Annotated in this window: 96 protein-coding genes, 2 pseudogenes and 2 riboswitches (1 of these 100 running past the window's edge); of the genes and pseudogenes, 43 read left to right on the top strand and 55 right to left on the bottom strand. The window is 59.5% G+C overall.

The features are described from left to right. The 22 genes from ABDK75_RS14745 to ABDK75_RS14640 form a co-directional block, all read left to right on the top strand. Positions 1 to 3,192: hypothetical protein (locus tag ABDK75_RS14745; protein ID WP_346006284.1), on the top strand; the 3,192-nt coding region annotated here is incomplete at its 5' end. Between the two features lie 14 nt (positions 3,193 to 3,206). Continuing rightward, complete coding sequence (locus ABDK75_RS14740) at positions 3,207 to 4,154, top strand: TrbG/VirB9 family P-type conjugative transfer protein (RefSeq protein WP_346006283.1); 948 nt, start codon at positions 3,207 to 3,209, stop codon at positions 4,152 to 4,154. Further along, positions 4,151 to 5,065, top strand: coding sequence for a toxin co-regulated pilus biosynthesis Q family protein (locus ABDK75_RS14735; RefSeq protein WP_346006282.1), 915 nt, complete (start codon positions 4,151 to 4,153; stop codon positions 5,063 to 5,065). Before ABDK75_RS14740 ends, ABDK75_RS14735 begins: the two co-directional genes overlap by 4 nt. Beyond that, entirely contained in the window at positions 5,062 to 6,750 is a 1,689-nt protein-coding gene (locus ABDK75_RS14730) for a secretin N-terminal domain-containing protein (RefSeq protein WP_211497454.1), read from the top strand. Before ABDK75_RS14735 ends, ABDK75_RS14730 begins: the two co-directional genes overlap by 4 nt. Beyond that, positions 6,747 to 7,361 (top strand): type IV pilus biogenesis protein PilP, encoded by a 615-nt coding sequence (pilP, locus tag ABDK75_RS14725; RefSeq protein WP_023945828.1) that lies wholly within the window; start codon positions 6,747 to 6,749, stop codon positions 7,359 to 7,361. The genes ABDK75_RS14730 and pilP overlap by 4 nt, the downstream gene beginning before the upstream one ends. A gap of 7 nt (positions 7,362 to 7,368) precedes the next feature. Next, on the top strand, positions 7,369 to 8,565 hold the full coding sequence (pilO2, locus tag ABDK75_RS14720; RefSeq protein WP_211497452.1) for a type 4b pilus protein PilO2: 1,197 nt from the start codon (positions 7,369 to 7,371) through the stop codon (positions 8,563 to 8,565). 70 nt (positions 8,566 to 8,635) lie between these two features. Beyond that, complete coding sequence (locus tag ABDK75_RS14715) at positions 8,636 to 10,279, top strand: GspE/PulE family protein (RefSeq protein ID WP_211569353.1); 1,644 nt, start codon at positions 8,636 to 8,638, stop codon at positions 10,277 to 10,279. Beyond that, on the top strand, positions 10,276 to 11,400 hold the full coding sequence (locus ABDK75_RS14710; protein ID WP_346006281.1) for a type II secretion system F family protein: 1,125 nt from the start codon (positions 10,276 to 10,278) through the stop codon (positions 11,398 to 11,400). The genes ABDK75_RS14715 and ABDK75_RS14710 overlap by 4 nt, the downstream gene beginning before the upstream one ends. A gap of 76 nt (positions 11,401 to 11,476) precedes the next feature. Then, positions 11,477 to 11,983 (top strand): type 4 pilus major pilin, encoded by a 507-nt coding sequence (locus ABDK75_RS14705; RefSeq protein ID WP_061929020.1) that lies wholly within the window; start codon positions 11,477 to 11,479, stop codon positions 11,981 to 11,983. 6 nt (positions 11,984 to 11,989) lie between these two features. Then, positions 11,990 to 12,466 (top strand): type IV pilus biogenesis protein PilM, encoded by a 477-nt coding sequence (gene pilM, locus ABDK75_RS14700; RefSeq protein WP_061929018.1) that lies wholly within the window; start codon positions 11,990 to 11,992, stop codon positions 12,464 to 12,466. Then, a complete protein-coding gene (gene pilV / locus ABDK75_RS14695; protein WP_023945834.1) occupies positions 12,463 to 13,977 on the top strand; it encodes a shufflon system plasmid conjugative transfer pilus tip adhesin PilV in 1,515 nt (504 codons plus the stop codon). Before pilM ends, pilV begins: the two co-directional genes overlap by 4 nt. Next, positions 13,974 to 14,765 carry a DUF1796 family putative cysteine peptidase gene (locus tag ABDK75_RS14690; protein WP_211569354.1) on the top strand — a complete coding sequence of 264 codons (792 nt, stop codon included), beginning with the start codon at positions 13,974 to 13,976 and terminating at the stop codon, positions 14,763 to 14,765. Before pilV ends, ABDK75_RS14690 begins: the two co-directional genes overlap by 4 nt. Beyond that, positions 14,762 to 15,469 (top strand): transglycosylase SLT domain-containing protein, encoded by a 708-nt coding sequence (locus tag ABDK75_RS14685; RefSeq protein ID WP_211569355.1) that lies wholly within the window; start codon positions 14,762 to 14,764, stop codon positions 15,467 to 15,469. The genes ABDK75_RS14690 and ABDK75_RS14685 overlap by 4 nt, the downstream gene beginning before the upstream one ends. Positions 15,470 to 15,474: 5 nt before the next feature. Further along, positions 15,475 to 15,912, top strand: a complete 438-nt coding sequence (locus ABDK75_RS14680) for a DotD/TraH family lipoprotein (RefSeq protein WP_346006280.1) — start codon at positions 15,475 to 15,477, stop codon at positions 15,910 to 15,912. Next, a complete protein-coding gene (locus tag ABDK75_RS14675) occupies positions 15,905 to 16,840 on the top strand; it encodes a type IV secretion system DotC family protein (protein WP_061929012.1) in 936 nt (311 codons plus the stop codon). Before ABDK75_RS14680 ends, ABDK75_RS14675 begins: the two co-directional genes overlap by 8 nt. Next, positions 16,840 to 17,973, top strand: a complete 1,134-nt coding sequence (locus ABDK75_RS14670) for a hypothetical protein (RefSeq protein ID WP_346006279.1) — start codon at positions 16,840 to 16,842, stop codon at positions 17,971 to 17,973. The genes ABDK75_RS14675 and ABDK75_RS14670 overlap by 1 nt, the downstream gene beginning before the upstream one ends. Then, positions 17,970 to 18,332, top strand: coding sequence for a hypothetical protein (locus ABDK75_RS14665; RefSeq protein ID WP_346006278.1), 363 nt, complete (start codon positions 17,970 to 17,972; stop codon positions 18,330 to 18,332). The genes ABDK75_RS14670 and ABDK75_RS14665 overlap by 4 nt, the downstream gene beginning before the upstream one ends. A 2-nt stretch (positions 18,333 to 18,334) precedes the next feature. Next, positions 18,335 to 19,444 (top strand): ATPase, T2SS/T4P/T4SS family, encoded by a 1,110-nt coding sequence (locus tag ABDK75_RS14660; RefSeq protein WP_346006277.1) that lies wholly within the window; start codon positions 18,335 to 18,337, stop codon positions 19,442 to 19,444. After that, positions 19,444 to 19,692 carry an IcmT/TraK family protein gene (gene icmT / locus ABDK75_RS14655; protein WP_346006276.1) on the top strand — a complete coding sequence of 83 codons (249 nt, stop codon included), beginning with the start codon at positions 19,444 to 19,446 and terminating at the stop codon, positions 19,690 to 19,692. The genes ABDK75_RS14660 and icmT overlap by 1 nt, the downstream gene beginning before the upstream one ends. Continuing rightward, on the top strand, positions 19,689 to 20,060 hold the full coding sequence (locus ABDK75_RS14650) for a hypothetical protein (protein WP_023945843.1): 372 nt from the start codon (positions 19,689 to 19,691) through the stop codon (positions 20,058 to 20,060). The genes icmT and ABDK75_RS14650 overlap by 4 nt, the downstream gene beginning before the upstream one ends. 59 nt (positions 20,061 to 20,119) lie before the next feature. Further along, complete coding sequence (locus ABDK75_RS14645) at positions 20,120 to 20,500, top strand: hypothetical protein (protein ID WP_346006275.1); 381 nt, start codon at positions 20,120 to 20,122, stop codon at positions 20,498 to 20,500. A gap of 2 nt (positions 20,501 to 20,502) precedes the next feature. Further along, on the top strand, positions 20,503 to 22,752 hold the full coding sequence (locus tag ABDK75_RS14640) for a type IV secretion protein DotL (RefSeq protein ID WP_346006274.1): 2,250 nt from the start codon (positions 20,503 to 20,505) through the stop codon (positions 22,750 to 22,752). A gap of 41 nt (positions 22,753 to 22,793) precedes the next feature. Here ABDK75_RS14640 and mobF read toward each other — a convergent pair whose 3' ends face one another. Both mobF and ABDK75_RS14630 read right to left on the bottom strand, forming a co-directional pair. Beyond that, positions 22,794 to 25,997, bottom strand: coding sequence for a MobF family relaxase (mobF, locus tag ABDK75_RS14635; RefSeq protein ID WP_346006273.1), 3,204 nt, complete (start codon positions 25,995 to 25,997; stop codon positions 22,794 to 22,796). Next, positions 25,994 to 26,272, bottom strand: coding sequence for a hypothetical protein (locus ABDK75_RS14630; RefSeq protein ID WP_061928996.1), 279 nt, complete (start codon positions 26,270 to 26,272; stop codon positions 25,994 to 25,996). Before ABDK75_RS14630 ends, mobF begins: the two co-directional genes overlap by 4 nt. A gap of 29 nt (positions 26,273 to 26,301) precedes the next feature. Here ABDK75_RS14630 and ABDK75_RS14625 point away from each other — a divergent pair, with 29 nt between their 5' ends. Beyond that, positions 26,302 to 26,535 (top strand): hypothetical protein, encoded by a 234-nt coding sequence (locus ABDK75_RS14625; protein WP_346006272.1) that lies wholly within the window; start codon positions 26,302 to 26,304, stop codon positions 26,533 to 26,535. Between the two features lie 62 nt (positions 26,536 to 26,597). Here ABDK75_RS14625 and ABDK75_RS14620 read toward each other — a convergent pair whose 3' ends face one another. After that, on the bottom strand, positions 26,598 to 29,555 hold the full coding sequence (locus ABDK75_RS14620) for a Tn3 family transposase (protein WP_346006271.1): 2,958 nt from the start codon (positions 29,553 to 29,555) through the stop codon (positions 26,598 to 26,600). Between the two features lie 156 nt (positions 29,556 to 29,711). Here ABDK75_RS14620 and ABDK75_RS14615 point away from each other — a divergent pair, with 156 nt between their 5' ends. From ABDK75_RS14615 to ABDK75_RS14590, 6 genes are all read left to right on the top strand, one after another. Next, positions 29,712 to 30,305, top strand: a complete 594-nt coding sequence (locus ABDK75_RS14615; protein WP_010510905.1) for a recombinase family protein — start codon at positions 29,712 to 29,714, stop codon at positions 30,303 to 30,305. Between the two features lie 135 nt (positions 30,306 to 30,440). Continuing rightward, positions 30,441 to 31,766, top strand: coding sequence for an FAD/NAD(P)-binding protein (locus ABDK75_RS14610; protein ID WP_010510907.1), 1,326 nt, complete (start codon positions 30,441 to 30,443; stop codon positions 31,764 to 31,766). Continuing rightward, positions 31,763 to 32,137 carry a YidH family protein gene (locus ABDK75_RS14605; RefSeq protein WP_010510909.1) on the top strand — a complete coding sequence of 125 codons (375 nt, stop codon included), beginning with the start codon at positions 31,763 to 31,765 and terminating at the stop codon, positions 32,135 to 32,137. The genes ABDK75_RS14610 and ABDK75_RS14605 overlap by 4 nt, the downstream gene beginning before the upstream one ends. Further along, positions 32,134 to 33,030 (top strand): LysR substrate-binding domain-containing protein, encoded by an 897-nt coding sequence (locus ABDK75_RS14600; RefSeq protein WP_010510913.1) that lies wholly within the window; start codon positions 32,134 to 32,136, stop codon positions 33,028 to 33,030. Before ABDK75_RS14605 ends, ABDK75_RS14600 begins: the two co-directional genes overlap by 4 nt. Next, positions 33,027 to 34,148, top strand: coding sequence for a TDT family transporter (locus tag ABDK75_RS14595; protein ID WP_010510914.1), 1,122 nt, complete (start codon positions 33,027 to 33,029; stop codon positions 34,146 to 34,148). Before ABDK75_RS14600 ends, ABDK75_RS14595 begins: the two co-directional genes overlap by 4 nt. A 339-nt stretch (positions 34,149 to 34,487) precedes the next feature. Then, entirely contained in the window at positions 34,488 to 35,003 is a 516-nt protein-coding gene (locus tag ABDK75_RS14590; protein WP_010510917.1) for a hypothetical protein, read from the top strand. A gap of 60 nt (positions 35,004 to 35,063) precedes the next feature. Here ABDK75_RS14590 and ABDK75_RS14585 read toward each other — a convergent pair whose 3' ends face one another. Continuing rightward, positions 35,064 to 35,873, bottom strand: a complete 810-nt coding sequence (locus ABDK75_RS14585) for a universal stress protein (protein WP_010510919.1) — start codon at positions 35,871 to 35,873, stop codon at positions 35,064 to 35,066. 72 nt (positions 35,874 to 35,945) lie between these two features. Then, a riboswitch (Fluoride riboswitch) is annotated at positions 35,946 to 36,006 on the bottom strand. Positions 36,007 to 36,183: 177 nt separating this feature from the next. After that, positions 36,184 to 36,249: riboswitch (Fluoride riboswitch) on the top strand. A gap of 80 nt (positions 36,250 to 36,329) precedes the next feature. Between ABDK75_RS14585 and crcB the strand changes: the two genes are divergently transcribed. The 4 genes from crcB (at position 36,330) to ABDK75_RS14565 (ending at position 38,951) form a co-directional block, all read left to right on the top strand. After that, positions 36,330 to 36,764, top strand: a complete 435-nt coding sequence (gene crcB / locus ABDK75_RS14580) for a fluoride efflux transporter CrcB (RefSeq protein ID WP_010510921.1) — start codon at positions 36,330 to 36,332, stop codon at positions 36,762 to 36,764. A 13-nt stretch (positions 36,765 to 36,777) separates the two neighbouring features. Next, a complete protein-coding gene (locus ABDK75_RS14575) occupies positions 36,778 to 37,221 on the top strand; it encodes an EamA family transporter (protein ID WP_010510924.1) in 444 nt (147 codons plus the stop codon). A gap of 205 nt (positions 37,222 to 37,426) precedes the next feature. Beyond that, complete coding sequence (locus tag ABDK75_RS14570) at positions 37,427 to 38,041, top strand: hypothetical protein (RefSeq protein WP_346006270.1); 615 nt, start codon at positions 37,427 to 37,429, stop codon at positions 38,039 to 38,041. A 112-nt stretch (positions 38,042 to 38,153) separates the two neighbouring features. Continuing rightward, positions 38,154 to 38,951: a transcriptional initiation protein Tat gene (locus ABDK75_RS14565; protein WP_010510927.1), complete on the top strand. Its 798-nt coding sequence runs from the start codon at positions 38,154 to 38,156 to the stop codon at positions 38,949 to 38,951. Positions 38,952 to 39,250: 299 nt separating this feature from the next. Here the strand turns inward: ABDK75_RS14565 and ABDK75_RS14560 are convergent. From ABDK75_RS14560 to ABDK75_RS14550, 3 genes and pseudogenes are all read right to left on the bottom strand, one after another. Then, positions 39,251 to 40,100 (bottom strand): annotated as a pseudogene (locus ABDK75_RS14560) (IS481 family transposase); the annotation flags it as partial. Positions 40,101 to 40,303: 203 nt separating this feature from the next. Beyond that, positions 40,304 to 40,567, bottom strand: a complete 264-nt coding sequence (locus ABDK75_RS14555; protein WP_346006269.1) for a type II toxin-antitoxin system PemK/MazF family toxin — start codon at positions 40,565 to 40,567, stop codon at positions 40,304 to 40,306. Continuing rightward, positions 40,557 to 40,793: a hypothetical protein gene (locus ABDK75_RS14550; RefSeq protein WP_346006268.1), complete on the bottom strand. Its 237-nt coding sequence runs from the start codon at positions 40,791 to 40,793 to the stop codon at positions 40,557 to 40,559. Before ABDK75_RS14550 ends, ABDK75_RS14555 begins: the two co-directional genes overlap by 11 nt. A gap of 302 nt (positions 40,794 to 41,095) precedes the next feature. Here ABDK75_RS14550 and ABDK75_RS14545 point away from each other — a divergent pair, with 302 nt between their 5' ends. The 4 genes from ABDK75_RS14545 (at position 41,096) to ABDK75_RS14530 (ending at position 44,338) form a co-directional block, all read left to right on the top strand. Beyond that, a complete protein-coding gene (locus ABDK75_RS14545) occupies positions 41,096 to 41,977 on the top strand; it encodes a hypothetical protein (RefSeq protein WP_346006267.1) in 882 nt (293 codons plus the stop codon). Positions 41,978 to 42,069: 92 nt separating this feature from the next. Continuing rightward, a complete protein-coding gene (locus ABDK75_RS14540; protein ID WP_346006266.1) occupies positions 42,070 to 42,879 on the top strand; it encodes a hypothetical protein in 810 nt (269 codons plus the stop codon). Then, positions 42,876 to 43,697, top strand: coding sequence for a hypothetical protein (locus ABDK75_RS14535; protein WP_346006265.1), 822 nt, complete (start codon positions 42,876 to 42,878; stop codon positions 43,695 to 43,697). The genes ABDK75_RS14540 and ABDK75_RS14535 overlap by 4 nt, the downstream gene beginning before the upstream one ends. After that, complete coding sequence (locus ABDK75_RS14530) at positions 43,694 to 44,338, top strand: hypothetical protein (RefSeq protein ID WP_346006264.1); 645 nt, start codon at positions 43,694 to 43,696, stop codon at positions 44,336 to 44,338. Before ABDK75_RS14535 ends, ABDK75_RS14530 begins: the two co-directional genes overlap by 4 nt. Before the next feature lie 161 nt (positions 44,339 to 44,499). Here ABDK75_RS14530 and ABDK75_RS14525 read toward each other — a convergent pair whose 3' ends face one another. Together ABDK75_RS14525 and ABDK75_RS14520 are read right to left on the bottom strand one after the other, a co-directional pair. After that, on the bottom strand, positions 44,500 to 44,721 hold the full coding sequence (locus ABDK75_RS14525) for a hypothetical protein (RefSeq protein ID WP_346006263.1): 222 nt from the start codon (positions 44,719 to 44,721) through the stop codon (positions 44,500 to 44,502). A 92-nt stretch (positions 44,722 to 44,813) separates the two neighbouring features. Beyond that, positions 44,814 to 45,470 (bottom strand): hypothetical protein, encoded by a 657-nt coding sequence (locus tag ABDK75_RS14520; protein WP_346006262.1) that lies wholly within the window; start codon positions 45,468 to 45,470, stop codon positions 44,814 to 44,816. 794 nt (positions 45,471 to 46,264) lie between these two features. Here ABDK75_RS14520 and ABDK75_RS14515 point away from each other — a divergent pair. Further along, on the top strand, positions 46,265 to 47,299 hold the full coding sequence (locus ABDK75_RS14515; RefSeq protein ID WP_346006261.1) for an IS110 family transposase: 1,035 nt from the start codon (positions 46,265 to 46,267) through the stop codon (positions 47,297 to 47,299). Between the two features lie 333 nt (positions 47,300 to 47,632). Here the strand turns inward: ABDK75_RS14515 and ABDK75_RS14510 are convergent, their stop codons facing one another. From ABDK75_RS14510 to ABDK75_RS14435, 16 genes and pseudogenes are all read right to left on the bottom strand, one after another. Further along, the gene (locus ABDK75_RS14510; RefSeq protein WP_346006260.1) at positions 47,633 to 47,806 is read right to left on the bottom strand and encodes a hypothetical protein; all 174 of its coding nucleotides are present in this window, start codon (positions 47,804 to 47,806) and stop codon (positions 47,633 to 47,635) included. Positions 47,807 to 47,961: 155 nt separating this feature from the next. Beyond that, complete coding sequence (locus tag ABDK75_RS14505; protein WP_255494206.1) at positions 47,962 to 48,096, bottom strand: hypothetical protein; 135 nt, start codon at positions 48,094 to 48,096, stop codon at positions 47,962 to 47,964. Next, positions 48,086 to 48,358 carry a hypothetical protein gene (locus tag ABDK75_RS14500; RefSeq protein ID WP_024717183.1) on the bottom strand — a complete coding sequence of 91 codons (273 nt, stop codon included), beginning with the start codon at positions 48,356 to 48,358 and terminating at the stop codon, positions 48,086 to 48,088. Before ABDK75_RS14500 ends, ABDK75_RS14505 begins: the two co-directional genes overlap by 11 nt. 132 nt (positions 48,359 to 48,490) lie before the next feature. Beyond that, positions 48,491 to 48,868: pseudogene (gene ssb / locus ABDK75_RS14495) on the bottom strand (single-stranded DNA-binding protein); the annotation flags it as partial. Between the two features lie 743 nt (positions 48,869 to 49,611). Then, a complete protein-coding gene (locus tag ABDK75_RS14490; protein WP_346006259.1) occupies positions 49,612 to 50,436 on the bottom strand; it encodes a hypothetical protein in 825 nt (274 codons plus the stop codon). Positions 50,437 to 51,260: 824 nt separating this feature from the next. Next, the gene (locus ABDK75_RS14485) at positions 51,261 to 51,485 is read right to left on the bottom strand and encodes a helix-turn-helix domain-containing protein (protein ID WP_346006258.1); all 225 of its coding nucleotides are present in this window, start codon (positions 51,483 to 51,485) and stop codon (positions 51,261 to 51,263) included. Continuing rightward, positions 51,475 to 52,140 (bottom strand): hypothetical protein, encoded by a 666-nt coding sequence (locus ABDK75_RS14480; protein WP_346006257.1) that lies wholly within the window; start codon positions 52,138 to 52,140, stop codon positions 51,475 to 51,477. The genes ABDK75_RS14485 and ABDK75_RS14480 overlap by 11 nt, the downstream gene beginning before the upstream one ends. A 247-nt stretch (positions 52,141 to 52,387) precedes the next feature. Beyond that, positions 52,388 to 52,588 (bottom strand): hypothetical protein, encoded by a 201-nt coding sequence (locus ABDK75_RS14475; protein WP_346006256.1) that lies wholly within the window; start codon positions 52,586 to 52,588, stop codon positions 52,388 to 52,390. Continuing rightward, positions 52,585 to 53,295: an HD domain-containing phosphohydrolase gene (locus tag ABDK75_RS14470; protein WP_346006255.1), complete on the bottom strand. Its 711-nt coding sequence runs from the start codon at positions 53,293 to 53,295 to the stop codon at positions 52,585 to 52,587. Before ABDK75_RS14470 ends, ABDK75_RS14475 begins: the two co-directional genes overlap by 4 nt. Positions 53,296 to 53,349: 54 nt before the next feature. Further along, positions 53,350 to 53,772: a hypothetical protein gene (locus tag ABDK75_RS14465; RefSeq protein WP_202208533.1), complete on the bottom strand. Its 423-nt coding sequence runs from the start codon at positions 53,770 to 53,772 to the stop codon at positions 53,350 to 53,352. A 2-nt stretch (positions 53,773 to 53,774) separates the two neighbouring features. Next, positions 53,775 to 54,071 (bottom strand): hypothetical protein, encoded by a 297-nt coding sequence (locus ABDK75_RS14460; RefSeq protein WP_346006254.1) that lies wholly within the window; start codon positions 54,069 to 54,071, stop codon positions 53,775 to 53,777. Positions 54,072 to 54,075: 4 nt separating this feature from the next. Beyond that, positions 54,076 to 54,363: a DUF2312 domain-containing protein gene (locus ABDK75_RS14455; protein WP_148621333.1), complete on the bottom strand. Its 288-nt coding sequence runs from the start codon at positions 54,361 to 54,363 to the stop codon at positions 54,076 to 54,078. 11 nt (positions 54,364 to 54,374) lie between these two features. Continuing rightward, complete coding sequence (locus ABDK75_RS14450) at positions 54,375 to 54,851, bottom strand: transcriptional regulator (protein ID WP_346006253.1); 477 nt, start codon at positions 54,849 to 54,851, stop codon at positions 54,375 to 54,377. Positions 54,852 to 54,918: 67 nt separating this feature from the next. Then, a complete protein-coding gene (locus ABDK75_RS14445; protein ID WP_202208538.1) occupies positions 54,919 to 55,449 on the bottom strand; it encodes a hypothetical protein in 531 nt (176 codons plus the stop codon). Between the two features lie 70 nt (positions 55,450 to 55,519). Further along, complete coding sequence (locus tag ABDK75_RS14440; RefSeq protein WP_346006252.1) at positions 55,520 to 55,873, bottom strand: hypothetical protein; 354 nt, start codon at positions 55,871 to 55,873, stop codon at positions 55,520 to 55,522. A gap of 625 nt (positions 55,874 to 56,498) precedes the next feature. Beyond that, on the bottom strand, positions 56,499 to 57,938 hold the full coding sequence (locus tag ABDK75_RS14435; protein ID WP_346006251.1) for a DUF6880 family protein: 1,440 nt from the start codon (positions 57,936 to 57,938) through the stop codon (positions 56,499 to 56,501). 66 nt (positions 57,939 to 58,004) lie between these two features. Between ABDK75_RS14435 and ABDK75_RS14430 the strand changes: the two genes are divergently transcribed. Beyond that, positions 58,005 to 58,250, top strand: a complete 246-nt coding sequence (locus ABDK75_RS14430; RefSeq protein WP_346006250.1) for a hypothetical protein — start codon at positions 58,005 to 58,007, stop codon at positions 58,248 to 58,250. A gap of 321 nt (positions 58,251 to 58,571) precedes the next feature. Continuing rightward, positions 58,572 to 58,931: a hypothetical protein gene (locus ABDK75_RS14425; protein WP_346006249.1), complete on the top strand. Its 360-nt coding sequence runs from the start codon at positions 58,572 to 58,574 to the stop codon at positions 58,929 to 58,931. A gap of 321 nt (positions 58,932 to 59,252) precedes the next feature. Here ABDK75_RS14425 and ABDK75_RS14420 read toward each other — a convergent pair whose 3' ends face one another. From ABDK75_RS14420 to ABDK75_RS14400, 5 genes are all read right to left on the bottom strand, one after another. Beyond that, positions 59,253 to 63,956, bottom strand: a complete 4,704-nt coding sequence (locus ABDK75_RS14420) for a hypothetical protein (RefSeq protein ID WP_346006248.1) — start codon at positions 63,954 to 63,956, stop codon at positions 59,253 to 59,255. 339 nt (positions 63,957 to 64,295) lie between these two features. Then, positions 64,296 to 65,432 (bottom strand): 3'-5' exonuclease, encoded by a 1,137-nt coding sequence (locus ABDK75_RS14415; protein WP_346006247.1) that lies wholly within the window; start codon positions 65,430 to 65,432, stop codon positions 64,296 to 64,298. 151 nt (positions 65,433 to 65,583) lie between these two features. After that, on the bottom strand, positions 65,584 to 65,853 hold the full coding sequence (locus ABDK75_RS14410; RefSeq protein WP_156474452.1) for a hypothetical protein: 270 nt from the start codon (positions 65,851 to 65,853) through the stop codon (positions 65,584 to 65,586). Between the two features lie 20 nt (positions 65,854 to 65,873). Next, positions 65,874 to 66,194 (bottom strand): hypothetical protein, encoded by a 321-nt coding sequence (locus tag ABDK75_RS14405; protein WP_062106468.1) that lies wholly within the window; start codon positions 66,192 to 66,194, stop codon positions 65,874 to 65,876. Then, positions 66,191 to 66,859 carry a hypothetical protein gene (locus ABDK75_RS14400; protein WP_156474451.1) on the bottom strand — a complete coding sequence of 223 codons (669 nt, stop codon included), beginning with the start codon at positions 66,857 to 66,859 and terminating at the stop codon, positions 66,191 to 66,193. The genes ABDK75_RS14405 and ABDK75_RS14400 overlap by 4 nt, the downstream gene beginning before the upstream one ends. A gap of 877 nt (positions 66,860 to 67,736) precedes the next feature. Here ABDK75_RS14400 and ABDK75_RS14395 point away from each other — a divergent pair. After that, positions 67,737 to 68,066 (top strand): helix-turn-helix domain-containing protein, encoded by a 330-nt coding sequence (locus ABDK75_RS14395; RefSeq protein ID WP_062106463.1) that lies wholly within the window; start codon positions 67,737 to 67,739, stop codon positions 68,064 to 68,066. Between the two features lie 61 nt (positions 68,067 to 68,127). After that, on the top strand, positions 68,128 to 68,994 hold the full coding sequence (locus ABDK75_RS14390; protein ID WP_197460347.1) for a reverse transcriptase family protein: 867 nt from the start codon (positions 68,128 to 68,130) through the stop codon (positions 68,992 to 68,994). Here the strand turns inward: ABDK75_RS14390 and ABDK75_RS14385 are convergent. The 10 genes from ABDK75_RS14385 to ABDK75_RS14340 form a co-directional block, all read right to left on the bottom strand. Continuing rightward, positions 68,969 to 71,176 (bottom strand): ATP-dependent RecD-like DNA helicase, encoded by a 2,208-nt coding sequence (locus ABDK75_RS14385; RefSeq protein WP_062106459.1) that lies wholly within the window; start codon positions 71,174 to 71,176, stop codon positions 68,969 to 68,971. The two genes, ABDK75_RS14390 and ABDK75_RS14385, sit on opposite strands and share 26 nt — an antisense overlap. 8 nt (positions 71,177 to 71,184) lie before the next feature. Further along, a complete protein-coding gene (locus tag ABDK75_RS14380; RefSeq protein ID WP_346006246.1) occupies positions 71,185 to 73,440 on the bottom strand; it encodes a site-specific integrase in 2,256 nt (751 codons plus the stop codon). Next, on the bottom strand, positions 73,415 to 74,446 hold the full coding sequence (locus tag ABDK75_RS14375) for a tyrosine-type recombinase/integrase (RefSeq protein WP_062106457.1): 1,032 nt from the start codon (positions 74,444 to 74,446) through the stop codon (positions 73,415 to 73,417). The genes ABDK75_RS14380 and ABDK75_RS14375 overlap by 26 nt, the downstream gene beginning before the upstream one ends. A 56-nt stretch (positions 74,447 to 74,502) precedes the next feature. After that, entirely contained in the window at positions 74,503 to 75,327 is an 825-nt protein-coding gene (locus ABDK75_RS14370; protein ID WP_346006245.1) for a UvrD-helicase domain-containing protein, read from the bottom strand. Beyond that, on the bottom strand, positions 75,320 to 76,003 hold the full coding sequence (locus tag ABDK75_RS14365) for a hypothetical protein (protein ID WP_346006244.1): 684 nt from the start codon (positions 76,001 to 76,003) through the stop codon (positions 75,320 to 75,322). The genes ABDK75_RS14370 and ABDK75_RS14365 overlap by 8 nt, the downstream gene beginning before the upstream one ends. 10 nt (positions 76,004 to 76,013) lie before the next feature. Continuing rightward, positions 76,014 to 76,979, bottom strand: coding sequence for a DUF3991 and toprim domain-containing protein (locus ABDK75_RS14360; RefSeq protein WP_346006243.1), 966 nt, complete (start codon positions 76,977 to 76,979; stop codon positions 76,014 to 76,016). 434 nt (positions 76,980 to 77,413) lie between these two features. Then, on the bottom strand, positions 77,414 to 77,680 hold the full coding sequence (locus ABDK75_RS14355) for a hypothetical protein (protein ID WP_203549324.1): 267 nt from the start codon (positions 77,678 to 77,680) through the stop codon (positions 77,414 to 77,416). Continuing rightward, entirely contained in the window at positions 77,677 to 78,510 is an 834-nt protein-coding gene (locus ABDK75_RS14350) for a DNA/RNA non-specific endonuclease (RefSeq protein WP_346006242.1), read from the bottom strand. Before ABDK75_RS14350 ends, ABDK75_RS14355 begins: the two co-directional genes overlap by 4 nt. Before the next feature lie 74 nt (positions 78,511 to 78,584). Next, on the bottom strand, positions 78,585 to 78,830 hold the full coding sequence (locus ABDK75_RS14345) for a hypothetical protein (protein ID WP_203549326.1): 246 nt from the start codon (positions 78,828 to 78,830) through the stop codon (positions 78,585 to 78,587). A gap of 92 nt (positions 78,831 to 78,922) precedes the next feature. Then, positions 78,923 to 79,162: a hypothetical protein gene (locus ABDK75_RS14340; RefSeq protein ID WP_062106941.1), complete on the bottom strand. Its 240-nt coding sequence runs from the start codon at positions 79,160 to 79,162 to the stop codon at positions 78,923 to 78,925. Between the two features lie 281 nt (positions 79,163 to 79,443). Here ABDK75_RS14340 and ABDK75_RS14335 point away from each other — a divergent pair, with 281 nt between their 5' ends. Next, a complete protein-coding gene (locus ABDK75_RS14335; protein ID WP_346006241.1) occupies positions 79,444 to 79,962 on the top strand; it encodes a hypothetical protein in 519 nt (172 codons plus the stop codon). Here the strand turns inward: ABDK75_RS14335 and ABDK75_RS14330 are convergent. The 15 genes from ABDK75_RS14330 to ABDK75_RS14260 all read right to left on the bottom strand — a co-directional run. Continuing rightward, entirely contained in the window at positions 79,944 to 80,477 is a 534-nt protein-coding gene (locus ABDK75_RS14330; RefSeq protein ID WP_346006240.1) for a hypothetical protein, read from the bottom strand. The two genes, ABDK75_RS14335 and ABDK75_RS14330, sit on opposite strands and share 19 nt — an antisense overlap. After that, positions 80,474 to 80,722, bottom strand: a complete 249-nt coding sequence (locus ABDK75_RS14325) for a hypothetical protein (RefSeq protein ID WP_062106937.1) — start codon at positions 80,720 to 80,722, stop codon at positions 80,474 to 80,476. The genes ABDK75_RS14330 and ABDK75_RS14325 overlap by 4 nt, the downstream gene beginning before the upstream one ends. A 34-nt stretch (positions 80,723 to 80,756) precedes the next feature. Further along, positions 80,757 to 81,212 (bottom strand): DUF3085 domain-containing protein, encoded by a 456-nt coding sequence (locus tag ABDK75_RS14320; RefSeq protein ID WP_062106935.1) that lies wholly within the window; start codon positions 81,210 to 81,212, stop codon positions 80,757 to 80,759. Between the two features lie 77 nt (positions 81,213 to 81,289). After that, positions 81,290 to 81,466, bottom strand: coding sequence for a hypothetical protein (locus tag ABDK75_RS14315; RefSeq protein ID WP_156472135.1), 177 nt, complete (start codon positions 81,464 to 81,466; stop codon positions 81,290 to 81,292). Between the two features lie 255 nt (positions 81,467 to 81,721). Beyond that, entirely contained in the window at positions 81,722 to 82,111 is a 390-nt protein-coding gene (locus tag ABDK75_RS14310) for a hypothetical protein (RefSeq protein ID WP_346006239.1), read from the bottom strand. A gap of 55 nt (positions 82,112 to 82,166) precedes the next feature. Beyond that, positions 82,167 to 82,781 carry a hypothetical protein gene (locus ABDK75_RS14305; protein WP_346006238.1) on the bottom strand — a complete coding sequence of 205 codons (615 nt, stop codon included), beginning with the start codon at positions 82,779 to 82,781 and terminating at the stop codon, positions 82,167 to 82,169. Positions 82,782 to 82,973: 192 nt separating this feature from the next. After that, complete coding sequence (locus tag ABDK75_RS14300) at positions 82,974 to 83,519, bottom strand: hypothetical protein (RefSeq protein WP_346006237.1); 546 nt, start codon at positions 83,517 to 83,519, stop codon at positions 82,974 to 82,976. Between the two features lie 490 nt (positions 83,520 to 84,009). After that, positions 84,010 to 84,333 (bottom strand): type II toxin-antitoxin system PemK/MazF family toxin, encoded by a 324-nt coding sequence (locus ABDK75_RS14295; RefSeq protein ID WP_062022288.1) that lies wholly within the window; start codon positions 84,331 to 84,333, stop codon positions 84,010 to 84,012. Then, the gene (locus ABDK75_RS14290; protein WP_346006236.1) at positions 84,330 to 84,548 is read right to left on the bottom strand and encodes an antitoxin MazE family protein; all 219 of its coding nucleotides are present in this window, start codon (positions 84,546 to 84,548) and stop codon (positions 84,330 to 84,332) included. Before ABDK75_RS14290 ends, ABDK75_RS14295 begins: the two co-directional genes overlap by 4 nt. A gap of 201 nt (positions 84,549 to 84,749) precedes the next feature. Next, complete coding sequence (locus tag ABDK75_RS14285) at positions 84,750 to 86,612, bottom strand: ParB/RepB/Spo0J family partition protein (RefSeq protein WP_346006235.1); 1,863 nt, start codon at positions 86,610 to 86,612, stop codon at positions 84,750 to 84,752. 43 nt (positions 86,613 to 86,655) lie between these two features. Beyond that, the gene (locus tag ABDK75_RS14280; protein WP_346006234.1) at positions 86,656 to 87,081 is read right to left on the bottom strand and encodes a hypothetical protein; all 426 of its coding nucleotides are present in this window, start codon (positions 87,079 to 87,081) and stop codon (positions 86,656 to 86,658) included. Between the two features lie 188 nt (positions 87,082 to 87,269). Then, a complete protein-coding gene (locus tag ABDK75_RS14275) occupies positions 87,270 to 87,578 on the bottom strand; it encodes a hypothetical protein (protein ID WP_346006233.1) in 309 nt (102 codons plus the stop codon). Continuing rightward, the gene (locus tag ABDK75_RS14270; RefSeq protein ID WP_346006232.1) at positions 87,575 to 88,042 is read right to left on the bottom strand and encodes a hypothetical protein; all 468 of its coding nucleotides are present in this window, start codon (positions 88,040 to 88,042) and stop codon (positions 87,575 to 87,577) included. The genes ABDK75_RS14275 and ABDK75_RS14270 overlap by 4 nt, the downstream gene beginning before the upstream one ends. Positions 88,043 to 88,062: 20 nt before the next feature. Next, complete coding sequence (locus ABDK75_RS14265; RefSeq protein WP_346006231.1) at positions 88,063 to 93,204, bottom strand: DEAD/DEAH box helicase family protein; 5,142 nt, start codon at positions 93,202 to 93,204, stop codon at positions 88,063 to 88,065. A gap of 113 nt (positions 93,205 to 93,317) precedes the next feature. Continuing rightward, positions 93,318 to 93,379 carry the final stretch of a hypothetical protein gene (locus tag ABDK75_RS14260; RefSeq protein WP_346006230.1) on the bottom strand. 202 nt of this gene lie beyond the right edge of the window, so only the last 62 of its 264 coding nucleotides appear in the window; its start codon lies off the right edge, out of view; the stop codon is at positions 93,318 to 93,320.

Genomic DNA, 93,379 nt, shown 5'->3' with positions numbered 1-93,379 from the left:
CGACGCGGCTCAAGAATGGGCAGTGTCACGCTGATGCTACGTAAAAAACCAGCGCACTCAGAGGGGCAGGAAGCACCGCGTCCCGCGCGATCCAGAGCCTCCCTCTTCGATGGGGTCCTCCGGACGATTGCCGCTGCATCAACCTTCCTGCATCGGGACGTGACGTCGTTCTGCGATCTGGCAACCTGCGATCAACGCGGCCTGATTACGTTTCAGGGCGATTACGCCACCGTCATCCGTCTGCGCGGGATGCGGCGGATCGCCAACGGGGCTGAAATCGCCGCGGCATCCTCACGACTTCGTCTGGCTTTGGGAAGTCAGTTCAGTCGGCCCGGCCATGCTTTGCAGTTCTGCTATGTCGCCGACCCTGAGGGTGTCAGTGAGAGCATCCGCCGAAACCTGGATGAACGACGGACCGTTGCAGGTGCGCTGAACGCCGATTTTGAAGACATCTTCACGGAACGACAGAAGGTGCTTCCACCTTTCATGCGTCAGGAACGCACGTACCTCGTTCTCTGGACAAGACCTGCATGCCTGTCATCGCAGGAGGTCTCCCAGGCCAAACGCGAGCGGGCCAGCAATCTCAAGGGCCTCCCACCCCTGGGTGATGCTCAGAACCCGCTTCTGGGAAGCCTTGAACTCGGGACGATCCATCAGACGTTCGTGCAGGGGACCTGTGATGCTCTGAGCGCAGAAGCGGTGCAGGTCGATATTCTCAGCCCCGAGGAGGGTCTGCAGGCCATTCGGCATGAACTCTACCCCGATACGATCGGCTCTGCCTGGACACCGTCCACGCCGCTTCGCAAGCCGGGCGGAACCGTTCCTGAGACGGATGCTCCGGCTGACGCGGCCGATGTTCTCTGGCCTCCGCTGCGCGAACAGCTCTTCCGTGACGATGCCAGCACGCCTGACTTCTCCACGGCCCGCATGGGTGTCTTCGACTGGAGCCCGATCGAACTGACGCGTGTTCCCGAAATGCCGGTACCAGGCGTGAGCAATAAACCGGTCCCGACATTTACCGAGCTTGCAGGGCGTCTGTCAGGTCGCCGCATGCCGTGGCGGGCAACGGCTTTGATTGAAGGCGTGCGACCGGGCTACATGCTCTGGAAGGATACGATTGCCCAGTTCCTGAAATTCGGCTCCAACACCCCCATCAACTCAGGGTTCGAAGAGCTGAAGACCATGCGCAGCCGCCAGAGCGACAGCATCGTCAAGCTGCGCATGGCCTTCGCGACACGCTCGTCAGCCGGTGATACAGAAGCGCTCCGCACCCGCGCCTCCAGGCTCGAGCAGGCCATTCAATCATGGGACAGTGCTCAGGCCAGCCGCGTGTGTGGGGACCCGCTTGCGGGTGTTCTGTCTTCCGTCCCCGGGTTGGCCCTAGCCTCAACCGCACCGCCAACTCCAGGCCCGCTGTCCCAGATTCTGACGATGATGCCATGGGCCAGACCGGGGATGCCCTGGTCCGATGGTGCAATGCTGTTCCGCGCGAACGATGGCACCGTGGTTCCCTATGACCCGGCCGGATCGGGGCGCGAGGCGGTGCTTGACCTGTTCGTGGCACCTTCGCGTCGCGGTAAGTCCATGCTTGCCAACGCCCTGCTTCTCGCAACAGTTTTAAGCCCCGCTGCCATGACGTCTCACGGCGCGCGGCTTCCACTGATTGGCAAGATGGACGTCGGAGATTCCTCCTCCGGCTTTATCGATATGGTCAGGGCCGGACTGAGACAGGAAGAACGTCACCTCGCGCTTCACATTCCGTTTCAGCTCATTGACGAACACGCCTACAACATTTTCGATACCGAAACCTGTTGTCGCACGCCGCTGCCCTATCACCGCACGTTTCTGACGAATTTTCTCGCGCAGATCTGTAAACCGCTCGACGGCTCTGACTTCGAGAGCATGAACCAGCTGATCGACGCACTCATTACGGCCGCGTATGAGTATTTCTCGGACACTGGTCCCTCCGTCCGTCCCAAGATGTATCGCGAAGGGGTCGATCGCCTCGGCATTGACATGGCCCTCGCGCATCACAGGCTTTCCGCAACACGGGCGACGACCTGGTGGGAAGTCGCTGACATGCTGGCAAACGCCGGCGACATGCGTATGGCGCACCGCGCCACCCAGTTTGCCGTACCGGTCATCAGCGACCTGGTCGAAGTGGTGCGTGAAGAGCGCATCCGGCTGGAGTTCGAGAAGGCAAACCCGACAGGCGGGACAGAGTCCTCCATCGACGTTTTCAGGCGGTACCTCAATCATTTCGTCGCCAAGTTTCCAAGCCTGACAAAGCCGACACGCCTGGATCTTGGGGATGCGCGGATTGTCGTCATCGACATTGACCGGGTCGCGCCGGAAGGACAGGGCGAAGCGCAGCGCCAGACGGACCTGATGTATCTCCTCGGATTTCAGATCGTCTCGCGGAACTTCTTCCTTCATCCGGATGATGCGCAATACGTCCCGCTCCATGTCCGTCCATATCATCGCAAGCGATTCGAGGAGTTCCGGGAAAGCTTCAAGCGGATTGAGTGTGACGAATTCCAGAGAACCGCAGGCGCGCCCTTCATCCAGAAGCAGTTTGAGGAGGCCGCACGACGGGGCGCCAAGCTCAATGTGAAAATCGGCCTTGCCAGTCAGAAGCTCGCAGATTTTGGAGACTATCTCATTTCTCACTCAACCGGACGCTTCATTCTGGGTGCTGGCGACGAAGAAGAAGCCAATGAGATCTGCCAGCGTTTTCGCCTGAGTTCAGCCGCCCAGGCGATTGTCCGCAATGGACTGAACGGCCCCCGTGCCGATGGAAGCGGTGCCCCGCTCATCTGGCAGACGCGCGTGAACCACGAACTGTACGAACTGTTCGTTCTCAATCTTATGGGGCCGATTGAACTGTGGGCGCTGTCTACCAGCCCCAAGGACACCGCCCTGAGACGCCGTCTCTATGACGCACTCGGGACGACAGAAGCACGTCGACGCCTCGCAAAGGTCTTTCCCAGGGGATCGGCCGAGCAGGAAATTGAGCGCCGCGAAGACGTCCGGATGAAAGCCGGCCAGGATGCAAGCACCGCCCTTGGCGGCGTGATCGAGGACATTGCCAGAGAACTCAGGGATGGCGTCGGGCTGGGAACGGTCATCCGGATGTCTTCTGAGGACGAGGTGTCCGCACTCACAAAGGAGTCCGCCACACTGTCAGCATGAAGAACGCTCTTTTCATGCTTCCCCTCGTTGGCCTTGCAGCGCTCAGCGGGTGTGCAGGTGCTAACACCGAGACCCCGGTGACAGTCGATGTCCCGGGGATGCCATCACCCGAGCTGGCCCTGCAAAAAAGCCTTGATCGCATCAACGGCTTTTTAGGGAACCTGAACCAGAGGATCGACACGCCGGCTCGACAGACAACCGCGCTTGCTGTCACGCCCTCACACCCGATCACTCTTGCGCCACAGCCCTCCTCCCTGCCGATCACACCCCCTGCAACCGCAGCGCACGAAGCAAACCCGCTTCCCGGCAAGGCGGGCCTGACATGGTTCGCGTATGGGGAAGGTTATGCTCGAATACATTGTGCCAATGGAGCGCTATGTATCCTGCGCCTGCAGCCGGGAGAGACCGTCGAAGAAGACGCTCTTTCCGTGGAACCCAGGGCGGGGTGGCGGACAGATCTGGTGCGGGGAACCCGGGGTATTCACGCCGCGTGGGCTGTCGCGCTGACTCCGGGTCCTTCAGCCCAACAGTCGGTCCTGCACCTCGCGACCAGCCGACGCGCATACGTTGCACTGCTCGATCCGACTGGTCCTTCCATGAAAAGCGTAGCCTTCAGCTATGCGTCCGCAGACCCGCAGACCCAACCCGAACCTCCCCCATCACCGGAGGCTTTGGCCCGACTGAATACGCCGGATTTCAACTTCCAGATGACCGGAGCCAGTCCCTCGTGGAAGCCGCTGCGTATCTACCGTGAGGGCGCTCACACATACATCCAGTTCCCTCCGGGCGGGATCAATCATGCGCCCCGTCTGGTCGTGCTGGCGCCTTCGACCGTGGGCACCCAGCCATATCGAACCGTTGGCGACTCTTATGTCGTCGACCTTCCCGTGAGCGACGCCCTGCTGATCGGCAGTGAGCCGGACTCCCCTACAATTCGCATTTCTCATGGAGGGAAGGCATGACGCGCCGTCCTTATGCTCTCACCGCGGCGTCGCTGCTCGCTTTCCTGAGCGCTTGTGCAGAAGTTCCGCCATCGCAAACGTCCCATATCAGCGGAGCCGGCTTTCGAGACACGTCCGCCCTCACCGTCTTTATCGCGGACATTCTTGCCCATAGTCTCGATGCCGGGCGGACAGTCCTGCGCCTTGCGCCCTATACCGGCCCGGATGACGCTCACGCCCAGACCCTGCTGACGGACACCCTGCGCGAGCGGGGCTTCGCGCTCTCACCACAGGGCATGCCCTATCCGGGGGCGCAGACCGTGCGCTATGCCGTCTCTCCCCTGGGGGCGGATCTTCTGGTGGAACTGGATGTCGAAGATGCTGTTGCAACCTGCCTTTACGGACATGACAGCACCGGAGCATTGAGGCGCAAGGGGAGCTGTAGCCTCCGGAGCGGTGCGTCCCTGACGCTCCAGATCCCTGAACAGGACGTTCTGGTTTCAGGGCCGCCTGCCCCTGAAAAGCCTCAGCAGACCCGACCATCCGGTCCAGTCCAGCTGGCCCCACAAAACCCCGTCATTCAACCCCATCCGGATGAGGTCGAAGCCAAACCACTGCCTGCGCTGGCACCCGTCGTTTCGGAGCATCCGGCACTGGTGACGCTTCAGCCCCCTGCGGAAGTCTGGACGCTCGTGGAGGGGCAACCCATTCGGGACCAGATGGTGGCCTGGGCCGATCGCGCTGGATGGAAGATCAGCTGGCCAGCCTCTTTGAACTGGATGGTGCCAGCCATGACCACCTTTAACGGTGATTTCAAGACCGTGATGTCGTCCGTCATCCAGACAGTGTCGGACGAAGGGAAGTCCATTCGGGCAGAGTTCCACACTCCTAACAGATATCTCGTTGTAACCTCGCCAGGAGGCGGCCGATGAAACTACGCACCACAGTCCTGGCAACGCTGGCAGCCAGCACGCTTCTCTCCGGGTGTCAGGATTTCCAGGATGCCCAGCATCGCGAAGCCGATGTCATGAACACGGCCGAACGTCAGCACGTGCCGAACATCCCGGTCATTTCAGAGAGCGACAAGCCCTGGCTCCTTGGAGACGCGATTAAGGATGTCGATCCCATTCCAGACCTCCTGAAACATCCGGCCGCCATAACAATTGCACGTCCAACGTCTCTGAGGGATGCCGCCATTCTGGCCAGCCGTCTGACAAGCGTTCCTGTCAGGATCATGCCGGATGCAGAAGATGCGGACGATGGTGGGGAAATCGGTACGGAGACGGCCCGATCCGTCAGTTTCAACGGCACAAATCTCCCCCCGCCGCCAGTGATGTCAGCCATGTCGGCCGCCCTGGGAAACAAGGGAAAGAGCGCGAAGCAGGGCTGGAGCGGGAGCGGTGACTGGCTAAAGTATGACGGCACACGCGAAGGCGTGTTCCAGGCTCTCGCCACGCGCTTTGGGGTCTGGCAGCGCTTCGTTGACGGCCATGTCGAGTTTTATCGCACGCTTACCAAGACCTTTACCGTCCCTGCCTTTGCGGGTGACACACAGGCGAACACGTCCATCATAGCCTATACGGGGGGCGGCTCAGGATCCTCAGGGTCATCCTCGGGAGGTTCGGGGGCGAGCGGGGCGTCTTCAGGCTCAGGAAGCTCGTCGGGTCAGTCTTCAGGACAATCTTCTGGCATCGCCTTGGTATCGAGCACCAGCAAGACCAATCGCTGGAAGACCATCGAACACACGGCGCAGATCGTATCAGGAGGGGCAAGCGTCGTCGCGGATGAAGGCCTGGGCACACTGTCGGCCACCGGAACGCCTGACCAGATTGCACGTGTCGATGACTGGATGAAGAACCTGAACGACGGCCTGATGAAACAGGTCGCGGTCGAAGTCCACGTCTATACCGTCAAAGTCTCCCATGAGAGCAATTACGGATGGAGCCCGCAGCTTGCCCTCAAGAACTACGGCAAGGCGTTCGGAATGGCAGCGATGCCTGCTGCGATCCCGGCCCTGCAGAGTGCGGACACCCCCTTCAGCTTCGGCGCGTCCATTCTCGACACGGCGACCGGAGCAACAGGACAGTTCTCCGGGACCAAGTTTGTCGTCCAGGCGCTTCAGCAACTCGGAAACGTCACCGAACAGTATGATCGGGGCGTGGTGACGACCAACGGCGTTACAGCTCCGTTCCAGAACGGTATCAACACGACGTATCTTGCCAATACGACGACCACACTCGCGACCAATGCCGGATCTGCCAACTCTCTGTCTCCAGGGGTTATCATGTCAGGCTTCATGGGGTCGGTGACGCCGAAGATCGTCGATAACCGCATTCTGCTGAGGGTAAATTTCCTCCTCCAGACACTCCTGTCGATTCAGACGATCACGTCGAATGGCTCCAGCCTTCAGGCGCCCAAGAGCTCGAACACGTCGCTTGATGACACAGTGGCTCTGCAGAATGGTTCAACCCTCGTCCTGAGCGGATATGTCGACGACGCAACGTCCCGAACACGAAACGGTGTCGGGTCAGCCCTGAACTGGGTCACAGGTGGCGGCGGCGACGCCCAGGTTTCCAAAACACATGTTGTCGTCACGGTCGAGGCTCGCACCCTATGAAACACCTCATCACAGCAGCGATTGTTTTTACTCTGCCTGGCCTGGCGCACGCTGCAGCGCTCGATTGCGCGAAGCACCTCAACGAACCTGCCGCAGGTGAGGTTCTGAGCATGGCGCAGATTGACCAGAACAACGCCTGTCTGACGTATCTTCAACAGGCAAAGGCAGCGTCCGACCTGACAACGGCCATCGCTGCGAACGAGCGCAAGCAGAATGAGAAGCAGGTCCAGGGACAGGCGCCCCGGGCGGCGCTTGATACGATGCAGGGACCGCCGCTTTCGCCACCCCCACGTGAGGCACCGAATGAGGATCACCCCATCCCCAGAAGCGTGCCCAAGCCTCCCACCTATGACGCTTTGCTGGTTGATCCATACAATCACACGGCGTCTGCCATTCTCAGGTTTGCAGACGGGAGCACCTCTGAAGTCTCAAAAGGGGTTACGCTCCCGGACGGAAGCGTCGTGCTCGCGGTGACGTCTTCAGGCGTCCAGATCTCTTCAAACGGGATCAGAAGCCGCCTGAACGCAACCGGCAGCCAGCCGAGCGGCACGCAGATCATCGCCATTCCGGGCGCGTCGAACACGCTCCCCCCACCGACCTACACGCGCTGAGGGGCCGATGGCATTCTTCATCCGCAGCGAGAGACGGATCTGGGTCGGAGATCTGAGGTGGCGCAGCTTTGAGCGCTCTCCCTCCCTGATGACGGTCCACAAGGTCGCCAGTGCGTTCAGCAGCAACTACTTTGTGCAAAGCAGGACTTACCCGCAGCATGTCGGGTTTCTGTCTGCTGATACCGTTGACACCAAAGAACCGTTTCATAGCCTCGCACTCGCCATCAGCGAGAAATTCGGGGGGCGATATTACGGCGAATACGAGGTGGGGATTGACCAGTTCTGGGTCATTGCCACCGACGAAGAAGGGCTCCCTTTGCCGGGGTCAGACGGCGTCTATCGTGAAGAGGCGATCGAAGCTGTTCGCTCAACCTTCTCCGGTTATCCGTTCGACCAGAGAGATCTTCTCTCGTCCCGCGAATTTGAAGCGCTTTTAGAGGATCTTCCGGACGCACCTCTCAAGGTCCGGTCAACCTCTCTGGCCCCCCTCTATACGTCTGCGGCCGTTGCCGTCGGTCTTTTCTTTCTCACCGGGATCGCGTGGTATTTCTACCATCAGCATGTTCTGGACCAACGTCGGGAGCTTGCCCGAAAAGCCCTGATAGAGAGCGCGAAACGCGTTCCAAAAGTCATCGCAAAGCGTGAGCCCCCTCCGTCGGAATGGATCGACGGATGCCTCTCGATGATCCCCGTCTCTCCGTTTGCGGCCGGATGGACCCTGGATCATGCGTCCTGCAAAGGCGACGTCATCGATCTGCACTGGTACCGAACCGGAGGCAATATGGCTGATGCCCCTGACGGTGAGCTTATGGACAACGGAAATGCCATCGTGACGCACCGCCCTCTGTCCTACAGCTTCAGGAAACGTCAGGACACGATGGCGGATTATAATGAACGAACGCTTCTCGGCATCCTGCAGCGCAACGGGGTTACACCTGCGCTCAATTCGTCAAAGCTTAATCTTCTGGTGGACGGAAGACAGGTGCCCACAGAGACGACCCGAATGTCCTTCACGCTGCAGACTGATCCCCGGGACATTCCATGGGACGCCTTCGGGAACCTCAGGGTCACATCCCTTTCACGGGCGGTCCTGCCCGCCCAGTCGGCGTCGCGGACGGGTCCCTGGCAGATTCAGGTTTCATTCACGCACACGCTTGCGCCTCTCACTACGACGCCGAAGCAATCCCCGCGGACCCCAAACTAGGCCACAGGAGCGCGGCCGACTGTCGCCCGGACCGCACCTTGTGCAGCGCCAGACCTGAGAGACCATACAAATGCTCGCTTTTCTCAAAAAGACCACGCCGAAGAAGGCCGGGACATCGTCGAATGTCCTGACAATTCCAACAGGATTGCGAAGCCAGATCCATCTCGATCCGGTGAACCAGACTGTTTATGTCAACCAGAGACTGCAGCGTTCAACAGACGCTCTCGACTGGATTGCCAATACGCGCCGCCACCCTCAGCTCGATTGCCTGAAGGTTGTCTGGGAGCCGATCAGTGACGTCACAGCCCGCATTCAGAGTGCGCATGAAACGGGAAGCCATTCGGACACTGACGACGGGGAAGACGCCGAAGTCCGGGATGAAGCACTGGCTCTTCTTCGCGAAGGGGCAGAAAGCGATGTATCTGACATCCACATCCACCGGAAGGAGCGCCACACCGAGGTGCAGTTTCGAATCAACGGCTCACTCGTGGTTGCGCATGAGCTGACGAACGATCACGCGGATCGTCTGCTGCGGGCCATGTATACAATGGCGACCTCCCGTGACAGTGCCTACAGCGACCTGTCGTTCCAGGACGCGGCCATTGCTGGCGATATTCTCAAGGGAACGGGACTCGCCAACGTCCGTATTGTGAAAGGACCGTGCCTTCCGGTGTCCGAAGGCGGAAAATTCATGATCATTCGTCTTCAGTACGTGAAATCCGGAGGTAATCGACGAAGCCAGCCGCAGCGGCAGACCGCGTTCCGAACCCCGCGCAGACCTGAAGGTAAGCTCAAACTGCTCGACTACGGGTTCACGCAAAGCCAGGTCGACCGTATCCTGAACATCGCCGTCTCGCCTTCAGGCGTGCTGATTTGCACCGGCCCCACCGGCTCCGGGAAAACAACCCTGCTCTACGAGCTCGCGTTGCACAAAGCCCGAACCCAGCCTGAAAGGCGCCAGGTCGAGATCGCCCAGCCTGCCGAGTATCCCATGCACTGGGGTATTCAGCTCGACATCTCGAATGCCCTGACATCCGAAGAAGCCGGTCGTGAGTTCCGAGCACGCCTGCGGACTGCGCTGCGTATGGATCCGGATGACCTGTCCATTGCAGAAATGCGCGATAGCGAAGTCGCCCTGACCACGTTTGATTCCGCGCAGACGGGGCACTTTGTGATGAGCACGCTCCATGTGGACGATCCGTTCGATTACCCTTTGCGGTTTCAGAACATGGATTTCGAGCGACTGAGTTTTCGCACAACCTGTAATGCCTCCATCGTCCGGGGCGTTGTCGCGCAACGTCTGCTTCCCGTCTTGTGCAAACACTGTGCGCTTCCGTGGACCGTCTCTGACGAAAGACTGCCACGCAGGACATGCGAAGCCGTTCCGACGTGGGGCGACGATCTCAGTGCTGTCCGCAGAAAAGGGCCAGGGTGCCCGCATTGCTTCGGTACTGGCATTTCCGGGCGAACCACGGTTGCCGAGGTTGTCGAAACGGACGAACAGCTGATGTCTGACTTCGTCAATCATGGTGTTGCCATCGCCCGGCATCGGTTCAGGGCGCGCCCGGATGCCGATCCGTCGATGGTCGAGACAGCAATGGGCCGTGTCTTTCAGGGACTTGTCGATCCATTTGCCGTAACGGCAACCGTTGATCGGATCCGAACACGTGACGCCGTCATGAGCGAGCGACTGTCAGGGGCGAAACTGCCATGAGCCTTCGGATTGTCTACACGTCTGCGGCGGCTGAAAAGCCGCGGCTCACCCAGGACCTTGCACAGTGGATGGATATTCACGTCGCCTTTACATGGCGGACACGGGCGCGACTGTATCGGATGATTGCCATCAGGCTCAGGCAGGGATCGGAGCTGGAACGCATTATGCTCCTGTATATCCGTCAGCAGGAGCGCAGGAAAAAGACCTCCGTGCCACGGATCCTGAACAAGGTGCTACATAGAATGGCCGCTCAGGGGATGAGCTTCGCCGAGGCGCTAAGGCCTTACGTCCCTCATGACGAATACATGATGATCCTCTCGGGCGAGAAAGGAGACGATATCGCCTCTGCAATGGACCTCCTGTGCGATATCAAAACCCGGGTGGGACGCATCATGCGGGCGGCCAGAAGTGCGATCGGCCAGCCTCTGATGTATGTCGGAATCATCTTCGCGTTCCTCTACACGATCGCGAAAATGGTCATCCCGTCGTTACTCATGAACGGCGGCATGAAGATGAAGGCAAGCACTTCGCAGGAGGTTCTTGTTTTTGCCAGTAGTCTTGCGACCGGCCTGAATGGTGTTCTGATCCTCAGTGGCCTTGTTGGGGCATTGGTGCTGCTCTGGCTCAGTCTTACAAAGCTCACAGGCCCCTTCAGGGTCTTCCTTGAGCGGGCAGCGCCGTGGTCCATCTATCGCAACATTCAGGGTTACATCTGGATCTCGAGCTTTATCGCGCTGGTTCGGGCCGGGATGACAGATACGGAAGCCCTCACCCATCAGATGCAGGTTGCCACACCCTGGCTTCGTGAGCGCCTCGAAGCCATTCTCGATCGTCTGGGTCCAAGGGGCATGTCCCTGCCCGAGGCTATGGAAGATTCCGGGTTTGCTTTCCCGTCCCCCGAAGTCATTGACGACATCGAGGCCAGCTGGGGGGGAAAATGGGCCTATGACCGTCTTCTACAGTCCAGTCGCGCCTGGGCTGATGAGATCGAGTTTACCACCCTGGAGCAGGCGGCCGCAGCAAAAGGCTTTGCCAACGCAATGATGATGCTGATTGCCGGCGCGTTGATCGTAGCCTCCAATAACATCGGTTCAGGCATGAGCGATATCGGCCCGATGTAACTGACAGCCCGGTCGTGTCCGCACTCACAAAGACCCGTTCGATAATGCTCCCAGGACCATATCAGGGAGAATTATCATGGATCAGATTGTCTCACTCCTTATCAAGGCCGGGGCGGTGCTTCTTGCACTGATCGCCGTCCTTGTCGGCGGCTATGCCGTGTTTGCAAAAAACAACGGCAGTACCGCAGCGTCAGAACAAAGCCAGCTTGCGACCAACATCAGCAGTTACATCAATGGCGGCATGACGACGCGCAACTACACAGGGCTCGACAATTCCGTAGCTATCAAGGCGGGGCTTGTTCCCAAGGCGATGCAGAATGGTGATGGAACGACCATTCTTGGTCCATGGGGCAGTTCTCAGGTGACGATTGCCCCATGGAACCAGGGCCATTCCGAAGCCTGGACGAATGTGGACGGTGATGCATGCGCCACCTTCGCACGAAGCCAGAATGCTGATCGCGTGGCCATTAACGGCTCCGAAGTCGCAATGTCCGATCCACAGGCCGCAATCAATATCGCGAACAACTGCAACGCAACCTCCGGGGTCTCACAGGTCAGTGTCACCTTCGAATATTCGAACTGACGACGGATGGCCTATGTCTTTCTCGCCTTGGCTCTGGTGATCATGGCCGCAAGTTCAATGGATGGCCTTCGGGTCATCCAGCGACAGAACCTGCCGTCCCCGCTGGTGTCAACGACTGGGACTGCACAGGCCTGGCTTGCTTACAAAGCAGCCCTGCTTCTCTATGTCGAAAACCATCCGGCAACCCGATCCTCCGTGCCTCTGAGCGCCTTGACGCTTGGCAGCAACGCCGCCCTGGTCGCAGCCGCACAGAACAGCATTATGGGGACGGGCCAGTCAGTTTCGGTCATCGCGTGGATGCCGATGGAAGCCGCAGATATATCGCAGGCAATCCTGCTGGCGAATGGCGATCTCTCCCTTGGAACAGCGCAAAGCGGGCACTGGTTCACGCCAGCCTCGGGTGACATGGGAGCCCTTCCGGTTGCAGTGCCAGATGGCGACGCCGTTTCCTACATCAGCCTGAGCGGCACGGGATATCAATGAACACAATCGTCGCACTGATGATCGCCACGGTCATCGGAATCATGATCCTGCCGCGCTATTATTCCATGGTCGAGAATGGCACGCGTCAGGGAAGCCTTGCGGTGACCGCTGGCCAGTTCCAGGACCTGATCCGGGCGGCCGGACAATATGAAAACGCGCACACCAGCGAACTGACGGCTGCTATTCCGGTCGGCGGGACCACGCAGATTGCGCTGTCAACGCTCATCAGTGAGCACGACCTCCCGCCTGCATTTACGGCGACAAATCCGGATGGACAGGCCTGGAGCGTCTATATCCAGCAACCAACCTCCGGTGTGCTGAGTGCTGTCATCGAGAGCAGCGGCGGTACGTCCTACATTCCAAAGGACGAAGTCTCTGTCGCGGCCATGACTGGCCATCAGGGTGGCTTTGTTCCCTATGACGGCATGCTTGGTGGGCTGACGGCCGACACGGCCTACGGTGCAAGCGGAACCTGGCGTTTCAACATGGCAGGCCTCCCCAACCCTGGTCCCGGTCATCTTGTTGGTCTGGTCTCTGCCGGCGCGGGGTCATCAGACGCTGGCGTGACAACGAACGACTATCTGTATCGTACCGCTGTTGCCGGACACCCCGAGTTGAACAAGATGCTCGCCCCGCTGGATATGGGCGGCAACACCATCAATAACGCCAACGATGTCAACGCAACACGCGGCGTCTTCGCGGGGGGCAATCCGAACGGCGGCTATGGCGGCGTAAAGGTCGCGAGTGCCTACCTCTATGGCGACGACAATAATGCTGCCGTGCGCACCCCAGGGGCTGTCTTTCTGCAGCATTATGATGGGTCATCGGCTGATCTATGGGCCGGTCAAGGGCATTTTGGTTCTAACATCGGGACGCGCGGATATGACCCTTATGTGGGTCTGCCGACCGGCTGGGGTGGGGGCGTCCATAGTTGGGATGGCTATTTCGAGGGTGGCCTCGGCGTCGGTACAGGGGGAAACGTCAGCACCTATGTGAACAATCAGGGATATGTCAGCATCGGCGACCGCCTCGAAGTTCAGAACTCGGTGCGCGTGATGCAGAATGGCTGTGCCTTCAATGTTGGCAATGCGTGTTTCTATGGCGACAATGACAATCTCGCAATCCGGGCACCTGGGGCAGCCTATGTTCAGCACGCTGACGGCAGCGCGGCCGATCTTGGGGCCGGGAATGTTTCCGCCACCACTGTTCGGCTAGGGACCGATAACGGCAACGCGTGGCCAGGAAACGGGTGCAGTCCGAACGGCGCATTAGCAACCAAAAATGATAACTCGGGACTGCTTCTGGTTTGTCAGAGCGGTGTCTGGCGTGCCCCGCAGGCTCAGATTTCAGGGTATGTTCCCACCACCACAAACGGTTTTGCCGGTTACAACCGGACCAACAGCATCACGGGCGGCTACAGCTGCCCTGCCGGCACAGAAGACCTCGGGATCGAGACCATCTGGTACGGCAATTATGGCTACTCAACCCTTCACTTGTGCAGCGCCCAATGAGCAACACCCTCACGCTGCCTGAGACCGTGCTCACGCCTGATGTTTCAGGCGTGAAGAGCGGAACGTATGACTTTACGCCGGAACTCTTCATGTCCTTGCGCACAACCCTGCGTCGATACAAGCATCGGCGCTCCTCCAAGATGCCGAATTATGGCGTCAGAACGATTGGAGGGCACCGGGTCAAGCATGTGATTCCTCTGGGAACACACTGTCTGCCAGCAACCATTCTCCGGAACGCCGATCTGCGCATGGGCGCCTTGCCCTTCGACTGGGTCCATGCGACCCCGGGGATGATCCGCCACTGTCTCGAAACCGATTTTCTCGATTTTCTCCCGAAACCGGGCGAAGACGGTCACGCTGCGTTCCGTGATCGCTTTGGGGTGAAGGACATGTTCCCCCATAAAGATCCGCAGGCCCCTGAAGATCGCCAATATTATACGCGGTGTATCGACCGGCACCGGCGTTTGATGAAATCCAGGAGCGGCAAGCTCTTTGTCATGGTCTCCCGGCCTTCCAATCCCATTGGCTGGCATTTCAGGGAGCTGGTTGACCTGATCAACCGCCTCACGCCCAACGCCGAGCTTCTGGCGATTCAGCTTCTGCCACAGCGCGACAACGGCGAAAGCGTGGGACTTGAACTGTCTCAGGAACGGAATGGATCGAGGCTGTATGACTTCAGGCCCGTGTCCGACGAAAGCGCTCTTGGCTATTTCCCGGACGTCCTCGACGAACTCATGATCCTGCGACTGATCTATCAGTATCACCTGCATCCGGTCGCTCTTCCATGACAGCACTTCCGCCCTGTGCTGCACTGGCCGCCCAAGCCTATAGCGTGCCGGTCGCATCCATTGAGCGTGTCATGGATCATGCGTCGGGGCCGGGCCTTGGGGTGATGAAAATCGACCCTCGGTGGTTGCCGATCCTCCAGCGCGCCGGATTTGATCCTGAGGAGGTCCGGTCCAACGCCTGCATGAACATTGCGGCCGGAGCATGGATCCTTGCATGGGCTGGCGCAGCCCGATCGTCGCCCAGGGGTTCGGAGCAGGACAAGCCGGTGTCACCCCCTGCCACCGGTTTTACGGGCTCTCTTGGGGCCTGTGTTACGCATGCTGCCAGGCAGTATCATCTGCCTGAACTCCTCTACCGGGCCATTCTGCTCACTGAGGGTGGTCGGGTCGGACATATCAGCCGGAACACGAACGGCACCTATGACATGGGTCCTGCCCAGGTCAATTCGATGCACCTGCCAGAACTCGCCCGCATGGGGATTACGCGCGAGCAGATCATCAACGATGGCTGCCTGAATATTCATATTGGCGCCTGGGTTCTGGCTGGCGCTCTTGGGGGGCACACCCCAGACAACGCCGCAGAATTCTGGAGACGCGTCGGCAATTACAATTCCAGTACCCCCAAGTACAATGTCGCCTATCAGCGGAAGGTCTGGAAAAACGTCCAGATCGCTGCGCACTCACAAACGTCTCCGCCATCATAGGCGGCATGTGGCAAATCCCTCTCTGCCGACCCTTCGGCCTTACCCTTCTGCTGCTGTCAGGACTCTGTGCCTGCAGCAAACAGGCCGCTGCGCCTGTGCATCCCTACGATCAGGACATGAATCACATTCTGTCCGCACTCGACCAGATTGGTGCCGTCCGTTTTCCTATGGTACGGGCGGGCTCTGTTCTTCCGGCCGAGATGAACCGACCTGTCAGATGGCAGTGGCAGGGACCGCTCGATGAGGGCATCCGGCTGATTGCCACGCGGGTCGGCTATCAGACCGATATCCCGCCATGCGCCGCACCGCCGATCATAGAAGTGGATCAGAAGACGACCACGTTCGGTCGCCTGCTGGACGAGATGGCTGCCGCATCATCCGGTCATGCCGACATCTGGGTTGATATCCCTCACCACGTCATAAGGATTACCTGGAATGCGTAAGCCTCGGCACTCTGCCTGTCGGGCAGCCCTCCTTGCGGCATCACTCTGTGCGTACAGCGCCTCTGCACACGCTGAGCCCCCTCAGGATCTTCCTGTCCCGGAGATACCCGACGGCAACCCGGAAGCGGGCGATGCAATCGATACGCCTGTCACCGGTGCAGCCGAAGCCCCGGATATCCCTGACGTGGACAGGCCGTCGTCGCTCGAGGCGATGATGGCCGTGCGTCCCGGCTACTCTCCCAAACAGGAAAGCGGGAATGGACGCGACAGCGCCGTGCGCAGTGCCGCGTGGGCCTATGGCGCCCAGGGCGGACGGGCCGCAGAGTCCTACGCGATCAATGAACTCCTGCGCCGATATTCCCATGTTCTGGACCAAAAGGTGGATTTCCGCACTCTGGTGCTCCCCGCCGGCAACGGTCAGACCCTTATCCGGCCGCCCGTGGTCACAGAGGCGCAAATGGCGGTCGCTCTCGATCCAAGTGGCCAGACTGCCCGTGAAACAGGCACGATTTATCAGATTACGCGCCGCGCGCAGCTTGTGACGGCAGTACCGCAATGGCGCACATGGCTTGTCCGCACTGTCTCCCCCCCTTCCCCGCCAGCCGACGCGGTCCGGCCACGCACACCGCATGAAGTTGAGGTGTGGAGATCCGGGGTGGCTTATGGCTGGGCAGCCGGACAACGGCAGGCAGTCGAGATCTTTCTCGATGATCTGTCGCGCATGGAACGCGATGTCATGGGCATGGCCCGTTACAGGGTTCTGTTAAGGGCCGGAAAGGTGGCAGCCCCGGAGGTTTCCCAGCTGCACCGCGACGTACAGGGCGGCGCAGATCTGATGCGTCTCGATGACCGGGAGCTTCGCATCCGCAGTCAGCCTGGTCTCGATGCGAACCGCGCGCACTGGCACGTTTCAGAAGGAGGTCAGTAATGCCCGTTAACCCGGCTCCCAACACGCGATCCCACGATCCCGAGCGCATTGCCAGCCTGCTGATCGGCGTCTGCGTCGGCATTGCTCTGTTTTCGTTCCTGCTCTGGTTGAAGTTCCACACCCAGATCGTCGAAGCCGTCCTCTTCGTGCAGGGCTATGAGCTGAGGCTGATTGGACTGTTCACGCACCGTTATGATGCGGTCCTTGTCAATCTTGGGGACGCCGTCCCTGAGCGTGTCTCTGCATCGACACTCTGGGAACTTTGCACGCTGACAGGGTCAGTGCTCCGATGGCCCGCTCTTGTTCTGCTTGTCATTCTCGCCGCCCTCTGCCTGACCCGCGCGCCGCTGGAACGTCACCGCAAACGGTTCGGTCTCGAGGGCATGCAGAAAGCACTCGCGGAGATCCACCCCTTGGGCGCAGCGTGGCTTGGCAAAGGGTTGAAGCTGGTGCGCCCCTCACCTCCTGAAGCGCCATTGGCGCCTCTCGATCCTGCGCTGAACCTTAAAGAATGGCGCGCACGATACGTGCGAGGCAACTCAGCTGCCCAGCTCCGCGAGACCACTTTTCAGGCACTGGAGGCGCAACTTGGTCGTCCCTGGCGTGGGGCCCTGGAAGCGTCGGTCGCTGAAAAATGCTTGTTCGTCGCCTTCTCGTTCTTCATCCAGCGCCGGAAAGATGAGGCACAGAGCGTCCTGGAAAACCTCTCTGTGCAGCTGAAAGGCACTTTGAAGGACGGAGCGCCATCAAACTTCGCGAAAGTGTCGAAATCCTTTGTGGCTACCCTTGATAACCAGCTGAAGAAGGAGAGCTTCCGCTCGACGCAGAAGATCGCTGAGCAACATGCCTTTACGCGACCAGCACTCCTGTCGCTTCTCCAGGAGGCACGCCTCAAGGCCGGCGTCGTCAACCCAGGGCTTTTCGCAGCCATCCAGTTTCTGGACCGCGACCTCTGGCTCGTTCTCTCCGCTGCGTCCTATCCGCGTGACGGACTCCCACCTTATGTCATGGCGATTGCCTCCTGCCCGGAAGCGGCGGCAGCACTGGCACACTGGAAAGCAGAGTGCCTTGCCGGACGCCCTCTGACGACCCCCCAGATCTCCAGCCTTCTCAAGACTTTCGGCAGACCATGACTGATTCCGTAATTTTTAACCTCATGCCTGATTTCATCCGTGCGCGCATTGCGGCTTACACCCTCCGGGACTGGGTCGCAGAGCATTATGCCGTACCAGCCCTTCAGCTCGATCGTGCGATGACACTGACGCTTGTTCAGCTCGAACATGCAGCGTCTCGCAAGACCTTTTACGGGTATGACGTTTCCACGGCTCCTGTGTCCCTTCTTGAACCAATTTCGCGTTACATGGACGCGCTGCTGGGTGGGGTGTCGCCCGGAGAAGACCGTGAGCGCTTTCCCAAGGACCTGGTCCGGACCCACCAGAGAGTGATCCATGAGTTCGAAACACTGAACCGTCTTGGGAACAAGGCACGGTGAGCATGTTCTGGCCACACGACGGCGAGCCCTTGCGGGGCAATACGCTGGACCAGTTCCTGATCTGGTGTTCCGAAGCCGAGTGCTCCCGGATCGAAATCCAGTCAGACATGCCCGTCATGGTGCGCCTCCATGGCGAAAACCATCAGGTCACACGTGATGCCAGTCTGCCGGGTGAAGTCGAGGACGCCGTCAACTACATCTTCCGGTCAGCGACGGGAGTGACCAACCTCAAAAACGGCGATCCGATCGATGTCGGGCATACAATCTGGCCTGATCGCAAAAAAAGACGTTACCCCTTTCGCCTGAATGCACTCAGTTCTCAGATCGGTGCGGATGCGGGCATTTCGGTGACCTTCCGACCTCTGGTTGACATCCCCCGCCCGCTGGAGGACCAGCACGTAGAGCCTCAACTGCTGGACGCGCTCCATCGAGAACAGGGTATTTTCCTGATCTGCGGCGCCACGGGCTCGGGGAAATCAACGCTGATTGGCGGCATCAACCGGGCCCGGCTCGAAGATCCGGATATCCACTGCAACCTGATCGAAGCGTCAGCCCCCCTTGAGATCCTCTATGATCGCATCGAACGTCGCAACTCAACAGTCACGCAGCTCGAAATTCCGCGTAACCTCAGGAGTTTTGCCGAATTTGTCCGCGCGTGCATGCGTCGGGAGCCAACCGACATCGTCGTGGGCGAGTGCCGCGATCCCCAGACCATGGAAGCGTCGATCCAGGCCGGGATTTCCGGCCATCGCCTCCTGAGCTCTCTGCATACCAACAGCTGCTCTTCCACTGTCCGACGTGTTCAGGCGCTCTGCCCCGCTGATCAGCGGGACAGCCTGACAATTTCGTTCGTCGAGAACCTCCGTCTTCTGGTGAACCAGAGGCTGCTGAAGTCGGCCGACGGCAAGAGGACACCCATTCGGGAGTTCCTGCCTGTGACCCGTGCCATTCGCACCCGCCTTCTGGACGCACCCCGGGATCGCTGGCCGAACATCACGCAGGCCGCTGTCGAAGAGCACGGACAGACTTTCGCTCAATCCATCGCTGCGGCTGTGAAGCAGGGCAGAATCACAGAAGCCGTCGCCGCCGCTGCCATGAAGGAAGAAAACTGATGTGGCGCTTTACCGCGGACCCGGTCCGCCTTCTCATTATCGACGCCCGTGCGCTTGCACCATTTGCTCTTTGGATCGCTCACATGCGCGAATGGACGTTTGTCCTCGCCATAATCGGGGTGCTGTTCTTCAGCATTCTGGCATGGCTCGGCCTGACGCTTCCCGTGGCCGTGCGCATGCTCCGGGTCATTCTGTGTGGCCCGGTTCGCCCTCGTCTTCCCTCCTGGAAAAAGCGTGATTACGCATGAGCGATCTTGATGACCTGGTGCGGTGCTGCACGACCCTGATTGAGACGCAGGGATACCGCTTCGAGACGGGCATCCCAGGTGTGGGTGCTCTGCCGGCGTGGCGTGTTGCCCAGACAAACGTGCTTCTGCCGGTATTGCTCCGGCTCGCTGAGGAGTTCTGGAGATCTGAAACAAAAGGAGCCGGCTTCGGCCTCAAGCTTGAGCCAGACACACTAAGCGTGACGGGCTACACACTGACCGGACTCTACCATGTCCCGCTGTCGATCGCTCTTCTGGCACTCAACGCTGTGCTCAGAACCATTGCCGATGCTGAAGGACGCATCACCCTCGAAGCTCTAACGACCTACACACAAACGGTCACGGGCTGATCCGCACTCACAAACGCCTGTCAGATACTGCACAGGCGTCTAACTTGCTGAGGTCCGCGATGATCATTTCCGTTCCACCTGACACACAGTCAGTTTCTATTCGTCGTGAAGGGGAACGGACCATCATCGTTCTCGACCATGACACGCTTTCAGAGGGGGCTGACAGTCCGCGCCCCTTCCCGGCAGAAGAGATCGCCACTGAACGGCAACCACAAAGAGCCAGACGTATCCCCCTTCCGATGATCGCTGGCGTCTGCCTGATTGTTCTCGGTGCCGCTGTTGGCCACCGGCTGTGGTCGCCCGCGAAAAGCAGTGGTCCACATACAACCGACACCTTGCAGATGCCGCTACTCCGCGCCCCTGAATCCGCGACACGCCGTTCCATCCCCGCCGCGCCTGAAGCCGCCCCGGTACCCAACGCAGCGTTCGGGCTGGAATAATCATGGCGACGATCAGACGCCGCATAGACGGTCCGCAGGATTTTCACGAACAAAAGGGTGGGCTGGCATTCCGCGACACCCGAAGCGTTCCTCACCAGGTCGCGGAAATCCTGCGATCCGGGCTCTCGTCCATCGGGCTCGTTGCAATAGCCGGCGTGGCCGTCACTGTTCCCGCGCTGACAACCGCCATCGTACCATTGGCCGTCGCCTATGCCGGCTATGTCCTGACGCGGCCGGTGACGCTGCCTCTTCGCTTGCCGGCCAGCGCAAAGGGAAAGGACTACGGCAATCCTCAGCCGGACCCAAAACGACCTGGCGTCGAAATCCCGGGCAAGCCTTCTGGAGACTGGCTGATAGGCTGGGATGAAGTCACGGCCCAACAGGTCTGGCTGTCCGGCAATGATATGACGATGCATGCCATTCTGCCCGGCTCCACCGGGTCCGGCAAAACGCAGTTCATTTACAGTCTTCTGTGCAATGCCCTGGCACAGGGCGGCGGGTTTACGATTGTCGACGGCAAAGCTTCAAACAACCTTGCCTTCTCCGTTGCAGCCATGGCGAGACGGTGGGGCCGAGAGGCAGACCTGCGCTTCATCAATATGATGGTGTCAGCCGGCGACAGGAAGACCAACACCTGGAACCCCTTTTCCTCTGTCAATGCTGAGGGCATGACCGAGCTTCTGCTCACGCTCTTTCTGCCGGAAGACAAAAAAGGCGGAGGGGGTAACTCCGCGCATTTCCGCGACAGGGCCGAAGCGCTTATTCGCGGCATGTCCTATGTCTTCGTCTGGGTCCGGGACAACCTTGGCATTCCGATCATGTCCGAGACGATCCGCACGATGTTCTCTGACATCGTGAAACTGCGCGATCTCTACCAGGATCAGATCTTCACCTACTATGATGCGGATGCAGCTGAGACGCGAAAAGTCGAACTGCCGCCCGAGTTTGACCGGACCCTGCTGAACCCGGTCCGCGACTACGTGACAGAGACGGGTGGCTTTTCGAACACCAAAAGCGTGGGAGACCAGGACAAGGTTCGCGAGCAGCATTCCTATGTGGTGGGTGGCTTCGGCAAAACCTTTACCCAGATGAGTTCCACGCTGGGGCATATCTTCCGGTGCAATATCGGTGATGTGGACTTCCGGGACGTCATCTTCAATCGGCGCATCCTGGTCGTTCTTCTCCCCTCGCTCGAAAACCACCCGGACACGAACGCCGCCCTGGGCAAGGCCGTCATCACGGCGCTGCGTTACGCACTTGCGGCGGCACTCGGCACCTCGATTGAGGGCGACTATGAGGACCGCGTCGTGAATCGCGCGTCGTCCTCCACGGTGCCCTATCCTCTGGTTCTGGACGAAGTCGGTCAGTTCGCGACACGCGGGATCGACGCAATGATGGCGTTGGGTCGCGAGCTGAACATTTCCCTGCTGATCTCGTTTCAGGAAGTAGGCACCCTCTACGCCACGCTCGGTAAGGATTTGACCGTTCCGCTTCTCGGCAATCCCAAGCTGAAGATCTTTGAAAATATCGAAGACTCTGGTCCAACCCGGGAGTGGATCGAACAGTCAGGTGGAACGATGCCTGTCAGCGTCCTCCCCGGCTTCGACAGTTCCAACCCTCTGGGCGTCTATGCGGACCAGCAACGTGCAGACATCCGGGACGTCAAGCGGATCTCCTGGAGCGATGTGCAGAACCTCCGACAGGGGCAGGCCATCATTCTCTTCCGGGGAAAGCGCATCTACACGCGACTGTTCTATGCCGGTATCAAGCCAGAGGGCGTGAACAGGGTGTTCCCCACAGTTTCAGCGGCTCCCGCTCTTGAACCCCCCGTCTCGGGGGAACCAGCCACAGAAGCGGATGACGTGGCTCAGCGTCTTCAGGAAGGGCGCGATCGGATCGAAAAAGCTGATCTCCGGCCGCTGACCGGAGTTCTCGGAGATCTGTATCAGCGGCTCGGCGTCGTTCTCAATACGGAAGGCACGCCCCTGCAGGACGCCCAGGAACTCCTGAACCTGCTTTTTCCTGACGAGACTTCAGCAGAAGACAAACCTTTTGCAAAGCTGTTTGAGACCCTCGTTCCTCCGTCCGCTCAGTTGCCCCGCACGACGGAATCACTTCATCCGGATCTTGACCGAGCACTCCTGACCGAGCTGGTGACGTTCGAGACGGCGCTTGGACTGGATGAGCGGGCGGCCGTCGAGGCAGTCACGCATGCCCTGAATCTTTATGCGCGTGGCAAAGAACTCGCATAGCAGCTGAGGCGGCATGTCCCGTGCCGCCTCCATCTTCAAACCTACATCCCCCGTCCTGCGCCACGAACCCGCGTGCGATCGCGCTCCCGCTCTTCTGCCTGTGCGACGGCGCGAGCCCGCTGCAGCCGGTCTTCGGCCTGTTGCGTCCTCCGACGTTCCTGCAGATCTTCAACCCGCCGCGCTGCATTCAGGGCATCCTGCGCGGCATAGCCGGCCTTGCGCAGCTTGCGACTGACATCATCCCACTGCGCGCGGGGGACATCCCGGATCGGGGCTTCCTCAACCTGACGACGCACCTGACCGCCCGGTGACTGCCCCTTCTGACGGGTCCGCTCATTGACGTGGTTCTGCCGGATCCACCGCGTATTGGCTTCTTCGTGCGCAAGACGGGCTTTTGCCAGATCGACGGCCAGCGACTTGTAGGGATGACGTCCCATGTCAGATGCCAGACGGTCATACAGATCGTTAACCGTCACCGGCCGGATATCACCCAGAGCCCGCGAAAACGTCTCGGCCTCCCGGAGAGACCCTTCGGATACGGCCGTCCAGCAGCGATGGACATGCCGGCTTTCAGCGACATAGGAGGTAAAGCCTGTCATGGCCGAGGATCCACGCGGCATGGCGTTGATATGCTCATCGGACGTCACACCCTGCGCCGCATCGACCGTCATGGCATGACCAAAGCCCAACCGGACGCGTCCGGTCTTCGGGTCGGCCAGCCGGGTCCAGGGCACCAGCCCTTCCCGTCCCTTCGCATTCTGCAAAACCAGTCCCTCATCGGACCAGCCCTTGACGGTCGTGAAGTCGCCATTCGAACCCAGGTCACGCCAGCGGCGCCCATGGGCTGTTTCCATCCGGACACTGGTTTTCGCAAACAACCGAACCCGGTCGCCAACAGCGAGAGGCAGCTCATAGGTGACACCACGCTGATCGATCGCGGCCTTGACGATCTCCGCCTGCCCGATCTCGCCACGCTTGCGCAGCCGGTCGCGGACGGCACGGCTGAGATCCATAACGTCTTCGTTGGTCGGCGCTGACATGGTGATGCCCCGCTCCGATCCGGCCTGCGTCAGCATGTCGCGGCGTCGAAGATACAGGTCAGCGATCTGCTCGACGACCTGCTCATGGTCGCCGCCCACAAGTCGGATTGTGCCGTCCTTGCGCTTCATGTCGATGGCTTCACGCGCCCGGGCGATATCGGCTTTCTTCTGTTCGTCCTCGGTCTGGCTCAGATCGCGGCCGGGACTGCGAAACATGCTGGCAATCTGTCGACCACGCGCGGACTTCTGGCGGATCGTGCTCAACAGCTCCGGACGCGCCTCTTTGGGCATCACCCGCAAAAGCAGTTCCACAGCGTCGCCGGCCTCGATCGCCTGGGCCTGTTCCCGGTCTCCCACCACCCGAAGGGCAAAGCCCTTTTCCTGCTGAAGCTGGAGGATCTCAAGCAGCTGACGCGGGGAGACCTGACTGACTTCATCAAGGACAAGAACCGACTGCCGATCGAGGTCAATCTTTCCCTGTGCCAGACCCTCCAGAAGGGGAGTCATCGCGTAGGTCTGGGAAATGCCCGCATCCTTCAGCGCATCGGCCTGACGCCAGGCAATGGCCGCGCCAATGACAGTGCGACCGTCCTCCTGCCAGGCGTCGACCAGAGGCTTCAGCAGCGTCGTTTTACCGGAGCCGGCGACACCGATCAGGAAGCCCAGACCGCCCGCCTGACCAAGCGCGTTGATGGCCGCGAGCTGCGCGGCGCCGTGTGCCGGCTCGCGCGTGAAGTCGAGACCCGACCGGGCGACGGCTGCGGCGATCTGCTCGTCACTGAGCGCGCCGTCCCGCGTCCGCGCAGACAGGCCGGCAAGACGGGCCATGTCCTTTTCGAGGGCGATCTGGGCACTTGTCGCGACCCGGAGGCGGCCATCCTGCTCGCGCTCAAGGAAGCGGACCTGTTGGCCGTCGATCTCAATGCCGCGCTCCTGGATCAGATCGGCAATCCGCTCGATGTCCCGCATGTCTTCAATGCCGGCCGCAATGAGACCCCGTGCGGCATGGGTCCGGAACGTGTCCCGGTCGAGAACAGCAGCTGTCCGAAACTCCTCAGCCAATTTCTTAGCCGCAATCGCATAAGCCAGTTCGTAGCGCTCAGCGCGCCCTAATGGCTGGACCTTCTCATTGGTCAGGACAGTATCGTGATACCACCCGATTTCGTGAGCCTGCTCAAGCCAGAACTCCCTGTCGTTGCTGCCATTGTACTTCTTTGAGCGGTAAGCGAGATTTGCGTTGTGAAGGATTGAAAACTTCCGCTCGGCCGACAGATCATTCCAGTCCAGGCCCTGCCGTTTGGCATAGGCTTTTCCCATTTTCTCCGCCTGGGAATGCCGCTTTGAAAAAAGCTCACAGGCTTCTCGCGGCACACTATCAATCGCGATTGCGCGGCCACTCTCGTCGACGTGTACCGCGATACCGAGCCTGCGAAGTTCGCTTGCAAGTTCCGCCTGAAAATACGCCCCGAACATGAAAGACGTCGCACTGGTAATGCGAGCACTGTCCAGCGAACCCAAATGGCCGCTTTCGGTCGCTACGGCATTCAAAAGCAGATTGTGAATATGCGCCTGTGGATCCCCCGGCACCGGAACTTCCACCGCCGCCGTGGGGCCTTTTGCGCCATCCTGAATCTTCATGACCGGTCGTGCCGTGTAGTGCCGGAACGATACCCACGCGACTTCCCCCCGTTCCAGCGTGGCTGTCTTTCCTGACCCTCTGCGCGCCACGCCAACCTCTTTGGCAATAAACGCCATAGCCTTGTCGTTGGCCTTGTGAATTGCGCTCCAGATGAGCGCCCGCTCGGCAGCCGTCGACGCAAATTCAGCGGCAAGCGTCACTGATTTATCGGGTGACGCTGTGAAGTCGATGGCCGAGTGCTCACGCTTCCGGCCTGTGTTGGCCCATTTCTCACCCGTGTCAGCACGCTTCGCTTCGAACAGATTGGCCAGCGCCTGGTCTGTCGGCACCTTCATGACGTCAATGCCTAGCGCATCAGCGATCCGGGGGCTCATATCTGGCGACCACATTCCCCGCCCATCACGTCCGGTATAGTAGGTTGTCAGCCTGTCACCTGTATCGCGGGTCGGATCACTCCGTTCCCGTTCAAAGCGGGCATCCTTCTCCGGCTCGGACTGATTTTCTCTCAGATAGGCGACGATCAGCTTGCCGGCACCTGCCGCAGAGATCTTCCGGTAAGTAATCATCTTCCAGCCGGCGCAGAGAAGGTTGAAGCCTCGAGCCGGCCAAGCTGCGCCGAGATTGTCTCAAGGGCAGCACCCTGCTGTTCCATGGCCTGGGCCATGCGCGCGACGACCTCGACCAGGCCCTCGCCTTCTTCTGCTTTCTCTGGAGGGCTGACCATCTGGTGGATTTGGGCGAGCGTCTCCCCGATCTGATCCAGCCGTTGCAAAACGAGGAGCTGAAACGGCGCTTCGCGATCTACCGGTTGCGGGAGGTCAAATACGTTTTCGTCTGGCATGCATCGTCTCCGTGGGCAAAGGAGACATTTTGCTCGAGGTGGTTGTGAGTGCTCGCCGACAAAAACTGTCGCTCCGAGCCCACATCGTCTCAGAGACTATCTGCCTAGCCGTCGCATCCCACCAGGAGCGCAATCTGACGTCTGATGGCAGCAAGCTGATCGGATCTCACCTTGCTGCCTGTCACCGTGACACGCTGCTTGGATGTGGTGGTGAGCAGAGCACTGACTGCCCAACAGGGTTTGGTACAGCCATTATGGGCTGACTACACGAAAGTGCGTTTTACGTACGCTTAGGGTGAACGCCTGAAGAACATCCCGTTCGAAGTCATGCAGCCAGCAAGGAAGCAGGCATCCGGAGCGGCCGCAGCTTTCCGGTTTCCGGTTGTTCCTCGACGTTCCACCGATAGTCGCCCGTCAGGGAGATATGCTCCCAGCCGAGCGGCGCGATATGCCGCGCCAGATCATCGGGAATGCCGAGTGACTGGATGGCGGCTTGCAGATAGCGCGTGTTCCAGAGAATGATTGCCGCGACCAGCAGGTTCAGGCCCGATGCGCGGTAGGCCTGATTTTCAAAACGCCGGTCCCGCAATTCACCTAACTGGTTGAAGAACAGCGCCCGGGCGAGTGCGTTGCGTGCCTCGCCCTTGTTTAGCCCGGCCTGGGTGCGTCTGCGCAAATCCAGATCCCGCAACCAGTCGAGCATGAAGATTGAGCGTTCGATCCGGCCGATTTCGCGCAAGGCGACCGCCAAACCGTTTTGCCGGGGATAGGAGGCGAGCTTGCGCAGCATGGCCGAGGCCGTCACGGTGCCGCTGCGAATGGACATCGTCAGACGCAGAACGTCGTCCCAGTGCGCCGCGACATGATCGGCCGCAATCGGATCACCGGTCATGCCGCCCAGAAGATCACCCGGGATCTGGCCGGGCAGCAGGTGCAGCTTGCGCTCTTTCAGATCCCGCAGCCGCGGTGCGAACCGATAGCCGAAGAACGGCATCAGCCCGAAGACATGATCCGAGGCGCCACCCGTGTCGGTATAGTGTTCCTCTATCGACAGGCCGGTCGCGTGATACAATAGGCCGTCCAGCACATACGGCGCTTCCCCGGCCGTTGCGGCAATTACCCGGGTCGCAAACGGATCATACTGATCGGAGACATGGGTGTAGAAACTCACGCCCGGTTCACTGCCGTTACGCGCGTTGATGTCGCTGATCGCAGCACCCCGGCCACCGGCAAGAAATTGCTGTCCGTCGCTCGACGATGATGTGCCGTCGCCCCACAACGCCGCCAGCGGCACGGTGCGATGCGCCTCGATGAGGCGACCGAGCGCTTCGGTATAGCCGGTCTCGCTGATGTGCCAGTCATGCAGATGGGCCAGCTGGCGCAGGGTAGCACCCTGACAGGTATCGGCCATACGAGTCAGCCCGAGATTGATCCCGTCCGCCAGGATCACCGTCAGCAGCGCGTTCTTGTCATCAGCGATACGGCTGGAGCGCCGATGGGTGAAACAGTCGGTGAAGCCGGTCCAGGAATCGACCTCCAGCAGAAGATCGGTGATCTTGACCCGTGGCAGCCGATTATACGCGGCCCGCCGCAGATCCTCGACGACTGAGGGCGTGATCGCTTTCAACGGCGAAATCACGAGGCCACTTCCGTCCAGGCGCACCTGCGGCAGTTTCCCCTGTCGAGCCAAGTCCGATACTTGCATTAACGCGGTATCCAGCGTGGCGCGCCGTTGGGAGAGGAAGGCCTCGGCTGTTCCGTTGATCGCCAAGGGCAGCGGACCACGGGCACGCATCGCCGCGAAGGTAGCCTCCGGCAAGAGATAGCTGTCGAAGGCGCGGTACTGACGGCTTTCCGTCAGCCAGACGTCACCAGCGCGCAGGCGCTCGCGTAGCTGGATCAAAGCGCATAGCTCGTAGGCTGGGCGCACGAGCACCCCATCCTGCCTGACGAAGGCGCGCCAGGACGGCGGGATGAACCGGGTCGGGCACGTTTCCGGCAAGCGACGTTTACCGGTGCGGTAGAGATCGCCAATGAGCTGCACCGCCTCCAGCAACCCCTGCATGGCACGACCACCCCGAAACTGGAACGCGTTGAGGAATGGCCCGATAGCCGGACGAATGGACCGGTGCCGATCAATGAGTTCAGCCGTGCGGTCGACCGTTTCCGGCGCCGTCAAGGTTTCAGCCTTGCCAATTGCTTCGTCCAGACGCGGCCAATCGATCGCCGTGATGGCCGACAGCGAATCAATGCCTCGGGCGCGCGCCTCGATCAGGTGACGGCACGAGGCCATCAGCAGGCGCAGTTGCGCCTGCAGTGATCGCACCGTGACGATCGCCTTGTCGCGCGTGCGATTTTCGGCGCGACGCATCATGCTGCCGAGCAGCTTATCCATCATCGTCAGCGCGGCATCAGTCAGTATCTCTTCGAACCGGATCCCACCCGCCACCAGAATGGCATGGCGTCGACCGACGGGAAGCTCGGCCAGATGCTGGGGGGTGATCCGGGCGGCCTCGTCACTCAGGCGGTCGAACGCCATGCGCGGGATGGTCGCGGCGCGCGAGGCGTCCAGCTTCAACGCCCTCACATGATCGAGGCGTTCCAGCAGACGCAGCACATTGCGCGATGCCGGTGACAGAGGCGGATTGCGCAGCCATGACAGCCAGGAGGCACTGCGCTCGCTGCGGCGCTCCAGGATTCTGTCCAGGCGAGAGCGGGTATCAGGCGTCAGGTCACCCGACAGCACGTCCTGCACAAGCTGATCTGCCTGCTGACGGGCGCGGCGGACCAGCGCCTCGATTACCGTTACCGACGGCAGGAGGATCTTGCGGCGTCGCATCTCGTCGATCAGGATCACGGCCAGACGGGATGGCTGGGTCACGTTCTGCGCGATCGGCATCGCAAAAAGGGTCAGATCCTGAAACGCCGCCCGGTCGAAGGCCCGGTAGCCGTGACGCCGCATGAGAGTGGCCAGATGCGACCGGCGGGTTTCGTCACGACGCGCATAGTGCTGCCAGATGCCGGGTGACAGATCGAGCTGCCGTGCCACGAACGCCAGAATGGGGGCGGGTGGCGTTTCGCGTTCCTCCAGAACGCGTCCCGGCCAACGCATGTAGAGCATGACCATCGCAAAGCCCAACCGGGATGCATCGCCGCGACGGGTCGCGATCAGATCGAAATCGTCCTGTCCCAAGGTGGAATTTCGCGTGATCTCACGTTCATCGACGGAGGGATCAAGATGTCGCGCAAGCGCTTCGCGGGTCAGCAGGCGACGGCGCGCCATGATCGTACATCTCCCTGATGTGTCCGAAAGAGGATCGTTGAACGGACCCGCTCTGGCCGACCAGATGACCCATGGAAAACGGCCAAGAACAGAGTCTCATATAGATAGTACGATATTTTTTGCGATGAAGGGTCCTTATACGTTACAATATTTCCCATGACGCACGTCCTGATTGGCTACGCCCGCTGCTCGACCGACAAGCAGGACCTCGCCGTGCAGCGTGAGACCCTGCTCAACCTCGGGGTCGCCGCTGAACGGATCTATACTGACAAGGGATTCACCGGAACGACCCGGACCCGCCCTGGCCTGGATCAGGCTCTGGCAGCTGTGCGACGCGGTGACACCCTCGTCGTGCCAAAACTCGATCGGCTGGCCCGATCGGTGCCGGACGCGCGCGCGATCGGAGACGACCTCGCCGCCAGGGGCGTACGCCTCCAGCTCGGTGCCAGCGTGCATGACCCGTCCGATCCGATGGGCAAGCTCTTCTTCAATATCCTCGCAACATTCGCCGAGTTCGAGGCCGACCTGATCCGGATGCGAACCCGCGAAGGCATGGCGGTTGCCCGTGCCAAGGGCAAACTGCGCGGCAAGAAGCCCAAGCTCTCCGAGCGGCAGCAGAAGGAACTGCGCCGGATGTACGACACCGGCGATTACTCGATCAGCGATCTCGCCGACGTCTTTTCAGTGTCACGGCCGACGGTTTACCGAACGCTTGTGCGTTTAGCTGCTGTGCCTGCAACGGAAGCATGACTGGCGGCAATTATGTTGTATGCGAAGGTCAGGGAGACAGTTCGATAGTTTCGAACGTTCCAATCTAGACAATCTCATGGATGGTTCAGAAGCTTCGGATCATTCTGGTGACACGCAATCCAGGAGAGTTACGATATGACCGAGCCCGATCAACACGACATCGTCATCATCGGTGGGGGCGCAAGCGGCACGCTGACGGCGTGGAACCTCGCCACCCGCTACGGTATGACTGCGACGCTGGTCGATCCGTCCGACCGTCCCGGCTTCGGGCTCGCTTACTCAACACCGTCATTGAAAAATCTCCTGAATGTCCCGGCCAAGGGCATGAGCGCCGACCCGGCCGACCCCGACCACTTCTTGCGCTGGCTGGCCGAGAACGTGCCCGGCACGATCGATGACGGGGAGTTCGTGCCGCGCGCGCTCTATGGCCTTTATCTTCGCAACCTGCATTCTATCGCAGCTCCTGAGCACGTCCGGCAGCGCGCCGTCGGTTGTCACCGGATCGACGGCGGCTTTGCCGTGACACTCGCTGACGGGGAGGTGCTATATGCCAGACAGGTCGTGCTGGCTTCCGGGCATTTCGATCCGGCGCGCCTGCCCGGTATCCCGCGCGAACTGGACGACACCGGCCGCTATCACCACAACGCCTGGGATGAACGGGCATTGGCCAACGTTGCGCCCGATGACGCGGTGACGCTGATCGGCACCGGCCTGACCACGATCGACGTACTACTGCGTCTGCGGGAGAACGGCCACCGCGGACAGGTGACGGCCCTGTCGCGTCGCGGCCTGTTTCCCGAACGGCATGCGGCATACACGAAGCTGCCAGCACCTGTCTTTACACCCGGAAATACAGCATCAACCGCACTCGCCTACCTGCGCGCTTTCCATGCGGCACTGAAACGCGGCACCGACTGGCGGGCGGCGGTGGACAGCATGCGTCCGGTCATCAACACGCTGTGGCTGGCGCTGCCGGATGTCGAAAAATCCCGTTTCCAGCGGCATTTGCTACGGCGCTGGGAAATCCTGCGGCATCGTATGGCTCCGCATATTGCAGATATCCTTGACCAGGAGCGTCAGGCCGGAACCTTGCGCGTGCTTGACGGGCGCGTGACCGCAATCAGCACCGGCGAAGATGGCCTGATCGTCAGGGCCGGCGACGACATGACGATCACCGCCGCCCACGTCATCAACTGTACCGGCCCCAGCCTGAAATACCAACGCGCAGACGCGCCCTTGCTGCACGATTTGTTCAATCGGGGTGAGATAGTTCCTGGTTTCAAGGGCGCGGGCCTGTCCTGCACGCCGGACGGTGCGCTCATCAACGCGGAGGGCGACGTGGCGGACGATCTGTTTACAATCGGCCCGGCGCGGCTCGGCGTGCTGCTGGAGTCCATTGCCATTCCGGAAATCCGCGTGCAGGCCCGTGAGGTCGCCGACCGGCTGGCGCAGGCCGTATGATCCCGCGCTATACCGATCACGCAGCCAATGAGCGGACCTTTCTCGCCTGGCTCCGCACGGCGCTTGCCATTGTGGCCTTCGGCGGCGTACTGGCGAAATTTGACCTGTTCCTGCGTCTGGCGGCAGACCAGCACGATGCCGCCGCACCGCGCCCTTATGGGGTCACCGCCGAACTGGGCGTCGTGTTCGTCGCGCTCGGCGTTGTTCTGTTCGCCGCAGCGTATCGGCGGTTCCAAGCCACGCGTACGGCAATCGCGGCGGATACGACGCATTACTCGGTCGGTCCTGGGATGGAGCGCGCGCTAACGATTGCGCTTGGTGCCCTTGGCTGTGCCGTGCTGGTGGCCCTGACCCGGGCGGTAGTGTCATGACGCTGGAACAACTTCGGATTTTCGCAGCTGTCGCCGAGCGCGAGCACATCACCCGGGCCGCCGAATTCCTCAATCTGACGCAATCCGCCGTCAGTCATGCCGTGACCCAACTGGAGGGCGAATTCCAGCTTGCTTTCTTCAGCCGGATCGGTCGCCGCATCGAACTGACACCGGCCGGTCGGTTGTTCCTTGAGGAAGCGCGCACCGTGCTGAACCGCGCAAACATCGCGCGCGAGCGGATGTTCGACCTCGCGGGCCTGCGCGACGGCAGCCTGCGCCTGCATGCCAGCCATACCATAGCGAGCTACTGGCTGCCCGCGCGTCTGAATGCGTTCCGCGCCGCGTATCCCGGCATTCGCCTACACGTCACGATCGCCAATACACGCGATATTGCGGCAGGGGTGCAATCGGGCGAGGCGTCGATTGGCCTGGTGGAAGGCGATCTGCCGACGCCGGACTTGCACAGCGATGTCGTCGCTCAGGATCAGCTGCTGCTGGTCGTGGCCCCCGATCACCCATGGGCGTCGACCCCGCCCGCGACCCGCGATCTCGCGCGCAGCCCGTGGGTTCTGCGCGAGGCCGGGTCGGGCACGCGCATCGAGTTCGAACACGCACTCCACGCCCTCGGCGTCGATCCGGCCGATCTCGACGTGATGCTGGAGGTCGCGTCCAACGAGGCGATGGCCAGCGCCGTGGAGACGGGGACCGCTGCTGCTGTGCTCTCGGCAAGCGTGGTGGCGGGCCGGATCGAGGCCGGGCTGCTATGCGCCGTGCCCATGAACCTGCCGGACCGGCAGTTCCGCGCGCTGCGCCACCCGCAACGCCGCCTGTCGCCGGCGGAAACTGCCTTTCTCGCCCTGCTGGGCGCCCCTGTCACAGTGAACAAGCCATGACGAAGCCGCTGCAGAACCTCGCCCATCCGCGCGAGATGATCCGCCAGTTCACGCCCAACTGGTTCGCTGCCACCATGGGGACGGGTATCCTGGCCCTCGCGCTACCGCAGATCCCCGTCGCCGGTTCGTATCTCCACGGCGTCGGCACAGCGTTGTGGCTTTTCAACATCGCCCTGTTTGCCCTGTTCGCCGGGCTTTATGCCGCGCGGTGGATGATGTTCGGCCACGAGGCGCGGCGGATCTTCGGGCATGGCACGGTATCGATGTTCTTCGGCACCATACCAATGGGACTGGCGACAATCATCAACGGCGGCATCGCGTTCGGCATTTCGTTGTTCGGTGAGGGCATCGTGGGCATCGCCCATGCGCTGTGGTGGCTGGACGTGGCGATGTCGATCGCCTGCGGGGTGCTGATCCCATATCTGATGTTCACACGGCACGAGCATCGTCTGGAAGGCATGACGGCGATCTGGCTGCTACCGGTCGTGGCGGCCGAAGTGGCGGGGGCATCCGGGGGACAGATCGCGCCGCATCTGGCGGATGCGGGCACGCAGCTCACCGTGCTGCTCACGTCCTATGTCCTCTGGGCGTATTCGGTGCCGGTCGCGTTCGGCATCCTGACGATCCTGACGCTACGCATGGCGCTGCACAAACTGCCGCATGAGAGCATGGCGGCGTCATGCTGGCTGGCGTTGGGACCGATCGGCACGGGCGCGCTCGGAATGCTGGTGTTGGGTGGGGACGCACCTGCAATCATGGCGCTGCATGGCCTGCGGGAGATCGGCATCGCGGCCCACGGCATGGGGGTCTTGGCGGGGCTGCTGTTGTGGGGCTTCGGGCTGTGGTGGTGGTTGATGGCGTGCCTGATCACGGCGCGCTACTGGCGCTCGGGCATCCCGTTCAATCTCGGCTGGTGGGGCTATACTTTCCCGTTGGGCGTTTACACGGTCGCAACGTTCCGGCTCGGTGCGATGCTCGATTGCGGGTTTTTCGGCGTCGCGGGCACGGTGTTCTGCGTGATGCTCGCCATCATGTGGCTGGTCGTCGCGGCCAAGACGCTCGCCAGCGGGTGGGCGGGAAATCTGTTCGTCTCTCCCTGCATCGCAACCCCGGAGTAGAGCGCATCGGCGTACGGCCTGATTTCGTCGACCGTGTATCCAATGAACCAGCGCATTGCGGCGCATTACCCTGAGAAACGCGTTGCAGGGCGCTGAGCTTTTCTCGAATGAGGCCTTCCGGGTGAAAGAGCAACCCGGTAATCTATTTTATCGAACGTTCTAAGCGATACGTTTCAATTTTCAGCCTCGTCCCCTGATCGTATCAAAGTCTTCACGAGAAGCGAGGCGGGAAATCGGTCCTGGCCGCGAAGCTCGAAAGGCAATGATTTGCATTCCGGAGAGTGTCTCTGCCCCTCCGAAAAATCATGCGCCGAAATGCGATCACGGGAACAGGCTTCCATGAAAATTTTTGGCAAATCGAAGGTTCTGCCTCTCGCCTCCGTCCTGACGGGACTGGCTCTGCTTGGCGGATGCGGAACGGCAATCACCAGCAGCAACAATCCCTCGCATGAACGGGCGCGTCTGTGGTGGGACTACAAGAGCCTGCCCGTCAAGTTCATCGGAACGGTTCCGGGTCAGACAGACGCGACGCTGGCTGCCCTTTATCCGACACAGGACGGCGTGGCATCGGCAGACAGCCGTCGTATCGTGATGTATCTCAACGCCGTGCGATTGCCTGCCAAGGACGAACTCTGCTCCGCCGAAACGGAATTTGCCCAAGGCGGGCCGAAAGGCGGTTTGACTCAGGTCACCGCAGCCATGTGTGACGGATCGAAAGAAATTACCCGCACCTCGGGACAGATTGCCACAGACGGCGCCTCTGCCCGGTGGCTGACGATCGGCTTCGACAATATTCGCGACCAGCTCTACACGGCGCTCACGCCCGGAGCTAATCACCCTTACATGGGGAACTGAGTTGTCCAATGCCGCGCGTGAAGTCGCTTGGGATATCAAGCGCGGCATCGGCATCGATGTTCAGTGATGGATCAACAATGGCAGCATCTCGTGGGCAAGAATGTCCTCGGTCACGCCTCCGAAAAGCCTTTCGAAGAAACGCGGATGCGTATAGGCGCCCATAACGAGAATATCCGCATTTGCGCGCAGTGCATGATCGCGAAGCGCGATCCCTTCACCGTCATCAATCCGAAAACGGTCGATACCGACACTGATGCCGGCATCCATCAACCGCCGGGCAGGATCAGGCATACATTCATCAGGGAGCGCTCCGATCAGGAAGGTCACGTGTTCGGCAGTCAGCAGCAACTTCCATGCCGCCGATAGTGCGGCATCCAACGCCCGGGACGGCTCCCACAGAATGACGGGACGAACGCCGATCGTCCGGGGCGCCTGCTCAGGAGCGATTAATACGGCGGCGTTGGCATCGAAAAGTGCTGCCATGAGAGTCTTTCTGGTCCGGTCGGGGTCGCTTGGCATGTGTCTGCCGACGACCACGAGATCGGCTTTCCGGCTTTGTTCGGCGACGATACTGCGAACGTCGCCTATCGCCTGGAGCCATTGTGCTGAGCCCGTGTCCGCGAGCGTCGTCATCCATCGCTCGGCGATGTCGCGCAAGGTACCACTCAAATTCTGTTCGCGCTTTTCGAACTCGGCGTGTTCGCTCTGCGTCTCGATGCCTTCGTCCTCAGACTGGAAGTCCGGATTGGTCTCCTGCCGCGGATGCAGGATCGTCACCTTGCAATCTTGCAAACGCACCATGAGGCTATCGACGGTGCGAAGGGTCTGGAGCGCCGGCCCAGGCCGATCGAGAATGGCCAGTATGTGCATGATAGATCTCCACTCCAAAGATAAACGACCTTCGGGACGAAGAGAGGCGCACATGTCTCCTCGTACCGATTGCGGCACAGAGGAGTCATCAGCCTTGCGGCGGTTTCAGGGGAACCCCATCCCCTTGTCCAGGACGACGAAATTCTGCTGTTCGCGCGTCATCGGGATTATGTGCGCCCGGCAGTGAGGGCGAGCAACAAAAAAGGAGGGCTGGCAGGTCACAAATACAGGAAACGGCTCTTCTCGGGATTAACCATGCCCCGACGGCGGCACCCTGAAGTAGCGCACTGCGACCGCTTTATGTTAACTCTCCCGACAAGGGGATGGAGCTCCCCCTTCAACCGCCCTCGCAAGGGCTGATGGCTCCTACCGCGACACAATGGCGGTGGGAGTGCGTCTGCATTTCGCCGCCCGAAACAGCGGGTTCCGTCCGAACTCGCGCAGAAAGGGAATGGCATGTCGTTTACAACCTGTCTTATCGTCATGGTCGGAGGCGCTCTCGGCACGTTGGCGCGTTACCTGGTTTCCGTCGCGGCCATGCCGATCAGCCGCTTCATCCCATGGGGCACGATCCTCCCCATCAACGCGCTCGGCTCGTTCGTGATCGGTTTCTTCGGCACGTTGACCCTTGCGGACGGGCGCTATCCGGTGTCGGAAAACATGCGTCTTTTCGTGATGATCGGGCTCTGCGGCGGCTATACGACGTTCTCATCCTTCAGCCTGCAGACGCTCGACCTGATCCGTAACGATGCCTGGGGGCGGGCGTCCGTGAACGTGGCTGCGTCGGTCATTCTCTGCATCGGTGCCGTGGCGCTGGGCCATATCACGGCCGACGGGTTCAACACGGGCGCCATCCGCATCGCCCAGACCGCAACCGAAGAAGACGCCTAACCGATAGGGCATCATGATCATGAATGGCTCAGGTGTGCCCCCTTGGTTGGTATGGGCTCTGTTATCAGCCGCCTTTGCGGCAATGACGGCAATCCTCGCCAAGCTCGGCGTTCAGGGGGTTGATTCTGATATCGCAACTTTCGTGCGCACGATCGTCATCGTCGTCGTGCTGGGAACGTTGCTTGCCCTCACCGGCAAGCTGCGCGCGCTAGACCCCATCGGTGGGCGGACGGTCCTCTTCCTCGTGCTGTCGGGTCTCGCCACGGGAGCATCATGGCTATGCTATTTTCGCGCGTTGAAGCTGGGCGATGCGGCGCGCGTGGCGCCTGTCGACAAGCTGAGTGTCGTTTTCGTGGCGATTTTCGGCGTCCTGGTCTTGGGCGAACATATGTCCGCCAAAGGCTGGGGCGGGGTTGTCCTGATCGCCCTCGGTGCTGTTCTCGTTGCCGTGGGCTAGGCACCGCGGCCATAACGCCGCATTGTTGCGCAACAGGGCCAATGAGTTTGTGGGGGCGTGCCTGTGCGCCGTGTTTGCCTGGTGCCTGACGGGTCCGGTGCACGCGCAGGGCGATCCCCAGGGTCTGAGCGCTAATTTACCCGTCAGGCTCAAGGACGCCTTTGTCACGCCGTCAGGACATGTCGCGCTGCAAACGGCCGAGCGCGTGAGTATAGCCGGCGACGGGCGCTACAGCGCGCGGGGTGGTCCGGCCATCAAGCTGGGGCTGCCCGGCCGGATCGAACTGAGCTTTGCGCCCGTGCGTCAGTTCGGCGACGCGTCAAGTGTTCATGGCAATCTGGCGGGCGCGGAAGTGGAATGGAACTTCCGCCAGCAGGGGCGCTACGTTCCGGCCATGCTCATATCGCTCATCCGCCAGGAGCCTTATGGGGGCGGCCATCAGGGACCACGCGACAGCGTCCAGTTCGTTGCGACGAAATCGCTTGGCCGTTCCAGGCAAGCGCCCAGGGTCGGCATAGAAATCGCCTGGACGCGATCCTTCAGGGTTCGGCCTGACGAGCGGCCGAAACGATGGATGGTCGGGATGGTCAGCTCGCATCTGATAGGGCCTCGAACTGCGCTGGTCGCCGATGTGGTGCGTCAGCAGCAAACCAGGCAACGACGCCTGTCGAGCTTCGTTGATATCGGCTTTAACCATATTCTGGAGCCGGCAGTAACAATAAGCGGTGGTCTCGGGGGCGGTGTCGCCAGCGATCGTGGAGCTGTGCGGGTTTTCATCGGCCTGAAATGGACCTCCGGGGTGATCTTTCAGGGGCTATGACCGAAGTCACATCGACGAGCGATCAAGAAAATCGAACGTTTCGTGCTTTCAAATGAGTTGGTTCAGGTGATCAAGAGAAGCGCATGATCAGGCTCTCCAAAGGAGACCGACTATGAACGACATGACTTCAAACCTTCGCGCCGACCGTCGCCATGCCCTGCTGGGCCTGATGGCGGCCACCGCCGGCGCCACGATCGCCACCACTTCCACTGCCTTGGCAGCACGATCTTCCTCGTCCCATGCGGACGGAACCGGCAATCTTGCCGTGCTGACCTCGCAGCTGGCCAGATCCCCGCGCCGCCGCGATTTCAGGACCGTGCCGATGGTGCTCGACGACCCGCACATGTGGGACGCCCAGGCACTTGATCTGGTGATCGCCTATCGCGGCGAGCGGAAGCAGGTCTGGGACAACACAGCAATCGATAGCCCCTGGCTCAACCTGATGCGCAATTCCGTTAACGCACAGGTGTTTTCGTTCAGACACCCGGACTTTCTCGCGGTGTCGGCCACGCATGGCTCCGCTCACCTTGCCCTCTATGACCAGACAATCTGGGACAAGTATCAGCTGGCGAAGCTCGCCGGGCCGGCCTTTGCGTCAAACACGCTTATCAAAACGCCAGACGGTGCTCTCGATGCTTCGGCTCACGAGGATACGAAAGGCCTTTTCGGAGCGGCAGGCAACACGATCCCGATTTTGCAAAAACGCGGCGTCGTCTTCATGGCCTGCCACAACGCGATCTGGGAGCAGACGGGCAAGCTGATCGAGAAAGGTATCAATCCCGATCGTCTGTCACACGAGCAGATGGCCGCCGAACTGACCAATCACCTGATCGACGGCGTCGTCCTGACCCCCGGCATCGTGGCAACGATCCCTGAACTGCAACATGCCGGTTTCGGCTACGTGAAGTGAGAACGACCATGACACCGTCAAGAATAAGAAAAACCCTGTTGGCCACAGCTGCGGCGACTTTCGTGCTGTCGACTGCTGCGGCGTTGGCCGATCCGGTGCAATGGAACGGCAAGGCGCAGACCCCGCATTACGCAGAAGACGTGTTTCCGCCGTGGCAGTGTCAGGTTGCGAGACGTCATTGGCGTAATCAAGGATTTCGTCGACCTGTTTCATGATGTCACGACCAGCCGGTTTGATATAGTCTTGATTACGTGACGCGGGATGTTTTTCAAGCCATGAGATGATGCATTGGGCGGGAGCGATGCCGCCCAGAACACGCTGCGGGCGATGATTGTAGGCGAAACAGAAGCCTCTGAGCAGAATTTCCAGATCTTCATGGTTTGAGACACAGACCTGCAGTACTTCTGTAGCGACACGGCCATTGAAGCGTTCCACCATTCCATTGGTCTGAGGGGAGTAAGCCTTGGTCCGGCGTCGGTCGATTCCCATGTCATGACAGGCTTTTTCGAAGGCGTCCGCTGTAAAGCAGGAGCCACGATCGGTCAGGATATGGGTGATCCGGAAAGGAAAGGCCGATTTGACGGCATTGAGGAAATCAACGGAATTATCCGCATTTTCCGCGTCATAAACAGCCAGGTGCACTGAACGGGAACAGCGATCGATGGCGACATACAGAAAACGTTTCCGCCGGTCCCCATCTGCTGTCTGTAATTTTGGCAGATGTTTCACATCGATATGGACATAACCGGGATCGTAATCGCGGAACTTTCCCTGTCCCCGAACTGGTCCGGCCTTTGGAACAGGAGGCAGCCTGTTCAATCCGGCGTCTTTCAGTATCCGCCAGATATTGTCCCGGTTCAGATGCGGCAGGAAATGCCGTAAGACAAAGGTCAGATCATCCAGACCAAAACCGGTAGAACGCCGAAGCTGACAGACAATGGCGCGCTCCTCCTCCGAGGCTTTCCAGGCCAGCCTCCAGGGACGGCTGCTGCGGTCCTGACAGGCGTCCGAACCACGCCTGCGCCACTTGCGGACTGTTTCATCGCTGATCCCGTAGCGTCTGGCGAGCACGGATGTCGGTTCTGACGAACGAGCTATCTCAGCCCGGACAGCCGGTGTCGTGCGTGCCTGTGGGTGGATCTGAAGCATCATTCGGTCTCCCTGCAAACGGAAGAAAACAACGAAGCATAACGCGGTATCGCCCACGCTACATCATCCCAATGACGTCTCGCAACCTGACAGTTACGAGAGACTTACGCGACCTTTTGTAAAACTACGGCCGAAAGGGATGCGCCTCAGCCTACAGCTAAACCTTACATGATAGTTCGTTTAACGTTCTCTCTAAGCGTACGTTAAATGCACTTTCGTGTAGTCACCCCATTATCAGCTGTTGGGTCGATCCGTACTGCCAGATCCGGAATGACGAGGTTCTCATCGTCCGTCAACGGCACAAGCATTACGTTTGGCCACTCAGGCGGAAAGAGGTCGTCTTCGACAACAACAGCCGGCCGACGCTTGTTGGGCTCCTTCGGCAGGGCATCTCCGCGCCAGTCCGCCAGCACAATTTCTCCAGGCGAGAAGATCGCTGCCATGGCAACCGGCCGATCAGGCGCCATGAGTTCCGCCAGCCTCTTCAAAAAGCGCCTGGGCGGAAGGCGTCGTAGCGACGTAGCGGGCAACACGCGCACTGTCCCTGCGGATCCGGTCTCGGCGCGCACTCTTTGCCCCTGTCTCCAGCAGATCACGAATGAGCTGGCTCAGAGGGATACCGCGTGCCGTTGCTTCCTGCTCCAGGTCAGTGCGCAGCCGCTCGTCCAGACGGATCGAAAGGGGGGATGCCATGACACACTCCATACATTCAGAACGTCGATAACGTAGCGCAATTTCGTAGCGCAAAACAACATATTTGGCAGGGCAGAATGCGCCGAGAGGTCTTCGGCCTCGGCCCGCCCCTCCCCCACCGGATGCAACACCCGCAGGGTGGCGCGAAGCGCAAACTGAAAGTTTGCATTTGTGTATGGAAAAAGAAAAAACCTGCAACGATCTTGCCTCGATCTTGGAACGATAGCGCAGCGATAACGGCACGATCTTTGACACGATGCGAGGGTAATGCTAGGCGTAGCTCAACGAGGAAGGACGCAGACATGAGTGCAGCGATGGCAGTGGGGGGAACCGACGGCGCAATGTTCACCGCATTGCTGGGCTGTCAGCGCGGAACATGGGCGCACTCTCCGCTTTTCCAGTGGATGACCAATAACTATGAGGCGATGACGCAGGCCATCACGGGCAAAAAGGTCCGCTGGCAGAAGATGAGCGAGGCTGCGGAATCCGCTGGCCTTACGAATGTGAATGGAGAGCCGCCAAAGCCTGCGACTGTCCGCAGTACGTGGTACCGTGTCCGCAAGGCTGTCGGTGCGATGCAAAGGCAAAAAGAAGAAGCCCGCAACACAGCTTTGGCAGCTCGTGCCGCAGCCCGCGCGGCCTCTCAGGCACAAAAGCAGGATGACGCTGAAGGACGGGAGACACTGAACCGTCGCATGGCGGAAGCCGATGCGGACCTTCGCGAAAAGCAGTTACAGGACGCCCGCGATCGCAGCCGGTCAGTCCTGTATCCTGAAACGGTCCCGCAGGTACGGACTGAAGCCGCCCCGCCAGAAGAACGTGAGGCCGCTCCTGCCTTGAAAATCGGACGGGTGGCCGAGTTTGTTGTCATGAGAAAGCAGGCTCCACGCTATGGCAGGGACCGGGACATTCCTCTGCCACCGCCCTATGTTGGTCCACGTCCCGCAGGAATGCCGAAGGATCTGCCACTTGAAGCCCTCATGCCACTTGAGGCTTCTGGGCGAACTCCCGAGGGCAAACTCGACTTCGAACAAATGCCGGGTCTGCCGCGCCGTTCCTTCTTTGACAGAGACCGGGAATGGGCACTTGCCTGCCTACCCATGATTGAGGTCATCCCCCCGCGCGAACGGAGCAAACCTCTCAAAGCGATGTTCTGTCTTTTGAAAATGAAGATCGGACGCTAATCCGCGCCCACCTGAGCTGTCTGCACTCACAACGGGATCTGGGAAAATGATCGAGCCGTCTTTGGCGGATCATTCAATGTCAGGAAACCAATGTGACCGAAAAACCAAAACGCCTTTCAACGCCTGAGCTGCATGAAGCGATTATAAAGTCTCTCGAACTACGCTCCCTGATCAAGGCCGGACGTGGAAATCTTGGTGGAACGACTTGCCTCGCTCCGCTTGCGGAGCGAGCCATTTTTCAGGGGCGGCCTCTTCTTCTGGGGGACGGAGATGTTCGTAACCCCGGCATTTCCCTGTTCAAAGAGATTTATAAAACTCACGGGCTTCCTTGCCCGTCAAACGAGGAAGCCGGCCACCTGAAAGAATGGTTTGCCAACAGCTTCAACGAAGCGGCCATGCGCAAGTCGTCCCTGATGATCGACATCGGGGGGGGCGACAGAACCTTGGAGGAATGGGCCGCCGAAGATGACATCATCGGTGCGGCGGATGCCGTCGGGATCCCGGTCACAGGCCTGTTCATGTGTGGCTCCCAGCCCGGTGACATCGCCTACCTTGAAAAGCTGTGGGCCAGCGGCCAGTTCCGGCCCCGCCGTGGCATCATCGTCCTCAACGAATGGACCGTTCCGGCCGGGCATAAGCCGGACACTGTTTTCAACCCGATCATGAATGATGAGCGCCTTATGAACGTGGCGGGGATGGAAACTGAATTTCTGCGGATTCCAAAGCTATCCTGCATGAAAGAAGTACTGGCGAGTGGCCTGACTTTCCATGACGCCGCCGCGGGTAAGCCGGGACAGGACGGAACGCCCCTCGGTCCGATGCGTCAGTGGCTTGTCAAAAACTGGCTGGAGAAAATCGAGGAAAACATCTCGGATGCAGGTATCGAAGACTGGCTACCATGAGACGGAGCCGCAAATCCGAGCCGGATCTGCTCGACCGGCTGAAAACAGGCGCCAATCCCTTTGGAGGGATTGGCAACCGGAGATTTCTCGACCTCCTTGCAGACGGAGAGCAACACTTCGTCTGTTACAATGCGGTGGGGGAAGCTGAGCATCTTGATGTGACCGATCTCGGCGTCACCATCCGCTCCCTCTCCACCATCCGGTTTCCCGTGGGGGTATCGTTCTGGGAGTGGGAGCCCAATGGAACGGAGCGGCTTCCGCCGCTTCGAAAAAACAGCGTGCCGACCCGTTGTGGATTTCTGGTGATCGCGGATCAGTCAGGGCAGCGCGGGATGTTGCATTATGCAGACTACCGTCCGCGCATGAAACTACACGGCAGGCCCATGGCAACAGTCTATCCGGTTTCTTTGACGTTCGATCTCCGGGATGACTGCGCTCCACCGGACACGCCACTCTTTTTTGGCGATGAAAGCCATTACACCCACCAGCCTGATCTTCCTCCCGAGGCTCTGACGGCGTTTGACGTCGAGGCGAGCCCGAAGGATGCGGCGGCGCTGATGAGCCATTTTGGAGCGATGCCCTCCCCGCTCTACAAGAACAATCCTGAACTCGCCTTCCCTCAGGATGTGTCTTTGTTCTCGTCGAAAGACTGGGTGCTTTTCCAGTCCTTGGCCGATGACCTGATTCATGAGGCCACACCGTTTATGTGCATGCAGTTGGTCATTCGGGCAGCGCATGTCCGCAGTTGGGCCATCGAACAAGGCACCGGGGCGGGGCTTCGGAAGGTTACCCTGTACGATACCGAGGTCCTGACATGAGTGAACTCACAGACAACGGGACGCTTGACGGACTGGCCGAGGCGGGTCGGCTGATGGAAGAAGCCGCCCGGCTTGATGGCATTGATGAGCATTCTCCTCTTGGGCGATGGATCAGAGCCCAACGCAAGGGAATGGACGCCTTTGCGCGGGTTGTTCTGTCGTGTGCCTCTGAAATGCAGGATTTCAGAGGGGAAGCCCGCGACATCATCGAGATGGCCAAGCAGGAACAGACCACCCTGCGGGACCAGTTCATCGAAAGCCGTCAGCAGGTCGAAAAGCTGGGGGAAGTCGCGGCGCGGAATGTCGAGAAACAGGAACTGTTTCGAGACCGCGAATTGCAGGCTACCCTTGGTCGGATCGTCTCTGGCGTGACCTCGGAGCTGCGCAAGGAAGTTTTCGACCAGTTGCGGACGGAAATTCCGACGCATGAGCGCCAGTTCTACAAGGAAGCCCGGTGGCGCGCCTATGTGCGGATGACGCTGGCCGGTGCGGTCCTTATCGGACTCGGCTTTGCGTCTGGCTACACGTATGACGGCTATGCGGCGAGTGTTGGCCGTTATTGCGCAGAGCATCAGGCGTTCGACACGAAGGGCGCATCATGGTGCCAGATCGTCCCGCCGCCGATCCTGCCGAAGTCCTGAGCGGACTCTTGCACACCCGCACCAGGGCGAAGCCCTGACGCAGCATATGTCACAGCCGCGCTTGCGCGGTTGTGTCCATTTTGGCGCGGTCTGACCGGACAACAAAAAAGGCGGCTCCCTGGGGAGCCGCCTTTTGCGTGTGTGGACCTGGCCGAGGCCGATCAGGCGAGGCCGTTCGAGGCGGCCCGGATCTCGGCAGGGGTGGCACCAGCGGCGCGCGCGTCTTCTGCGGCCTTCTCAATGCTGGCATCGAAGCGGGTATTTTCCAGAAAGGTCATGAGGGCGTCCGCGATGGCAAAGTCACGCGCAAGGTGCTCCAGCCTTCTCAGGGGGAGGCTCTTGGCGCTGGCGTCGGGGACATATCGGGCGAGTGCGTGAGACATGGGACAGGCTCCACGACCGGGCGGGGCCGGTCGCTCTTCGATGAGCAGAGGGACAGGAAGAGGCCGCGCCCTGTGGGCGCGGCGGGCTTGACTTAGAAGCCCATGGCGTCGGCCTGAACGGCGGCGACGTCACGGGAGAGGCTGCGGCCAGTGTCGCGGGTGTAAGGCTTCCACGCCTGACCCATCAGTTCCTCATAGGCGGCACACGCGCCGGAAGCGACGCAGGCCAGCGCGTAAGCCTTCGCGCCGTTTTCGGCAGCGATGCGGCGCAGGCCATCCACGCGGTTTTCTCCACCGTCCACGCCCATGCGGTCTTCGTCGCGGTCGCCGTTGGCGTAGCTGTCTGCGGCATCCTTGGCGATCATGCGGCGGGTTTCATAGAAGTTCGCGGCGCCATAGGCGGACCGGATGAGACCATCCACCACGCGGTCAAGGTGCATCCGCAGACCGTTGAAATTCTGCTCGCCCCGGATATAGGTCACGAGGATGGGAGCCATCGCGTCGTATTGCTCGCGCACTGCGCTGGACCCCAACCCGGTCAACTCGTCAACGTCACCGGCCTCGACACCGAACGCCAGCACGATTTTTGCCATCTGGTCTTCAGACGGAACGAGGCGAAGAATGTCGGCCAGACCCGGAGAGGCAAGAGCCTTGGTGCGGCGTTGGGCTTCGTTGAAGCGACGGACAGCGGCGGGGGAGTAGTTGCCCTGAGAAGCGTTCTGGGACATTGTGTTGGATGCGTCGGACATGAGAAGTTCCTTTTCTCGTCTAGCGAAGTCCCGGCTTGGTGTTCCAGCACTAACCGGGGCGCTTTATCTTAAGGGCCAATCCCTCTCGACAAGTAAAAGATAGCCTTTTCGGCCTTTCATGACAAGAGAAAAAACGCAGAAAAGCGCCATAAAACGCGCTTTATCTTTGCGTGACAAGTAAAAAGATTTCTTGATTACTTTATGAATACCTGTCGTTTTCCTAGACCCATCCTGCCCGTGCGGCGAGCACACTGACGGCGACGAGAGTGGAAGGGAGGTGGCGTTTTCCTGAGCCCATCCTGCCACCGGCCAAGACGGGCGACGGGACAGGCCGTCAAGCCCGGAGCGTCCTGAGCAAGGGGGGCAGGTTTGCGGCTGATGCGGGGTCGCGTGCGGCCCTGCAGCAGACGCGGGCCTGACACCTGCCGCCGAGGGTCGCGCAGTGGCTTTACGGACTGGCACGGCGACTGTCAGACTGAACGCTGGATGCGAGGCCGCCTCCCTGTAACGTGCCTCCCCGGACGGTCCGCAGGACTGGCCGGGGAGGTTGAGGAGCCGTCTCACGGTCGAACGTGCCAGACCAGAACCGTCCGTTCATGGAAAAGGAGCGGGTGAACCGTTACCCGGACGGGCCGAGACGCAGGGTCCAGACGCCCGACCGAGGGCGGCTGGACCCTGTGGCTCGGTCGAACTTGGCGACGCAGGAGCCTAGTGAGATTGATGCGGTGAACGGCCTCTATGCCTCACTTCAGTGCTAGGGTGCTGTTGCCAGTCAGGGCATCCGGAGAAGAACAATGACAGACATTGCAGTTATCGGTCTTGATCTCGCCAAATCTGTTTTTCAAATCCATGCTGTGAATCAGCAGGGATTGCCTGTCCTCAAGCGCCAAGTTCGACGCGGCGAGCTCCTGAAGTTTTTCCAGAAACTTTCGCCATGCCTCATTGGCATGGAAGCGTGCGGCTCAGCCCATTATTGGGCACGCGAGTTTGAAGCTCTGGGACATACCGTCCGACTGATGCCACCCAACTACGTTAAGCCTTATCTCAAACGCGGTAAAACCGATGCTCGCGATGCCGAGGCTATTTGTGAAGCCGTCACACGACCGACCATGCAGTTCGTTCCTGTCAAATCTGTAGAGCAACAGTCTGTCCTGATGCTGCACAGCAGTCGCGATTTGCTGGTGAAGCAGAAAACCATGCTCATCAATGCTCTGCGAGGACACTTGGGTGAAATCGGTATCATTGCTCCTAAAGGTGTTGTCGGCGCCAAGTCTCTTGGAGGCCTCGTCCATGAAAATCAGGACGCATGGCCAGATGAAATGCGAACCGTCGCACATGCCTTTCTGGATCAGCTTCGCGTGATACAGACCCAGATTGAGAAACTGGATGACAAGATCCTGCAATGGCATCGCAACAGCGAAAACAGCATGCGGCTTGCCACTGTCCCAGGGATAGGTCCAGTTGTCGCGAGTGCGATCGCGGCGTCTGTTCCTGACCCAAAGCTCTTTCGGTCGGGAAGACATTTCGCTGCATGGCTTGGTTTGACACCGCGTGTGCATGGCTCGGGTGGCAAAGATACGCTCGGACGTATCACCAAGGCCGGTAACGGCTATATACGCAGGTTACTTGTCGTCGGCGTTACGGCCCTGCTGCGTGTAGATCGCAAAAAAACACCTAGCCATCTCTGGGCTCAGATGCTCCGGGAGAAAAAGCCTGGACGCGTTGTCTCAGTCGCATTGGCGAACAAGACAGCACGGATTGCATGGGCTCTTATGAGCCGCGGCGAGACATATAATGGCACTCCGGCGGTCCCATCTGCTGTTTGCTAGAACCAGAGACAAAGCCGGCCATCGTTTGATGATCTGGTAGATGTGCGGGAGTGTTGAGTTTTGATGACAGACCGGACTGCTTCGGGAACAGAATAAAACCGTGTTCACCCTTGCGCCACCAGAGCGCGTGAGATTGTTTTGGTCTTCTGTTCGCGGACTTCATCATGGCCAGCAGTCTTTAATGACTGCACGAAAAGGCCGGACACATGAGAGCACCAGTTCCGTACGTTTCAAAACGAGATTTTCCTTGCGCCATAGAGGCCGTTCACACAAGAGTGAACGAACCCGTCAGGGCCGCCCCGATCCTTCTTTTCTCAAGCCTAACGGTGCAAATTATTTCCACGGTTTGTCCAGAAACGAGTCCCGCGTGAGCAAAAACGCCACAAAACCCACGGCAAGCACCAGCAGACCTCCCCGGGTTGGATGTAGAAATCCCTGCCAGATCAGGAGAAGAACGGCCACCTGAATGACCAGAGCGCCGATGCGGATTGCGTTGTTTCGTGACATTGGCTCAGTCTAGTCTTTTCCTCTGTCCTAGCGCAGCCCCCCTGTGGGGGGCGAGCACTGGGGGCATCAAAGCTCGCGCCGGCGAGGCGCGTCCGCCTGATTGAACTAAACGAGCGGACAAAAAAAGCGGCCCGGAGGCCGCCTGTGTCGTTTTGTCAGGAAGGACTATGCCGCTTCTGTCGTGGGCTGGCGGTCGGGAGTAACCGGCTAGCAATCCAGCCGAAAAGAGCGCAGCCACCTGCGAACGCGGCGAGCATCATCAGCAGGTTTGGGAAAAACTCATTCATCATGTTCGGTCTCCGTTGGCGTGACCTCAGTGTTCGGAATATAGCCCAGAAGCGTCCACGCGGCAATTTCAAAAGCGGCGGCGGCAAGCGCGGCTGCCAGACGCTGCCACATTGGAACGGCCGCTCCCGTGAAGAGCGGAGCCACAATCCCCGCCCCGAGGATTGCCAGCGCAAGGCTCTGGCAGCCGCTCGCGAAAAGCTTCACGCGCTCGGTTGTGTGCTGCGTTGACGTGGGAGGTCTGGGAGGCAGTGTCGGCAGCATCATGGAAAAGTCTCTTCGGTGGTCATAGCGCCGGCTCCTGTGAGGAGAGTGAACGGGAACGGTCCTTTGGCAGGACCGTGCAGTGAACTGCGTACCTTAGAATGGCGTCTGATCGTCCCGTTCCTCATCCGACTGGCCCCAGCCGCCTCCTTCGCTTCCGCGGTTGCTGTCCAGCAGAACCAGTTCACCCTTGAACCGGTCAACGACAACTTCTGTCGTGTAATGCTCCTGACCGCCCTGATCGGTCCATTTGCGGGTGCGCAGTTCGCCTTCGAGATAGACCTTGCGACCTTTGCGGAGGAACCGATCTGCGACGTCCCCCAGACGCTCATTGAAAATGACGACACGGTGCCATTCGGTGCGCTCACGGCGCTCCCCGCTCTGGCGGTCATTCCAAGTCTCAGACGTGGCGAGTGTAAAGCTCACGACCTTGGACCCGGACTGCATATTGCGGACTTCCGGGTCTTTACCAAGGTTGCCAACGAGAATGACTTTGTTAACGGAACCAGCCATGAGAGCCTCCAAGAATTAGGGAACGTATCGACTGGACTTGTTCGGCGCCATTGCCTCTGTCCATGAATAGATATTAGGTTTTTACTTGGACTCAGTCAACGAAAAACGGCAGAAAACCGGCGTTTACGAAGCAATAAAGCCGCGTGAAAAGTCGTTTTACTTGTTGAATACTCAAAGGATATTTGATGTTTTCCTAGACCCATCCTGCCCGTGCGGCGAGCACACTGACGGCGACGAGAGTGGAACGACGCTGGCGTTTTCCTGAGCCCATCCTGCCACCGGCCAAGACGGGCGACGGGACGGGCCGTCAAGCCCGGAGCGTCCTGAGCAAGGGGGGCAGACTTGCGGCTGATGCGGGGTCGCGTGCGGCCCTGCAGCAGACGCGGGCCTGACACCTGCCGTCGAGGGTCGCGCAGTGGCTTTACGGACTGGCACGGCGACTGTCAGACTGAACGCTGGATGCGAGGCCGCCGTCGTGGAACGTGCCTCCCCGGACGGTCCGCAGGACTGGCCGGGGAGGTTGAGGAGCCGTCTCACGAACAGATCACCCAGACCAAGACCGTCCGTTCAGGGAAAAGAACGCGGGCAAGCCGTTACCCGGAAGGGCCGAGACCCGAGGGCCAGACGCCCGGTTGAGGGCGGCTGGACGTCGGGGCTCGGTGGAGCTTGGCGACGCAGGAGCCTAGCGGAATAGAGCGCGCGAACCCTTCAGGGCCGCCCCGATCCTTCTTTTCTTCTGCCCTTCACATCACCCACGAGTCAGTATCGAAGAAAGAAAACACATTATCCCCTCTCTCCTGCTCTGCCTTCTTCAATCTCCTCCTCAGCACCTTCTGCTCCTGACGGGCCTTGCGCCTTTTCTTCTCATCACCCTTCCAGCAGTCCCGCAGGACAGCACGCAGTTCGGGACACTGTGCGCTGATCTGTCCATAAGCCTGACGCCGGAACCGGGCCACGCCGCCGAAACGGTCGATGCCTGTCACGAGGGTACTCCTGCCGATCCCCGGATAGAAAATCACGCCGAGACCGTCCTGTGTATCGGGTGTTGAGGGCAATCGAAGGAAGAGGGTGGCGAAGCCATCCGAGGTCTGAACCCATCCGGGCGCTGGCCCTACCAGTTTCCGCAACGGCATCAGGTCAAAGTCCGGACAGTTCTCGGCTATGGCTGCCGTGAGAGGCGGAGACCTGTGCCAGAAGCTGGCGCTACATCCCAGCCAGTCTTTTGTGGCGTCTGTCGGAAACAGGATTCCGAAGACTGTGATGAGATCCGCTTCATAGACAAGCTCACCGCCGTGCCATTTGGCAAAGCCCGGATCATCGAAGCAGTCGAAATACTCCATTCCCCGGATGCTGACGTCTGGATACTCGTCAGACAGCCCCAGCCCATGACCAAGAAATGACGTCCCGATCCCGCTTTCGAGGGTCATCACCAGCGTGGTGTCGTTCTCCCACGCCATCTGGTCCGGTGCGCAGGTCCGGTAGGCGCGCTCTCTGGCGATCTGGCGCAGACGGTCCTGTGGGCCGGTGAGCGTGAAGACTGTTATGACGGGAGTAGCCACGGAGAACATCCTTTTTCATTTTCTGGATGCTTTCCCGCGAGGCGCAGACGGCTGGACGGGACAATGGCGCGCCCTCCAGGGCGCGGGCCGCGTGCGGCCGGACCATTGTGGCGGCCGGACGGCCTGTGCTGTTCCTCTCTCTCTCTTTCTTTATCGTTGGTAAGATTGAGGACGAGAGAAGACCGTGAGATGGTGGCCCCGCTAACGCAGGGAACGGGTCTTTCAAACCTATCTTGGACCGGAATTAGAAAGGTTCATCCCCGTCGAGGCAGGGAACGGCGGTCTTACAAACCTATCAGAGACTAGGATTATAACGGTTCATCCCTGCTTGCGCAGGGAATATCAAAAATCATCTCCCAGCGACATTCTCTCGTCAAGAATTCTTTTTTCGCGCTGCTCATCAGCCCAAGCTGAAATCAAATCCCGGAGAATCTCAATCGTAATTATACTCCCGCGCGCCTGTGTTCTAGGCCTCTCTTCACGAAAGCGATTAGCCCTTCCAAATTCACGGACGGCGTTATTCGAGAGAGAGTATCCTCGATCAGCAAGAAGAGACTTTACATCTGCGTGCGACAAACCTGCGCCCGAGCAGAACGCAACATAGGTTCGCCTCAGCTCGTCTGAATTTTCTGGCATTACTGAAGCAGTCCATTGTGCAAATCAGGCAAAAGTCCTGAAGTATCCCGAGTGTGAATATCACCCCAGTGCGTTTTTGGTTCAGCGATAAAATCCCGTGTCGCCTGGACCGGACAATGGCGCGCCCACCAGGGCGCGGGCCACGTGGGGCCGGACCATTGTGGCGGCCGGATGGCCTGTGCTGTTCCTTTCTGTCTCTATTTCGGCTCGTCTCTGTTCTTTCCACGCGATCTGCCAGTCTCGACCTTGAGAGCAAAAAGTTCCCAGAAGGCCGGGTGCATCGTGCGATCACCGCTCTCCCATCGCTTCCACGTCAATGGCGTGACGTGAACGAGAGAAGCCGCGCTCACCTGCGTCAGACCGGCATAAAGGCGGGCCTGCCTGATCGTCTGAGGGGCAATACCCTCGACGTCAGACCTCATCTGGAATCAGCCATGCCCGCTTGGAGTGACCAGCCCGCTCCAGTCCGGCCTTTGTCCGGTTGAGGCTCGCGGTCAGCGTGGCGTCGGCCCGTCCCTTCGGTGAAAGATCGTAATCTTCGGGATACTCGCCGATTTTATCGAGGCTTGCTGCGTCTATTTCACAGCGTCCGTCAGGAAAGATCCAGACACCGGACAAAATGCGGCTTCCCCGGAAGTCCTGCAACTCGATCCGATCGGAATAATGCGGGATGTCATCCCGCATCGCGACTTCTCCCGTTACTTCATGACGCAGCGAGTGCTCGGTCGCAATTTCGAACCCATCGCCCACCTTGATGCTGCCGACATTACGCGTCTCACCCGTGGAGAAATGCCACCCTGACAGAGCCAGTCTGTCCACCTCGGTCTTGCTGACCGCACGAATGGCCTTTTCAAGATCGTCTGCTGTAGGAGCAACCTTCAAAAAGGCCGCAACCTCTTTGGCGACGACGGCGTCTTCGAGAGAAATGTAGCCCTGAGATGGAGCACCTAGGAGCAGAACCCGCCCTTCCTCGTCCCGCTGAACGCCCTCTGTCACGCGTTTGATCGCCTCGACGGTCGCGCGACGCTGCACCTCTGCTTCGAGCTGACGCATCCGGTAGGTGTCGAATTTAGGCATCGCATTGTCCTCGCTCGTGATGCCACTACCTTAGTATCCATTGGATACTAAATTCAATCGAAATAAAGCTGTATTTCTTTTTTTATTTACTCGGACAACCGGTGACTGTCCCGTTTTGCTCGGAGCACTCTTAATGACTTAACGGTTACATCCTGATGGTACTCTGCGGTATTACGCCTGCATAAACTCAGCAGGGATTCTTCATTGCTTCAGGTCGGAGAACAACGACACCTGCGAAGGGGCCCCCTCAACCGTCCTGTTGATCACACGGCGCCTGACGACCACCAAGTGCAGCATCTGCCTGAAGATAAAGGGCCTCAACCACACACAGCCCCTCTTCTCTCCGGTTTTCTGCAAAGAGCCGGTCTGCGACGTCGGCCAGAAGCTTCATGGGGGAAGTCCCAGATGGGGCGGCATGGGCTGCGGGTGAAAGCGGGAGAGGCATCATGACAGAGTGTTCCGAAAGCTGAGGGTACGGGATGTAAGGGGGGACTGGCCGGGCACGGGCTGGTACCCCTGAACGGGCTGCGCAACGGTGCGACGAATGGCGAGCAGATCATCAAAAAAGGTAAGCGCCTGCAGCACCAGGTCAGGATCAAACGCACCACCCGCCTGCTCCTGAAGAAAGGCTTTCACCTGACGGGGCGGCCATCCTGTTTTATAGGCCCGGGCGGAGAGCAGGGCGTCGATCACATCGGCCAGGCCGATGATGCGGGCGGCCAGGGGAATGACCTGCCCCTTCATGCCGAACGGATAGCCGTCACCGTCATAGCGTTCGTGGTGCAGAAGTACGGCCTCATGAACGAGGGTCGGAATATCGGCTGACAGATGAAACAGCGCTCCGAGGCCGAGCGACGGATGCTGTCGCATCACCAGCATCTGACGGTCGTTGAACAGACCCGGATGCTTCAGGAGGCTGTCGGGCAGGAGCAGTTTGCCCGCATCGTGCAGTCGGCCTGCCAGTTCAAGAGAGCTGGACGAGAGGCCAGTTTTCGCCAGATGGCCGAGTAGGCCAGCGAGGCGCCCGACCCTCTGGCCATGCCCGTCATCCCCCTGGGCAATCTGCGCCAGAAGAGAAGCAAGAGGCGGGCCCTGCCGCCGATAGGACGCAGGCAGTTTCACCACTTCTTTCAGGAGTGTCTGCAGTTCAGGCATCTTTCCTCTACCGGTTGTGTAAGTTCACTCTAGGCGCGGCCAATGTGAGTCCGGTCATCCCGGATGGATCAGGCTGCGGGCGAGGCCGCCAAGGGTCAGAGCCACGCAGGTGACGAGGAGCTTGATCCCGGCCGCGCGGCGTGGCCCACGTCCGGACAGGATCCCGGCCGTCCTTTCGGCGAGTTTCACAAGACCAAGGGTGGCGCAGGCCAGAAGCGTCCACTGCCAGAGCGACAGCGTGACGACCGGATGGCCCAGTCCGGACAGATGCCAGCCCCCCTGCCCTGCAAACTGGTCCAGCCCGAGAAATCCATCCGCCGCGTTCGTCAGAAGAAATAGACTGACCCCAGCCAGACATCTGGCACCGCAGACCCGACGCTGTACCGTCCCGACAGCGCGAGCCGGTCCTAGGGTAGAGATGTAACGAACACTGGTGACGCACGTTGGGGTCCAGTCCGTAAACAACGGTGCGGGCACGATCAGAACCCATCCGGCAAAAGTCTGGAGAGAGAAAGCAGGCAGAGCACCAGACCAAGACTGGCAAAGACCACTCCGCGCCTCCGCTCCAGCCCGTAGTCGCGTCCATCCTCACCGATCTCGGGAACACCCGGTCCCATCATGGTTGCAAGACAGCCACCGAACATAAAAACGGGTCCCATGACCGCGCCAAGCCGGGGAACCACAAAGGCAAACAGAAGCAGGCCCACACTTGGCCAACAGACCAGAATCTCTCCTGCGGCTTCGGCGATGCGGCGGCGAGGTGGGGCATCTTGCATCAGGTCACATTCCCAGGGCACGGCGGTAGATCTGCAAAAGGGTTTCCTGAGCCTCGACCTCTGCGGGCTCCTGCTTGCGCAGCCGGATAATCGTGCGGATGACCTTGACGTCGAACCCGGCCGACTTGGCTTCGGCAAAGATGTCCTTGATGTCACCACTCAGCGCCTTGCGCTCTTCTTCCAGGCGCTCGACCCTCTCGATGATGGACCGCAGCCGGTCGGCGGCGATGCCGCCAGCGATGACACCCTGATCGTCCTGAGCGTCGTCAGGAAAAGAAACGCGTTGCAACATGGGTCAACCTTTCAGGGATCGGGGGAGAGGCAGATGGGTGAGAGGGGGCGGGGCAGATCGCGATGCCCGTCTGCCAGGGCTTCAAGCCAACGGGACTCTCTCACTGGAAGATGCCCGTGACTTGAGATCAGACGGCGAGGGGCTGTGCGATGCTCCCCCAGGCGCTCGGCCAGCACGCGCTCGGACCAGCCGATCGTGAGCAGGGCACTGGTCATCGCGTAACCATTCAGCGGAGGTCGGTTGCCGACGGGAGGCACAGCCCGGGCCAGAGGGTGGCTCAGTCGACGATGCAATATCCCAAGGGCCGCAAGCCACCTGAGGAAGTCCGGATCAGGGATGCTATGCCCCGATTGCCAGCGCAGGATCCGGTCCTTTGAAAAGCCGGATCGGCGGGACGCCTGACGCACGCCCCAGCCGATAACGGAGAGCTCGCCTGCGATGGACAGCGCCGCGCGCCTGTGCCCTGGACGAACAGACCGTGAATCCACATGTCCTGCCCTCGGTTGCCCACAGTGCTGTCCACTGGTTTGGGGGATAACCCGCAAACGCAACGCCTCAGCCATGCCGGGCGATATCAGTAAAGGTCCGGTCCTGTGCACCCTGGCGAATGTGTTTGGCCATATGGGGCGAGACAATCCGGTAACGGTTGGGTCGGCGCGGATCCAGTCTCTCCTCGATCAGCCCCGCCCGCTCCAGGGCCGAAAGGGAATCCCGCACCTCACCGACGGAGAGGCCGAGCCATGTCGCGATTTCGCTGGCGGTTTCATGTTCGGTCAGGGACGCAAAGACCAGATCCTCGATCGGCGAGGTCTTCACGGTTCGTGTTGCCGGCATCCAGGGCACCCGGGCATAAACACTGTGACCCAGGGCGGCGATTTCGCCAGCCTGGGCGAGCGTCGTTAAAGCCATGGGCAGGGCCCCGGCCTGCTCGGGCGTCAGGTTCGCGCGGAGTTCAAGGACATTATACGGCCCCCGGTTGAGGCAGGTCCGAACGTGCTGGAGCACGGACTGATAGACCTCACGCTGCGTTTCGGCCTTGAGCTTGCGGAAGATCCGCGCCTTGGGTTGATGACCGCCAAATTTCACTGTGATGCCCCGTCGTCTGTGACCGTAGGGACATTCTGCCGGAGACTGTTGTGAGTGCAGTCACGCGACGTCACCATTGGCCTGCCGCCTTCATGCAGTCATAGGCGTTCCGGAGATTGAACAGACCGACAGCCACCCAGACCGGAACGAAGACGAGGACATGCCAACGCGGCATGAAGGCGTTCGTCTTCCACAGGCGCATGACGTCCATCACAAGAACGGAGATGGCCAGGGAGAAAAGGATCGCCTGCGCAAGCATGGTCCAGACCATTTGGACATCCAGCGGAAAGAGGAACCAGCCGAACCCGAGGAGCATGGTCGCCGAGAGAACCATGCTGCCAAGCATCCAGGGGGAAGACAGTGGGAGAGAGAGGGTTGGTTTGGGCAGATCTGGCTGCCCAAGAGAAAGAGAGTGCTCGGTCATACCGCGCAGTATGACGAAGGCGTTTGTGAGTGCGGTTCAGGCAGTCTATTTTGGGAGGGGCCACTAGGCGCAGGTCAGGATGCAGTCAACAGCACTCCAACCGATCCAGCTTCCATGGCTTGTATGTCACAACCGAATGACAGGGCTCCCTGTCCTATCGATCCTTATGTCTTTCTGAGCGTAGCATGGGAATCAACAGGCCAAAGACGATACCCACGGATACTCCGAGAAGCATGTTTCCAGCTAAAAGGCCAAACGCAGCCCCCAAAGAAATTCCCATTGCCAAAGCGGCGAGATCATCACGCGACTTCTTCATGAAATAGAACTCCGAGACATAACGTCCTGTGAGGTCCACAGGCCGAGATGACACCATATGCGCCCATCTATCCAATCGCACGCGGGAGCGGAGGCAACAGGTCGGTTTTCGCCCTCATCTCGGTCATACAACCTCCCATGTGTCATGTCTCGAAGCAGACAGTCCGCAATCACTACTGAACTGATGCGGTTTCCTACTTTCCGAGCGCATTCTCCGCCGGGCTGCATACAAGGTGCTCGTCGACAGTTTCTTGCCAGGAATGATGTGCACTTTTGGGAACACAGTTTTCGCTTTCGCTGCCGTCTTTAATTATTCGCCGATCAGCGACCAGAAACCCAGCTTGCGTTTATGTTGCGTTTTCAAGCGGATCATAAAGGCTTCGTGGTTTTCCAGGTCCTCTGTCGGTGCCAACATGGGCGCAAGCAGCCGACAGGAGGCGAGATCCTTCGCAGCATAGGGATAATAGCGCGACAGTGCCTTATCCAGCACAGCCTCAACTAACAGGCGGTAAAGAATTGTGGCCTCTATTGGATACGCTTCCGACAAACGATCCGCCGCCGGACGGAGTGTCTCATAATCACGTCCGTCCAGTTCTGTCTTATGCTCTCGCACGAGACGTGCGGCGGCGTCGAGTGCTGGCCATTCCAGCAGAGTAGAGAGGGCCGCACCTCTGTTTGGAAAATTGCAGATATAGTTTAGTGCCTGCTCTTCTACATCAATCGCATCGTAATCGCTGAGATAACGCAGATATGCCTGGCAATGTGGCAGGCTCAGACGGTCGTGAAAGACTTTCCAGCGCAAGGACTGCGCCGTATCGCGGTCGTCCAAAGTTTCACACGCTTCGATCCGCAAATCGTCGTTTTCCCTGTAAAACCGGGAGGGCTCGTCCGTCTCCCGATTGAGCCATTCAAGGGCCTCCTGCGGCCGGTTCTTGTCCAGCAGGCGGCGCGCGACATCGCCGATATAAGCGGTCTGGCGGTCACTCAGTCTAACCGCCTCAATATAGGCATCAACGTCACCGATTGCGTCGGCCAGATTTTTCAGATGGCCGAGGGTCTGCATACGCTCGATGTCAGCACGGTAATCGCCTTTCCCTCTGGAGACGGGGAGCTCTTGAAATCGTTGGATGAGTGTGTCCCTGAGCATGGTCGCGCCAGTTGTACCCAATGCCTCACCGCTTGATGCAAGCAGACGATCACATGTGCCATAATCATCCGCGTCGAGCAGTGTGAGCAAATCCCTGATCGTAACAGCAGGGTCCCGGTCTTCCTGTCGTCCCCACAGGTTACCAAGGTCAGAAGCCGCTTCACGAAACACTTCTGACAGATAACCGGAACTGTCATCAGAGCGCTCATAGACGGAGGGCGCAATGTCCACGAGAAGACGCATGCTGGAAATGGCCTGCCCGACATCCGTTTTCGCGACATCATCAAGAATGGTCCGCCGGAGGGTGTCGAGTTCAGTGGCGAGCGGCCTGACCCCGTCCCAGGGCAGGAAACCACGGGAACGCTGAACCGTTCGCAGCCTCTTATCGATCTCTTTGCCGAGCCTGTCTTTCGCATGGACTGCAGTCAGCGCCATACGCAGTTTCCGGGTCAGCACGGCATCCTGTTCCGACAGCTCGACCAGAAGGTCTGCAAGCCTATCCACACCAAGGGCTTTCAGATTTTCTTTTGTAACGGTCGTGCCTGCTTTTGCGGAAGCGGCGGGTTTGCGGCGTATAGGTTTTGCGGGAGAAGCTGTTGCCATGAGCGCAGATTATGACAGCGATAGAACACACGCAATCACAGAGAGTGTCCATTTGTCAGTCGTTTGATGTCTGGTTACGCCTCCAACTCAGACGTGAGAGATCGTGTTGCTTATGTCTGCTATGCGGACGCTGTTCAGAACTCCGTAATTTCCGCAAAGAGGCGCGATGCGACCAAGCGGGTTGGTCTCAGTCACGGAGACCGCGCCTGTCTGGCGCTAGCCAAAAAAATGGGTCTCCCCGCGGTCACTGCCGATCGGGCATGGGCTGAAATTGCGGACGCAATCGGAGTTGAGGTGGTTCTCATTCGCTAGTCGTACGCAGTGTAAACCCTATGCAGGTTTTCTGTTACACGGATACTTGCCCCCCAGGAGGAGCCGCTTGAAATAAGCGGACCTTCCGGTTTCGCCTTCATGTCGGACGTTAATCGACCGCATCGCCTTTCTAATAGCGGACGCTAACCGTAGCTAACTCTTCAATCTTCCTCGACATTCTCATGGGCCGTTATTTACCGTAACCCACATCAACAGCCTATACTTCCTCTATAACATCCAAGAAAATAGCGAAAATATTGACGATTTGAACAATTTATGCTTAGGAGCCGAAACGCAATCGAATAAAGAGAAATTTATTATATGCTTGGTAAACGCGGAAACCTTCAAGAATTACTTACAAAAATATTTGATTTCGGTTTTTTTGCTATCGAAAAGGGAACTGTAATAAGTGCTATTGGATATGCTGCCAATCAAGTGGATACAATTGCATTTCATATATTTTATAATTTTTTGCAGATGTTTTTCTGTGCCGGACTATATCTGCGGATGAGGCAAACTTTCTTTGATAAGGTAGATAAGGCACAAAAGGACGCAAGTAGTATTGAGAAGAGTGCGGCACTGATTCCACAATCATATAGAATTCTAGGAATTGGTTGCATTTTAATAGTATTCGTTTTTAATTATTTTACTAGCGCTATGTCTATGAAGACTGCACATTGATTTCTGTTGTATTTTTATATGCTTTTCCGCTACTGGCTGTCTGTTCAAGGAGTATGAAGCAGATAAACGGCAGTGCCTCTTTGCAGACATTTATTTTTTGCTTTTGCCGTCTGCAAAGCGGACGAAGAGGACGCCTCAAATCTTGCCATCCCGTTCTTTGGCTACAAATTCCTCGACGTCTCCATCGACCGAAAGTTTCGGCTGCCCCCCAATCAACGCACCAGAATTCTAAAATTACGCACTAACCAAATCGACCAACAAATATTCGGTTCCTTCAACTCATGCCTCATCGCTAATTTCAAAAGAGATGAGGGTTAAAGGCTACTGCAGCAATTCTGGGAGTTGATAGAGCAGGCGACGGATCGATGGCCAACCAGCTACCACGAACACCTCAAGCGTGTCGACCAAGGCCGTTCGGCGTTGCGGGTCGTCAAAAATTTCCTTGTGATCAGCTAGGAAGCGCCCAACTAACTTCACCATTAGGTCGGACGCCAGATGCTCGAATTGATAGCCGTTCTGCTGTCCGCCCTGGAGCACTGCGGCGGCTATCAAATCGAAGACGTCGGCCGGAGCAGCCTCGAGAAGATTTTCAAGAAGCTGGATCAGATTGTAGACCGTATGTGGCCCGCCATGCTGGCCGATCTGGCGTAGGATCGGTGCGGTCTCATGCAGGAAGATGGCCCCGCTACCCGGCGTCAAGAGGGTCAGAGGAGCGCTCCCCTGCCTGAAGGCGCCAGAGCTAAAATAGAGCTGCTGGCAGGCCGCATCAATAATATGCATCGCCTGGTGAGCACGAGCAATTTCTGCCTCACCCGGCTCGGTTAATGTTCTGTAATGGTCCAGCACAACATCTGCCTGTGAAACTGCTTGACCAAGCAGAGCGACTGCCAGTGTTCGCTGTTGCTCTAAATCCGGCTTATCTTCGGGCCGGAGTCCTATCGTGAAAGCGTTCCGTAGCCACTGGATACTGTGGTATACCTCCTCAGGATTGTCGGCAGCGTTCCTGAACCAAGCGCGGACTTGCACAGCTGCGTCCTCAAGGTCGAAACGGAACCATAGCTGTAGCAACCACTCTACCAAATGACGTCGAATTTTCTTATTGCGCTGGTCGCTCGCAGGAAATTGCTCGACCATGGGGAGGACGAGGTCGGCCACCTCGCGCTCCGCGCCATGCCAGACGAGACGTCCTAGAGTTCGAGAAATGAAGGTGTCGAGTACGCTTCGGTTCGCTTCCGTCTGGACAATCCGATCGGCACGCTGCCAGAAGCCGTCCCGATCGATATCCCAGATGCGGACAAGATGCTCCGCCGCATTCATCCGAACAGCTGGGTGGGGGTCGGTCAGCATGCGGTCGATGAGGGGTTCGAGCTTCGGATAGATTTCCGGCCATTTGAGGCAGAGATCGAGCGCGGCAGTGGCCGCTTCAAGTCGGGCCGAAGGGGAGCCCCAGTGCGGAGACTCTTCGAACTCTATCTCAGTATCTTCGTCGACTTCAGGGTTGCCGAGGCGGCTCGCGTCCTCGATCCACTCGACGAGCTGCACGACCATGTTCTGCCCGGTGTTGGGGCCGATGTGTTCGCTTGCGACCAGCTTGTGAACCCCTTGGGCGAAAGACCCTTCGGCCTGATGCAACAAGCCCCGATCAGGAATGGCTTCGTCGTTGAGAAGTTTGCGCAACTTGCCCAAGGCACTTAGGGCAGTTTCAAGATCTTCTATTGGCTCGCTGTCTCTAGCTCCAAGGCGCAGCTTTTCACGAACGAGGTCGAGATCGACAATTGCCTTACGAATGGCCGGGTCTGCCCTCGCTTCCTGGTTCAGCCAACGATAATCGTCACTCGATTCAACCCAGCCTGACGTGATGCTATACAAGCGATTGTTGGGAGCATCATTCTCAGGCGCAGCGGCCACAACCGCCCTCGCTTCGTCGGTCGACAAGTGTTTCGCTCCGATGGTACCGAATAGTCGGCGCAGGAAGCTTTCTTTGGCTAGCTCAGGGCGAACGTACTCGTCGAAAGGGTGAGCAAGCAGGTCGGTCTCCAGCGCGCGACGTTTCTCTTCCGGCAACTGATCATATTGAGCTGCTAGGAGGTCGATGGCGTCCTTGCATGTGTCGAGGGCGAGTAGAAACTCGGGGCTGGCCGCATAGGGGCGAAGACGCTGCGCCAAGATGCCGCCACGCTCGGCAGCGGCCATGAATAACCTGGACCACAGAACCCCCAGCCTACAGAGCAGCACGGCATGGTTTACCGCCGCGAGAACCGCTGATTCTTCACCGGTTTTGAGCCAGGTCACGAACTGGGAAAGGAGTTCGTCAGCATCTTCCGCGTATTTCGGGTGCGGGTCGTGGGCCCAGATATGGCTATGATCCGGCTGCAGATGGACAGTGGTGCCGCCCACTGTGAAGCTTAGTTCTTCCAGATGTTCCGAAAGTGGATGCGCTCTGGCGACGTAGCCTTCGATCGCCTTTATAAGCGCTTCCGTTGCCTCGACCGGCAACGCGGACAGGAAGTGCTGAAAATATTCCTTCAGCGACCAGCGCGCCATCTCAAAGTCTTGTTTGGCGTTGGAGGTCAGGTTTAGAATTCGACTGCCGCTAATCGAAGTCTGTCGGTTTTCAGTAACTTGCCCTCCGAAGGCACTTTGGTAAACCTCGACTGCAAACTTTGGAGAGGCGGGGGCGATCTGTTCAATCTTCCGGGCAAGAGCTGGCATTTCCTGAGGGGCAAAGCGGTCGAAGCGATCCTTTGAGAGCACTCGGCGCAGCAAAGCGACCGACGCATTCACATCAGTCGTGATTGTATCGGACACGAAGCCAAGCGCCGGTGTGGCGAGTATTTCAGAATCGTCCAAGGTGAAGCCATAGGTCAGCAGCGCGCGAACTGCGGAACCAAGTTTGGCGCGCAAGGTGGCATCCTGCACGCGCTGGACGAGCATGAAGCCCATCATCCGAAGAACCCCGATGATCGGCTGCGGCCGTGTCGATAGTGCAAGTTCTAGGTGGACCCATGGTGCCAGCGGCAGGCTCGGCTCGTCCTCTAGCCGCACTGCCATAGCGCCGACAACGTGAGGGAAAGCGGCGACTGCATTGGGGGAGCCGCCGTTGATTTTCGCCGCGAAAGCATCCACGTCGGCGGACTCGACCGGGAGTTCGGCGGCCATGCGAGCGGCAATACTGCGGATGATAGGATCGCAGTTTGGCGCGCTCAGCAGGTTGCCTACCGCAGTCCAGAATCGGCGATGATCGGAATCCTCCACCCAGAGCGCTTGCAGTAGAAAACCCATCGCCGGGGCAAGTACCAGTCCTAGACCTTTCGCCTTAGGAAAGGTCGCGCTGCCGCTGGCGACGCCGTCAGGATCGAGAAACACCCGGCTGGTGACGTAGTCGAAAAGGAGATGGTGGCGGAAATATACCGACCGTTCCGCGTTGGTAAGGACGAGAACGCCTTCACCCGTGAGCGTATCGAGGATCGCAGGATTGGCAGCAGCGACCTTCAGCCGTTGAGCGCGCAGCGAGCCGGCAGCTATCATGTCTTCCACTACGGTGCGTAGGCAGACTTCCGCGGCCACTCCGTGGGGACTGACGCGCTTGTCCCAATAGAGGTTTAGCAGCGCGGTTTGGGAATCGATTCCCGTGAAATCCCGGCTGACGGAGCCGGTCGCGACCAGATTGGCCAAGAGCTGCGTGTTAAACGGCACCATGGCCAACTCACGAAGCTTTGCGCTGCAGTGTACAAGAATTTCGGCAAGGCGCGGGGTACGACTTAGGAGCTCAGCGAATTCGTCATCGGACCAAGGTGGAATCTGGATGTGCCGCACGTTGGCAAAACCCTCCCCCTGCAGTTCCTTCTCAGGCGGTATGCCTTTGAACAGAGATCGGAAGTTCTGGCCGAGCCGCAAATCAAAAATCCGGATGGACGCCACCACCGTCCAGCGACCTTTAAGCTCGATGACCGACTCGATCAGGCGCTTGAATGCCGCTTCGCCGGACTGGCCACGACTGGCATCGAGCGCATCGATTAGGAGAAAGGCCATGTCCGGGCCGTCCCAGGAGTCCAATACCGCAGGGAGATCATGGTCAAGCCCGAGCGCCCGCGATATTCCTTCAAGTGACTCGACCGAAAAGCGGTCTACTGCCAATTGCACCACGTCGCGTCCCCGCGACCTGAGCGCCCGGCCAACAGCATTGATCACCGCGCTCTTCCCGGCGCCTGGCTCGCCGATTAGGAGCAGGTGTCCCCCGAGCGCCGCCGCGTTGACAGCCGACTGACAGTGACGCGTGATGCCAACCAGATCACCGTCCCCTGCTTCAACAACCTCCAGCGCAGCCAGCGTCTGCTCCGTCCGAAGGGAGTAATTGGTCAGGGTATCGATATCTTTGCGAAAGTCTGACCTGGCAGCGAGGCACGCGCCGCGCGCCATGAGATCGGCACGGAGGGTCGCTAACGTCCTTCCGCCGCGCGCGCTCATCAGATCACCAGCAATCCGCTCTAATAGATTAAAGACAGATTGGGCGTCGGCTTGTGTCGTCAGCACTGGGTTTAAGGCGGCGGCCCAAGCCCCCCGGTCCGAGCCCTCTGGATCAATGGTGTAAACATAAGTCAGGTGGGAGATAGCATTTAGGATTTCGTCGGTGAGAGGTTCGGTGGTTTCAGTCGCAGTCCACGCTTGTCGGACACAAGCGTCGAACTGGCTAAGCGCTTTGGTTTCGGCAGCGGTCAGCACTGGAGGACCTGGTTGCCGCCGTGCCTCAAGCCCTTTAGCTAGGTTGTAGCGTACAGTTGCTGGAGACGAGGGGCCGACGACGATTAAAAGGCGGTCTTTCATTGGGTCGAGTGGGCGATTCCACTCAAGATCACCTGCCCCCTCCCGGCAGAGACGCCATTGGCGAACGATCTGATCAACCGTCTTGCCGAACTCGCTGCTTAGGCTGTCGGACAGGGACAACGTATTCTTGGCCTGCCCGCAAATTATCCCGCCGACGGAAGTCGTTGCAAATGCATCGTCTAACGGAGCTTCGGTTTCCATGCGAAACTCAGTGATCTTTGCGCTCCCGAGCTGAAGACGGAGATCAACAGGAGTTTCTGTGATGAGCCAAAGACCAAAGACCGCGCCGAGACTTTGCTGAAAGTTGACCCCAGAAGCAGTCGCATTTCCACCGCCCGTTGCAAGAGTACGGGGAGCCTTCTGCTTGGGCTTTGCGGAGTTGGAGTTCGACATAGCCGTCAAATGTATCGCGAGATCGGCTGTACTGAAACAGCTAAGACTGAACTGTGGCGGGATTGACTAAAACGTCTGCTTCTGATTGTTCGTGTCGGATACCGGTCAGACCGTTCTCCCCCCAGTGCTGCCGCCGCACATGAGTGGTCAGAACCCCATCGCCTCTCTCTGAGCCTGCCGATTGAAAGCCGTTCCCCGTTGGAACGCGGGACGGCGCCTGAGATTGCGCCCCCAGCCGTCCCGCCGCGCCTGGAGCGGGATCTCGTCGATGAAGCAGCTCGGGTTGGCCTGCTCGCCCCGACGAAACTCGCACCAGGATACGCTCACGCGCTGGCGGCCGCGGGTGAGTGCGACGTAAGCCAGTCGGCGTTCTTCAGCCGGATCAATGTTCGTGCGTGACGGAAACAGCGTATCTTCCCAGCCGATCAGAAAGACATGCCCGAACTCCAGTCCCTTTGAGCCATGGATGGTCATCAGCTTGACCCGACCGACACTGTCATCGTCGCGGCTTTCCGAACCAAGGGCCGCATGGTCAAACAGCTCCTCTACCGAGCTGAACTCGTTGGCGAGCGACAGAAGCTCGTGCAGGTTTTCCAGCGCCGTGCGTCCATCCTCCCCGGCCGCCTGGTGCATCGCGAGATACCCGCTGTCTTCGACCAGAGCCCTCAGACGCTCTCCCAGACTGGGCTCGTCACTACGGGCACCTTTCAGAATCACGTCCAGAAAGCCGCGCAGCTTGTCAGCAGCCTTGCCAGTGCGTCCCTGCACCGTGCGCTCCGCCGCCTCGTACAGCGAGATCGCCTCCTCATCCGCGACCTGCTCGAATGTCGCCATGGCCTTGGCCCCGATCCCCCGGGCGGGCTGATTGACGATCCGGCGGAAGGCCTCGTCTGACTGCCGCTCATACGGAAAACATGTCAGACGCAGGAAAGCCAGCGCGTCCTTGACCACGCCGCGCTGCCAGAAGGCCGTGTCATTGACCAGCTCGTAAGGGATCCTTGCGCGCAGCAGAGACTCTTCCAGCAGCCGGGAGAGATGGTTGAAGCGATAGAGCACCGCCATGTCCTCGTAAGGTACGCCTTCCAGGGCACGACGTCCGATCTCGGCGGCAATTCCAGAGGCCTCGTCCTGACTGCCGGTGTGCCGCAGAATATCCACTGGCTCTCCATCTCCGGACGCGGTATACAGTGTTTTCTCCAGCCGGTTGGTGTCGTGAGAAATGACTGCGTTGGCCGCTGACAGGATGTGACCGGTCGAGCGGAAGTTCTGCTCCAGGGCAATCATGCGTCCGGTCGGAAACTCCTTGAGAAAGCTTCGGATAATCCGGACATTGGCCCCACGCCAGCCGTTTATGTGGAATACAATTTTTCAATAAAAAATGTGTTCTGCAATCGATTTTTCCGATGAACAGATGTCGACTAACGGCTGAAATCGATCAAATGAGAACTTCTCGCTCCCTAACTACGACGCCATCAATTTCCGCCCATTCGGACGGCGTGACTACCATTGCTGAAAGCGGCATATGGAACCGTTCTTCAAAATCTACCGCAAGACGATCGCGCCAATCCCGGATTGCGTGCCATCCCTTCTCACCAGCACCTTCTTTCGTCACCAAGACGATATCGATGTCGCGGGCCACTGCCTTGGGATCAATAGCAGAGCCAAAGAGGAAAGCTGTCTGGAGATTTGCCGTCGCTCCAGCCATGGCAGCTCGCAACCAGACGGTCACCGCGTGAATATGACACCTTTACGCTTCATGTAGCCAAAAAGGCCGGCGAAGGGGATAATGCTGATGCCTTGGGTTTTCGCATGCTCTTTGCCCTCAATTGTCACTCCACACCACATCGAGCTATAAGCCACGATGGTTGCACCCAACCTGGCAGCCTTTTCAACAACATCCGCGCTGACCCGATATTCATCTGAATCTGGAGAATAGATCCGCTCTTCCCGCCCAGTAGGCAGAAAGACGGTCAAGATCGGATCGCCGCTATCAGTACGTGCATTGCTTTTTTGGGCAAGTTCCTGCTGTAGCCAATTCGTACTCAAATCTGTTCTCCAGTAAGTTTATGGTAGATTTTGAGAGCAGCCAAGCGTTGGGCGACGACGTGACCGCGGATGTCTTCTGGGAACGTAAATCCTGTATATAGATCGGTTTCGACCCTCTGAAACGCCTCATACATTGCAACGTGAACAAGCAAGCGGTGATACGATTCAAGAGAATCTGTCTCTATTAGCAGATGTGTTTTTGTTCGCAAAATCATCTCAATATCGATATTATTTGAAAGTATCTTCTTTTTGGTCTGTCCCCATACTAGTCCTGCAGCATTTCGAGGAATTTCTTCTTGAGGGAAACTGAGAGGTCCTGTGTTTTGAAAAATTTCTTTGTTAATATCCAAAAGAGCTAGCAATGGATTGTAGAAATCGTTCAAGGCAGCCGCGTAACGTTCAATTTTACGTTGACGCAATAAGGCGTTGAAAGATCGGGACGATTGGAGATAGACCACGATAACTGTGACGGTATTGGTGACGATCAAGGTGAGTGTGGCTCCAGCCACCGGCCATATACCCTGTTCGTACCAAGCTTTATTCTCCTTCGGAGCAAGGCTCAGACCATCGTTTGCTTGGATGGTGATGACATGAGCTGGTCTGGCCTCATTAGCAATGGCATCAAAAGACGCAATTACTGAAAAGATAGCAAACGCAACAGACACGATTAACCGTGAGCGCGGAAGTATGGTAAGGCAGTGTGCGATCATACAGCTTAAATAGAGCATCTCTTAAGCTCACGCTGTATTTTTCTAACACATGGATGAGCGGGCCGGAAAATCTGATCTAGGAAGAGTTTAGCTTTGATCAGACCGTTCGGAACGAATTATCAGGACTGGATACTCGTCAGAGGAAATGCGAACGACTGCCTCTTGGCCGCAAGCTGCCGCTGATTGTATCCGACAGCTTTGCCATGTCCATCACTCGAAAAGCATCCCCCAGTATCCCAACAACCAACTTGCTCATCCACCGCAAAAAATTATCCGTCGAAGCTATTAGGCATGTCGCCATAAAAGAAATTATGTTCGCCGATAGCGAATATTCCTTGACTATCGAATTAGACGCTGACATACAGTTCCCACGCACTTGGGAAATAGGCAACATCCCACTGAACTCTGGGTGAGTAATCACCTGCGGGATTAACTTTTGGTTGATCCTCACACTTGTCAGCAGCGTGAAGGAGCCCGCGAGGGACCCTTCACAGCATCGATAAGGCGCGTCCTTGTGGTTGGACGCGAAGGGTTGGGGGGATGCTTCTTCTCTCGTTGTACTCCTGCTGGTGGAGCTGGCCCTAATTCCGGGGCGAGCGTGTAGGAGGACTACCTATGGGAAATATTCCCTCACTAAGTGCTGAGAAGAAGCGTACGAAGACTAGCCGACGGAGGACATTCATTAAGAATGCTCTGCTGAAGCCGACGACTTGGAAAGCCGCAGCGGCTGCATTGGATTTTATCCTTAAAGCAGTACGTGTGGGCACGAAGATCTGGGACATGTTTACGTAATCCCCCTTCAACTCTCCCAACAAAGGTTGCGGAGGCAGATATGTACGACAGAGCCTTAAAGACTATCAGGCAATATCATCGGCTTTCACAGTCTGATCTTGCCGAACAGATTAATATATCTCGGTCTTATTTGAACGAGATTGAGCGCAACAAAAAAGAACCAAGTTTAGAGGTTCTCAAGAGATATGCTGAGCGGTTCGAGGTACCTTTATCGTCCCTCATGCTGTTTGCAGAACAAGGGGCGGGTACGACCTTCGACAAGGCACGTGTCTTTGTCGCTGATAAAGTGTTGAAGATGCTGGAATGGGTAGCTGAGGGAGAAAATGGTGAGCAAGAGAAAGCGAGCAAGACAACCGTGCATACCGATTAATCGCTGTCATTTGTACGGCCTCCAGTCACCTCATGCATTGGCAAAGCGACTGGGTTGGGAGTTGAATAAACTCACTAGTCTGGCTGCTGACGGCGGTTATCGCGTTTATAAGCTTAGGGACTCAGATCGTGAAATTCAGGAGCCGAATGCTGCGTTGCAAAGCCTTCACCGGCAATTACACCGGTATCTAGCTCGGGTCGAGGTTCCAGACTACCTTCATTCTGCGGTTAAAGGACGGTCCTATCTCTCCAATGCTCGCGCTCATATCGGCGATGGCCAACTTCTAAAGATCGATATTGCGAAATTCTACCAATCCGTTCCTCAGTACAAAGTCATGCACTTCTTTCGAGACGTAATGCGCTGCGCATCGGATGTGGCGGGCTTGCTCGCCAATCTAATCTGTCACCGCGGGGTCCTCGCGACAGGCAGCGCGGTCAGCCCGATCATCTCCTACTACACGTACAAGTCTCTATTCGATGATCTGGCAGCGGTTGCAACGGGGCATGGCCTCGTCATGACATGCTATGTAGACGACATCACCATGTCCGGTTCCGGCGCCTCTCGCGCTATTCTCCACGAAGCACGATCAATAATTTTTAAGGCAGGATTACGCCCGCACAAGGATCGATCGTTCACGGGCAACAGCGCGAAGATCGTAACGGGAGTGGTGGTAGGCCGGGATGGAATCGCTCTGCCCTTCTCACGTTGGCAAAAGATCCGCCAAGCAATACGAGAGATTACAGCTTGTGAAGACGACAAAAAGAAACTTCAGCTCTACCCAAAGCTGGTTTCGCGTCTTTATGAGGCAGCGCAAGTCGATCCTCAATGCCGTTCACGAGCCGAATTTTATCATAGCCAATGGCGAAAATTAAACCGTCAAAACCGAATACCACAGGTTAAAATTATTGCCGGAAAACAGGCTGCCTAGGATAAGGACCCATTGATGCCATAAGCCACTCGCCCAGCTTCGACCACCGTTGCCGACCACCCGCATTTCGTACAGCGATCGCCAAGGCCCTCTTCTGCCCCACCAGAACGACAAGCTTTCGCCCCCGCGTGACGCCCGTATACAGCAGGTTCCGCGCCAGCATGGCGTAATGCTGAGTAACGATCGGGATTACGACAACCGGATATTCCGAGCCCTGGCTCTTGTGGATCGTGGTCGCATAAGCCAGCACCAACTCGTCCAGTTCACCAAACCCATAGATAACCTCTCGGCCATCGAAGGAAACTGTCAGCTCGCTCTCGTCGTGATCGATTTTAACAACAACCCCAAGATCCCCGTTGAAAACGTCTCGGTCATAATCGTTCGCGATCTGCATCACCTTATCGCCCGGACCGTAAGTCCAGCCAAACCGCTCGACCTTTACGTCGCCCGGAGGGTTCAACGCCTTCTGTAGCTCTATGTTGAGAGACCGAGCTCCAAGGCCGCCACGGTTCATAGGGCACAGCACCTGTACGTCGCGCACCGGATCAACCCCGAATGCTGCAGGAAGGCGGTTTTTCACCACCGTGAGCAGTTTCCGTAACCCGATCTCCGGGTCGACCGCTTCGACAAAATAGAAGTCCGCCCCTTTTGTTGAGTTCAACTCCGGCATCCGGCCTTCATTGATCTGATGGGCGTTGGTGATGATCCGGCTATGCGCGGCCTGACGAAACACCTCGGTCAACTGCACGACCGGGATGGCACCAGACCGAATGATATCTGCCAGAACCTGACCTGGGCCGACCGACGGCAACTGATCGACGTCGCCCACGATCAGCAATGCAGCACTATCAGGGAGTGCCCGCAGCAAAGAGCGCATCAGCAACACATCCACCATACTGGCTTCGTCCATCACCAAGAGATCGCAAGTTAACGGGTTTGTCTCGTCCCTTTTGAAGCAACCCGTGGCGGGATCCGTCTCCAGGAGCCGGTGAATTGTCTTGCCCTCCAACCCGGTACTCTCCGACAGACGTTTGGCCGCCCGTCCCGTTGGCGCGCAGAGCTGCACCTCGATCCCTTTGGCGGTAACGATTTTCAGAATACTATTGACCAGCGTTGTCTTTCCGACACCAGGACCACCGGTGATCACCAGCACCTTGCTGCGGAGAGCGAGGCTCACCGCCTCACGCTGGCTTGGCGCCAGGGCCAACCGTGTCTGCTGTTCCACCCAGTCGATCGCCTTGTCCGCTATAATCTCCGGCCAGGGCGGAAGACCAATCGCGCAGGCTTTCATGCACTCGGCGATGGTCTGCTCGGCGCGATACAGGCCCATCAGGAAAATGCAGCGCTCTTCTTCCACACTGTCTGCAACGACGTTACCAGCGGCCAGCTCCAGTGTAAGGGCCGTCTCGATCAATGGAACCGCAATCTCCAGCAACGTTGCGGTATTTGTCATCAGTTCCTCCACCGGCAACCCGCAATGGCCATCGTCCAGCGCTTCACCGAGTGCATAGGATATTCCGGCTCGCGCCCGGATCATTGCCGTGGGTTCAATGCCCATTTTGCGCGCGATCTGGTCGGCGGTTTTAAATCCGATACCACGAATATCCCGTGCCAACCGGTATGGGTTTTCGCTAATCAGTTTGACCGCCTCTTGCCCGTAGGTTTTGAAGATACGCACTGCCCGCGAAGTCCCGACACCGTTGCTGTGCAGGAACAGCATAATCTCCCGGATTATTTTTTGGTCGCTCCAACCAGACACGATCCTTTCAGCACGCTTCGGGCCGATGCCCGTCACGTCCCGAAGCCTGTCTGGTTCCTGCTCGATCAGGTCAAATACTGCCTCGCCGAACGCCTTAACCAGTTTTTTCGCGTAAACCGGACCGATCCCTCGGATCATGCCCGAGCCGAGATAACGCTCAATACCCTCAATCGTAGTCGGTGGACTGGCCTTGAGGAACTCTGACCTGAATTGTAGCCCGTGGGTGTGATCGTTGAACCAATGCCCGGTCATCTGCACGAACTCACCGGCTGCAATCATCGCTGCGTGTCCGACCACTGTGACCAGGTCACGTTGTCCTCGAACCTTGACCCTCAGGACACAAAAGCCATTCTCGGCATTATGGAAGGTCACCCGTTCCACAAGCCCAGCAAGCGTTTCTGTTTGGGATTGGTCTCCAGCCACGTCGCGGGTTACTTTGATTTTGAAACTGGAGACGAAACCAACGCCCCACTCGTCGCCGAGATCTCGCCAGGGGTTCGACCATCCGGCGTCGGCTTATCCCGAAGTTTGTTTAACATTCCTTCCAACGCTTCAACGTCTCCGGATACGGCATCCCGTTCTTCCGGACTTAACCAAACTTCTTCCAGCAAGCGATTGGCGGCTTGCTGAGCGGCCAAAACAACCCCTTTGGCGCTTGGTTTTGGGATATTAAAATAACAGCGTGCACAGGCCATGCGATGCGGACAGGTACTCCAGAACGCATTGCTACAGTAAGAGTCACCCAAATCGTAGTACTTCCAGGGCGCCCCGTCTTTCGTTGCACCTGCCGCAATAACCTCCTGATCAATAACAATTTCGATCATCCGTGCCGCCTGATCCGCCTTGGCAAACGCGCTGGCTAATTGCGTAGGCTTTGACCGAACATAGCTCATGGTCGATTGAACGGACGTATGGCCACACCATTTTGCCAGATCGAATATTGTCATGCCTTGTGGAACACTCGCCAGCATAGACACAGCGGAGGCCCGTCCACGGTGACTTGTAATGCGGCCTTTACTGTCCTCAAGCGGAATACCAGCCTTTTTGCACAAAAGCGGAATAACCGTCTGATTTAAAACTTCCTTCGCAATCGGTCTGTTTCGAAGTTGAAAAAGAAAATGCACATGTTCACCGGTTCGGCGATCAAGATGCTTATGGGGAGATGCACGTTTTTTCATCCAGGCTGCAATGTATTTATGAACCGTGTGACTGACCGGCTTGGTGTACGCAACCGACGTTTTACCTTCCGGAACATCAAGCCAGCAGACCTGACCTGCCGGAACGACGTTGCCAGACTGATCGATCACATCTTCTGATTGCTCGCGCGTGCAACCGACCCGAAGTCGGGCGATCTCATTGCTCCGGAGGCCTGCATGTGTCCACACCACGGCGATGGCCTGCAACAGAGCGAATGGATAGAAACAGTCAGGAGAAAGATCATCTGGTTCAATGTTGAGACTGGCCCAGGTCAGTTTCAACCAAGCTGCATCATCTATGGTTCTGGGGTTTACCCCAAGATATTTCGCAATATTCCTCGGTGTCGCGAGATGATAGCGCGGATTACATCTGAGCCGCGCCCATTCCCAACTCTGAATATCAGATAAAAACCGACGCATTACCTGATAGTAAGCGACTTTCGTCGGCGCCTGCAGAGGCTGGCCAGCGGTTGGGATAAGCCGATAATCAAAGGTCGATCCGCCCCAACCGCCGACGTGTAACTTGTCGACGGCGGCGAGATAGTCAGCGCATACCGATACCGTCCATTGTTCTGGCCCCGTAACTTCGGGGTGCTCCCGACTCAGCCAGATCCCGATACGGGTCAGTGTGTTATAGACCGCTCGCCTCGATCCTTCCCGCAGAGTTGTTGTTTCCAGCCAGCGTCGGCACCATGTCATCCATTCGGGATTGATATTGTCAGTTTCAGTTCCGTGACGGGGTGGATATGCCCGAAAATGGATAACTTTTGATGTCAGCCCCATCGCCGCCAAACCGTTTGACAAAATTCCAATCCGGTTGGCGACGTGATTTCCCGCGTAACACTCGCGTGTATATTCCAATATCTCTCTGTTGAAACTTTCAAGTTTTGGGTTCTCGCCTTGCAGCGCAACTGCCGCAAATATTGATGGTACCAGCGGCCGCACGGTCTGACAGACAAAGCCGACACGGGTCAGGGCCGAGAACAGTCGCTCACATTCTGTATCAACGATCTCCGCCCCAAAAACCAAGCGGGCGACAACAGCCGTCGCAACATTCCGTTGGATTTTGTACAGGCTTCGAAAACCACAAAGAAGATAAGCTACCGCAATGATCTGCGGTACAATTCCAGTTTTTTTCAGAACAGGGCTGTTATTGATAATCTCAACCCAGAGATCTTCACTCCAGCCCCAATACGGTGCTTCCTGACGTGCGACTTCCAGGAGTAAATACTTCAGGGCACGGTGACTGTTAGCGCGGTCAAGGTTACTGCGATACAGGACGTCCGTCAGAGGCTTGCGAAGACGTGGCGCCTGCCGTCTCGTAATAATAAGATGTTCTTCTTTCCAACGTCGGACAAGTTTTAACTCGTCTTCCGATAAGGTCACCCGTCTATCGTAGTCTTCGAGATTAATGTGGAATTTGTATTCGGATGGGACGTGAGGAACGTGAAATTCTGCCACTTTTCTATCCTCCGAAGACCCTGTTACCAAGCTTCATATCCATCTGTTCGACTGAGTTTGCGATCTTGCGAAGCAGATCTTCACCGGAAAGATGGATATAGAGTGTCGTGCTTTGAACATTGCGATGCCCGGCATAGGTCGCAATATCATGTAGACGCCAGCCAGCACGGGCCAGATGCGTCAATCTCAGGTGACGCAATGTGTGCGTACTGAACAATGGCATATCAGCCTGGAGAGCAAGACGTCTGACAGTTTTGCTCCATGACCACTTCGTAATAGGCTGCCGAAAGTTCCGATCTGACTCAGATAGAAACAGGGCCGCTGAATGGGTCGCCGCGTTGCGCCTCTGATGCAGATATACCGCCAACACAGGACAGAGCGCCGCTGAATAACAAACCACACGCGGGCGGGCGCTTTTACTTGTTTCAGCCCGAATGGTGAGCAGACGTCTTGCAGGGTCGATATCCGAGACGCGCAAATTTACTAATTCTTCTCGGCGCAATGCACCGTAATACGCCAGCGCAAACATGAGACGGTTTCTCACCGTTTCCTGTGCGACCACTTCTTGCAAGCGTCCCCATTCTGGATCGGACGGCAAATGGGGCAACAGCTTGGAACGACGTACCAAACCATATCGAAATCCGACATGTTCAGAGAATGGACCCCGTCCTGCAACAGCCTGCCCGCGCGGCACTGGGTTTCGATGAATGATCCCTTCAAAAACCAGATGGTCATACCACAGGCGAACGGCGGACAAACGCTGATGCAGCGTAGCATTGCTTACTGGCGGGCGAACGGAAAGAAGGGGAACCGCCTCCCCACGCAGATACCGTACGAATAGAGAGACCTGAGCCAAAGTCGCGGCCTCAGCCGGTATGCCTACTGCTGTGCAAAAAGACAGATACTGATCCAGACCTCTGGCGTAGGCATCAATGGTCGCGGGTGAGCGCCCGAGATTATCGAGTAGCGAGAGCCACAAGCATCCTTGCTGGTTCTCGGAAACCTGCGGATAACGTGACCAGTCTGGAACGGGCATGACACACCCTTTCTTTCTGCTACGGCATCACTCTAAATCAATGCATTCCAATTAACTTATAAAATCGACTGCGCATCGTCGCCGACAACGAAGAGCTCGCTGTGGTCTTTGGACAGGCATTTCAGCCAGAGAAACTGGAGCCGGTTGACGTCCTGGAACTCATCGGCCAGCACGCAGTCAAACCGGTCCGCCCAGTCCCGTCTGTAGCGTTCGTCGCGGAGCATGGTCACGGTAGGCCACAGCAGCAGGTCTGCAAAATCCGCGCGATTGCTTTCGCGCAGCATCGCCTGATAGGCAGGATAGAGCACGGCCGCATCCCGCCAGACCATGATGTCATCGCCTTCGGTGATGGCATCCGTCGCAATCCGTCCCTCGACCCAGGCCACGGCATCCGGGGGAAGCACCATGTTTTCCTTGAGCATGGCGATGCGCGAGCTGACGGACTTCACACGCTTGCGAAACGTCTCTCCGTCATCGGCAGTCATGACGCCTGCTTCAATCGCCTTTTCCAGAAGCCTGCGCACGATCTTCGTGCTGTCTTCGCTGTCACAGACGTCGAACCCCGGACGCAGCCCGGCAATGTCGGGATCGGTCCGCAGCTGACGGCGTCCGTGCGCATGGAAGGTGCCCACCCAGTACGGGGCCTGCGCGATGTTCAGGGCCGCCGCGATCCGCGTCTTCATCTCCCCGGCCGCCTTGTTGGTAAAGGTCACGGCCAGAATGCGATCGGGCGACATCCGGCGTTTGACGACACGGTCGACAATACCGGCCACAAGTGTCTTGGTCTTGCCGGTCCCGGCACCCGCCAGAACAACAACCGGCCCTGTCTGACGCGCGGCGTCTGCCTGGGAAGGGGTCAGTCCGGAGAGATGATTATCCACGACCACGTCCCTGCTCCCGGGTGCCATGAAGAACCTCGCACCGCGTCGCACGGCAGCCATCAAGGCTGAGGATGACGTCCGGCTCCACCATCAGGTCAAACTCCTGCCCGAAGTCCCATGTCCCGTCCGCAAGAACCGTCCCCCCGACCACGAGACCGCGCAGCACGTCCCCGCCGAACGCGATCTCGGCGTAGGTCTGCGGGAAGGGCGGCTGATTGTGCAGCAGGGCCCAGGTATGCCACACGCGGGTTGTCTCGGCATCGGCATGCCAGGCGGCGGTCAGTTCTGCGACATGTCCCAGAAGTGTCACGGCATCCGGACGGTCAGGATGACGCGTGCTTCCGGGAACGGTGCCAATCAGGACAAGCTGCTGCTCCCCCGCCTGGCAGGTCAGGAACCCACTGCTTCCGGTCGGAGACTGAACAAACAGGACGATGCGTCCGGACAGATCCCAGCCTGCCGCACTCCAGCGTCCACCAACCACGAGACCCTGACCCCGCTCCATCTCAGGACCGTATTCCACCAGAGCCCAGGGGATGCGACATCCGAGGTCTGGCATCAGGCGCAGATAGTGGTCCGCATCCGGGTGCGCCAGAAAGGCCGCTCTCAGCGCGTCATTTTTTTCGTGGCCGGGAAACAGAGCCTCCATTTCCCGTCGTGCCTTGTCATTCGTCATCAGTCTCTCCTCAGGCGGCGCGGGCGGCCACAACAGTCTTCAGGGCGTCGTTGAAATCTTTGCAGCCCCCGTGGGGAATACGGCGGATCACACGGACACCGGCTTCACGGCCCAGCTCTGCCAGGCGCGCGGCATAGCGGTTGCCGGCGTCATCATTATCGGTTGCGGCCACCAGAACGGCTGCCGGATCTTTTGCCATTTCAGCCAGTTCGGCCGTGAGGGCTTCGACCGTCTCCGGCCCCATGCCACCTGCGGTCGAGCAGTACAGGGTTTCGCGCGTGCGTTCGCTGTCGAGAGCGGCATAGGACAGGGCATCAATGGCGGATTCACTCACCACCAGGCGACGGACCGTGCGGCCAAGGCCGGGCTGGAACCGGAACAGCGTTTTGACCGTACCCGACAGGCAGATATGCGTGTCCGGACCGCGCAGTTCCGCACCACAGATGGTCCCCTTGGCATCGCGGTGGCAGAACCAGGCGGCGTGATAGCCATCCCGGATGCAGCCGGTCATGATGGCCCGACGCAGAACCCATTCCGGAAGGCAGCGCTCCTCGGTGAGATAAGCCCAGACCTTCGTGCCGGATTTGAGCTCCTTCTTGGCCTGCCAGCGCTCGGCCGGGGCAACGTCTGGCGTCCTGGCCTGACGCTCGCGGACGTATTCTGCCCCTTTCGGTTCAATCCCGACCAGCTGACCCAGCTCACGGCAGGCCTCATGAAACTTCAGACCGGGCGTCAGGCGCTGGATGAGAGAAAACACATCCCCCTTTTCGTCCGATCCCGTATCCCACCAGCCGCGGCCTTCATGGTTGACGATGATTGTCTCGCCCTTGCCTGCCCGGTATTTCAGAGCGTTGCGCGTGCTTTCGGGCTTGTCGAGACGATAGCCATGGCGTTCAAGCAGCAGGGCACAGGAAACGCCTTTGACGATGTCGGTCCGGTCGTTGTCAGACAGTCTGAACGGCTCAAAGCGTGCCATGATCGTCATCCTTTTCGTTTCGGGACGGCGCAACGGTCAGAACCGGCCTCAACGCCCCTGTGATCTGGGTTTAATTTAGGAAAAATCCGTAAGTATTGCAAGGAAAAACGGCTGTTTACTGCGGTTTTCTCGGTTGTTATTTGCCGTGACTTTCCCATATACAAACATCGTCGCCACAAACTTAACGAATACTTAAACAAGCCTTTCGTTCGACCCGTGCCGGAGGCAAAAGGGGCGAAAGCAAGCGCAGCGACGCCTTTCGTCTCGACACTTTCAGGTCCGTCACAAACGCAGCGCAGGACAGGATGCCTTCTCAGGGGACCCGGCTGCACGGAGCAACCGAAGGGCGCGGAGGAAGCTGGGGTGGAAGGTCTTCTTGTCCGGAGTGAGGCTTGTGGCACTCCAGACCTTCCCCGCCAGACGCTCCTACACCTTCAGGCACAGTCCCGATCCGCAATGGGAGCGGGCATCACGCCGCCCGGTCGAGCGCCCCGCGCGCGGTCCGGCAGATGGGCCGATCCTTCAAGCTCGCGGGCAATGGCGTCGATGTGCGCCTTCAACGCATGAATGTCCTGCAGACCGATCCTGTCCCTTCGGATTTCAAGGCGCCCGGACACGGCAATGCACTCTGCGCCATTTTCGATCGCCAGATCATCGATCTGCAGGCGCGCGCTCCCTTCTTCAAATGGAAAGAAAGTCATGGCCTGCCCTCCGCAGTGGCCCGTTCCGGGTCGGCCTGAGTCCTGACAGCATAGGGGCTTTGCCGGGGATGAGGCAGGGCCATGGCCGTCTGCCGGATGTCGTCTGGCAACGACGGGAACGGATCAACACCCGTGGCCTGCGTCAGGGCGCCGATGCTGATGATCGTACAGGTGGGCCGGGTATTGTTCAGGCAGAAATACGCCCCCGCTGCATCTTCGGCAGGATCATAAACGGCCTTCCAGGTCGCCCACGGCACGGAGATCCGATGCCAGCCGATTGTCTTCCTCGGGGAGCTGAAGACAGGACCAGTCACGACATAAAGCTCGCCCTCGCGCCGTGCGAGCCCGCGCACGGCCATTTCCACACCCGTCCAGATGCCTTCATTCAGTTCCGGGGTCTGGGGGACAACATTGGACAGCGCAAAGCTCTGCTCTTGGGCACGACGGCTTGGCTCATCGCCCGAACAGGCCATATGGCCGCGGTCATAATCCGACGCGCGGTAATCGCTCAGCTCGGCCCGGTCCTCGAAAGACAGACGCTGATCAGCGTGAAAGAACCGGACAACCCGGCCGATCTGCATGCTGCGTTCCAGGTCTTCCTCGGTCAGGTGCTCTGCCGTCCACAAAGGGCCATGACTGAGTCCCGAGTGCAGGACAGCAAAGGCGTCATTGCACAGAAGGACGGTCTGCTGCCCCAGAGCTTCCTTTGTCACGACCGGAAGCTGGCCGTCTCCGCCGAAGTCGGCACACCCAGCCGGTGCCGCCTGGCTTGCGGATGCCCAGAACAGGGCGCTCAGGGCAAGCCCCGCTCTGTGATGTCGCATCGCCATTCCCTTTCCTCCCGGACGCCTGTGTTGCGCATGCCAGGATGACACGGCCTGTTGTGAGTGCAGGCTCGCGGCTGTCAATGGGAGACACTCAGCAGAGTACGGCGCGCCGAACGATGGGCAGCGCTGGCATCACGACGGAGTGCGGCGCGCAACGCCGCCCCAAGACGATCGTCATCCGCGTCATCAGCCAGATGATCGGCTTCCGCGTAAAAGCGCCGTGCGCGGCCAATGGTCTGGCCTGCCGAGACGGCGCGATGAAAGACGGGCGCCTCAAGCACGGGAAGGAGACTGGACGGAGCTGTGATGGTCTGGACCTGCACGATGCGGTTCCTTTCTTGTGTTTATTGACCGGATGCGGGCCGCGCTGCGGCCCTGATGTCAGTGGAGGAAGGAGAGGATCGGGAGAGTGGTCTCAGTCTTCCGTCCCTGGCAGGGAAGCGCGCTTGACGGCCCGACCGTCGCTCGCAAGGCATCGCTTTCCGTCGTGCATGTAGTGGTTGCGGCGAACCTTTCGATACACGGCTCCCAGTTCTGCCCCAGCCATGCGGAAGGCTTCTCCGAGTTCAAGATCTGCAAAGAGAACCGTATCCGGCCCAAAGACCTCTGCCTTTTTACGGGCCGCTGTCAGATCTGTTTTCCTGCGCTTGGACATGCTCTGCCTCTCTCGGTTTATGTCGTTCCCGATCGGCAGCCTCGTGGGGCGGGCGGCGTGGCAAGGGCGGCGCTGTGCGCCGGGAGCGGAGCGACGCACCCTTGCTGCGACGCCTGCCCCATGAGAGCCCCTTCCCTCCCTCCTCTTTCTCTTTCCCGCGCGTCTCTTTTCTGCCCTCAGAGGTTTGCGTGAGGACTGATCGAGACCGGTATCTCATTGTTTTTGTTGACTTTTGTTTGTGGCGCGCTTTACGCTTGCCGCACAACGACAGGAGGACACCGATGAGTGCACAGACAGATCAGACCGCCACGGTGATCCGCTTTCCGCAGGAGCGGCGTCGTGCGCCGACCCTGGACGCGCTCACCGACGCAATCCTGCCCGAGACGCAGTTGCGGTCGCTTGCCGAAATCCGGGCCGTGACACCGCCCCGACAGGTTGAGCGCCTCCGCGCGTTCGGACGCGAGAGGGCGCGACAGATTTTCGGAGCCACGCCCTTGCCCGACACGCGGGAGGGTCGTCAGCGCATGGCGTCTGACTGGCTGACGCTTCTGGTCGGTCGGGCACTGGCCCGGGTTTCCGACGCACGGTCCCTCACGGAACAGGCGGAGCGGCGCGAGATCGAAGATCCGCAGCGCGATGGCATCTATGACGATCTTGCGCAGGCGCTGCGCGCCGAGATCGTCGCCTGGGAGACGGCCCAGAATATTCTGGGCGGATGGGAGGTCGTTCAGGGACTGATCGACGATCCGGACTCCTGCGCCGCCACGGACAGCGCAACGGGTCACAGCAGACCCATCTGAACAGGCTGCTGCCGGGACAGGGTCGCAGACAACGCCGGAGCCACTGAGATGCGGCCTGCATGATCAGCCGGCACGCCGTGACGGTCGAGCAATCTGCGCAACAGCGCCTGTTCGCCTCGGACAGTCTCCCGCCGCAGTTCAGCGCGGTACAGGTCCAGCACCTGATGCTCGACCAGAAGAACCGCGATCCGGCTTTCCACGTCTGACCAGGTCCAGGCGGGATCGCCGATCCCGCCACACGCGATGATCTGATCGACGAAGGCGAGACGCCCCTGCGTCGAGCTGAAATACCGGCCCGCAAAGCCGTTCCGGTTAAAGCAGGCGATAAACCCCCACATCTGGCTGACGCGCTGGTACAGCGCCTTGCTGAACCCCTCCTCCGGCAATCCTTTCGCAACAAAGGCGAGGATTGCATTGGCCAGTTTCGCCTTGTCCTGCGGTGAGCTCCACTGGGTGGCCGTCAGGCCCTCGGCCTCAATGCGGACGCGCCGCAGGTGCGGGAGGAGCAGGCTCATGCGTAAGCCTCCTGCGCGAGCGCGGAGAGCGCCTCCGCGACAGCACCGGCCAGATCGGGCCGCCGCGCGATCAGCCAGCCCGTCAGCGCGGTGCGATCCGCCGCGTCGACAAGGGAGACGACGCGGTCAACGTCGCAGCGCCGCAGCTGCTCCACGCTGTCAGCGGCCACGGCAACGGCCGAGGCCCAGATCTGATCGCGGGACACCGGCCCCGGAGACACCGTGTCAGGCGTAGCATCGGACATGTCTTTTCTCCTGAAAGATTTCAAGGACGGCCGGTCAGGCCAGAAATTCGAGGGTTTCCGGAGTGATGGTCATGCGCAGTGTGTCGCCTGACGCCTGCCTGAGGGCCTGCCGCACAAGCGTTGCCTCCAGGAACTCACATCCGTCATCCCCGCCAAAAGCCTGGCGCTTCACGTCATAAGCCTTGCCGGCGTTCTGTGCCGGGTCCGCTTCGCGCGCATACGCGCACAGATTGGGCTTCTGACCGTCATCGGACGGCAGAAGGGGAAGCCCGTTCGACATCATGTAGATCCCGTGATCTCCAACCAGCCACAGACCCGCAGGGATCTTTGCGGGATCGACGTCTTCCTGGCGGCCCCATTCGCGTGCGCCATGCCCGGGCTTGCGCAGGCTCTTGTCAAAGAGCTGCGTCAGCGTGACGCGGCGCTCGGACGCGGCCTCGGCATGGGCAAGAAGGCGCTCGATCAGCGCGCGGTCAAAGGTCACGATCATGGGATAATTTCCTCGGATCAGAAATGAAAAAACCCCGCTCGGTGGCGGGGTGTGTGGCGTTCGGAGAGGTGGAGGCTTCAGCCCCGACCATGGGCGGTGTGGGACGCGGAGGCGAGATAGTGATGGGGCACCGGGCCAGCCAGAAAGCTCGGCAGGCACGTAAAGGCGAAGACCAGGGCTAGAAAACCGAAGAACCCACCGGCCAGTCCGGCAACGTCCTTGATGTCCTGAAGGGTCTGTTGGGAAATCTGCATGAAAGGTCACTCCTGTTGCCGTCATCTCTTTTCTCTGATGACCTCTCCGGCACAGGCACAGGATGGCTGCGATGGCACAGGCGCCGCGCAGCGGCGGGATCTCCACGACCCGGAGCCCGCCAGGGCGAGGACGCGTGGAGACCCACCCTTTGCCAGCGCAGACAGCCTGTGCTGCCCCTCTTTCCTTCTGCTTCTTTCCCTCTTTCTTCGTCCTGCTCTCCCTCCACCCGCCTCGCGCGGGTGACGATACGGGGTTCAGATGTGTCCATTTTGGCGCGCGGATTTCTCCTGCCCGGCCTCATCCACCAGCTGATAGGCCGTCAGGGTCAGGTGGCCCGTCCAGCGATGCCTCAGGACGATCATGGGAACACCCTCGACCGTGCCATGCTCCCCGCGGCGGCTCGCCTCGGCGATCTGGGCGCGCGTGACGCGTGGCGGCTGCGTCCGGGTTCGGAAATCCGTCTCCGCCGCCTGTCGGTCCGAATAGGGGCCGTGCCAGTGCCGGGCGGCCTCTTTCGGCCAGAACGACGTCACGCGCAGATAGACACGCCCATCCGGTGCAACGCCAAGATGGACCTTGCGACGATCCAGAAGGCAGGTCTCGATCTGGAGAAGGCTTTCATCGACCATGGAAAACTCGCTCATCTTTTGAACCGTAGGATCTGGCAGGGGAGACCTGGTCCGCTCCCCTGCATTGGCCTCAGGCCGCCAGTTGGTCCGCCTGTGAGGCCGCACTCAGGACGGCGGCGGCCAGGGCAGGATGCTGGTGGGCGCGATAGCGCGACACCAGAGCGTCCCGGGTCTCGCTGCTCAAAGCGGCCGCAGGCGCGCCTCTGGTTTCGAGACTGGCTGCGACTTCCGCGGCCCATCCCTTGAAGCCAAGATGGCCGTCGTCAGACAGACGTTCGGCCTCGGTGAGCGAGACCTCGCGCGGCTCTGCACCGTCCATGCGGAACGGCGTGTACCGTGTTCCCCATGAGGCCACACCTGCCGCGCCCTCGTGGGGAACCGGGTCGGCAATCGTGGTTTCGAGCCATTCAGAGGTGCCAAGCGCCTCTGAATCGTAAGCCGCGTCGAAGCCGCGCGGCTTACGGCTGCCACGATTGACCGTGACCATGATCTTGAAGGACCGACCAGGGTGATGAAGGGCGGTGTCGCGGCCGAAGCTCAGGATGAGCGGCTTGAGGCCATCCACCGACTTTGCCTCGACAATACGCCGCTCTCCCAGATGGGACATGAGCGCCATCGTGGTGCTGGTGAAATAGCCCTCGCGCTTTGCGGTGGCGGGCGTCGCACTGAGCGTAAAGAAAGCCATGTCGATCTCCAGATATGACAAAGGCCGCCTCGCGGCGGCCTGGAAGAACTGTGAAGGGGCGAGGTGGGGTCAGAAGACGTATTCGGCGCTGCCGAAGACTTCCTGCCAGGGGCTCCGGCTCGTGGAGTGACAATCGGACACCGGATCATAAGACCCCGATCTGAACTGCTTTCGGATGCTGTCGACAGTCTTCTACGCGGCATCATCCAGCGGATTGTCGCAGTTGACCGATACGGACCCGTAAGAGGATTTGCGCACACGGAACGTGTGCTTTGGCAGCGCAGCTTTCAGCAGACGGCGGATGTTCTTTCCTGCCAGCACGCCGCTCTGGTCCGACCCCTGCTCCAGATGGGCGTATTCGGGATCGGTGCGCAGACGCTCGATTTCAGCCGCATGGGCCGCCGCAGCCTGATCTTTCCGCGCCTGTTTTTCAGCACGGCATGCTTCGGCATGAGCGTGCAGCTGCGCAATTTCCTCCGGGCCAGCCTTGGGCTCGTCGTGGAAGATGGTCCACTGCACGCCGTGCAGAATGCTCTCGGGCAGCTTCTTGCTGATACTTCCGCAGGCAAAGACGATATCAAAGCTGGCATTGCCCCCCGCGGCAATGAAGCCGCCAGCAAGGCGCCGGATCGTCTCGGGACGCGGCGTGCCATGGACCGCATACACGACGCCCCGGCCTCTGTTGTACAGGATGGTGCTGACGCGGGTGCCCACGGTGACAGTCGGGTGTTCGGACATGCTGATCTCCTTCTCTTCATGTCTCTTTAACTGTCCTCTCCGGGGTCAGGGCCTGGCTGGCGGGGCAAGGGCGACGCGTCAGCGGCGGTCCCGCAGGCGTCAGCCGAGGACACCACCCCTTGCGGCGACAGACAGGCTCTGGCACCCGCCCCTCTCTCCTCTTTCTCTTTCTTTTCTCGGCTTTTTTCCTTGCGCGGGCTGTCCTGCCCTGTGGAACAAGGCAGCGTTTCACTGCACGAAAAAGGGCGGAGCCATGCTGACTCCGCCCTTGAAAATCGTAACCGGTTCGTCCAAGTTCAGAGGTGAGCCGTGAGGGGCTTCGGGAAAAAACACCTCACGGCCCGGTTTACCTTAAGTGATTTACTCGGAGAGGCTCTTCAGTGCGGTTGCCACCGCCTGAAGGGTCTTCTTCGTTTTACGTTTGACGACTGTTGGAAGGTATCCCCACGACTCCCTGTTAAATCAGACGTCACTCGGCGTTCTACGCGTTTCAGGCCAGACCTAAAAACAGGGCCAAAGCGCGATTGACAGAGAGCATGACCGTATCGCTGGCGATCCCGAAGGTTGGACCGATCTTGTCGCGGGAGACAGTGCTGGGCTTGTCGATCATCACCTGAGACGTCTTGCGCAGCCCGTTTCGCTCGTCCGGTGTTACCGACAGGCGAAGCAAGGGCGCGTCTATGAGCGTGCTGGTAACAGGGAGTACGGTCACAGAGGCCGTCGTTTCGAAGCGGTCAGCCTGGACGATTAGCGCGGGACGGGGTTTTCCGAGATCACCCTGGAGAGCAACGGTCACGAAGTCTCCCCGGTTCATGCATCCCATCCGTCGAGATCGCTGGCCGCGCTTTCAACGAAGGACATCAGCGCGGGATCGTGCCGTTCTGCTTCGGCCACGAGACGCGCCTGGCGCTTGCATTCTGCATCAAAGCCAGGTGTGCGCGTATCGGGTACCCAGATCTGGACAGGGCGCAGACCGGCCTTGCGAAGGGTGTCACGGCGCTTTTGGACGCGAATGGCAACAGGGGTCATGGCTTTTTCTCCTCTCGTTACATGTAACAAAAAAATTCCCTGATTTCTACTAAAAAGCGCTCAACGCTCAGGAACGGAATCAAGGCCGAAACCCTTGAAAAATAGTCTGCCATAGGGGCTCTTTCTTCTATCTGCTTACAAAAAATCGGCACTCAGAAGAGCGCCGCCTGATGTCCGGTCTATTCGTGGCCGCATGCGGCCTCAGATCCGAAGGATCTCCAGCCGCCCTCCCATGGCGGCCTGCATGGCCACCAGTTCCTGGGGCACCACAAGGTCCGGTTTTTCTGCCGGCTCATCCTCAGTGACGTGCGGCTCGCCAGCATCTTCTCCGCCCTCCTCGTCCATCCCGTCTTCCAGATCCTCCGGATCAGCGCACTCCAGGCCGTCTTCATCCCCGGCTTCCAGATCGTCTTTCAGGGCGGCCCATTTCGCGCGGCGGGCCTGCCTGTTTCGAACCTCATCGGTCCAGACGCCAGTCGCCTGCGCAAAGCCTGCGGCCTCCGGAACCCAGTGCCCGTCTCCCACGGCGTTCAGCAGGGCGGCCCGCATCTCCTTGCCTGTGTTGAGTGGTGCAAGCCCATGCGCCTGAACCGCTTTGGTGATGCCGGGCTTGCTGTAGGTCTTCAGGAAGTCCTCATCGGCCATGCTCGGCATGTGGGTATCCGCGTCGAACAGACAGCCCAGCAGTTCCGCTGCCATGCCGGAGCCGGAGTGCATGCTGACCTCACAGTTCATGAAGCCTCCGAGGCTTTCCAGCGCATGGCGGCGGATGAGCGCTTCATCACGCACCAGTTCGCCTTCCGGAAACAGCTCTTCCATGGCGGTTTTCACCGCGTTCTCATAAGGCGACCGGCCTGATGAACCGTAAATATGAACGTTATTGGCATTCAGTGCGAGCAGCAGGCCGGCCACCAGATCCCACGGATCCGCGTCTTCACTTTTCGCTTCCAGCGCCTTCTTCAGCGCGAGAGTCCGCACAGAGCCGATCATCTTCAGACCCGTTCCGGAAATGTCCGCGCGCTCCTTCTTTGCGGGTGGCGTCTGCTCCACCACGCGCGGTTCGGAGCGGACGGTTTCTTCACCCGTGTAGCGGAACTTCCGCTCTTCGACTTTCAGGGTACTCCGATTGAGCCAGTAGCCGACAACATCGGTCTCCTGCTCGCCCATCCAGTTCGCAACGAAGTTATAGCCCTGAGGGCGGAGGGGAGACCCATACTCGTCCGTCTCGACCGCGAGCGTTCCTTCGGGGCGGTGCTCGGCAATCCAGTCTTCCTGCGCCGCCCGAAACGCGGTGGCATCCGTGACGTAGCGATTGTCCTCACTGCCCTGCCCGAACAGATCTTCGGTCCAGACGACGCCATGCTTTTGCGCCAGCGCATCGTCAAACCGGGCATCACGCGCATACCAGTCATCCTGACGCAGGTGCCAGGTGAAGTCGCGCCAGTTCACGGTATCATCCGGATCCTCGACGTTAAGGCGATACCCGGCCGGGTCCTCTCCCTCCTCCACGCTCTCGGCAAACATCTCAGCCCAGGCAGCGGCCTGATCCTCCAGCGACGACAGGGCCAGAGTCCGACGCTCTTTCAGGTCGGGGCCGCGGCCAATTTCGATGGCGTGCAGGATTGGCGGATGCAGCTTCGCGAGCAGGGTCAGTCCACGGAGATAGGCAGGCGTGATCATCAGCGCCATGCACAGCTGCTGATCCGTATAGCCAAGCTCTTCGCGCATCCGGGTCACGGCACGCCACTGGTCCGGCTCGGACATGCCTTCGCGGATCATGTTCTCACTGGCCGCCGCCAGGGCTTCGTGCTTGCTCTCTTCGTGCGTCACATGAACCGGAATTTGCGAAAGTCCGGCATAGATTGAGGCCCGCTTCCGGCGATGACCCGCTATGATCATCAGACGCCCGTCTTCCAGCTCCCGCACTTTTGGCGGGTGAATGAGTCCCACCTGCAAAATGTTCATCGCAAAGCGTCGGATACTGTCCTGGCTGCTTTCTGCTTTGCGCGGATTTTCCGGATTGTCGACAAGGGTGTTGGGATCGACAAGGCGCAGTTCGTCCATGATGGGCTCCAGTGATGTCGTAAGGGTGTCGGTGGGGGAGACGTCAGGCGGTCAGGCTGTGCGCGAGGTGGGAGACCACACGCTCGATATGTTCGACCTCAAGCTGCCGCGTTGCCAGCGACAGCGTGGCCGTGCCGTAAGACCCGTCTTCGTCGGTGTCGTAATCAGCCTGCACGCGCCGGATAACGGTTTCGACGCAGTGCCAGACCACAAGGTCAAAGCTGTTCGGAAACAGAGGGGCAATCGTCTGGTCAGGCCCAAGCGCTGCAACGGCCTTCTCAAGGGACAGGTCTTCGAACAGATCCGGACTGTCGTCCGCTGTCACATGAAGCGTTGTCCACCAGCCTTCTTTGGCCTCGTACTCAACTTTGACCGTCTTCACGCCATGCGCTCGCATCGCGTCAAAGATCAGCGTCAGGTTTGCTCTGAGCGCCACTTCGGCCGCGGGTTGTCCTGCCGGGTCTGACACGCCTCTCTCCTTTTTTCTGTCGTGATGATCTCGGCGCGGGCACGGGGCGTGGCTTCGCGCAAGGCCGCGCGTCAGCGCGCCCGGCCTGAGCCTTGCGCGGAGCCGCGACCTGTGGCGGCTCGCTCTCTCATTTCCGCTTGTTTTCCCGCCCCTTCTCTTCTCCCTGAGGCAGGCAAGGCGGTGGCGGTTCAGTCGTAAAAAGGCAGCGTCTCGTCGATCGACCCGTCCCGATCGAAGTGGATGTAGTGGCAGTCCTGCTCTCGCGCCTGAACCATCAGGGCGGCCAGTTCGGGAGACACGTCCTGCGGGACGTCCTCCGCCTCGGTGGGAACATAAATCATCCAGCCATAAGGCCCGCCAAGACAGCTTCGCCCTGCTGTGCCCCCGCTGCTGAGATAAAGCTCGCACGCATCGCGTTCTGCGGCCGGAAGGTGCCCGGTACTGAGATCCAGGTGCCGGCAGACGACGCCTGCGGACGTCGGAAGAACTTCGCTCATGCCCGGGCCTCCGGCCGGACAATGAACGGGGTCAGGCAGGTCGCCCCTGTCCAGCGATGAAAGGCCAGAATCATCTCGCCATACTCGCGCGTCTTCGAAAGTGTCCCGTTCAGACGCCTGCGTCTGACATCCTCGGGTGTCAGCACAGGCAGCGCATGGCGGTCCACGAAGTCGGCCTCGGCCTGAGCGGCATCCGCATACGGGCCATGCCAGTCATTCCGGTTGACCGGATAGGCGTCCACGGTGCGCAGCAGCACCTCACCGCTCGGGTACGTGAAAATTTCCACATTCAGGCCGCACAGGACTTTGGAGACGGTCGTGGTTTGCGGGGACGTCTGATGGTCGCACATGCTCTCTTCCTCTGATCTCTCTTTCAACCTCTCCGCGGATGCAGGGGCTGCCCGGTGCGGCAAGGCCGCGCGCCAGCGCGCCCGGCCTGAGCCTTGCCGCACCGGGCGGGCCATGCCCGCCCCTTTCCCTCTTCTTATGCTGCCGCTTCTTCTTCCTCGCCTTCTCCCCCATTGTCGTTGACGCTCAGGCTCTCCATCGCGGCCAGGGCTTCCGCAGCATCCGCCTCTCGCCGCGCTGTATCCTCGGCCAGATCCGCCTCCAGAGACGCCATTTCCTCCTCCTTCTCCTCCAGAAGTGCGGCCTCGCGGAACGGCATCCCGTCACGGGCGCGGTAGCCGGGCAGCTTGCGCTCCGTCTCGGCAACCACACGCTGCGCATCCGCAAGCTCGCTGTCGAACCGCAGCAACGTGTTCTCGATGCGGGCGATGAACCCGAGCGGCGCAGTATCGTGATCGAAGTCGATCCCGATCATCCGGTCCTCGGCCACGATGGCGATGGTCGCGTCCCATTCCGTCTCACCCATGAACGTCGAGCTCCAGGTCTCACACACCAGCTCAAAACCGCCGATCTCGCCGAGTGTCCACCGGCCTTTCTGCTCGGCCCGTTTGGCGGTGCGCGCCTGACCCATCAGCCACCTGCCGGCATCCTGCCGCTCGGTCATCACATCCGACTTGCGCACAAGCTGGAACGCCTCGCCCCGTGTGGACTGGCGTTTCGCGATATCCGCCCGGATCTTCGGAATAACGGCTTCGGCCACCCTCTGATCACGCTCGGCCCGCTCGATCGCGCGACGCACGTTGAACTGGTCGTCGTAATGGGCGGCTTTGAGACGACGCAGACGGGCCAGCTCCGCTTCCAGTCCGGCCTTTTTCATCAGGCGTTCGTCGCCCGAGGCCAGGGCCTTCGCCATGGCAAACTGGTTCGCACTCTCGCCGATATCCTCCAGACGGCGGATCGACCGGTCTCCCGACATGGCCAGACACAGGAAGCGCTGCTTGCGCTCCAGAAGCTGCCAGTTCGTGGCATCCACCGAACCTTTCAGGGCATAGGCGTAAATCTGGATCACAGGGTTCTGGTTGCCCTGGCGTTCGATCCGCCCCTCACGCTGGATGATGTCGGCCACCAGCCAGGGCACATCGAGATGGTGCAGGGCAATCAGACGCTGCTGTGCGTTCACGCCCGTCCCCATTGTCGCACTCGAGCCGATCAGGATGCGTTTGCGCCCGGAATTGAGATCCCGGAACAATCCCTGCTTGGCGGCACTTTTCTTGTAGTGCTGCATGAAGGCGATCTGCTCGCGCGGCACGCCCATCCGCATCAGCTCGTCGCGGATCCACAGATAGGCCGAGAAGCCCCGTTTCTCCAGCGCGGCTTCCGTACCCAGATCCGAGAAGATCATCTGCACGGCCCCGGGCAGGTCATACGGCTTGCCAGTGTCGGGATCGGCGTAGCGGTTCTCGCTCGTCGCCTTCCAGATGTCGAAGACCCTCGCGATCATGACGTTCAGCTTGTTGCTGGTGTCATTGTCCTCCGAAGGTCGGACAAAGCGCAGATCAATCGCGGCGTGACGCGCATCGTTGATCACGGACAGGATGATATCCTCACCCTTCTGCGGCTTGCCCTTGCGCTCCTCGATCACCTTGATCCGCGCTTCCAGCTCCTTCTGGTAATCTCGGAAGGCGGGTCCGCTGTCTGCGACGATGATCTGTCGGCTGCCCGTGGCGATTTCAGGCAGTTTCACGTACTGGCGCAGATCGCCCTGCTGCACGACGTCCGCGAAATGCCGGTACATGGCCATCAGATCGGCCACGTTCACGAACTCCGCAAACCGCGTCACAGGCTTGTACAGCCCGCTCGGCTGAAGCTCGAGTTCCGTGCGGGTCTCCCCGAAATTGGCGGCCCAGGCGTCGAACTCGTGCAGGCCGCGCTCGATCAGGGCGTCGATCTGCTGGAAGCGCTGCACATTGTACATCTCGCCCAGGGTGTTCGTAATCGGCGAACCCGAGGCCATGATTAGCTCGCGACCGGGGTTGAGACGGCTGAGATAGCGGGCCTTGACGTACAGGTCCCAGGCCCGCCCGCTGCCATTCGGATCGACGCCCTTGAGGCTGGACTGGTTCGTGCCGAAGCTGAGCTTGCGGAACTGCTGCGCTTCATCCACGAGGATCTGGTCGATCCCGATCTCGCCAAGATGCACCAGATCGTCCTTGCGGCTGGCCAGCCCGTCCAGCTTCGCTTTCATCCCCTCCTTCATGCGCTCGATGCGTTTGCGCGAGATGCGGTCGTCGGCGTCGATCTCGCACAGCAGGCTCTCGTAAGACGCGATCTGCGCCTCGATCATCGCCTGCTCAAACGCGGTTTCGACCGGAATGAACTTGAAGGCATCATGCGTGATGATGATCGCATCCCACTGTCCCGTGGCCGCACGGGCGAGGAAGCGCTGGCGCTTGGCCTTCACGAAGTTCGTCTCATCCGCGACCAGGATTTTCGCGGTCGGATAGAGCATCAGGAACTCGCGGGCCATCTGCGCCAGACAATGTCCCGGCACCACAACCATGGCCTTCGAGATCAGGCCGAGACGGCGCTGCTCCATAATGGCCGCGCACATCGAGAAGGTTTTTCCAGACCCCACCGCGTGGGCCATGTAAGTGTTGCCCGTGGCAATGATGCGCCAGACCACCCGCTTCTGGTGGGCGCGCAGCTGGATCGTGGTGCTGGCCCCGGGCAACTGCAGATGTGAGCCGTCAAAGGCGCGGGGGACGAGGTTGTTGTAGGTGTCGTTATACAGCCGCACCAGACGCTCGGCGCGCTCCGGGTCCTGCCACACCCAGGTCTGGAAGGCCGTCTTGATGGCGGCGAGCTTTTCCTTGGCGGCCTCGGTCTCCTGGGCATTCAGCTGCCGGTGCTCACCGCTCTCGTCGCGCCAGGTGTCCCAGATCTGCGGGATGGCCTGGTTGAGCGCATCCTCGATCAGTTCCCCTGCGGGACGCCGTTCGGTGCCCCAGACGGACGTCGCCTCCGCCTTGCCCCGGAACGGTCCCTTGTCCAGGGTCCAGGACGCCACCTCCTTCGTGTGCCACACGCCAGCGCCGACCCCGATGACCTCGGCAATGAAGCCCTCAATGTCATCGGTCGGAATCCACGGTGCCCCCAGACGCGCCGTAATGTCGCTCGGTCGCAGATCCTCGGGCTGGGCCTCTTCCAGCGCGGCCACGGTCCGGGCAAAGCGGGGATCGGTCTCGGCCGCCTTGCGGGCCTCCGCCAGTTTCGTGCGCACCGCGCCTGACAGCGCCTCATCGGCTGGCACCCACACATCGCGTCCGGGCTGGCTGCGTCCGGCATCGAGATAGATGGCACTGCCCAGCTCGGCGATGACCTCGTCCTCGGACCGCCCCAGCAGTTCGGCAATGCGCGGGATCTCCACGACACCCGTCTCATGCAGGCAGACCGCAAGCGCGTCATGGGCGCTGTGCACCTCCGGCTCCAGCGTTGCCTGGATCACACGCTCGGAGAACAGCGGCCCCTGTGTGCCGACCTGCCGGTCCTCGTCGTACTCCTCAATCGAGCTGACCAGCCAGACGTCCGGATCGTCGTAGAAGGGCTGGAGGTTCGGACGCCGCTGCGTGGTGCTCTCGTCCCCGGTCCTGGGATCAATGCGCGTGCTGGTCAGCGTCAGGTTGATCGGGCCGAACTGTCGCACGAACGTCTGATAGGCGCGCTTGAGGTCGGCCTGGAGCGCGCTGTAGGGCAGGTTCTCCACCTGGGCGCGCAGGACCGCACGGGCGGCATCGCGGACCGGAATCAGGCCTTCGATGATGCGCGCGTGCTTCTGGAAAATACCGTCCTTCTGCTCGCCTTTCTTCACCTTCACCGGCATCGACTGGCCGTCGATGATCTGGTGCAGCGTCCCCTTCTCGATCAGGTAGCTGCCTTCCTTGAGGCTCGCCCCCTCCCCTGCCGTGCCGACATCCGCACGTCGGCTTTCCCGCAGCGCCTCGACGTCGAGCGTCTGCGGCACCGGAAAGCGTGCCAGTCCGGCCAGACGGGAGAGTGCGCTCGGCAGGGCGTCGTCGAGCATCAGCATCGGGTTCGGTGCGCAGGTGTATTCCGGCCCGAACTGCCCGCTCGTCCAGCCGTGCCGACCCAGCACCTGCTGGCCGTTCTCCGCAAAATAGCGGTTGATGCTGAGCGGTCCCTCCCCCTCGTCGGTATCGGACAGGTCCGCAACGTCCAGCCAGGCGGTGTCGCCTGGGGTGTCTCCGATCTCGCGACGGCGCAGGACCAGCACGTCCACGACCACGTCAGTCCCGGCATCATCGCGCATTGCGCCAGCCGGCAAGCGAACCGCCCCGACCAGGTCCGCCGTTTCGAACAGGTGCCGGCGCGCAGTGGCGTCGCGCTTGTCCATCGTCCACCGTGACGTCACGAACAGACTCATGGCACCAGGACGCAGGCGGGAGACAGAGCGTGCGATGAAGTAGTCATGCAGGGACAGGCCAAGCCGTCCCAGTTCGTCCGTGCCGCGCACCGTGCGGTTGCTGAACGGCGGGTTGCCGATGGCGAGGTCGAACTGCTCGGCAATCTTCGCCGTCGTGAAGTCTTCAGACCGCACCCACTGGTTCGGAAACAGCTTGCGGGCGATGCGGGCCGTCAGAGGGTCGTTCTCGATCGCCGTCCAGGCCGTCTTGGGGGCAAGTTTCTCCGGGATCGCGCCCATGAACAGACCCGTGCCACAGCCCGGCTCCAGCGCACGTCCGCCGCGGAACCCCATCTGCGCCACCAGATCCCACAGCGCATGCACAATCAGTTCCGGCGTGTAATGGGCGTACTGCGTGGCCCGCGCCAGTCCGGCCCGCTCCTGCTGGCTCGTCAGCGTCTCAAGCTGCACCCCGATCTCTTCCCAGCCCTGACGGAACGCTTCGCCCGGACGGGGGAACAGGCTGTTGGCCAGCTCGCCGGCTCCAAATCCCGTAAACTTCGCCAGCAAAGCCTGTTCGGAGGGCGTTGCATTGCGGCCGTCCGTTTCCAGTTCAGTCAGAAGACGGATGGCAGCGAGATTGTCCCGCGCCCGCGCTTTCCAGCCCTGGGACAGGTCACGTGTGCCACACAGGCGGAAGTCGATCTTCGGCGCCACGACCGGGGCTGCAGCGGCTTCTTTCGCGAGGGACGCGGCCTCGTCGAGCGCACGATCTCCGGGCAGGTCGCCCCAGAACAGGGTGTTGCTGCCGCCACCCAGGGCGGAGGTGTCGAAAAAGCTGAGCTGGGTCTTGCTCATGGGAGAAACTCCGGACAAGCGGCAGCGCCCGGTGCTGCACGGGGGCAGACCGGGGGGCCGGAAAACAAACAGGATGGGTTTGGGCGAAAGGCGCTCAGGCCTTCCGGATCAGGTCACAGTGGACCGAAGCGCAGGGAGATCTGTTCGCGCTCACTGTGGGATAGACGCGACAGGG

The sequence above is a fragment of the Gluconobacter sp. OJA genome (genome assembly GCF_039638325.1).
Lineage (GTDB): Bacteria > Pseudomonadota > Alphaproteobacteria > Acetobacterales > Acetobacteraceae > Gluconobacter > Gluconobacter cerinus.
The sequence above is the reverse complement of the archived record's forward strand: the minus strand, read 5'-3'. Positions and strand labels throughout refer to the sequence as shown.

Excerpts from the sequence above, each read along its gene's own strand:
- ABDK75_RS14535 (WP_346006265.1), top strand. The coding sequence starts at position 42,876 with ATGAGACGGAGCCGCAAATCCGAGCCGGATCTGCTCGACCGGCTGAAA.
- ABDK75_RS14340 (WP_062106941.1), bottom strand. The coding sequence starts at position 79,162 with ATGTCCAAGCGCAGGAAAACAGATCTGACAGCGGCCCGTAAAAAGGCA.
- ABDK75_RS14615 (WP_010510905.1), top strand. The coding sequence starts at position 29,712 with ATGACGCACGTCCTGATTGGCTACGCCCGCTGCTCGACCGACAAGCAG.
- ABDK75_RS14485 (WP_346006258.1), bottom strand. The coding sequence starts at position 51,485 with ATGAGGTCTGACGTCGAGGGTATTGCCCCTCAGACGATCAGGCAGGCC.
- ABDK75_RS14360 (WP_346006243.1), bottom strand. The coding sequence starts at position 76,979 with ATGGCACGCTTTGAGCCGTTCAGACTGTCTGACAACGACCGGACCGAC.
- ABDK75_RS14285 (WP_346006235.1), bottom strand. The coding sequence starts at position 86,612 with ATGGACGAACTGCGCCTTGTCGATCCCAACACCCTTGTCGACAATCCG.
- ABDK75_RS14620 (WP_346006271.1), bottom strand. The coding sequence starts at position 29,555 with ATGGCGCGCCGTCGCCTGCTGACCCGCGAAGCGCTTGCGCGACATCTT.
- icmT (WP_346006276.1), top strand. The coding sequence starts at position 19,444 with ATGTGGCGCTTTACCGCGGACCCGGTCCGCCTTCTCATTATCGACGCC.
- ABDK75_RS14395 (WP_062106463.1), top strand. The coding sequence starts at position 67,737 with ATGTACGACAGAGCCTTAAAGACTATCAGGCAATATCATCGGCTTTCA.
- ABDK75_RS14365 (WP_346006244.1), bottom strand. The coding sequence starts at position 76,003 with ATGACGAATGACAAGGCACGACGGGAAATGGAGGCTCTGTTTCCCGGC.
- ABDK75_RS14475 (WP_346006256.1), bottom strand. The coding sequence starts at position 52,588 with ATGATGCCTCTCCCGCTTTCACCCGCAGCCCATGCCGCCCCATCTGGG.
- ABDK75_RS14500 (WP_024717183.1), bottom strand. The coding sequence starts at position 48,358 with ATGATGCTGCCGACACTGCCTCCCAGACCTCCCACGTCAACGCAGCAC.
- ABDK75_RS14300 (WP_346006237.1), bottom strand. The coding sequence starts at position 83,519 with ATGTCCGAACACCCGACTGTCACCGTGGGCACCCGCGTCAGCACCATC.
- ABDK75_RS14315 (WP_156472135.1), bottom strand. The coding sequence starts at position 81,466 with ATGCAGATTTCCCAACAGACCCTTCAGGACATCAAGGACGTTGCCGGA.
- ABDK75_RS14505 (WP_255494206.1), bottom strand. The coding sequence starts at position 48,096 with ATGATGAATGAGTTTTTCCCAAACCTGCTGATGATGCTCGCCGCGTTC.
- ABDK75_RS14705 (WP_061929020.1), top strand. The coding sequence starts at position 11,477 with ATGGATCAGATTGTCTCACTCCTTATCAAGGCCGGGGCGGTGCTTCTT.
- ABDK75_RS14420 (WP_346006248.1), bottom strand. The coding sequence starts at position 63,956 with ATGGAAACCGAAGCTCCGTTAGACGATGCATTTGCAACGACTTCCGTC.
- ABDK75_RS14375 (WP_062106457.1), bottom strand. The coding sequence starts at position 74,446 with ATGCCCGTTCCAGACTGGTCACGTTATCCGCAGGTTTCCGAGAACCAG.
- pilO2 (WP_211497452.1), top strand. The coding sequence starts at position 7,369 with ATGGCATTCTTCATCCGCAGCGAGAGACGGATCTGGGTCGGAGATCTG.
- ABDK75_RS14435 (WP_346006251.1), bottom strand. The coding sequence starts at position 57,938 with ATGGCAACAGCTTCTCCCGCAAAACCTATACGCCGCAAACCCGCCGCT.
- ABDK75_RS14530 (WP_346006264.1), top strand. The coding sequence starts at position 43,694 with ATGAGTGAACTCACAGACAACGGGACGCTTGACGGACTGGCCGAGGCG.
- ABDK75_RS14520 (WP_346006262.1), bottom strand. The coding sequence starts at position 45,470 with ATGTCCGACGCATCCAACACAATGTCCCAGAACGCTTCTCAGGGCAAC.
- ABDK75_RS14740 (WP_346006283.1), top strand. The coding sequence starts at position 3,207 with ATGCTTCCCCTCGTTGGCCTTGCAGCGCTCAGCGGGTGTGCAGGTGCT.
- ABDK75_RS14510 (WP_346006260.1), bottom strand. The coding sequence starts at position 47,806 with ATGTCACGAAACAACGCAATCCGCATCGGCGCTCTGGTCATTCAGGTG.
- ABDK75_RS14545 (WP_346006267.1), top strand. The coding sequence starts at position 41,096 with ATGAGTGCAGCGATGGCAGTGGGGGGAACCGACGGCGCAATGTTCACC.
- ABDK75_RS14575 (WP_010510924.1), top strand. The coding sequence starts at position 36,778 with ATGATCATGAATGGCTCAGGTGTGCCCCCTTGGTTGGTATGGGCTCTG.
- ABDK75_RS14595 (WP_010510914.1), top strand. The coding sequence starts at position 33,027 with ATGACGAAGCCGCTGCAGAACCTCGCCCATCCGCGCGAGATGATCCGC.
- ABDK75_RS14675 (WP_061929012.1), top strand. The coding sequence starts at position 15,905 with ATGCGTAAGCCTCGGCACTCTGCCTGTCGGGCAGCCCTCCTTGCGGCA.
- ABDK75_RS14330 (WP_346006240.1), bottom strand. The coding sequence starts at position 80,477 with ATGAGCCTGCTCCTCCCGCACCTGCGGCGCGTCCGCATTGAGGCCGAG.
- ABDK75_RS14525 (WP_346006263.1), bottom strand. The coding sequence starts at position 44,721 with ATGTCTCACGCACTCGCCCGATATGTCCCCGACGCCAGCGCCAAGAGC.
- ABDK75_RS14460 (WP_346006254.1), bottom strand. The coding sequence starts at position 54,071 with ATGCAAGATGCCCCACCTCGCCGCCGCATCGCCGAAGCCGCAGGAGAG.
- ABDK75_RS14660 (WP_346006277.1), top strand. The coding sequence starts at position 18,335 with ATGTTCTGGCCACACGACGGCGAGCCCTTGCGGGGCAATACGCTGGAC.
- ABDK75_RS14430 (WP_346006250.1), top strand. The coding sequence starts at position 58,005 with ATGTCTGGTTACGCCTCCAACTCAGACGTGAGAGATCGTGTTGCTTAT.
- ABDK75_RS14290 (WP_346006236.1), bottom strand. The coding sequence starts at position 84,548 with ATGACCCCTGTTGCCATTCGCGTCCAAAAGCGCCGTGACACCCTTCGC.
- pilP (WP_023945828.1), top strand. The coding sequence starts at position 6,747 with ATGAAACACCTCATCACAGCAGCGATTGTTTTTACTCTGCCTGGCCTG.
- ABDK75_RS14730 (WP_211497454.1), top strand. The coding sequence starts at position 5,062 with ATGAAACTACGCACCACAGTCCTGGCAACGCTGGCAGCCAGCACGCTT.
- ABDK75_RS14565 (WP_010510927.1), top strand. The coding sequence starts at position 38,154 with ATGAACGACATGACTTCAAACCTTCGCGCCGACCGTCGCCATGCCCTG.
- ABDK75_RS14480 (WP_346006257.1), bottom strand. The coding sequence starts at position 52,140 with ATGCCTAAATTCGACACCTACCGGATGCGTCAGCTCGAAGCAGAGGTG.
- ABDK75_RS14650 (WP_023945843.1), top strand. The coding sequence starts at position 19,689 with ATGAGCGATCTTGATGACCTGGTGCGGTGCTGCACGACCCTGATTGAG.
- ABDK75_RS14550 (WP_346006268.1), bottom strand. The coding sequence starts at position 40,793 with ATGGCATCCCCCCTTTCGATCCGTCTGGACGAGCGGCTGCGCACTGAC.
- ABDK75_RS14335 (WP_346006241.1), top strand. The coding sequence starts at position 79,444 with ATGAGTGCACAGACAGATCAGACCGCCACGGTGATCCGCTTTCCGCAG.
- ABDK75_RS14265 (WP_346006231.1), bottom strand. The coding sequence starts at position 93,204 with ATGAGCAAGACCCAGCTCAGCTTTTTCGACACCTCCGCCCTGGGTGGC.
- ABDK75_RS14490 (WP_346006259.1), bottom strand. The coding sequence starts at position 50,436 with ATGTTCTCCGTGGCTACTCCCGTCATAACAGTCTTCACGCTCACCGGC.
- pilV (WP_023945834.1), top strand. The coding sequence starts at position 12,463 with ATGAACACAATCGTCGCACTGATGATCGCCACGGTCATCGGAATCATG.
- ABDK75_RS14470 (WP_346006255.1), bottom strand. The coding sequence starts at position 53,295 with ATGCCTGAACTGCAGACACTCCTGAAAGAAGTGGTGAAACTGCCTGCG.
- ABDK75_RS14735 (WP_346006282.1), top strand. The coding sequence starts at position 4,151 with ATGACGCGCCGTCCTTATGCTCTCACCGCGGCGTCGCTGCTCGCTTTC.
- ABDK75_RS14325 (WP_062106937.1), bottom strand. The coding sequence starts at position 80,722 with ATGTCCGATGCTACGCCTGACACGGTGTCTCCGGGGCCGGTGTCCCGC.
- ABDK75_RS14610 (WP_010510907.1), top strand. The coding sequence starts at position 30,441 with ATGACCGAGCCCGATCAACACGACATCGTCATCATCGGTGGGGGCGCA.
- ABDK75_RS14605 (WP_010510909.1), top strand. The coding sequence starts at position 31,763 with ATGATCCCGCGCTATACCGATCACGCAGCCAATGAGCGGACCTTTCTC.
- pilM (WP_061929018.1), top strand. The coding sequence starts at position 11,990 with ATGGCCTATGTCTTTCTCGCCTTGGCTCTGGTGATCATGGCCGCAAGT.
- ABDK75_RS14710 (WP_346006281.1), top strand. The coding sequence starts at position 10,276 with ATGAGCCTTCGGATTGTCTACACGTCTGCGGCGGCTGAAAAGCCGCGG.
- ABDK75_RS14415 (WP_346006247.1), bottom strand. The coding sequence starts at position 65,432 with ATGATTGCCCTGGAGCAGAACTTCCGCTCGACCGGTCACATCCTGTCA.
- crcB (WP_010510921.1), top strand. The coding sequence starts at position 36,330 with ATGTCGTTTACAACCTGTCTTATCGTCATGGTCGGAGGCGCTCTCGGC.
- ABDK75_RS14275 (WP_346006233.1), bottom strand. The coding sequence starts at position 87,578 with ATGAGCGAAGTTCTTCCGACGTCCGCAGGCGTCGTCTGCCGGCACCTG.
- ABDK75_RS14295 (WP_062022288.1), bottom strand. The coding sequence starts at position 84,333 with ATGAACCGGGGAGACTTCGTGACCGTTGCTCTCCAGGGTGATCTCGGA.
- ABDK75_RS14310 (WP_346006239.1), bottom strand. The coding sequence starts at position 82,111 with ATGAGCGAGTTTTCCATGGTCGATGAAAGCCTTCTCCAGATCGAGACC.
- ABDK75_RS14355 (WP_203549324.1), bottom strand. The coding sequence starts at position 77,680 with ATGACTTTCTTTCCATTTGAAGAAGGGAGCGCGCGCCTGCAGATCGAT.
- ABDK75_RS14585 (WP_010510919.1), bottom strand. The coding sequence starts at position 35,873 with ATGCACATACTGGCCATTCTCGATCGGCCTGGGCCGGCGCTCCAGACC.
- ABDK75_RS14515 (WP_346006261.1), top strand. The coding sequence starts at position 46,265 with ATGACAGACATTGCAGTTATCGGTCTTGATCTCGCCAAATCTGTTTTT.
- ABDK75_RS14320 (WP_062106935.1), bottom strand. The coding sequence starts at position 81,212 with ATGATCGTGACCTTTGACCGCGCGCTGATCGAGCGCCTTCTTGCCCAT.
- ABDK75_RS14630 (WP_061928996.1), bottom strand. The coding sequence starts at position 26,272 with ATGCCAGACGAAAACGTATTTGACCTCCCGCAACCGGTAGATCGCGAA.
- ABDK75_RS14685 (WP_211569355.1), top strand. The coding sequence starts at position 14,762 with ATGACAGCACTTCCGCCCTGTGCTGCACTGGCCGCCCAAGCCTATAGC.
- ABDK75_RS14425 (WP_346006249.1), top strand. The coding sequence starts at position 58,572 with ATGCTTGGTAAACGCGGAAACCTTCAAGAATTACTTACAAAAATATTT.
- ABDK75_RS14305 (WP_346006238.1), bottom strand. The coding sequence starts at position 82,781 with ATGGCTTTCTTTACGCTCAGTGCGACGCCCGCCACCGCAAAGCGCGAG.
- ABDK75_RS14270 (WP_346006232.1), bottom strand. The coding sequence starts at position 88,042 with ATGGCCCGCCCGGTGCGGCAAGGCTCAGGCCGGGCGCGCTGGCGCGCG.
- mobF (WP_346006273.1), bottom strand. The coding sequence starts at position 25,997 with ATGATTACTTACCGGAAGATCTCTGCGGCAGGTGCCGGCAAGCTGATC.
- ABDK75_RS14555 (WP_346006269.1), bottom strand. The coding sequence starts at position 40,567 with ATGGCGCCTGATCGGCCGGTTGCCATGGCAGCGATCTTCTCGCCTGGA.
- ABDK75_RS14665 (WP_346006278.1), top strand. The coding sequence starts at position 17,970 with ATGACTGATTCCGTAATTTTTAACCTCATGCCTGATTTCATCCGTGCG.
- ABDK75_RS14670 (WP_346006279.1), top strand. The coding sequence starts at position 16,840 with ATGCCCGTTAACCCGGCTCCCAACACGCGATCCCACGATCCCGAGCGC.
- ABDK75_RS14680 (WP_346006280.1), top strand. The coding sequence starts at position 15,475 with ATGTGGCAAATCCCTCTCTGCCGACCCTTCGGCCTTACCCTTCTGCTG.
- ABDK75_RS14410 (WP_156474452.1), bottom strand. The coding sequence starts at position 65,853 with ATGGCTGGAGCGACGGCAAATCTCCAGACAGCTTTCCTCTTTGGCTCT.
- ABDK75_RS14455 (WP_148621333.1), bottom strand. The coding sequence starts at position 54,363 with ATGTTGCAACGCGTTTCTTTTCCTGACGACGCTCAGGACGATCAGGGT.
- ABDK75_RS14645 (WP_346006275.1), top strand. The coding sequence starts at position 20,120 with ATGATCATTTCCGTTCCACCTGACACACAGTCAGTTTCTATTCGTCGT.
- ABDK75_RS14640 (WP_346006274.1), top strand. The coding sequence starts at position 20,503 with ATGGCGACGATCAGACGCCGCATAGACGGTCCGCAGGATTTTCACGAA.
- ABDK75_RS14440 (WP_346006252.1), bottom strand. The coding sequence starts at position 55,873 with ATGACCGAGCACTCTCTTTCTCTTGGGCAGCCAGATCTGCCCAAACCA.
- ABDK75_RS14350 (WP_346006242.1), bottom strand. The coding sequence starts at position 78,510 with ATGGCGATGCGACATCACAGAGCGGGGCTTGCCCTGAGCGCCCTGTTC.
- ABDK75_RS14690 (WP_211569354.1), top strand. The coding sequence starts at position 13,974 with ATGAGCAACACCCTCACGCTGCCTGAGACCGTGCTCACGCCTGATGTT.
- ABDK75_RS14715 (WP_211569353.1), top strand. The coding sequence starts at position 8,636 with ATGCTCGCTTTTCTCAAAAAGACCACGCCGAAGAAGGCCGGGACATCG.
- ABDK75_RS14600 (WP_010510913.1), top strand. The coding sequence starts at position 32,134 with ATGACGCTGGAACAACTTCGGATTTTCGCAGCTGTCGCCGAGCGCGAG.
- ABDK75_RS14590 (WP_010510917.1), top strand. The coding sequence starts at position 34,488 with ATGAAAATTTTTGGCAAATCGAAGGTTCTGCCTCTCGCCTCCGTCCTG.